The sequence below is a fragment of the Pleomorphomonas diazotrophica genome (genome assembly GCF_002844595.1).
GTDB lineage: Bacteria > Pseudomonadota > Alphaproteobacteria > Rhizobiales > Pleomorphomonadaceae > Pleomorphomonas > Pleomorphomonas diazotrophica.
Genome location: NZ_PJNW01000014.1, coordinates 115,344 through 225,715, shown reverse-complemented (window position 1 = coordinate 225,715; position 110,372 = coordinate 115,344). Strand labels below are relative to the sequence as shown.

Genomic DNA, 110,372 nt, shown 5'->3' with positions numbered 1-110,372 from the left:
GCGAGGAGCGGCCGCAAGGCCTCGATCCCGCGCCAAACAGAAAAAGAGGGTATCCCGATGGCCCGGCGCTGCGAACTTACCGGCAAGGCCGTTCTGACGGGTAATAACGTCAGCCACGCCAACAACAAGACCAAGCGGCGCTTCCTGCCGAACCTCCTGGCTGTGACGCTCCTGTCGGACACGCTCGGCCAGTCGGTGCGCCTGCGCATCTCCGCCAACGCCCTGCGTTCGGTCGAGCATCGCGGCGGCCTCGATGCCTATCTCGCCAAGGCTGGCGATGACGAGCTGTCCCCGCGCGCCCGGCTGATCAAGAAGCAGATCGCCAAGAAGGCCGCCGAGGTCGCTGCCGCCTGAGCCTTGCGAGGCTAAGGATCTAAAGAGTTCAGCCGCGATGCCGGAAACGGCGTCGCGGCTTTATTTATGTGTGCCCGAGATGGTACACATCCATGCGAAATCGCGACCTCGCGGTGCGATCTCGTTTCATAGCTCCAAAAGCCTGGTCTGTTCTGCCGGAGACCTTCTGGAATGTTCGATAGACGCCTCACCCCTTCGGTGCTGGCGATGGTCGCTACCGTCGTCGCATCCAATATCCTCGTCCAATATCCCTTCACCCCCTTAGGCCTTGGCGATCTCCTCACCTGGGGCGCCTTCACCTATCCCTTCGCCTTCCTGGTGACCGACCTCACCAACCGCTGGTTCGGGCCTCAGAAGACCCGTCGCGTCGTCTATGTCGGCTTCGCCATTGCCGTCCTGCTGTCGATCTGGCTGTCGGAACCGCGCATCGCGCTCGCCTCGGGCACCGCCTTCCTCTGCGCCCAGCTCCTCGACGTCACCCTGTTCAACCGGCTGCGAGCCGGCTCCTGGTGGCGGGCGCCGCTGGTTTCCTCGTCGGTCGGCTCGGCGTTGGACACCGCCATCTTCTTCTCCGTCGCCTTCGCCGGCTCGGGCCTGCCCTGGACCACCTGGGCACTCGGCGACTTCGCGGTGAAGATGCTGGTGGCTGTCGCCTCGCTCCTGCCTTACGCCAGCCTGATGAACTGGGTGAAGCCCTACCAAACCGTCAGGAGCTGACCTTTCAGCTCTGATCGTCGGAAAGAAAATCGCCCCAGCCGAGCTTGCCGGCCGCCTTGAAGGCGGACCTGTCGCGGCTGGCGACCTTCGCCTCGCCAAGCGTTCCATCGGCGCGGCACAGGCTGAAGACGATCTCATGCTTGGAAAGACGCGGCGGGCGCAGGATGCGGCCGCCGTTGTCGTCTTCGGCAAAGGAACCAGCGCCGGACTCCAGCACGAGATAAGCATAGCGCTCGTCCTCGAAGGGCACCGTGCCCCCCTTGAGGCGCATATGGGCGCGACTCCGCTCGACGCGAACGGATGTATGGCACCAATCGTCCGGCGGCAGCGGGCAGAGTCCGGCATGTGGACAGGGCGCGAGGATACGGGCGCCGGCGGCGAGCGTGGCCTGCCGCACCGCCATCAGCCGGCCATGATCGCGCGGCGTGCCCGGCTCGACGATCACCACCCGACCGGCCCGGCCCACCAGATCCGCCACCAGCCGTTCGGCGGCCGAAAGGTCGAGTTCCGTCAGCGCATAGGCTACAACGGTAAGATCGAAGGGTCCAGCCGGCAGGCTGTACGGCTGAGCGATGTTCGCTTGACGAATGTCGGCCGTCTGGAGCGCCGGAAGCCCCGAACGCGCGAGATCGGCAGCAAGCGCGCGGAAATCGGCGCTGGCCTCCACCATGGTCACCGAGGCGACCGACGGCCACAGTGCCGCAGCCGCCCAGCTCGCCGTGCCCGGTCCGGCACCAAGATCGAGGACCGTCTTCGGGGCGAAATCCGGCCGGGCGGCCGCAAGCCGATCGAAGACCGCCGTGACCGCCGCGTAGGTGGCGGGCATGCGGCTCGCGGCATAGGCGGCGACGCCGGCGGCGTCGGGCACCGCTTGGCGGGACGAAAGGTTGGCGCGATAGCCGGCCGACAGGCGGGTTGCCGCCGCTTCGAGCCGCTCGGGGCGGATACGCTCGGCCACGGCGGTGGCGAGGGCGGGGGGAAGGCGCCGGTCGCTCATGGCGCCCTGAGGCGGAACTCGAGGTAGAGCGTCCGCTGCAGGAAGGCGCGATTGTCGTCGGAGATCAGGGATATCCGGGTTTCACCCCCCGGGGTCTTCCAGATCGCCAGTCCCTCCATGTTGTCGATCTCCTCCGACATGCTCGCCTCAAGCAGCACGTCGCCATCGATCACGGCGCCGGGCCGGATATCGGAGAGAGAGAAAACGCGGATGCGACAGCGGACACCGCCCAGGAACGAGAAGCTTCGCTCGAGAACGTAGAGGCGACCGTCCGGCCCGACCTTGGCATCGGTCAGGTCGTAACCGTTGACGCGGCGGACGCGAAAGGCAAAGGGCGTCTTGCCGCCGATCACCCAGCCCGGCGGATTGCCGGTCTTGGCGCCCCGTTCGGCCGCCTCGGCTAGGACGATGAAGCGCCCTCCGAGGCCGTTGCCGGCCGGCAGCGCCGCCACCGATTCGAGGCCACGGTTCGTCTGGAGGCGGCGAAGCTCCTTCGGCAGATCGATAGCCGTCAGTGGGCCCACGAAACCGTCGGCTCCCATCGGCCCGACCATCACCGCCGGTTGCCCCTCGAAGGAGATGACGCCGAACGGTCTGCCGCCGTCACCGGCAAAGACGTCAAGCGACTCGGTGTCGGACAGCGCCTTGTCGCGCGACAGCGGTCCTTTCGGGGTTTGCAGCCGCCGGATCGAGGCGGCGGACAGGCCAACCGGCCGACCGCGCGGGTCACGTTCGATCCCAGCCCGAACCATAAGGCCATCGTCGCTGAGCGCCAGGAAGCGCCGGCCACCGTCGGCGATCGCCAGACCGGAGAGACCACCCACTTCCCGTCGGTCGGCCCGGACCTCGAAACCGCCGATGTAATCGAGACGGCCGAAGCGGGCCCTGAGCGGCTCGGTCACAGCGAAGCCGGACAGCGGCCTCGCCGTGATGCGGGTGGCGATATCGGCGGCGGAGACCTCGGTTGCCGCCGCGGCGAGAGCGAGCAAGGCGGAGAAAAATGACCGCCCGCCCCTCATGTAAGCCCCAGGGTGGAGATGCGTCGGGGCCTCGGCTTGGCGCCGGCCCGGATCGCCTTCTGGTTCGGCTGTTCCTCAAACAGCGCCGCCAGTTGGTCGGTCATGGCGCCCGCCAGTTCCTCGACGTCGACGATGGTCACGGCGCGTTTGTAGAAGCGCGTCACGTCATGGCCGATGCCGATGGCGATCAGCTCCACCGGCGAGCGTTCCTCGATCTCCTCGATGACGTAGCGCAGATGACGTTCGAGATAGTTGCCGGGATTGACCGACAGCGTCGAATCGTCGACCGGCGCGCCGTCGGAAATCATCATCAGGATGCGACGGTTCTCCGAGCGGGCGAGCAGGCGCTGGTGCGCCCAGTCGAGAGCCTCGCCGTCGATGTTCTCCTTGAGGAGGCCCTCGCGCATCATCAGGCCAAGGTTGCGCCGCGCCCGCCGCCATGGCGCATCGGCTGGCTTGTAGACGATGTGGCGCAGATCGTTGAGACGGCCGGGGCCGGCGGGCTTGCCGGCGGCAAGCCAAGCCTCGCGCGCCTGCCCGCCCTTCCAGGCCTTGGTGGTGAAGCCGAGGATCTCCACCTTGACGCCGCAGCGCTCCAGCGTGCGGGCGAGAATGTCGGCGCAGGCGGCGGCCACGGTGATCGGCCGGCCGCGCATCGAGCCGGAGTTGTCGATCAAGAGCGTCACCACCGTGTCGCGGAAATCGGTGTCGCGCTCCATCTTGAAGGCGAGCGGCGCCAGCGGGTCGGTGACCACGCGGGTGATGCGCGCCGTGTCGAGAATGCCTTCCTCGATGTCGAAGTCCCAGGCCCGGTTCTGCTGCGCCATCAGGCGGCGCTGCAGGCGGTTGGCGAGCCGTGCCACCACGCCGGCGAGATTGGCGAGCTGCTTGTCGAGAAGGCCGCGCAGCCGGTCGAGTTCGGCGCCGTCGCAGACGTCCTCCGGCCGCGTCACCTCGTCGAACTTGGTGGTGAACACCTTGTAGTCGCTGACCGGCGGCTGATTGGTGAAGGGCAGCTCGGGCCGCTTGGCCTCGCCGGGATCGCGAGAATCGTCTTCCTCGTCGAAGTCGCCGGGATCGTCCGACATCTCCGATTCGGCGTCGCCCTCCGAAGACTCCTCGTCCTCGCCAGGCACCTCGCGCTCGCGGGCGGCCGTCTGGTCGGCCTCGGCGTCGTCGGCCGGCTCGGCCGACGCCTCGCTGTCCTCGGCCTCCTGCTGTTCGCCGTCCTGGTTCTCATCCTGCTCGGGGTCGCCGCCGAGCTCGTCGCCCATCTCGAGATTGACGAGGAGATTGCGCGTTGCCCGGGCGAAAGCCTGCTGGCTGGACATGGCATCGGCCAGACCGGCAAGGTCGGCGCCGGCCCGTTCCTCGATGAAGTCCCGCCAGGCTTCCATCAGCGCCTGGGCGCTTTTCGGCGGCGGCGCGCCGGTCAGCTTCTCGCGCACCATCAGCGCCACCGCCTCGGACAACGGCGCGTCCTCGCGGTTCTCGAAATGCTGGAGATTGGCGCGGAGATAGCGTTCCTCGAGCATGGCCGCAAGATTGCCGGCAACGCCCGGCATGGCCCGCGCGCCGAGCGCCTCGCAGCGAGCCTGCTCCATGGCATCGAACACGGCCTTGGCGCGCGGCCCCTCCGGCACGAAGGTGCGGTGCACCGTCTCGTTATGGCAGGCAAGACGCAGGGCCAGCGCATCGCCGGCGCCACGCGTCACCGCCACATCGAACGCCGTTGGCCGGCGCGGCGGGTCGGGCACGCGCGCCTTGTGGCCGTTGAGCGACGGCCGGTCGGCGGCGAACATGACTTCCAGCTCACCGTCGCCGGAAATCGCCCGCATCGCCGTCGTCACCGCCTTCTTGAGCGGCTCGATGGCGATTTCCTTGCCTTTGGCCTGGTTGGAGGAGGACACGATGCTCCGTTCCTTAATAGGAGGCCCCGTCGCACCGCTTGATCGGCAGGGCGTCGAGGTCGACCCCATCGAGACAGCGGGCATTGACGGCGATGGAAGGCGTGCCGTCCGGCGCGGTGCCGGCGGCATAGGGCTGAATGCCGCACACCGGACAGAAGCGATGGGCGATCCGTCCGGTGTTGAAACGATACTCGGACATGCCGGCCTCACCGATCGTCACTTGAAAATCGCTTTCCGGCAGATAGGCGAGGAGATGGCCGACCCGGCGGCAGCGGGAGCAGTTGCAAGCCACCAGTTCGCCGAGCACAAGCTCGGCCGAGAACGTGATGTTGCCGCACTGGCAACTGCCACTATAGCTCCGCTTGCTGGCCATGATCCCTCAGGTGAGCACCATGTTGGCCGCGCTTTCCGGCAGTTCCTTGCCGAAGCAGCGCTGATAGAACTCGGCCACCTGCACCCGCTCGGTCTCGTCGCACTTGTTGAGGAAGGTGAGACGGAACGCAAAGCCGACGTCGCCAAAAATCGAGGCATTCTCGGCCCAGGTGAGCACGGTGCGCGGGCTCATCACCGTCGAAATGTCGCCGTTGATGAAGGCCGAGCGCGTCATGTCGGCAACGCGCACCATCTTCGACAGCGTGTCGCGGCCTTCCGGACCGGTAAACGACTTGGCCTTGGCGGCGATGATGCCGACCTCGTGGTCATGCGGCAGATAGTTGAGCGTGGTGACGATCGACCAGCGGTCCATCTGGCCCTGGTTGATCTGCTGCGTGCCGTGATAGAGGCCGGACGTGTCGCCGAGGCCGATGGTGTTGGCCGTCGCGAACAGGCGGAAAGCCGGGTGCGGGCGGATGACCCGGTTCTGATCGAGCAGCGTCAGCTTGCCGGCCACTTCGAGAACGCGCTGGATGACGAACATCACGTCGGGACGGCCGGCGTCATACTCGTCGAACACCAGCGCCACGTTGTTCTGCAGCGCCCACGGCAGGATGCCGTCGCGGAACTCGGTGATCTGCTTGCCGTCGCGCAGCACGATGGCGTCCTTGCCGACGAGGTCGATGCGGCTGATGTGGCTGTCGAGGTTGACGCGCACCAGCGGCCAATTTAGGCGGGCGGCCACCTGTTCGATGTGCGTCGACTTGCCGGTGCCGTGGTAGCCAGACACCATCACGCGGCGATTGTGCGAAAAACCGGCCAGAATGGCCAGCGTGGTCGCACGGTCGAACAGATAGTCCGGATCGAGATCGGGAACGTGTTCATCTGCCTTGGAATAGGCGGGCACATCGATGTCGGTGTCGATACCGAACACCTCGCGAACCGAGACCCGGGTATCGGGCAGCGGCGCGTCATACGTCTGCTGAGTCATAAGACCTCCTGGAGCGACCAAGCGGAGGGAGAAAGTCGCTCCGTCGAATCGGGAAAATGCGGCCGGTCAACAGAATCCGGCGGTCTTCAAGTAATTATAGGCTTGTATGATCTCCCGCAACCGTTCCTCTGACGACCGGTCGCCGCCGTTGGCGTCTGGATGGTGGCGTTTGACCATGATCTTGTACTGCGCCTTGATCTCGTCCTTGGACGCGCCGACCTCAAGGTGCAACGTTTCAAAAGCGCGTTGCGTCATCGGCGACACACGCCGGCGCGGCTCCTCCGGCTCCGAGCGCATGCCGCCCGCCCGCGAGCCGTGAAACACGCCGAAGGGATCGTTGTAGGTCGGTTCGGCCGGCCGGCGGCGATTGCCGGCGTTGGGATCGGTCTGCCCCCAGCGGTTGACGGACACCGTCCAGGTGGGGCGATGGCCGGTGAGGGCGTCCTTCTGGAAGGCGATGACGTCGTCGTCGCCCATGCCCGAGAAATAGTTGTAGGACTTGTTGTAGAGCTGAACGTGCTCAAGGCAGTAGTGGTGATACTGCCCCTCGCGGCCCCGGCCCTTCGGGGCGCGATGGGCGCCGGCGTTCTCGCAGCCGGCCCACTCGCAACGTGGGAACTGGTCGCGAGCGACGCTTTCCTTGTCCGGCTTGATCCGGATTTTCTCGAAGAGCTTGGAGTAGGAATCCATGGTCCGCCGATTATGGGCACTCGCAAGCGCGCCGGCAAGGCGTTGACAATCGACATTCCTGGTCGCCAGATGCCAGATTGCTTCGCCTGCGACAAAACGACGAGGACGCCCGATGGCTTCGCTGACCCCGCCCGCTTCCACCCGAAAAAGCCGCATCGAGGCGGCGCTCCTCGCCGAACTGTCTCCATCCCACCTCAGCGTGATCGATGACAGCGAGCGCCACCGCGGCCATGGCGGCTGGCGCGAGGGCGGCGAGACCCATTACGCCGTAGAGGTGGTATCGGCCATCTTCGAGGGCAAGAGCCGCCTTGCCCGGCAGCGCCTGGTGATGGGCGCCCTGAAGGCGGAGTTCGACAGCGGTCTGCATGCGCTTTCCGTCTCAGCCCGCGCCCCGGGGGAGTGATTTCAAGGGCTTCCGCAAGCAGCCATGGCTCGCATCCGGTCCATGCGCTCGGCGCGGGTCAGGACTGCGGATGCCGTGGCAGCTCATTCCGACCGGAAGACGTCGTCGACCGGTCCCACCTTCAACGCCGTGATGCGGTTCCTCTGTCGTCTGAGCACCCGAAAGCGGAAGCCGTGGAAGGTGAACGACTGCCCGGGGTCGGGGATCATCCTCGCCTCGTGAATGACCAGGCCGGCGATGGTGGTCGCCTCGTCGTCGGGCAGGCGCCAGTCCATCATGCGGTTGAGGTCGCGGATCGGCACCGCTCCGTCCACCGAGGCGGAGCCGTCGGGATAGGGGCGCACGCCCTGCACCACCACGTCCTGCTCGTCGGTGATGTCGCCGACGATCTCCTCGAGGATGTCCTCAAGGGTGACGAGCCCCTGCACTTCGCCATACTCGTCGACCACCAGCGCCAGATGGACCTTGCGCTTCAGGAAGGCCTTGAGCTGCTCGGCTGCCAGCGTCGTGTCGGGCACGAACCAGGGCGGCGTCATCAGTGTCTCGACACAGACCTTGTCGGGATCGCCGCCGGCCCGGTCGATGGCGCGCATCAACTCCTTGGAATGCAGCACGCCGACAATGTTGTCCGGCTCGTCGCGCCAGAGCGGATGGCGCGTGAACGGGCTGGCGATCAGCGCCTTCAGGAGGTCGCCGACCGGCATGTCCACGTCGAAGGTGCGCATCTTGGTGCGATGCACCATGATATCGGAGAGCGGCAGCTCGCTGAGATCGAGCACGCCGCCGACCATGTCGCGGTCGTCCTTGACCACGCCGCCCTCGCGATGCAAGAGGTCGACCGCCTCGCGGATCTCCTCGTGGGCCGTCCATGCCGCCTCGCGCGGCGTCTTGCTGACCAGCCGCAAGGGTGCGATCACCGCCGTCTCGATGCCGGTGATCAGCGGTTCGAGCAGGCGCGCTGACGCCTCGATGGCCGGCAACAGAACCAGGGCCGATCGTTCCGGCCGGAGCGACACCACGACGCGTGGCACGGCGTCGAGCAGGATGGCAAGGACGATGCCGCCGATCGCCCAGACGGCGAGGCGCATGGGATCGGTCTCGAAGGCCAGCACCGCCCGCGTCGCAAAGATGGTGAGCGCCACCGTCGACACCTGTCGCGCCAGACGGATGGCCGATACCGCCCGCGCCCGCTCGGCAGTCAGCTCGACGAGGCGCTTGATGCGGCGGTCGCCCAGCCGCTCCATGTGATGCAGCTTGGTACGGTTGGAGGCGAGGAGAGCCGACCCGGCCGCCGACAGGATGACGGTGATGACGACGAACAGGGCGACCGGCAGGCCGGCGAACGCAAGATCGGCCAGCGCCCCGCCCTGTCCGTCCATCAGGCCTGCCCTTCGCTGAGCTTGTCGGTGAGGAAGGCGCGCACCGCCTCGGCCGGCACATCCTTGGCAATGAAGGCTTCGCCGATGCCGCGGCTCAGGATGAATGTCAGCGCGCCATTCTGCACCTTCTTGTCCTGGCCGATCAGCTCCATGAAGGTCGAGACCGACGGTGCACCGCCGGGAATCTCGGACAGCCGCGTCGGCAGGCCGACCTCGGCAAGATGGCTGCGGATGCGGTTGGCGTCATCGGGCGACATCTGGTTGAGGCGCACCGAGAAGTCATGGGCGAGCACCATGCCGAGCGACACCGCCTCGCCATGCACCACGGCGCCGCTGTAGCCGGCCGCCGTCTCGATGGCGTGACCGAAAGTGTGGCCGAGGTTGAGCAGTGCCCGGTCGCCGGTCTCGCGCTCGTCACGTGCGACGATCGCCGCCTTGGAGCGGCAGGAAACGGCGATCGCCTCGGTGCGGGCAGGCCCGCCGGCGAACACGTCGCGCCAGGTCTTCTCCAGCGAGGCGAAGAAGTCGGCATTGTCGATCAGGCCGTATTTGACCACCTCGGCATAGCCGGCGCGGAACTCCCGCTCGGGCAGGGTGTCGAGCACCTTGGTATCGGCCAGCACCAGATCGGGCTGATGGAACACGCCGACGAGATTCTTGCCGTGGCGGCTGTTGATGCCGGTCTTGCCGCCCACCGACGAATCCACCTGCGAGAGGAGGGTCGTCGGCACCTGGACGAAGCGCATGCCGCGCCGAACCACGCCGGCCACGAAGCCGGCGAGATCGCCGACCACGCCGCCGCCCAGCGCCACCACCGCGTCGCCGCGCTCGTAGCGGCCGCCGACCACCTGGTCGACCACCTGCTCGAACACGTCAAAGCACTTCGACGCCTCGCCAGCCGGGATGACCACGGCGCTGGCCGTGACGCCGGCGCGCCGCAGCGATTTCTCGAAGGCGACCAGATGCCGGCCGGAGACGTTGGAATCGGTGATGATGCAGGCGCGCGCCTTCGGCAGAACGGCGCGGAACCAGCGGCCGGCGTCGGCAGCAAGACCCTCGCCGATCAGGATGTCGTAGGACCGCTCGCCGAGCGCTACCGGCACCTTGACGATGCCGTCCATGTCGCCTTCAACCGTCATGTCTCCCCCCGCCGTTTCCGGCCCCGGCGCCGTCAAGGCGCCTTTTGTCCTCGTTCCGCGTCTTCGACAAGCCAAGCTTCCAGGGCGGAAACCACCGCGTCGACCATCGCCTCGTGTGGCACGTCGACCGACTGGACGGTAAGGTCTGCCTCGGCATAAACAGGATAGCGCGCCTCGACGAGTGCCTTCAGGGTGCCTACGGGATCGGCCGTCTGCAAGAGGGGCCGCGTCGGCCGGCGGCGCACCCTTTCGTAGAGCAGTTCCCAGTCGGCCCTGAGCCAGATCGATATGCCGGCGCCACGGATCGCCGCCCGCGTCTCCGGGTTCATGAAGGCGCCACCGCCGGTAGCGATGATCTGGCCCGGCTCGCGCAGCAGGCGGGCGATCACACGCCGCTCTCCCTGACGGAAATAGTCCTCGCCGTGCTCGGCAAAAATCTCGGAGACCGTCTTCTTGGCCGCCTCCTCGATCGCCGTGTCGGCGTCGATGAAGGTCAGGCCGAGGCGGCCGGCCAGGCGCTTGCCCACCGACGTCTTGCCGGCTCCCATCATGCCCACCAGCACGACGGAACGACCGCCGAGCAGCTCGACGATGCGGGCATGGGCGCTGGCGCGCCGATTGGCGGCGTCGTGGTCGCGGCTGCGGCTGGTCTTGACGTCGGTCATGAGAAGTCTCATGGGTTGGGGAGGCGCGTCTGTCAAGCTGTTAGCATGGCCGAGCGACCTTGCAGGACCCGGCCCCGAGCGGAACCATGCCGACCATCACACGCTTCCTCGGCTTTCTCCTCGTTCTGGCCGCCATTGCCACCGCCGCAGTGCTGGCACTGGCCTATCTGGTCACGCCGGAGCCGCGCACTTTCACCGTGCCCATCGACCCCTCCGTGCTCAAGGGTGCCCGGCCGCTGTCGCCACCGCCAGCCTCTCTCACGCCCGAGCCGGCCGGTCCGGACGGGGGCGCTGCGGCCGCCCCGCCGGACAGCACGCCATGACCGTCGGCGACGCCACCCTGGTTGAAACCTACCTTGAAGCGGCCAGCATCGAGGATGCGGCGTCCGACAATACGCTCATCGCCTATCGCGCCGACCTCGATCTCTATCTCGGCTTTCTTGCCAGCCGCGGCCGCAGCCTTCTCGATGCCGCAACGGAGGATGTGGAGGATTTCGTCGCCGGCCTCGCTGCCGAGGGTTACGCCGCCGCCACCCAGGCTCGCCGCCTCTCCGCCGTCCGGCAGTTGCACAAGTTCCTCTATGCAGAGGGGCGCCGCGCCGACGACCCCACCGCTCGGGTTGATCGCCCGCGCACCCGCCGTCCGTTGCCCAAGGTGCTCACCGTCGATGAGGTTGGACGGCTTATGGATGCGACAGCCGCCGCGGCGGCCGAACCGATCGAGGATCAGGCCGAAGCGCTGCGCCGCGCCCGCTTCTGGGCCATGCTGGAGACGCTCTATGCGTCGGGCCTCAGGGTTTCCGAACTGGTAGGCCTGCCGGCCGGCGCCATCCGCGAAGGCGCCGCCGCCATGACCGTGCGCGGCAAGGGATCAAAGGACCGGCTGGTTCCGATCGGCGAGGCCGCCCGCGCCGCCGTCATCAGCTATCGCCGCCTTCTGAAGGCCAGTGGCCGGCACGCCGGCAGCCCCTTCCTGTTCCCGGCCAGTTCCGAGACCGGCCACGTCACGCGCCAGAGCTTCGCCCGGGACCTGAAGGACGCCGCCGCCCGGCAGGGACTGTCGCCCGACAAGGTGTCGCCGCATGTTCTGCGCCATGCCTTCGCCAGCCATCTGTTGCAGAATGGCGCCGATCTGCGCATCGTCCAGGAGTTGCTCGGCCATGCCGATATCGGCACGACCGAGATCTACACCCATGTCCTTGAGCATCGGCTCGCCGCGCTCGTCGCCGATCATCATCCACTGTCCGAGCGGTAGCCGCCTTGGTATTGGCACGGAGATCGTCACAGAATTGCCGGCATTTACGGCGATTGGCGTTGACAAGGCGGCGATCGAAAGCCAAGTGTGCGCGGTCGCCGCACCTTTGGTTGTCCCTGGGGATTAAGACGGCGGCCGGGGCACCATGAAGAGAGCCGGATGAGAAGCTATCTCGACTTTGAGAAACCCATCGCCGACCTGGAAGGCAAGGTTCAGGAACTGAAAGCCCTGGCCGACAGCGGCAACGCCCTTCCCATCGACGATGACATCGCCAAGCTCGAGACGAGCGCCGCCCAGGCGCTGGCCGACATCTACACCCGCCTCACGCCCTGGCAGAAGGCGCAGGTCGCCCGTCATCCGGATCGGCCGCATGCCGTCCACTATATCGAAAAGCTGATCTCCGACTGGACGCCGCTGTCCGGTGACCGGAACTTCGGCGAGGATGCCGCCATCCTGGCCGGCCTCGGCAGCTTCCGCGGTCGTCCGGTGGCGGTCATCGGCCAAGAGAAGGGCCACGACACCCAGACGCGTATCCGGCACAACTTCGGCATGGCGCGCCCCGAAGGGTACCGCAAGGCCATCCGCATCATGGAGATGGCCGACCGCTTCAACCTGCCGCTGATTTCATTGGTCGACACGGCCGGCGCCTACCCCGGCATCGGCGCCGAGGAACGTGGCCAGGCCGAAGCCATCGCCCGCTCGACGCAGGCCTGCCTCCGATTAGGCGTGCCGATCGTGTCGGTGGTGATCGGCGAGGGTGGCTCCGGCGGCGCCATCGCCATCGCCACCGCCAATCGCGTCTTCATGCTGGAGCACTCGATCTACTCGGTGATCTCGCCCGAAGGCGCCGCCTCCATCCTGTGGAAGGATTCGGCCAAGGCGCAGGACGCGGCGATGAACATGCGCATCACCGCCCAGGATCTCGTCCGCTTCGGCATCATCGACGGCATCATCGAAGAGCCGGTGGGCGGCGCCCATCGTTCGCCCGATCAGGTGATCGAGGCGGTTGGCGGCGTCATCGAGGCGGCATTCGCCACCTTCGACGGCAAGAGCCGCGACGATATCCGTGCCGACCGCCGCCGCAAGTTCCTGGCGATCGGCCGCGAACTCAAGGCCTGACATCGAGCGCCGCTCGAATCTCGGTCGTTTTGCCATGAATTTCTCACGTTTCCGTAGGAAAGGAGAAGTTCGACAGCTTCGGCTGATGGATGCGCCGGCCTTCCGGCGCATCGTCTGCTCCTCGATGCCACGGTAATACTTCGGTAACCCTGACAGCCGAGGATTGCTTCATGATATGCTGTCCGGCGCCGGGGGGCGGTCGGCCGGCTCCCGCCAGCGCCCAAACGGTGCCGCGGCGCCCATGAGTGACATGAGTGAAACGGAGAGCATGACCTCGTTCCGCCCGTTCCAGCCCTCCTCAGGCATTTCCACCGCCGGCCGCCTTGCGCGGCTTGCCGGCGCCCTTGGCGTTGCCGCGCTGCTTGCCGCCTGCCAGGCCGACGAGATCGGCTATGGCTACGGGCCCAAGGAGCAGCGACCGATCCCGGCGAAGACGCTCGAGCAGATGAAGAAGCTCGACATGAAGCCTTCCTCGCCGGTGCTGATGCGCATCTTCAAGGAAGAGAACAAGTTTGAAGTCTGGAAGATGAACGCCAGCGGCCGCTACGCGCTGCTGAAGAGCTATGACATCTGTCGCTGGTCCGGCAATCTCGGGCCGAAGGTCAAGGAAGGCGACAGGCAGGCGCCGGAGGGCTTCTATTCCATCTCGCCCGGCCTGATGAACCCCAAGTCGGATTGGTATCTCGCCTTCAACACCGGCTTCCCCAATGCCTATGACCGGGCCAACGGCCGCACCGGCTCGGCGCTGATGGTGCATGGCTCCTGCTCGTCGCGCGGCTGCTATGCCATGACGGACCCGCAGATCCAGGAAATCTACGCCCTGGCCCGCGAGGCATTCCGCGGCGGCCAGAAGAGCTTCCAGCTGCAGGCCTTTCCGTTCCGTCTCGACGGCAAGAACATGGCCAAGCACTGGAACGACGCCAACATGCCCTTCTGGAAAATGCTGAAGGAGGGCTACGACACCTTCGAGTTGACCCGCATGGAGCCGAAGGTGGACGTCTGCGGCCGCAAGTACGTCTTCAATGCCAACCCGACCGTACCGCTCGATACCGCCGCCGCCTGCCCCGCCGATCTTGGCCAGCCGAAGGAACTCGTCGCCTCGCTTCAGACCCGAGCCAAGGCCGACTATGCCGAAGCCGAGGTGCTGTTCGCCAAGCTCGAGGAAGACCGCAAGGCCGAGGAAGACAAGCGCATCCAGCTGGCACTCGCCGCCGAGAAGCGCAAGGCCGACGCCGAAAGGGCGCTGGCCGAGGCCGAGGCCGCCCGCATCGAGGCCGAGCGCAATCCTGGCGCCCTCGCCCGCCTGTTCGGTGCCGAGCCCAACCCGGATGCCGGCATCAGGGTCGGCCCGGTGATCGTGCCGGCCACCGGCGCGCCGGTTCCCATCGCCGATCCGCGTGGGCCGCAGATCCACGCCGTCGCCTTGGCCGAACCCATCGAGCAGGAGCGTGCCGGCGCCATCTCGCGCTTGTTCTCCTTCGTGACCGGCGGCGACAAGACCGAGACGCCTCCGCCTGCCGTCGCACCGGCCATGTCCGTGGCCGCGGTGCCGCCGCCTGCCCTCCCGTCACCTGTCGTGCCCGCCCCGGCGAAGCCCGCCTTGGCGGCCCCGGTCGCGCCGGTCGCGGTCATTGCACCACCCATCCCGCGGCAGCCTGGGCAACCGGCGCTCGCAGGCGGAGCAGCGCCAGCGATCGCCCCGCAACCCGCCTGCGCCCCGCCGGGCGTCGTAGCTCCCGCCGGAACCCCGCCCTGCCCGGCCGTGGCCGTGGCGCCGGCGACGGTGGAGAAGGACAAGAGTATCCTGGACCGCATCGGCAATTGGTTCTAGGCGATCCTTGGTCACCGGAGCAGATCCAGCAACAGCGCCTCGCGGTTCTGCTTCAGGACTTGGTTGAAACAAGAGATAGAGGGTTTCCGGTCAACTGGTTCTGACCGGAAATTCTCCAGATGGCTGGCGGCTTTTTCGAGATCCACCGTTTTTGACTTCCGCTCTCGGGGGGACCGGGTTAAGCTCCCTTCATGAGCACCCTTTCGATCGACGTCCAGCGCGCCGCCTTGGAGGATGCCGCGGAGATCGCGGCGGTCCACGACGCCGCCTGGCGCTATGCCTACCGAGGGCTTCTGGACGGCGTCGAACTCGAACGGATGATCGAACGCCGCGGACCGCGCTGGTGGGCCAAGGCCATCGCCCGCAATGTCGCCGTGCTGGTCGTCAAGGTGGAAGGACGGGTTGCCGGCTACGCCACGCTGGGTCCGAGCCGCATGCGCGCCCTGCCCTTCCGGGGGGAGATCTACGAGCTCTATCTTCATCCCGACATGCATGGCGTCGGCCTGGGACGACGACTGTTCGAGGAGGCGCGGGCAGCCCTCGCCGACATGCATCTCGACGGTCTCGTGGTGCGCGTGCTCGCAGCCAACGCAGTTGGCGTCGGCTTCTATGAGCGGCTCGGGGGGCAGGAAGTCGTGGGCTCCAGCGAAAAGATCGCCGGCCGCCTCGTGCCGGTCATCGTCTATGCCTGGCCTCCGGTCGGGCGAGGCTGAAGCTCCGGCAACGCAGACCAGCTATAGCGCCCGTTGCCTTGCTTTCGTCCCACCGTTACGGATAAACACGTGCTCGCAACTTTGTTTCTTTTCAAGGATTAATCATGCGCATCGACGCCGTTCCCATCGGCAATAACCCGCCCGAGGACATCAACGTCATCATTGAAGTTCCGCTCGGCGGCGAGCCGATCAAGTATGAGATGGATAAGGCGGCCGGCGCCATGTACGTCGATCGCTTCCTCTACACGGCGATGCATTACCCCGGAAACTACGGCTTCGTGCCGCATACGCTTTCCGACGACGGCGATCCGATCGACGTGATGGTGGTCAACACCCGCGCCATCGTTCCCGGCGCCATCATGAACTGCCGACCGATCGGCGTTCTCAAGATGCAGGACGAAAGCGGCCATGACGAGAAGATCATCGCCGTTCCCTCCAACAAGCTGACCACCCGCTATTCCAAGATCAAGACGATCCAGGACTTGCCGGAGATCACGGTCCATCAGATCGAGCACTTCTTCGAGCACTACAAGGATCTGGAGCCCGGCAAGTGGGTGAAGGTGATCGGCTGGGGCGGCGTCGACGAAGCCGCTGAACTGATCATGGCAGCGATCGCCAACGCCAAGACCAGCGCCTGATAGCATCTCGCGAAGATGCTGAAGCATCCACTCATTGAGACCATTGCCGATTTCTCGGTTGCGCTAGCGGCATGAGAAATCGGCAAGCGGAATACCAAGAAGCATTTTCAATGCATCTCGGTATGATGAGCTTGGCGGCCCGCGATGGCCGCCATGGTTACTCCGGACGGAAGACCAGCGCCACGCCGTTGATGCAATAGCGCAGGCCGCTCGGCGGCGGCCCGTCGTCGAACACGTGACCGAGGTGCGAGCCGCAATGGGCGCAATGCACCTCGGTGCGGACCATGAAGTGACTGCGGTCGACCGAGGTCTCGACGGCACCCGGCTCAGGTTCGTTGAAGCTCGGCCAGCCGGTACCGCTCTCGAACTTGTCATGCGAGGCGAACAGCGGCGTGTCGCAGCCGGCGCAATGGAACACGCCGCGCCGCTTCTCATATAGCAACGCACAACTGCCGGGCGCCTCGGTGCCGTGACCGCGCATGACGCGGTACTGCTCGGGCGTGAGCAGCCGCCGCCATTCCTCGTCGCTACGGGTGATGGGGAAGGTTTCGACGGTCATGACGGGCTCCTGTCAGCGGCGGCAATGCCGCCCTCTACGTGGGAACCCCTAGCTTAGTCCGCAAGTCACCGCCGGTCGACGCCCTCGTTGCTCTCGGAGGTGACCGACGGTTCGTCAGCAACAGGGCCGGTGATTTCAGCCGGCTTGTCTGCAGGGTCGACCCATTTGATCAGGAACACCCAGGCGGCATAGACGAATATGCCGGCGGTCAGCACCATCCACATCGGATCCTTGACCACGAAATTCTCGTATGTCGCCCAGGCGCCGGTCACCGCCACCAGCAGGACACGCCGCCAAAGCGGGCGATAGAAGGGATGGTTCAGATCGGAAACGCGCTTCATATGTCCTCCGCCACCGGTCAGATCCGGTGGCGCCCCACCATAGCGCCGGATCCCGTATCTGCCCCGAAATTTAAAGGAAGGTCTCTTGCGAGGCAACCTTGGGGTCTCGCCCGACCCAATCCGCCTCATCGGCGGAGCCATGCTCACGCGATTTTGAGATGCAACCGCCATCACCCGCCGGCTTTCTGCCGCATTCCGACTGGCAATTGTCGGATACCTACGCATAATCACTTAATCAATCGACATCCTCCGCCGGACGACAGGAGACCTGCCTTGACGAAGGATCATTCGACGCTCTTCGACCATCCCGAGGGCTACGGCGCGATCACCCGCGCATTCCATTGGCTGATGGCAGCGCTGTTCGCCTGGCAGTTCCTTTCAGCCATCCTGCATGCCGTCGATCGGGACCTGCCGGTTGCCCGTTTCTTCTGGTCCTGGCACTCGTCGGTCGGCTTCCTTCTGTTGGTCACCGTCGTCCTTCGCGGGCTGTGGGCTCTCGCCAACCTCGGCAATCGGCCGGTCTATGCCGTCAGCCTTCTCGGCACGGCGGCGCGCCTCGGGCACCTCATTCTCTATCTGCTGATGCTGGCGATACCCACGCTGGCTGTCGTCCGCGCCTATGGCAGCGGTCGCGGCCTCTCGGTCTTCGGCATCGAGGTTTTCGCTGGCAGTGGCGAGCGCATCCCGGCGCTCATGGCGCCGGCCAATGCCGCGCATGGCCTGCTCGGCTGGACATTGCTCGTCCTCGTCGCCGGCCACATCGTGATGGCACTCGCCCACGCCTATCTCTGGCGCGAGGACACCCTGACGCGCATGGTGCGCGGCCGGCCGGCACCGGTCGGCCGGATCGGTTAGCCGTTCAACCGCCGACCCGGCTGCCCGTCGCCTTGTCGAACAGATGAAAGGCAGTTGACGCCGGCTGCAAGGCAACGGCCTCGCCGGACACGGGCCGAAGGCGCTTGTCCATGACACGAACGATCAGCTCGCCCGCCTCGGTCTCGACATGGACGTAGTATTCGGCTCCGAGCGCCTCGACCAACCGTATGCGCCCGGCCAAGCCTGGAGTACCGGCCCCGGCGATGCGGATGTCTTCCGGACGGACACCGAGGAGCAGCGCGCCGTGGTGCCCGTCCGGACGAGGCCCCAGATCCATCGTTCCAAAGGGGAGCATCTCCCCTTCTCCCACCTCGATCAGGTTCATCTTCGGTGAGCCAAGAAAGCGGGCGACGAACAGGTTGGCCGGCCGCTCGTAAAGCTCCTCGGGCCTGCCGACCTGCATGAGATTGCGGCCATGGCCGTCCTTGAGCGGCGCGAAGACGGCGATACGGTCGCCCATCGTCATCGCTTCGGTCTGGTCGTGCGTCACATAGATCATGGTCGCCCGGATGCGCTCGCGCAGGCGCATGATCTCGCCACGCATGGAGACACGAAGATCGGCGTCGAGATTGCTGAGCGGCTCGTCGAACAGGAAGACATCGGGGTGTCGCACGATCGCCCGCCCCAGGGCGACGCGCTGGCGCTGTCCGCCGGATAACTGGGCGGGACGGCGGCCGAGATAGGGGCCGAGGTCGAGAACATCGGCCGCTTCCTTCACCCGCAGCGCAATCTCGGCCGCCGGCCGACCCGCCATCTTCAACGGGAAACCGATGTTGCCCGCCACCGTCATGTGCGGATAGAGCGCGTAGCTCTGGAACACCATGGCGACGTTTCGGTCCGATGGCGCAAGGCCGGTCACTGAGCGGCCACCGATCTGGATATCGCCCGCGGTCGTCTCCTCAAGCCCGGCGATCATCCTGAGCGCGGTCGACTTGCCGCAGCCGGACGGGCCGACGAACACGATGAACTCGCCGTCCTGAACCCTGAGGTCGAGACCGGCGATGACGCCGACCTTGTCGAAGGACTTGGCAACGGACTTGAACTCAATCTCGGCCATGGTCGTTTCCCGAACATTCGAGGCGATAAGGCGTGGGGATCAGCCCTTGACGGCGCCGGCGGTCATCGACCGGCCGATCTGGCGATACATCAAGAGGCCGAGGACGAGCGGCGGTAGCGTCGCGAGGATCATCACGGCGGCGGCGACGCCCCAGCGCACGCCACCGCCCGATGCGGCAAAGAAGAACGAGGCGCCGACCGACACCGGCGTCGCGCTGTTGGTGGTGAGCATCAGGCCGAACAGGAACTCGTTCCAGGAGTAGATGAAGGCCAGCACCGTCGAGGCTGCGACGACATTGAGCGACATCGGCGCCACCACATAGACGAGAAGGCGCAACGTACCGGCACCATCGACGCGGCCCGCTTCCTCGATCTCCAGCGGCAGGTCGGCAATGGACGAGGCGAACAGCACCAGGACCAGCGGCACGTTGACGAGGCAGAGAATGAGGGCAAGGCCGAAGCGCGTGTCGAGCAGACCGACCTGCTGGTACATCAGGTAGATGGGGATGGCGAAGATGATCAGCGGCACCGCTCGGAGATTGACGGCGAGCGGCAACAGCCAGGTGCGCCCCACCCCGAAGCGCGCCATCGCATAGGCCGCCGGAAAGGCCAGCGCAATGGCCAGCACCGAGCCGATCAGCGAGGCGACGAGGCTGTTCGTCAGGAAGTGCAGGATGTCGAACCGGTCGGCCATGGCGAAGACGGCCGCATAGTTGCCGAGCGTCGGCGCCTCGATCATCAGCGAGGCATTGGTCATGATCTCCGCCTCGCTCTTCAGCGAGGTCACCAGCGTGGCGATCACCGGGAAGTTCAGGATGGCGACGGCGGCGATGAACGCCAGCCAGCGCAGGGTGTCGACGAACGGCTTCCTCATAGTGGTGCCTTTCTGGCCGTCAGCCCGTTGATCACCCACAGCACAACGAAGGACGCGGCGAGCAGCAGCATTGACGCCGCCACGGCAAGGCCGATATCCCCGACCTTGAAGAAGGCCTGATAGATGTAGATGCTCATCGAGGTGGTGGAGCCTCCAGCGCCCGGCCCCACCAGGGTGTAGAGATTGTCGAACACCCGGAAGCTGTCGATGAAGCGGATGAAGAAGGTGATGCCGATCGCCGGCAGCATCAGCGGCAGGTCAATGTTGAGAAACAGCCGGCGGCCGCGCGCTCCGTCCAGCGCCGCCGCCTCGCGAACATCGGGCGAGATCGCCGCGTAGGACGAATGCAGGATCAAGAGCGCGAACGGCGTCCATTGCAGCGTCTCGACGGTCACCAGCGTCGTGAACGCCCAGTCGCGGCCAAGGAAAGCGGGAAAATCGCCGTACCACTCGAGGAGGTAGTAAGGCACCGCACCGACGAACTCGTGCAGGATCAGCCGGTACATCAGGCCGACCAGCGCCGGCGCCACCATCATCGGCAGCATGAGCAAGGCGATCAGCCAGGGTCGCCTAGCAAACAGCGGCGCGAGGAACACCGCGAGACCGAGACCGGCCACCACCTGAATGACCGCGACGATCAACCCGAAGCGCAACGAGAACCAGGCGGCGGCCCAGAACTCGGGGTCGGCCATCGCCTTGGCATAGTTGGAGAAGCCAACCAATTCCGGCGTCCGGATATTCTCAAAGCCGACGCGCGAGATCGAATAGATGAGGTCAAGAACGAGTGGGAACCCCAGGAGGGCGATCAGGAAAGCCGTGAGCGGGGCGATCAGAAGACGCCCCTCGAAACGTGAAGTCCGCGGCATACGGGTCTCGTCCTCGGGAAGATCGACAGCGTTGGAAAAGGCACCCGCGCGCCGGCTGGGGGATCGGCGCGCGGGACTGACGGCGCGGCGTTGCTGGCTCGACTAATCTACCGCAATCCGCCAGGCAGAACAGCGACGGTCAGGCAGCCGCCGTCCGGATCGTCACGGCTTCAGGAGTTCGGCCATGCCGGCCTTCGCTGCAGCAAGCGCGTCATCGAGCGACTTGTCGCCGGCCCAGTAGGCGGTGAACTCCTTGGCCTGCAGCTCGTAGACCTGCAACGCCTTGGCCGCCGTGCCGCCGTGCATGACGAAACCATAGGCGCCGGCAAACTGGCCCAGCTTGACGAGGTCCGGCCGCTCGGCACTGACCTTGGCCACCACCGGATCGCTGAGCGCCGGCGAACCGCCGGCCCTGGCATAGATCTCCATGGCGTCGGCCGTGCCGAGCCAGTTGAGGAACTTGACGGCGCCTTCCTTGTTCTTCGACGCCTTGTTGATGCCGAGGCCGAGGCCGTGGATATGGGTGAAACGACCTTCCGGCCCGGCAGGCGGCGCCACGGTGCCGATCTTGCCTGCGACGGCGGGCGTCTTTTCCTTGTTGTCGAGATCGCCGAAGGCGGCGTTCCACTGCACCATCGTGGCGGCCTGGCCGGCGCCGAAAGCGGCATTGGCCTCGGCGAACTCGTAGGTGGTCGAGTCCTTCGGCGACGTGCCCTCGTCGTAGAGCTTCTTGTAGATGTCGAGCGCGGTACGATAGGCGGGGCTGTCGACGATGATCTCACCCTTGTCGTTCATCCAGTCGCCGCCCTGGGCACGCGCCGTCGACTGCCAGACCATCATGTTGAACAAGAGGTTCTTCATCTGAAGAACCGTACCGTAGCGGGTCGGACTGTCGGAGTTGATCGATTTGGTGAAGAACAGCGCCGTCGCCATCCAGTCGTCCCAGGTCCAGGCGTCCGGATCTTTGGGGTCGAGCTTCTTGCCGAGATACTTCTCGGAGATCTCGCCATACTTGGCCTTCCAGTCCGCATCGGACAGCAGCTTCTCGATGAGATCGCTGCGATAGTACATGAAGTGCAGCGACAGGTCGGTCGGGATGCCATACTGCTTCCCATCATACTGCATGGTCGCCAGCACCTTCTCGGGGAAGGTCGTCTTGGAGGCGTCCGGCAAGCTGATCGGATCCATGAACGGCGCATAGCGACCGAGCGCGTAGGTGGCGAGAAGATTGACGTCGAAGTCTGTCGAGCCGGCGGCGAGGTCGGCGGCCAGCTTGTCGAAGAAGCCGTCGCGGTTGAAGAAGATCAGCTTCACCTTGTCGGCATCAGTGGCCGTGGCGTTATAGGCATCTGCCGCCTTGCGCAGGCCGGCTTCCTCCGGTCCTCCCGGCCATCCAAGGACCGTCACCTCGGCCATGGCTCCGGTTATCCCAAGCGTCGCGAACAGGGCGGCGCTGGTCAGAAGGGTCTTCAGTCGCGTCATTTTGTGTCCCCTTGGATTTTATGATGTGCGACGAGCGAGGTCGGCGGCGCCGATCACGCCAGCGGTTTTTCCGAGAGCCGCGGCGCGGATCTCGGGCTTCAGATGTGGCGGCAGATGCGCCAGCCGCGCTTCGAGGCGCGCGCGGTAGCCATCAGCGAGGCCGACGCCACCGCCAACGATCATGACGGCCGGATCGAACAGCAGTTGCAGGTTCTGAAGGAGGCGGGCGACCACATCGATCGATCGGTCGAGAACCGCCGACGCCCAGGCCTCGCCCCGCGCCGCGGCCGCAAAGACTGCCGGCGCGTCGACCGCGTGACCAAGTGCCAGGGCTGCGTCGGCCAGAAAGCTCCCGCTCGCCAGCGTTTCGAGCGGCACGCCCGTTGTTTCCTGAACAAGGCCGACCGAGCCTGCAACACCACCGCGACCGGTGAGCAACCGCCCGCCAATCACCGCGCCACCACCGATACCCGTGGAAACGGTGACGAACAGGAGATCCCGGCCGGCGCCTGCGCCGAAGCGATATTCGCCCCATGCGGCCGCCTGGGCGTCATTATGCAGCACCACAGGTCGGCCGAGGCGCTCCATGAGCGCGTCCGCCAGCGGATAGTTCGACGACACCGGCAGTGTGCCAGGATTGAGAGCCGACCAGCGGCCGTCATGCACGACGCCCGTGACGGCGCCGCCCGCCGCGCCGTAGCGCCCCTGCCACGGAGCCGCCAACTCGGCGATGGCATCGCACCAGTCGTCAGGGTCGAGGTGTCTGTCAGTGGTTTGCTCGCGCGTCTCGACGACGTGGTCGCCGTCGACCAGCGCGACCAGCGTCTTGGTGCCTCCGAGATCGAAAGCCAGCGCCGGCTGGACGGATGCCGCACGGGCGGCACCAATGGCATCGGCAAACCAGCGCGTGATGTGCTCGGGGCGGGTGATGGCCGAGCCGACGACGACGCCATGAGCGCCGAGCCGGATCGCTTCGGCTGCCTGTTCCGGCACGCGGATGCGCCCCTCGGCGATCACCGGCCGGCCGAGCCGCACGGCAGCGGTGAGCAGCGGAAAGTCGGGATCGGACGGTTCGGGGCCACCGGTATAACCGGACATGGTCGTACCGACGACATCGGCACCAAGCGCCACCGCCGCCCTCGCTTCCTCGATGGTCGAAATGTCGGCCATGGCGAGCTTGCCGCGAGAATGAACGGCCGCGCAGAGATCGGCGACGGCAACCGGCCGGACACGATCGGTCGCGTCGAACGCGATGATGTCGGCACCGGCGTCGGCCAGCGCGGTCACGTCATCAAGGAAGGGAGTGATGCGCACCGGGGATTCATCGAGGTCGCGCTTGATGAGGCCGATGATCGGCGCGTCTGTCGCTGCCCTCACCGCCTTGAGATTGGCGATACCCTCGATGCGCAGACCGCGCCCGCCCGAAGCCAACGCTGCCAGTGCGAAGCCGACCACCTGATCGGGATGGTCGAGCGGCCCTTCCGGCACCGGCTGACAGGAGACGACAAGCGATGAGGCGAAGCGCTGGAGGCAGTCGGACACGGTTTCCTCGCTGCTGTTCACTGATGATAGTGGTAGCAGCGTAGAGACCAGTTAGCAACCAGTCTGGACTAAAGGCCTATAATTTGCTCAACTGGTATCAAAGTGATCACATTCAGTCCTGTGCACGCAACTCAACCAGAAAGTCATAGCGCTCGCCGCAGTAATAGGTGCGAGTGAACTCCACAGGTGTGCCGTCGGCCGTGAAACAACGGCGCTCGGCGACCAGCAGCGGCGCGCCAACGTCCAGATGGAGAAGGCGCCCGTCTTCCGCTCCGGCGATGGCGGCGCGCAGGCGTTGCAAAGCCCTGACCGGCCGGCGATGCCGCTCGGCCAGCACGTCGTAGAGCGAGCCGGTGACCACGTCCGGATCGTCCAGCACATCGGCCGGCACCACCGCATGCTCGATGGCCATTGGCATGCCATCACCGGTTCGGAGGCGCTTCAGGCGGCAGACACGTGCACCCACCGACAGGTGCAAGGCCATGATTTCGGCCGGCGAGGCGGGGCCAACTTCCCGGCTGATCCAGGTCATGCCCGGCTCGATGCCGCGCGAGCGCATATCCTCGGAGAAGGACGTCAGCGCCGATAGCGGCTTTTCGACGCGCTCGGCAACGGCCGTGCGGGCGCCGTGGCGCCGAATCAGCACGCCATCGCCGACCAGTGCCTCAATCGCCTTTCGCACCGAGGTGCGGGATACGTCGATTGCCTCCGCAAGGTCGCGCTCGCCAGGCAGCACATCGCCGGTGCCCAGCACATTTTCGGTGATGGCCTGCCTGAGCGCCGTCGCGAGATCGCGATAGATGACGCCGCTCGAATGCCGATCGAGAGCGCCACGAAGAAACTGGATAAGGGGCGTTTGGCTGAGCGCGATGTCGGACATTGGCCTGCGAAGCGATCGAGAGTTGCAGGTCCGATGTATCAGGTCGGGTCCGAAAGAGAAACAAGCCGAGAGGCCATGGAGGAGACACGTTCCCGTCCAACAATAGCCACCGGTACCCGGCACGGTCCGAAAAGACGCAAGTTATGGAAGATTGGTGCCCCAGGCCGGAACCAAGGGCGCCTTGCAATGCCATTCAAATCAATCGGTTAGACCCACCCCAGCGATTGCCAAATGTAGCAGTCGGGCGTAGCAGTTACAATGAGCTACGCTTGGAAAAAGGGCGCCGGAATATGCCAGATATCGACTTCGAGTTCACTCGGGAGCGGGATCGTGAACTAACAGAGGCGGGGCTAACACTTCACCAACGGCCTTTCCACGTCGCCATAGCGTGGATGAAGGCTAACAACATTTCTGGCCCGCTCTTCGACAACACTATTTGGTCGCCGTTAATGACATTTTATCGCCAACTGTATCCATCAGGTGATTTCAGCGTCCCTGCCTTATTCGAGGGAGGGGTGGCATTCCGTGACCAGATGTATAGCGTCAGGGTAGACGTTGGGTTCGGTCAATTCTCTATCGAGCCGATAAAGTGCATTGAGATCCCACCAGAAGAGCTTGAGACAATCTATAATTTGGAACGGGATCAGTTCTGGGGAGCGCTTTATTGCGCCGGTGATGTAATAGATATAGCATATGGCATCGACGACATTAGCCATCAGCGTGGAGAAGCGGCGAGATTATTTTCAAATGCACGCTCCGCATTAGCCGCGACGGTCCGAACTTTACAGGGGAGGCTTGACCTGGACACAGCCGTGCAAAGTGCGTGCATAGCGTCGGAACTCGCGTTGAAAGGGGCACTTGTTTGTATAGGCTGGACGCTCCCCCAGGTGCGGAAGCTATCTCACAATCTCGTTGAAGCCGCCGAAACCCTAGTCAGCGAGCGCCCAAGAAGTTCGGACGCCCAGCTTCTCGCCGCGTGTGCGTCATTTCCAAACTATGTCACCAGTCGTTACACTGATCACGGACTGTCGCGTCGTGAACTAATGACATTAGCCATGCGCTCGCAGTTTATTGTGGCTGAAGCCGTTCGTCGGGTCACGGAACGCGATTTAGGCGCCCAGCTCGAAGCGGACCAATCAATACCCCCTCGCGTACTGCCGTAAACCCTATACGGTATTGCGGGCCTGCGGGTCCTGAGGGGACAGGTGGGCGCATGCCTACAGCACCGTTTTGGTGATCTTGCGTACGCCCTCCACCAGCTCGTTCACCTCATCCTTTGTCGGCTCCGTTTGCTTTTTATGATCGCACTTATTTCTAAGGTCACCTAAGTGTTGGATGAACCGCCATGTAGCCGTTTCGATCACACCGCCGGTCTTCAGTGCGTCATTCAAGTCTGAAATCGCCGGGTCCTTCTTGCGGAGCGAAATCCCGTGACGTTCACAAACCGCGTTCAAATGGCCTTCGAGGACAACCCCTGCAATTGCACCAGCGCCCCGCTGATAGCCCTTTGCATTCAGCTCTTCGGCCTCATGTAGTTCGTCGTCCAACAAGTCTGCATGGACTAGTGTTTTGATGTCGTAAAGAGTGGACTGGAAGCGGTTCAGAAGGCTACAAATTATGCTGTACTGCTGAAGCATTGGCCGAATGGCGGAGGCTGGAGAAACGACAGTCTCGCCGTAAGATACGATTGTGACTGCCCTGAGAGCGTCGCTGATCGTATAGTTCGAGGCAACTATTTCCTTCCTAGGCCCCTTGGCCGCATAATAGCTCTTGAAATCTTCCGTCCTGTCAGGAAGAAGCTGAGTTATCAGCGCAAGAGCTTCTGAGTACCACTGTTGATATGCAAACTCAAAGTCTGGAAGCTTGCTCAAATCCTGGTCTGAAAGACGTCCGTTGAACCCAGCCTCCGGAAGAAACTGGTGTTGTATTGCCATGACCAATTCACCGCCCTGGTTCGCCAGGCGATAGATGTCTTTCTGGTACCTCTCAAAGCCCGCCATAGTTCACTCCGCGAGAGCTTGTGCTCTGGGGGTTCCGATGCACTCACCTTTGAACAAGCACTCGGGAAGCGGCAAGCCTGTTCCACTGGTGATCAACTGTTCCGTACAGAACCGGGGTTCATTACAGGCTGAAAAAACCTTAGTGGAGTAAACGCATGGTCATCTTCAATGCGCCGTCAATAGCCCCATGCGACCAGCGCCTTCTCAGCCCCGGCCGGGTCTTCCTTGATCCTGTAAACAGCCTGACGACTAAGCCCTGTCGCCTTGGCTATCTCGGACGCCCCCTTATTCAGGCTGAGCATGTCCAGGACGGTCGTTAGTCCCTCCCGGCTGTAGCTAGGCTTCCTGCCGAGATACTTCCCCTCAATCGCCTTAGCTGCCTCGATAGCGCCCCTTCTGGCTTCCTTCCTCACCTCGTCCTCGGCTTGAGCCATGGCCGCCATAAAGCCAATCAGTGAGTCCCTGACAGCCCTTTGCATTGGGTCCTTCGTGGCACCGTCGAATGTGAAGCCATTGATCACGGTCTTGATGATGACGCCACGACGCATGAACTCCCGCATGGTATCCGTCACATCCTCGTAGTTCCTCCCAAGCCGGTCCACCCAGCGGACAACCAGAGTGTCCCCGGCCCGGAGCATATCGAACAGACGGCGCCCGTTGGGCCGCTCTGCCAGCTTGGTAGAGACACCGGAGACGCCATGGTCGGCCACAACGTCCGTTATCTCGAAGCCAGCCGCTCGGGCTTGGACCTCCTGAAGGGAGAGGTTCTGATCCTTGGTAGAGACGCGAGCATAGAGAACGACCTTGGACATGGAGCACCCTAGAACACAGTGAGGAACAGGCCGGAGCCTGTCCGCTGAGATTTCGTCCGTTAGAACGCATGTCCGTAGACCGAAGTCAATCCCAGCGGACAGGCATTTGGGGCCTCTTCCGTCTGTCCGCTATCCTATACCCCAGCGGACACGCGGTCATGAGCACCACGGATGCCGGGAGCCATCCTAGAGGCGGGCTAAGCCTTCCTGAATGAGGGTGGCGCCAATGGACGTTCCACCCTCGGTCCGGACAATGCGAAGCTTCCGGCCGTATCGATCTTCATCCCTTGAGCCCTGCACCAGTGTGAAAGGGCCGGCGCTGAGCAACTCACGAAGCCGGGCCTTCGCCTTGAGGCCCAACTCCTTCTCACGGTCACACCTCGAGGGACTTAACTCGGGTGTGTCAATGTCGGCTATCCGCACCTTCACCCCCTCCAGCCAGAAGATATCCCCATCGACCACACAGGCGGCCTGAGAGGCCGTCTCGCAGTCGCCGAAGGTGTGGCTATACGGGGCCGGACTGGTTGGCCTGATCGGTCGTAGAGGACGGTAGGAGGGGTTCCAGGCGGGGCCACAGGGCCGCAGCCACAGCCGCGTCAGCGCCCCAACGAACACGGCTGGGCTCGAGCGGCGACGACGTGGCGCCCACCTCCTCGAACGGAGCGGGCGGACCTTTCGAGTGTCTCTCGGCATCATCCGCCCAGCTTGGCACGGCAGGGGGCACGGGGGGAACTCGGGTTCCGCTTAGTTCGATGTACCCCCACGGATTTTTTCGCCAGAGATTTCCGCCACCGCTATGTCCCCGCCATTCCACCCGATCCCCCGTCAGGGACGTTCAGGCCCAGCCATGCCGTCCACATCTGGCCGTGGAGGGACTATGCGCCGTGGGCTGAGGGTCACACCAACTGAACCGAGAGGGAGTTCTCGGGATGCTTCTGGGTTGTTATTTTTATCGAGGGTACCGTGGCACCCCCCTGCGCCGCTCGGTTCTTGGGGAGGTGTCACAGCGGCTATTAGTGGAGACACTAGGGACAGCGCTCCGGCCGCCCTAAAGGGCCACTACGGCGGGCTGCTCGGGTCAGAAGTTTGGGTGGCAACCATCATCAAACTCGTCCTCTTCATCGTCCGCCCTCTCCGGGGAGCCGAAGGGGCTTGAAGGGTTGAGGTCACGGCCGATCTCTTCGGCTAGGTGGGGCACTGCCGCCTCAATAAACTCGGTCCAGATTTCAGGCTGCTTGACTAGGGTGCTGAGCTTCACCTCCCGTGCGATGCCCCTAATCATCTTCTGCACGGTCTCTTTCTTCCAAGCTTCAGCGTCCCAGTCCAAGCCTGACGTATCGATGCCGGCCCTCTGAGCTTCCCTCCAAGTGTTGGGGAGGCTCCTGTCCTCGCCCTTCTGAAGCTCTTTCAGCTTGGCCTTCATCCGCATGATGGTGGACCGGGAGACCTTCGTCGCTTTTACGGTGACGCTTATCGAGAACTCCCCGGAGCACACGAGGCGCCACGCTCGGTCCGTTCGCTGATCATCGGTCATGTTCAACCGAACCTTCGCGCCGTCTTCCGAGCCCTCTGAAATGGCCTCTCTTGGGCTACCCTCGAACCACTTCACGGGGATGGTGCGAAGGTGGATTGGAGTGGCCTTCGCGCCGTTCTTCTTACTGTCCTCGGTGGCATCGGCCCGGTACGCCCTGAGGCGGTGATGGCCGTCGAGGAGGTAGACCACCGCCCCGCACTGCCAAACCAGGACCGGGTCCAGGTCGCCATCAATCTTCAGCGCCTTCCTGAGGGCCTGGACGTGAGACTTGTCGAGCGCATTCTCACCACGTGGCTGAAAGGCATTCTCGAGCGTGTGGACGGCATCGAGCGGGAGCCTGTCAGGCCTCTCCGCAAACTTCGGCCATGCCGACACCAGTCCCTTGGAGGCCTCTACCACTCTCTCAAGCTCCTTGATTGCCTCTTGAAGGCTCATGTGGGTGAGTTGGGGAGACGGGAGGAAGCTAGTGTCGGCGCCCTCCGGGAACACCCCTGCCGTGCTAGGGGCGGTGCGGTGGCCTTTGAGTTGACTTATCGTCAGCATGAATTCTGTGTCCTGTCGTTGGGTTCTGGGGTCTCCTTGGCGTTCGTGAACAGGTCCGCGATTGCGCATGCGGATGCGTCTGACGGGAGCCCTGAGAGCCCCCGCCATCCACATAAACCCAAAAGAACGAACCAGGAGAAAGAGAGCCGATAGCTAGTCAGCTCACGGTATCGACGCCTGGGCAGTTGCCCGGCGTTTTCTTACCATATGTGGTACTAATGTAGCCGCTTCGTCCTACAACCAGAAAGAGTGGACAACGCGTCAGCGGGTGGACGTCGCGTAGGCGAGAGCCTGCTTTGCAGACTGCGCCCGTTCGGCTTCGTCAGCGGCCATCCGAAGGAGCTCGGCGTAGGATTTTGGGCGGCTGAGACTTGTGGACGGACGTTCACCCGCCCTGGACTGCTTGCCTGAAAGCCTTCCCTTCTCGTACTCATCCGCCCAAGCCCGTGCAGCAACAACCGGGTCATCGGGGGTTACGGAGGGGGCAACACCAGACCACACCTCTTCGTGGTCCCTCAGTTGCACCAGGGCCTTGTTGAAAGCCGCGATGTAGGCCAGCTTCAACCTTAGGGCCTTCCGGCCGGTAAAGCCCATCGCAAGGAGTGTGACGCCTTTGCGGTCCAACTCGTAGGCTGGGAACCTGCGCCTACCAAAACCAACGCTACTCTCAATCTCAGTGCACTCAAAATTGCGCCGTAAGGTGGGGTCGGCCTTCAATAGACTGCGGATAGCTCTCATTACGTCCTTGTGCTGCTTCTCGAAATACTCGGCAACGTCGCGGCTCGTGGCGAACACCCGGTTGCCTTCGGTACGGACGACAGGGGCGGCGAAAGTGGCCAGTGAATTCATTTAGTGGTCTCCATATCAGGGTGCCTAGGCCCCGGCGGCCTATGCATATGGGGCCACTAATGGCCGCGCCGATCCGTGATGCCTAACGAGCGGCCGACTGGGGCCGGCCCCCGCTTGGGGAATCTCCTAGAAACCGCCCAAAAGGCCGGCCGGATTTCTTCAGGATTGAACGCGCATGCCTCCACGCGGCACCTGCTGACAGGTGGTGGCTGCGGATTTATCCTTGACTACCTGGCTGGCTCTGTTGGCGCTCTCATCGATCAACCCGACCCACTGTTCGAGCCGCCGCAACCGCTCCACCTATGAGTGCTTCTCGGCTGTCCAGCACTTCCGTTGGCAATTATCACCAGCGTTCCTGGCCTAGGGATTTGCCTTATTCGGCGAAACTGCCTCATAAGGTATCTGGCTTTCTTGGCGAGTGCTGTACTTATGGTCTCTCGACGCGGACATCGACGCCGGGGCGTCGCCGCCCTGAACGAGAGGATCGCCGGGTCTCCACATACGCCCTGGGCGCACCCCCTCGCTGTCTTCCGAAGTGGTTTTGCTCTGGTCTTCTCCGTTGCATTCGCGAACCACCATAGTCTCTGGAGCGCCTTCCCCCCAATAGTAGGCAAGCTCGTCTTGGGTTTTGCAGTCTCCGCTAGACGCTTGAGCGGCCGTAGTCAGTGCGACGAACAACAAAGCTGGGGCAATTCTTGACATTCAGCACCTTCAGTCGGGGGAAGATGCTCGACCATGCCGTCATCCTCTGCGGAAGAGCAACCCTAGGGGACCACTTACTCAGCAACCCGAACTGGATTGCGGGTCTGCCGGGCCATCTTTGCGCCCCGCTCTTGCCGGTGGCGCTGATCCTGAGTACCTTGACCGAAGCGCCGGACCAAAGCTCGGAGCCCCTTGCGCTAGAGGGAAATCCAGAGGGTGGCGGTTTATGCAGCCGCCACCCCCTTTCTTCGGTTTCGAGATCATCGTCTACACTCCACGGCCGAAAAGACCGTGCGGGCAACCTTCGCTCAGTGAAAAACCCGCGTTGACCGACTGAAAGCCGTTCGAGCCCTGATCGACACTCGCCCGCCTTATTGTGCAGGTTTTGCTTGATGGAGATCGGCGCCCTCGGGAGCTTCGGCTGGCGCTAGTTCCCGACCCTCGCCGTGTACCAGGAGGGCCGCTCCATGTTGACCTTCGAGTTCACTCGTAAGAAAGCGATCCAGTGCAGAGCCCGCCGTATGGCCGCTATTAGCAGTGTGGTTGTCTGGATCTTCTATGTCGTCCGTAGTTAGGCGCCGGACTCCGAGCTTTCTTAAGCGAGCAAGAGTAATGCTTCGCTGCCCGTTCTTCTGCATCTTGCCGGCGCTACTCCAAACAGGCTCGCCCGGTCCGTCATAAACAATCTCAGCCTCCGCTACGTCGTTACGACTGGTGTCAATCCGAAGGACTACAAGCCTATCGCAGGTAGAATAGAGAGACACAGCACCCCCGCCGGTCAACTTGATTTGCACATCCCCGTTCTTGTCGTATGCGTCGTGCCCCGGGTATGAAGCTGGATAAAGCGTTAGTCCGAGAGCTTCAGCAGCAACCACTTCGCCAATAGAGCCAACCAAATGACCGTCGGGCGTGAATTTCCTTCCGGGATATCTGAGCTCAAGCTCCCTCACCGCACGATAGATTGTAGCGACCGGCTGCGGAAGTTTGACTTTCATAATCCATCTCTGTGGCCAGATCAGACATGCATGACCGTTGCGCACAAGATATCAGGGTCTATGTTTTCAAACGCTTAAGCCCAAACAAGATGCTCGACGGGGCGGCCTCTTTCGAGCAATGCCACTGCCGTGTCAAAAGTGACGTTGAAGCAGTGCTTTCTGCCGATAGCTCGATTGCATCCAATTTTTGGGCCATTGAAGCCCCAGTCAAAGTCGGCCGGAATGCACCTCGTCGGCGCCTTCAAGATGGATGGCGACGGCTTTACGCTCCTTGCGATGGGCTTCACCGGCCGCACGGCGCTGTAGTTCCGAACTGGTCTACATCGCCGCCTTCAACGAGGCCTCGGCCAACATGCGGCGCACCATGTCCATTGCCTTCGCCGTTTGGATCAATCGCACGGCCTCCGATCCATAGTGCTTCTCACTCGCCCCCGGCTTCATATGACCCAGGATGGCCGCCTTCTCGTTTGGATTTACGCCGGCCAAGTCGCACCAATCGGCCATGTTATGCCGGAGAGAGTGCACTGTGTGGAGCGGGTCGCTGGAGACCTGCCGTAGCCACTTCATAAGCGACTGAGACGCCGAATTCGGGCCTGCTGCAGTGGCATAGCGGGGGAACAAGTAGGCCGAACTACCCGCCCGCCTCAGGGCATCCTTAGCGGCCTCAAGGGCATCCCCAACCAGGGGGACATTGCGGCGGGAGGACGCGTTCTTCAGACGCCTCATCTCATGGGGGATGAGCTTCAGGTGCGGGGTGCCCCCCGTCACCTCCACGTCAGTTACGCGGAGCCCGGTAACCTCGCCAAGCCGGCACCCGGTACCCTGCAAGAGCCGCCAAATCAGCTTCAAATCCGGTCCGCTGCGCTCTAAGATGAGGGTCCGAGTGGCTTCCACCACATCCTCAGGCAGGGGGTGCCTTGCCTCCATATCGGACATCGCTTCTCTCAACGCTGCCGGAAGGTCCAAGCCAGAGAACGGGTTTTCAAGCGCCCTCATTTTCTTCTGTTTATAAAGGGAGAAAACGCCCTTGATGTCGTTCAAGCCTCTTCGGACTGAGGCGGGGCTCAAGGTGCTTTTGCCGTTGGCTTTAGGCTTCGTCAGGAGATAATCGCGGACCTTGTAGGCGTCATCTACGGTCCAATCCGGCAAAGCGGGAATAGTCCCGAGCGCCTTCTCGATGTTCTTCATCATTGCGTCGATGCGGACCACCCGTTTACGCCGGGCAAACTCATTCCCTGTGATCTTCTCCTTGATGTAGAAATCCTTCGCTTCATCAAGCGTTGGCTTAGAGCTAGCGGCGGCGGGTGTTGAGGGGGGCTTTGGCGTCTCGATCACGTCCCCAGCGTTACGCAGTCGCCTCGCTTTGGCGGCCTCAATGGTAGCCGCGTAGATCGCACGAATAAGTTTCGGCCAACTGGGGGAGTTATCTGCGAGCCTGAGGTTGAACGGATCGGACGCCAGAGCGTCTTCAGCTTCATCGGTCATGAACACCGAGAGTTGGCCGCGAGCAAACTCCTGACGATTGACGCCATCCAGCACATCTAGCCAGCCAGCGTCCTCGTCAAAGTCGCGGCCTTCAAACCCCTCCAGCCTGACTGACTCGTCCTCTTCGAGCAGGTTGGCGTAATAGGCATCCCCGATGGCTTTGATCTGGGCATCCGTGAGTTCGGCCAACGGTGGCTGATGAAGCCGGGCGAGCGCCCTCCGGTGGCTTTCAAAGGTGGCCTGGACGATGGCCGCCTCTTTCCACAGCCTTGCGATTGCCTCCTTCCGATCGCTTGTTCGTAGCGACTTAGTGATTTCGGCCTTGCCGAATGTCTCACGGATGTCCTGAGGGACCGGTGCGCGGAGGTAAAACTTTCGGCCTCGAAGGGCTAACCAAGGGTATGTAGTCACGTCTTCCATGTCCTGACTGTAGCAGTTTGCTGTAGCAGGAGGAAGGCTAACCCGTTGAAAACACGCTATCTTATTGATCTCAAAGGAGATCATTGGTGCCCCAGGCCGGACTCGAACCAGCACGTTCTCGCGAACAACAGATTTTGAGTCTGCCGCGTCTACCATTTCGCCACTGGGGCAGCGGAGGCGGACTATAGCGGCCGGCGCCTCGCCGTCAACGGGCGATCGGAAAAAGATGGCTCCTTGAAGAGCTTTGCAGGCTAAGCGCCCCGCTTAACAAGCCGGAAAGGTCCGGCGCATATTGTTGACAAATCACTAGCCAGGAACCCGATCATGCCCATGCGACCGCCTTCCGCCTCTCCGTCCGCCTCCTCCGGCGGCGCTCAGGCGATCATCGGCGGCCGCCGCCTTCTGGGCCATCTCCTCGGTCGCCGCGCCTCTGCTCATACGGCCGCCGTTGAAGACGGCAATGCGACCGCCGGCGAGGTTCGCCCGGTCGCCCTCGTCATCGACGACAGCCCGATCGCCCGCATGCTGATATCGAGCATCCTCGAATCCTTCGAGGTGGACGTGTTCGAGGCGGGGGGCAGCGCGGAGGCGCAGGCCGTCGTCGCCACCTGCCGCCCGGATGTGGTGATCGTTGACTGGACGCTACGCGCCGAGACGGCCACCGACGTGCTGGACGCACTCGAAACCCGCTTTTCCGGCGGGTTGCCGCCGGTCGTCATGATCAGCGCCTCGGCTCGCATGCCGGCCGACCTGCGGGCCACGGCGACGTTGCGCAAGCCTTTTACGCCGCGCGAACTCTATGCGGCGCTCACCGTTGCCTTTTCCGGCAGGGGAGACGGCGCCGCCGAAGCCTGAGCCGGGCGGCACCTGTTCGCTTATCTGATCGTCAGAACCGTTGCAGACGCTGCGCCACCGGCGCCCATCAGCGTACCGTCGGCAGTGACCACCGGAGGATGGGCGAAGATCAGGCACCAGAACACCTTGTATTTGGAGTTCGGGTTATAGGCCGTGGCGATGCCCATCAGCGTCATCTCGGGATCTTTCATGCCGCGGTCGTGGGGCGGCGACTGCCGCCAGCCCGAAAAGGCCTCGGCCAGCGTGTGGTAACCGGCCGCCACGTTCTCACCGGCATTGGAGAAGGGATAGCCGTAGCCCTTGAGCCGGGTGCCGAGCAGCGAGTGGCCGTCGACGTCGTGGCCCATCTTGTCGGCCGCCGCCATCTTCTTCGCGTAATCCTCGGCGATGCGGCTGAGGCGCGGATCGAGCGTCAACGGCGCGATCCCCGACTGGGCGCGATACTGGTTGAGCATGGACAGCGCCTTGTTCTCATCGACGCGCGCCATCGGCGAGGCAAGATCTTCATAGAAGGTTGGCTTGGGCGGCGGTGGCGGCGCGCTCTGACAGGCGGCAAGAGCAAGCGCCGCGCAAAGCGGCAAAAAGGCGAAGGCGCGTCCGAACACGGGGAATCTCCATGATGGCTCGATCGGCTGACGATCGGCGGTTGGATTTGCCACCAAGAACACGAACGGATGGTTAAATTTCGGCAAACTCAGGGATCATCCGCCGCGGGCGATTGGCTCTCGCCTTCGTCGTTGCCGGCATGCTAGGCTGAACCTCCTCCGCAATTGTCCGTAGAGAGGTCAGCCCTTGCCCGCCCTTGAAGAGATCGCCGCCATCGCCGGGGAAGCCGTGCTCTGGCGCCGCGATCTGCATCGCCGTCCCGAACTGCTCTATGCCCTCGACGAGACCTCCGCCTTCGTGGCGCAGAAGCTCAGCGCCTTCGGCCTCGACGAGGTGACGACCGGCATCGGCGGCAGCGGCGTCGTCGGCGTGCTTCGGGGCCGACCGGGCAACCGTGCCGTGGCGCTCCGCGCCGACATGGACGCCTTGCCCATCGAGGAGATTACCGGCGCGCCCTGGGCCTCCGAGAAGCCCGGCGCCATGCACGCCTGCGGCCATGACGGCCACACGGCGACGCTGCTTGCCGCTGCCCGCTGTCTTGCCGCCGATCGCGATTTCGTCGGCACGGTCGTCTTCGTCTTCCAGCCGGCGGAAGAAGGCGGAGCCGGCGCTCGGGCGATGATCGACGACGGTCTGTTCAAGCGCTTCCCGGTCGACGAGATCTACGGCATTCACAACCTGCCGGGCCTGCCGGTGGGACGCTTCGCCGTGCGGCCCGGCGCCATCATGGCTTCCACCGATCGCTTCTACATCGACATTCTTGGCCGCGGCGGTCACGCGGCCCGCCCGCATGAGACGATCGACCCCATTCTCGTCGGCGCCCAAATGATCACCGCTCTCCAGTCGATCATCGCACGCAACACCGATCCGCTCGCCTCGGGCGTCGTCTCGGTCACGACGTTCCATGCCGGCAACACCGACAACGTCATCCCGCAAACTGCCCGGCTGTCAGGCACCGTCCGCGCGCTGGACGGAAAGGTCCGCGGCGAACTGGAAGCGTCCGTCGATCGTGTCGCCAGCGCGGTGGCCGCCGCTTTCGGCGCCGAGGTGAGCTTCACCTACGAACGCGGCTACCCGGTGACAGTCAACCATGCGGTGGCGGCGGCTCGGGTCGGAGACGTCGTCGAAGAGCTGTTCGGCAGCGATGTCATCGACCGCGCCGCGGCGCCGATGATGGCTGCAGAGGATTTCTCCTTCTATCTTGAAGAGGTGCCGGGCGCCTATTTCTTCATGGGCAATGGCCCGTCGGCCGGCCTCCATCACCCGGCCTACGACTTCGCCGACGAGGCCATCGCGCCGGGCGCCGCCGTGTGGACCGCGCTGGCCAAGGCGAGCCTCGCCGGGGCTTAAGGCTTTGGGAACCGCCGGCACCTAACCTGCCGAAGCGGCCGTTCGGGCCGCTCGGAGGGCGCGATGCTCCGTCTTGTCGGATGGGTACTGGCTGCAACGGTGGTGATCGGCTTCTTCGCCCCCGAGCTGCAGCGGCTTGCCGATCTGCCGGCCGCCAAGGAGGCGCCGGCGCCAGCCGCCAAGCCAAAGGCCGTCGCGTTTGGCAGAGCCGAGATTGCCGCCGACGGCCGAGGCCATTTTGTGCTGACCGGCCGCGTCAACGGTCGGCCGCTGTCCATGCTGGCCGATACCGGCGCCACGCTGGTGGCCCTGCGCGCCTCCGATGCCCGCGCAGCCGGCCTGATCGTTCTGCCCGGGGACTATACGGCAAGGGTGTCGACGGCCGGCGGCGTCGCCGAGGCGGCCCGCGTTCGTCTCGGCGAGGTCGAGATCGGCAACATCCGGGTGACCGATGTCGACGCCTTCGTTCTCTCGGACGACCAGCTCGGCACCAACCTGCTGGGCATGAGCTTCCTCGGTCGCCTCAAGGCCTTCTCCATCGAAAACGGCCGGCTGATCCTGAACCAATGATCCGGTCCGGGTGAAGGCAAGCTCGTGTTCTGCCACTTGGCTTGGATATCAAGCTTCAGGACGCATCCTGAGGATCATTCGGCGGTCTTCGACTTCATGGCCGTGTGCACGCGCTCGGCCGCACCGCGCAGGATGACCCGCACGAAGACGGTGCCGTTCTCGTCCTTTTCCACCTCCGAGAGCTGGCCATCGACGCGGGCGATGCTGGCCTTGAGAGCGGCAAGCGCCAGATTGGTGTCGGCGACGCAGGGCCCCTTGGCGCCGGCGGCGGCGCGCGCCTGTATCTGAAGGCCGGCCGTCTCGAAGTCGATGCCCTTGACTTCGACCTTCATGTCGATCGGCAAGGTGCCCAGCTGAGTATAGGCGGCGAAGGCGGCAAACCGCACCACGGCGCGCAGATTGTCCGTGCCGCCGGACACTTCCGGATCCTCGCCCCCCACTTCCGAGAGCTGCACGGCGCCGGCTTCGACGGCGGTGTCGATCCATTCACGCGCGAAGGCGGCGACCTGCACGTGCTCGTGGCCTTTCTTGCCGCCGCCCATCAATGCGAGGCAGGCCTCCAGCATCTGCTTGTACTCAAAGGTCCGCGTGGTAGATCGAGCCACCTCGTCCATGCCGGACTTGAGCGCCGCTTCGGCCGCGATGCGCGCCCCGTAGATCGCGCTGATGTCGACGCCGACCAGAACATTGACGGGCGCTCGCGTTTCCGAGCCGAGCACCAGCGAAGCCATCAAGGCCTGCTTCGGACCGTTCGGCGTCGGAAACTCCACGGGGCGAATGCCGCTCTTGTTGGTTTCCACATAGGCCTTCAGGCCGAGGCGCGCGCCGCTCGTCACGTCCCGGAACATCAGCGGCGACACTTCATTGGTTCTGAGAATGTCGCGGCCGAACAGACGGGCGCAGGACGGGTTGGCAAAGAAGGGATGGCCGTCGGTGTTGATCTGCAGAACCGCGAAAGGCGAGGACTCGATGATGGTGTCTGCCACCATGACACGCGTCCGCCAGACGTCGGCCAGCATCGAGCGCAGGCATTCAAAGGCAAAGGTCAGTTTGCCGACCTCGCCACCCCACGCCTTGAGCGGTTGGCCGCGATCGGCCGAGGCGGGATCGTGCAGCATGGCCTCCACACCCGCCCGCACCCGGCGCAATGGCCACCATACCATCATCATCATGACGAACTCGGTGATCACCGCTGCCGCGGCCCCGCCTCCAAACGCGATGGCAACCGCCCGTTCGTCGCGAACCGTCTCCAGGCTGGTGATCTCTCCAACGTCCACCCGCAAAAAGATGTGGAATGGCGTCAGCGACGCCTCCGGCGGATAATAGAAGTCGGCCTTGCTGCTGCCTGCAGGCCGGAACACCGTGCGCCCGGTTCGCATCACCGCATTGAAGCTTGTCTCGATGCGCTCTCCGAACACCTGCTGTTCATGCCCGGAGCCATCGTAGAGGCCTCCGCCGCGAATGGCGCCGATCACCACCAGGCGCTCGGCAACGCGGGTGATCTCGTCGGCCTTGTTTTGGAAGCGGGGATCGATTGCCGCCGACAGGATCTTGCCGACGTCCGCGTATCGCCGCTCCAGGTAATGCTGGTCATCGCGATCGCGAACAAGACTGGTGATCGTCAGAAGGGCGGCGAGCACGGCACCGAACGCCAGTACCGACGGCCTCAGGATCGTGGAAATGTGGAAGGCCGCAGATGCCACGGAGCATGCTCTCTCGGAGAAGGGCGTCAGACCGCACTTTCTTGCCGATTCTATCAGCTCCGTCTTGCCGGCTCGTTAACCGCCGCGTCTCGCTCATTCGCCTTTTGGTGCCCGCAACGGCGGTTAGCCTGTGAAGGCAATGGTCGTTCCCTGGCGGGGCTTCAGATAGAACACGTGCTTGAGGTTGTAGACCGTACCGCCGGTAATGCTCTTCATGACATTGGCGAAGGGCGACGTATAGGCATAGGTCACCCGGCCGACCACGATCTCGTCGCCAACCGAGGCTATGGTAGTCGGCACCGCAAGTCCGGTCGGCGGGGCGACATTGGGCGTCGCAGCCGTGTCGTTGCGCGCCTTGGACCATGCGACCTTCTGTCCTGAAGAGGTGACATCGACGACGACCAGCACCACCTTCACTGCCGCGACGTCATAGGGTTCGAGAATGGCCGCCGTCGCGTCGAATATGTTGGTCATGGTCGCCGCGCTGACGGAGGTCTGCTGAGCCACGAGATCGGAAATGGTGCTGGCGGCACGGCTCACCTTGCGGTCGACAATGAGCGCCGTGGTCACCTCGCCACACCCGGCATAGATCACCAGCATCAGCGGCAGGATCAGGGCGAACTCCACCGCCGACACGCCGCGGCGCTCCACCGCGAAACGGCGCGCAAGCCGGCTGAAACGGGCCGCCAACGACCGGAACCGCACTACCATGGGAAGGGCTCCGTCTGAAAAGCGACGACAGCGCCCAGCAACTGATCACCGCTCGCCAACCTCGTCGTGCTGCGGGCGAGAAAATCGAACAGGATCGGCCAAGCGTAAAAGGCGCGAACGACAATGATCTCGCTCTTGTTGCCGTTTGTATATCTCGTTGAGGAGATCTTGCCGTCCTTGTCGAGCGGGCTCGTCGGCGCGTAGGCGGTAAAACTCGAGTAAGACTGCACGTCGACATAAAGCCTCGTCCCGCAATCGACGAGATTGACCATGCCCTCGCAGATCTTGGTCTTGAACTGATCCTGGCTGAGCGACTGGGCCTTGGCCTCGCCCGTTCGGATCAGTCGAGACGCAGAGACGGTGGCTGTGTCGAGCACCTGGCCGACGAAAAACATCAGAGCCATTTCGAGAATGGCGAAGAGCAGCAGGAAGAATGGAATCGAGACGATGGCAAATTCCATGGCCACCGCGCCACGGCGGTCGGCAAGGAGCCGCGCGCGCGGCTGCGCTTCGTCGCCGGCCACCACGGCCTGGCTGGAACGGCGGAAAGACCAGATCGGGCGCAATGGCTTCTCCCGCTGCGAGATCGCTCGCAAAGGCGGAGTGTGCCGCAAACACCTTACCAAGCGGTGTAACCGAACATGAACTATTGGCTGTTCGGCGGCGCCGGCACCGGGGCTGCGGACGTGCCACCGCCCGCACCAGTCGAAGCGGTGGCCGGACTGCCGCTGCCTGAGCCGTTGTGCTGGGCGACCTGCCCGAAGATACCGCTGAAATGCGTGGAATCGTCACCAGGCACGGCGGCGGGCTGACACTCCGGCAGACAGCTCAACGACTGCCGTTTCGCCCCCTTGTAGACCGTGACGAGGTTCTCCGTCGCCGCCAGAACGGCCAGCTGAACGTCGGTAATGGTCTCGCCCTGCTCGTCGAGGACGATCAGATTGGTCTGGCCATAGGCTCGCCCGGTGACGATCAGCGTCTGAGCATCCTGCAGCGTCGCGTCGGCAATCGCCGGGTTGCCGATCACGATGGTGCTCGCCGGCGCGGCGAGGCGATAGATCCGAGCCTGATCGAGCTCGACCTTGACCATGTCTTCGGCGCGACTGGTGGCGGGCGCGAAGACTGTAGCGGCAGATCCGACCAGCGCAGTCGCCAGAAGAGCCGAACGAACGAGCCTTGGGGACATGGAACGCTCCGGTAACCGTCTGTTCACCGAGATCATCCCTGAAGATGGTAAACAAAGCGCCAACGCTATCGCACTTCCCGGCATTTGCCGCCCCCAGGAGCAGGCAAGATGAAGCCTACCTGTCAAAATAAACGCGCATCGGGTCGGCTCACGTCCGCAAAAAGAAACCGGTTTCGGCCAATCTTGGCCTTTACTGGTCTCTACCACAAGGTAAAGGGAGAGTTTTCTGCCTGGTGGTTCAGTTAACTTTAACCATCCAGCGACATCTGCCGATAGGCTCGAGTTTCTACGATCGCCTTAACTCGCTGGAAACAGCTCGCAGGCTAGATTGAATGCGGTTCAGACGGGTCAGGCGAAATTAGACCTTCGAACCTGTGCTGTCAGATAAGTGAGCTTAGGAGTACCTCAAATGAAGGCTCTCGTTTCGCGTTTCCTCAAGGACGAGTCCGGCGCCACCGCCATCGAGTATGGTCTGATCGCTTCGCTGATCGCCGTTGCCGTCATCACGGCCGCCGGCACCCTCGGCAACAACGTCAGCAACACCTTCAACTCGATCGCCGGCAAGCTGAAGACCGCCAGTTGATGGCTTGAGAGCAGCGTAGCGAAACGCCAGGAAGGTTGTTTTCGTCGCGTATGTGCTGAGCATGGTCCGCAAAGGGGAGGTCATGATGGCCTCCCCTTTTCGATTCCGAAAAGCCGGCGCCGGCTGTTCAGCCGCCGTTTACCCTGTTTGTCTAGTCTGGCTTGCCGTTCCTCCTTCCGGAAGACACCCGGAGAAAAGCCGTCTTGCTCATCATCGCCACCGTCCTCACCGCCGTCTTCCCCATCGTGGTCACGGTCGCCGCCAGCTACGACCTCCTGACCATGCAGATCCCCAACCGCTTCCCCGCCGCGCTCGCCATCGCCTTCCTGGCCCTGGCGCTTTTGACAGGCCTGCCGCTTCCAGCCCTCGGCATCCACGTCCTCGCCGGCCTCGGTCTCCTGATCGGCACCTTTGCTCTCTTTGCCTTCGGCTACCTCGGCGGTGGCGACGCCAAGCTCGCCTCGGCCATCGCTCTCTGGCTCGGGATTGAACAGGCGCTACCTTTCCTGGTGCTGACCGCCCTGTTTGGCGGCGCCCTGTCGTTGACCGTGCTCGCCTTCCGGTCGATACCGCTGCCCGGCTTCATGCTCGGCTGGCCGCCGGCGTTGCGGCTGCATGAGAAAGGCGCCGGCGTTCCCTATGGCGTGGCGCTCGCCGCCGCCGCGCTCATGGTCTTTCCAGAAACGCCATGGTTCGCCGCATTTGCAAGGCTGTGACGCGAGGCTTGTCGCTAACTCCTGACGATTCCTGAACAGCCGAAACAAACTGAGACGATTTCAAACACCTTATTAACCATAAATTCAACGTTACCCCGTGTACTCGGACCTTGAGTGGAACGCTCGCCGTCCTGTGTAACGAGGCAACATCATGCGCCCGATCCAATTGGTCATCCTGCTCGCCGCCGGTGCCGCAGCCGCCGGCGCCGGCCTCATCGCGACCCGGATCGGCACGCGCGACCCCGCCGCCCCGCAGGAGGTTGCCGCCCAGCCGGCTGTCCCGGCGATTGACCTTGAGGACGTCCTCGTCGCCGCAAAGGATATCGGCATCGGCAAGGGCGTTGACGCGGACAGTCTTGTCTGGAAGCCATGGCCGAAGGATGGATTGAGCGACGGCTACATCCAGCGATCGGGCGAGCCGGACGCCGTCACCGATCTCAAGGGCATGCTGGCTCGCAGCCCCATCCTGGCCGGAGAGCCGATCCGCAAGGCCAAGCTGGTGCGATCCGACCGCGGCTTCCTGTCCGCCGTTCTGCCCGAGGGGATGCGCGCTGTGGCCGTGCGCGTCAACGCCGCCTCGACCGCTGGCGGCTTCATCCTGCCGGAGGATCGCGTCGACATCCTGCTGGTGCGCCAGAAAGATGCCAACGAGGCAGTCGCCGAAACCATCCTCGCCGACATAAGGGTGCTCGCCATCGACCAGTCGGTGCAGCAGACCGGTGATGACAAGCAGCCGTCGATCGTGGCGCAGAACACGGCAACTCTCGAGCTCACGCCCGACCAGACCGAACTCGTCACTCAGGCCCAGCAGATCGGTTCGATCTCGCTGGCGCTACGCCCCCTCGTCGATGCCGACCAGCCCGCCGCACGTCAGCGCAAACCGACCGGCATCGCCGTCGTGAAATTCGGCGTCGTTTCCCGCGTCACGGCCCAGCAAGCGCCATGATCCGAAAGCCCCGACCGACCGCAACTTCAGGAATCCCGGTCATGAACCGCTGCCTAGCGCTGATTCTTCCTCTCGCGGGCCTTCTTGCCGCCGGCCTCGCAAGCGTGCCGGCCCGAGCCGCCGATCCCGCCGCCATTCGCTCGGTTGCCGAGATCGAGGGACGGGTGGTCAATCTCGGCCTCAACAAGTCGATGGTGATCGACCTGCCTGAGGACATTCGCGACGTCCTGGTATCCAACCCGACCGTCGCCGACGCGGTCGTCCGCAACAACCGGAAGATCTACCTGATCGGCATGGGCGTCGGCGAGGCCAACGTCTTCCTGTTCGGCGACGGCAACCGCCAGATCGCCCATTTCGAGCTGGTGATCGGCCGCGATACGGTCGGTCTCGAGAGCACGCTCGCCGAGGTGATTCCCGGCTCGCACATCAGGGCGCAGTCGCTCGGTGATTCACTGGTGCTGTCGGGCACCGTCACCTCTCCGGAAGCGGCGGCCACGGCGGCCAACATCGCCGCCAAGTTCGTGGGTTCGACCGACAAGATCGTCAACTCGATCAGCGTTTCGGGCTCCGATCAGGTCAATCTCCGCGTCGTCATCGCCGAGGTGGAAAAGAACACCGTCAGGAAGCTCGGCATCGACATGGCCGGCACGGTGGGCGCCGTTGCCGCCGCGAGTTCCCCCAACAACCTCGCCTACAATCTGGCGGGATTGTCGTCGGCGCCGACCAAGCTGTTCGGGATTACCGATGGCTCCGCCAGTTCGGCGCTCAACATCGGAACAGACCACTTTTCCATGATGATCAACGCCCTGAAGACGCAGGGCGTGGTGCGGACGCTGGCCGAACCGAACGTCACCGCCATTTCCGGCCAGCCCGCCAAGGTGGTGGTGGGCGGCGAGATCCCCTACACGATCATCAGCGACAACGGCAACACCGTCAACTTCAAGGAATATGGCGTCATCCTGAAGTTCACGCCGGTGGTGCTGAGTTCCGGACGCATCAGCCTCAATATCAACACCGAGGTGAGCGACATCGATACCTCGCTCAACAGCGATGTGCCCGCCCTCAAGAAGCGCGGCGCCGAAACCACCGTCGAAGTCCCGTCAGGCGGCGCCATCGCCATCGGCGGTCTGTTGCGTGACAACATTTCCAAGACCATCAACGGCACGCCCGGCCTGTCCGATCTGCCCATCCTCGGTGCTCTCTTCAAGAGCGACGCCTACCAGCGCCAGCAGACCGAACTGGTGGTCTTCGTCACGCCCTATCTCGTGAAACCGGTCGCATCGTCGGCCATCACCCGGCCCGACCAGAACCTCAACTTCCAGGCCGACGCCCAGAGCTACTTCCTGAATCAGATCAACCGCATCTACCGCGTCAACGGTGCCGCTTCCGGTTCCTATCAGGGCCGCTACGGCTTCTCCTATGAATGAGCCGGCGCATCGGAGGAGTGCCATGCAGGCGATGAATCCCCTTACCCGCCCTGAAAGGCAGACGCACCGCGCCGCAAGGCTGGCGGCGATCGCCTTGGCGCTCGCTCTGTCCGCCTGCAACCAGCAGGGCCAGGCACTGACCGACGGCCGGCCGGCCGACGGCTATCGCAGCGCCTATCCAATCGCCGTCACCGAGGCGCCTCAGACACTGGACATCCCGGTCGGCATGGGCACCGGAGGTCTTTCATCCGAACTCCGGGCGGTGGTCGCCGATTTCGGTGCCGACGCTGCGCGAAATGCGACCGGACCTGTGGTGGTGATGACCCCGGCAGGGTCGGTCAATCAGGCGGCTGCCGACTATCTTGCCCGCGAGATCCGGACCGTGCTGCGGCAGTCGGGCGTTGCCGCCACCTATCTGAGATCGCAGACCTATGCAGTCGCCGATCCACGCGTTCCCGCGCCAATCAGGCTCGGCTTCGCGCGTATCAAGGCGGTCAGCCCCCCCTGTGGCCGCTGGACGACCGACATCATGCCCGACGGCCAGAAGGGCACCGACGGTGCCGAGTTCGGCTGCGCAACCCAGGCCAATCTCGCGGCCATGGTGGAAAGCCCGAACGATTTGCTGATGCCCCGGTCAGAAACGCCGGTGCGCGGCTGGCAACGCTGGGAAATGATGCAGAAGGCTGCCAAGGGATCGAGCCCGTCGGCTGCCTATCCGACTTCGACCTTCTAGGAACCGACGGCTATGACCACCGACGACCCGCTCGTTCCCACCACCTCCGGCCGCTCTGTCGATGTCGACGGACTGAAGCCCGTGCCGCGCATCGCCATCCAGGCGTTCTGCGAGACGCAGGAGGTCGCCGACGTGCTGGAGCAGGCCGCCGCCGACCGCCGCATGGCCAAGGCGCACGTCAAGGTTCACCAAGGGGGCGTGGCCGCAGCCCTCGACTTCTATGCTGCCGCGCCAACGCCGAACCTATTGTTCGTCGAAACGCGTGAGCGGCGTGAAAAGGCGCTGGAGCTGGTCGACCAGTTGGCCACCGTCTGCGACGCCGGTACCAAGGTGGTGCTGATCGGCCATCATAACGACGTCGCCCTCTACCGGGACCTGATGCGTCGCGGCGTTTCCGAGTACATGGTCGCCCCGTTCGATCTCTACGACGTCATTCGCGAGATTGGTGAAATCTACCTTGCGCCGGACGTGAAGCCAGTCGGTAGGACCATCGCCTTTGTCGGCGCCCGTGGCGGCGCCGGCTCGTCCACCGTCGCCCACAATGTCGCCTTCGCGCTGTCGCGCAGTTTCGATGGTGGCGTGGTGTTGGCTGATCTCGATCTGCCCTTCGGTACGGCCAGCCTCGACTTCAACCAGGAGCCGCCGCAGACCCTGGCCGATGCGCTTGCCGCAGGTGACCGGGTGGACGATGTCTTCCTCGACCGGCTGCTGTCCAAATGCGCCGACAATCTCAGCCTGCTCGCCGCGCCGGCGACGCTCGACCGCCCCTTCGACCATGACGAGATGGCCTTCGAGCCGATCCTCGATGCCGCCCGCGTCAGCGCCCCTGCGGTGATCCTCGATCTGCCACATCTGTGGACGGCCTGGGTCCGCCGGCTGCTCGGTGCTGCCGACGAAGTGGTGATCACGGCCATGCCAGATCTCGCCTCTCTGAGGAACGCCAAGAATCTCATCGACCAGTTGAAGCTTGCCCGCCCCAACGATGAGGCGCCGCGCCTCGTCATCAATCAGGTTGGACTGCCGAAACGGCCGGAGATCAAGCCGGCCGACTTCCAGAAGGCGTTGCAGCTCGAGCCGGCCGCCGTCATTCCCTTCGACGCCGCCCTGTTCGGCACGGCCACCAACAACGGTCAGATGATCGCCGAAATCAACGCCCGCTCGCCGGTCGCCCAGTTGTTTGAAACGCTCGCTGCGCGGCTCACCGGCCGCAGCGCGGCGCGTGGCGGCCGCAAGTCGGCTCTCATTCCCCTGCTCGCCCGCCTGCCGCGCCTCAAGGCGCGCTGACGGTCAGGACGCGGAGAGGTTCAATGTCGTTTGGCAAGCGTGGCTCATCTGGTTCGGCTGTGGAGAAACCGGCGGCGGCCCCGGCATCGCGGGCGGTCGAAACGGCACCCGTGGTCGCTCCGGTGGCAACGCCGGCGCCTGCCCCAGCGGCTCGACCCGTGCCGCCGCCGGCGCCGGACGTGCCGGAGCGGCGCAAGTCCGACAGCTATTACGACGTCAAGTCGTCGATCTTCTCGGCGCTGATTGAAACCATCGACCTCAGCCAGCTTGCCAAGCTCGACATCGAAACGGCACGCGAGGAGATTCGCGACATCGTCGGCGACATCATCTCGCTGAAGGCCGTGGTGATGTCGATCTCCGAGCAAGAGGAACTGCTCGACGACATCTGCAACGACGTGCTCGGCTACGGTCCGCTCGAACCGCTGCTGGCCCGCGACGACATCGCCGACATCATGGTCAACGGTGCCAATGCCACCTTCATCGAAGTCGCTGGCAAGATGGTCAAGACCGGCGTGCGTTTCCGCGACAACGTGCAGCTGATGAACATCTGCCAGCGTATCGTCAGCCAGATCGGTCGCCGCGTCGACGAGGCATCGCCGATCTGCGACGCCCGCCTTCCCGACGGCAGCCGTGTCAACGTCATTGCCCCGCCGCTTGCCATCGATGGGCCGACACTGACCATCCGCAAGTTCAAGAAGGACAAGCTGACGCTGCCGCAGCTCGTCAAGTTCGGGTCGATCACCCCCGAAGGTGCCACCATCCTGGAGATCATCGGCCGGTGCCGCTGCAACGTGCTGGTCTCCGGCGGAACGGGTTCGGGCAAGACGACGCTGCTCAACTGCCTCACCGCCTATATCGAGCCGACCGAGCGCATCATCACCTGCGAAGACGCCGCCGAGCTACAGTTGCAGCAGCCGCATGTCGTCCGCCTGGAAACACGCCCGCCCAATCTCGAGGGCGAGGGCCAGGTGACCATGCGCGATCTCGTGAAGAACTGCCTGCGCATGCGCCCCGAGCGGATCATCGTCGGCGAAGTGCGCGGCCCAGAGGCCTTCGATCTTCTGCAAGCCATGAACACCGGCCACGACGGCTCGATGGGCACCCTGCACGCCAACTCGCCGCGCGAGGCGATTTCCCGCGTCGAATCGATGATTTCCATGGGCGGCTATACGCTGCCGTCCAAGACGGTGCGCGAGATGATCGTCACGTCGGTCGACGTCATCATCCAGGCGGCGCGCCTCAGGGACGGCTCGCGTCGCATCACCCACATCACCGAGGTGATGGGCCTCGAAGGCGACGTGGTGATCACCCAGGATCTGTTCGTCTACGACATCGTCGGCGAAGAGGCGGACGGTCGTTTGATCGGCCGGCACCGGTCCACCGGCATCGGCCGACCGAAGTTCTGGGACAGAGCCCGCTACTATGGCGAGGAGCGGCGGCTCGCCGCCGCTCTCGACGCATCCGAAGCGCCTGCGCCGGCTGGCGCCTACACCTGAGGATACCAGAAGGGAAGCATGTAGATGGACATCCGCGTCCTTGCGATGATGGGCCTCGTGGCCTTCTCGATCGCCGCGCTGCTCTACGGCTTCCTCTACGGCCGCATCGAGCGGCAGGCGTCGGCCGAGCGGCGGCGGACGCAGGTGGCCGCCCCATCCATCGACGCCGAGCGAGCCAGGGCAGCGGCAGCGCCCAGCGCCCGCCGCCGCACCGTTCAGGACACGCTGAAGGATCTGGAGGTCAAGCAGAAGCACAAGGCCTCGAAGTCCACCAACCCGCCGATGCAGCTCCGGCTCGCTCAGGCCGGACTCAACCTCCCTATCAGCCGCTTCTATGCGTACAGTGCCCTGACGGGCGTCGTCATAATGGCCGTCTGCTTTCTCGCCGGCCTGCCGCTTCTTCTGGTGCTCGGCGCCGGCTTCGTCGGTGCCGTGGGCCTGCCGCGCTTCGTGGTCAACTTCATCCGCAAGAAGCGCCACGCCGCCTTCATCGATGAGCTCGCCAATGCCGTCGAGGTGATCGTCCGCGGCGTCAAGGCCGGCTTGCCGCTCAACGACTGTCTCCGGATGATCGCCAGCGAGGCCAAGGAGCCGGTCAAGAGCGAGTTCCGCCTTGTCATCGAGGCCATGCAGCTCGGCATGCCGATCGATGAGGCGGTCACCCGCATGTATGAACGCGTGCCCCTGCCGGAGACCAACTTCTTCGGCATCGTGCTGGCCATCCAGTCGAAGGCCGGCGGCAACCTCTCCGAAGCCCTTGGAAATCTCGCCAAGGTCCTGCGTGAACGCAAGAAGATGCGCGCCAAGATCCAGGCGATGAGCATGGAGGCGAAGTCCTCGGCCGCAATCATCGGATCGCTGCCGATCATCGTCACCGTTCTCGTCTACCTGACCAGCCCAGACTACATCATGGTGCTGTTCGTCACGCCGATCGGGCAGATCGTCGTCGGCATCTCCCTTCTCTGGATGCTGGTCGGCATCTTCATCATGAAGCGCATGATCGCCTTCGATTTCTGAGGGACCATTCATGAACGCGATCATCGACACCCTGCGCGATCCGGTGGCCCTGATGGCCATCCTGGTGTCGCTCGCCATCTTCGCCACCATTGTCAGCCTTGCCATGCCGCTCCTGTCTGGCGACCGGTTGCCGGCGCGCATGCGAGCCGTGGCCGACGAGCGCGAGAAGATCCGCCAGCGCGAGCGTGCCCGCCTCGCCGAGGAAGGGCGCAGCTCGTTGCGTGGCAAGGAATCCAAGGCCTACATGCGCAGCCTTGTCGACCGGCTGTCGCTCAGAAAGGCGCTGCTCGACGACAAGGGGCAGGAAAAGCTGAAGCAGGCCGGCTTCCGCAGCGAAGCCGCCACCACGACCTATTTGTTCGCTCGCTTCGTGCTGCCCTTCGGCTTCCTGATCATGGCGGTCTTCTACATCTTCGTCGTCCTGAAGATAGACCGCCCCCTGCCCTTCAAGGCCGGCATCTGCCTGGTCATTGCCTATGCCGGCTTCTACCTGCCGGTGATCATCGTCTCCAACGCCTTGCAGAAGCGTCAGCAGTCGATCAAGCGCGCCTTCCCCGATTCCCTCGACCTTCTGCTCATCTGCGTCGAAAGCGGCATGTCGATCGAGCACGCATTCCGTCGCGTCTCCGAGGAGATCGGCAGCCAGTCGCTGCCGCTGGCCGAGGAGCTGAGCCTGACCACGGCCGAGCTATCCTTCCTGTCCGATCGCCGCCAGGCCTATGAGAACCTGGCAAACCGCACCGGTCTCGACGGCGTCAAGGCGGTTTGTCTCGCGCTCATCCAATCGGAACGCTACGGCACGCCGCTGGGCCAGACGTTGCGCGTTCTCAGCCAGGAAAACCGCGACATGCGGATGAACGAGGCCGAGAAGAAGGCGGCGGCGCTGCCGCCCAAGCTGACGGTGCCGATGATCGTGTTCTTCCTGCCGGTGCTGTTCGCCGTCATCATGGCGCCGGCCATCATCAAGATCAGCTCGCTGTAGAACGCCCTACAAATGGAAAAGCCCCGGCCGACCGCCGGGGCTTGCCTTGGCTCGACGATATCGAGGCTCTTACTTGGTGCCGTACATGCGGTCGCCGGCGTCGCCGAGACCGGGCACGATGTAGCCCTTCTCGTTGAGATGGCTATCGATGGCCGCCGTGAACACCGGCACATCGGGATGCGCATCGGTGAAGTTCTTGACGCCCTCGGGGGCCGCCAGCAGGCAGACGAAGCGGATGTCGCGGGCGCCGCGCTCCTTCAGCTTGTCGACGGCGGCGATCGACGAGTTGCCGGTGGCCAGCATTGGGTCGACGACGATGGTGAGGCGGTCGGACAGATCAGCCGGCGCCTTGAAGTAATACTCGACCGGCTGCAGCGTCTCATGATCGCGGTAGATGCCGATATGCGACACGCGGGCAGCCGGCACCAGGTCGAGCATGCCTTCAAGAAGGCCGTTGCCGGCGCGCAGCACCGAGGCGAACACCAGTTTCTTGCCTTCGAGCGTGGGCGCTATCATGGTCTGAAGCGGCGTCTCGATCTCCACCTCGGTCAGCGCCAGGTCGCGCGTCACCTCGTAGCAGAGAAGCGTCGAGATTTCGCGCAACAGCCGCCGGAAGCTTGCCGTCGAGGTTTCCTGTTTGCGCATGATGGTGAGCTTGTGCTGCACCAGCGGATGATCGATGACCTTGACGCTCATTGGTTCCTCGCGGGCTTTAGGTTTCGGCGACCATAGAGATTCAGAGCCGGCCGCGAAACCGGCATTTTCCCCGATCTCCACCAGATTTCCGCTCATACCAGGGCGAGAAGCCTTGCTTTGGTTGCCGCATCGCAGAAGGCGTCCTCGATCGCCGTCCGCGTCACCCCGGCAAGGTCGATCTCGGTCAAGCCGAAGACATCACGCGCCACGCCATATTCGTGGCCGACCGACGTCCAGAAGAAGGGCGGATCGTCGGTGTTGAGCGAGTGACGCACCCCCGCCGCCCGGAGCGCCGGCAACGGATGGTCGGCATAGCTCTTGTAGACACCGAGCGTGACGTTGGACACCGGGCAGACCTCAAGGTGTATGCCCTCTTCGACGATGCGACGGATGAGATCTGCATTTTCGATGGCGCGCACGCCATGGCCGATGCGCTTCACCGGAATGGCGTCGAGCGTCGCCTGAACGCCTTCCCATGGGCACCACTCGCCGGCATGGCAGGTCAGCGGCAGACCGGCTTCGGCGGCAATCTCGAAGGCGGCGCTGAACTCGTGCGGCGCGTGAAGACGCTCTTCGCCGGCCATGCCGAAGCCGACAACCTCCGGAACGAGGTTGTTCACGGCGGCCCGCGCCGCCTCGACGCCACGTTCGGGACCATAGTGCCGCTCCACAAGCGGAATAACCCGGCCGACGATGCCCGTCGCCGCTTCGGCCCGGCGCAGCCCCTCGACGATCCCATCGAGATAGGCGCGATAGCCGAGGCCGGACCGTTCGCCGAAATCCGGCGACACGAAGAACTCGGTGTAGATCGAGCCGGCCGCCGCCGCCTGCCGCTGATAGGTCTCGGCGATCTCCGCGAAATCCTCCGGCGTCCGGAACACCGAGGCTGCCAAGTCATAGGCGACGATGAAGGCGGAGAAGTCCGTCCAGAGATAACGCCCCTCGTCGTCGAACAGGCGCGAAACGTCCACCCCATAGCGGGAGGCATTGCGGCGGACGAGATCCGGCGCGGCGCCGGCTTCGAGATGAACGTGCAGTTCGGCCTTCGGCACCGAAGGCGCGGCGGTCGGTTCGGTCATGGACTATCTTTCAGATCAGTGAGCGGCCGTGCAGGCCGGGCGCGAGGCCGAGCCAGGCGGCGACGGTCTCGGCCATGTCGGCAAAGGTATCCGGTCGTCCGGCCGGTCCGGGGGGTACGCCGCGGCCGGCAAACAACGCCGGCACGCGTTCGCGCGTGTGGTCGCTGCCGCGCCAGGTCGGGTCGCAGCCATGGTCGGCGGTGATCAGCAGCATGTCGCCCTCGCCCATCGCCGCCTCCACTTCCGGCAGGCGCCGGTCGAAGGCCTCGAGGCAGGCGGCATAGCCGGCAACATCGCGCCGGTGGCCGTACTCGGTGTCGAAGTCGACGAGGTTGACGAAGACGAGGTCGCCGGCACCGGCTTCGCCCAGGGCGGCGATGCCGAGATCGAGGTTGCCGTCGTTGGACTTGCCCTTGCGGGTCACGGTGATGTTCTGATGGGCGAAGATATCGCCGATCTTGCCGATACCCCAGACCTTGCTGCCTGCCGCCTCGACGCGGGTGAGCAGCGTCGGCTCCGGCGGCGGCACGGCGTAGTCGCGCCGATTGGCGGTGCGCTTGAAGCTGTCCCTGGTCTCGCCGACAAAGGGACGGGCGATCACCCGCCCGACGCGATACTTATCGACCAGCTTGCGGGCGATCTCGCAGTCGGCGAGCAACTTGGCCAAACCGAAATGCGTCTCGTGGGCGGCAATCTGCAGCACCGAGTCGGCCGACGTGTAGACGATCGGCTTGCCGGTGCGGATGTGCTCCTCGCCGAAGCGGGCGATGACCTCGGTGCCGGATGCGTGGCAGTTGCCGAGGATGCCCGGCACGCCCGTCTCACGCACATAGGCGTCGATCAGCTCGGCCGGGAAGCTCGGCGGTTCCGGCGGGAAATAGCCCCACTCGAAAGGCACCGGCACGCCGGCGATTTCCCAATGTCCGGACGGCGTGTCCTTGCCGCTCGATACCTCGGCGGGGGCGGCGTAACGCCCCTCGGCGGTCGTGCGGGTAAAGCCGGCCGGCTTCTGGCCGGTGGCGAGTTCGGCGGCAAGACCGAGGCCCAGGCGTTCGAGGTTGGGCAGTGAAAGCGGCCCCGATCGCAGACCCTCTTGATCGCCTTTCCCGGCAGCGCAGGCGGCGGCGATATGACCCAGCGTGTCCGAGCCCTCGTCGCCGAAGCGGGCGGCATCCGGCGCGCCACCGATGCCGAAGCTGTCGAGCACAATGATCATGGCTCGTTTCATGCGTCCTCCTCGGCACTCAAGCAGTGCCTCACCTTTGGTCTTGCCCGGGGCGGTGCCGTCCGCGACCGCCCCAGGGGAACATCAACCGCCGACCCGCTCGATCACCGACGGACCGCGGTCCGGCCGGTCGCCGAGCCGATAGGCGGCGATCAGCGCGGCCGAGGCGGCGTCAGCGGCCGCATCGTTCGCCGCATGCACGAAGCCGAGAGGATGGTCAGGACCGACGTCCTCACCAAGACCGGCCAGCGCCGAGAAGCCGACCGACGGATCTATGGCGTCCTGCGGCCGGGTGCGACCACCGCCAAGGCCGACAACGGCAACGCCGATCGCCCGTGCGTCGATCGCCGCGATCGTGCCGGCCTCAGGCGCATAGACCGGCTTCACCACCGGCGCCTTGGCTAGATAGCTGTCGGCCTTGGTGACGAAATCGATCGGTCCGCCCAGCACGCTGACCATGCTGCCGAAGATTTCCGCCGCCCGTCCGGAGGTGAAGGCTTCCTCGATCGCCACCCGCGCCTCGGCAACATCCGGACGAAGGCCGCCGATCACCAGCATTTCCGCCGACAGCGCCACCGTCACCTCCCACATGCGCGGGTCGATGCGCTTGCCGGTCAGGAAATCGACGGCGAGCTGCACTTCCAGCGCGTTGCCGGCGGCCGTACCGAGCGGCTCGTTCATGTCGGTGATGAGGCCGACAGTCGGCAAGCCCGCGCCGTTCGCCACATGAACGAGACTTTCAGCCAGGGCGCGTGAATCGTCGAGCGTCGCCATGAAGGCGCCGGTGCCGGTCTTGACGTCGAGGACGAGGCCATGCAGGCCGGCGGCCAGTTTCTTGGACAGGATCGAGGCGGTGATGAGGTCGATACTCTCCACCGTGCCAGTCACGTCACGAATGGCGTAGACCCGCTTATCGGCCGGCGCGAGATCGGCGGTCTGGCCGATGACGGCACAGCCAACTTCGCGGACCACCTTGCGGAACAGTGCGTTGTCGGGCTGCGTCCTATAGCCCGGCACCGTGTCCAGCTTGTCGAGCGTGCCGCCGGTATGGCCGAGGCCACGGCCGGAGATCATCGGCACATAACCACCGCAGGCGGCAATGGCCGGCGCCAGCATCAGCGACACCGTATCGCCGATGCCGCCGGTCGAATGCTTGTCGAGCGCCGGACCCGGCAGGTCCGACCAGTCGAGCACGGTGCCCGAATCGCGCATGGCAAGAGTCAGCGCCACGCGCTCGTCGATGGTCATGCCCTTGAAGAAGGTGGCCATGGCGAAGGCCGCCACTTGTCCCTCTGTCACCGAGCCAGCCGTCAGCCCCTCGACCATGAAGGCGATCTCTTCGCGGCTGAGCACGCCGCCGTCGCGTTTGCGGCGGATGATCTCCTGCGGCAGGAAGCTCATGCGTGTGCTCCATAGGCAGCGATTACGCGCGGCAGCATACGCCGGAGCTTCTCGGCTCCCTTCGGTGCAGCCTCCTTCACCTCCTCATGGCTGAGCTCCTGGTCGGTGAGGCCGGCGGCCGGGTTGGTGACCGTGGAAACGGCCGCGACTTCGAGGCCCATGTAGCGGGCAAGGATCACCTCCGGCACCGTCGACATGCCCACGGCATCGCCGCCCAGGATCTTGGCGGCGCGGATTTCGGCCGGCGTCTCGAAGGACGGGCCGGTGAACCAGACGTAGACGCCGGAATGCAGCGTGATGCCCTCGGCGGCGGCCGCCTCGCGGAACAGCGCCTGCAGGCGGAGATCATAGGCCTGCGACATGCCGACGAAGCGCTCGTCGCCGAGTTCGCCGACCAGCGGGTTGGAGCCGGTGAAGTTGATGTGATCGGTGATCAGCATCAGCTCGCCCGGACCGACCTCGAGATGCAGCCCGCCGGCCGCATTGGTCAGGATCACCGCCTTGCAGCCGAGCAGCTTCAGCACTTCGATCGGCGTCTTCATGATCGCCGCCTCGCCATGCTCATAGTAGTGGGCACGGCCGGACAGCACCGCCACCGGCTGGCCGGCAATGCGGCCGATGACCAGTTCGCCCTTGTGGCTCGAAACTGTGGAAACAGGGAAGCCGGGCAGGTCGGCGAAGGAGAAGCGGACGGCGTCCTCGACGCTGTCGGCGAACGAGCCGAGGCCGGAACCGAGCACCATGCCGACGATCGGCTTCAGGTCGGTCTTGGCAGCGATCATCGCCGCCGCGCGGGCGGCGTTGGATAGTTCGGACATGTTCGTTCACTCCTCCAGAACGAAACCGGCCGGCAACAGCTCGGCCATTGTAAAGCGCTGACTGGCGCCCTCGGGATCGGCAGCCCAGATTTCGGTGGCCGGCGAGGCGGCGAACTCTGAAAGGCGCTGGCGACAGCCGCCGCAGGGCGTGCAGAAACGGCCGCCCGGCACGCGCTCGCCGTCGATGCGGCTCGCCACCACCACAGCGCTGACGATGCGCTTGGCGCCGCCCATCACCAGATGGCCGATGGCCGTCGTCTCGGCGCACCACCCCTCGGGAAAGGCAGCGTTCTCGACGTTGCAACCCGCGTAGATGTTCCCGTCGTCTGCAAGCAGGGCGGCACCGACGGCATAGTTGGAATAGGGCGCGTGCGCCTTGGCGCGAGCGGCGCTCGCGGCTGTGAACAACCTGTGGAAATCGTCCATCTCAGCGCTCCTTGACGTAGGGCACGCCACCGGCCTTCGGCGGCCGCGCCACGCCGATGAAGCCGGCGAGCAGCACGCAGGTCAGCACATAGGGCAGCGCCTGGAAGATCTGCACCGGCACCTCGCCGATGCCCGGCACGCTCTTGCCCTGCATGAAGTTGGCGAAGGCATCGAGGAAGCCGAACAGCAGGCAGGCCAGCATCACCGGCACCGGCCGCCACTTGGCGAAGATCAGCGCGGCGAGCGCGATGTAGCCCTTGCCGGCCGACATGTCCTTCACGAAGCCGGCCGACTGGGCGATGGCGAGATAGGTGCCCGCGCAGCCGCAGAGAATGCCGGCGCAGATGGTCGCCCGGTAGCGCAGGAAGGTCACCGAGATGCCGGCGGTGTCTACGGCGCCCGGATTCTCGCCCACCGCGCGGAGGCGCAGGCCGAAGCGGGTGCGGTAGAGCACCCACCAGGAGGCCGGCACGGCAAGGAAGGCCAGATAGGTCAGGATGTTATGGCCGGAGATGATATTGGCATAGAAGCGGCCGATAAAGCCGGTATCCCGGAGTTCGGCGGCATAGGGGAAGACGATCTCGGTGAAGCGGGCCGAGGCGGCCAGAGGCGGCGTGCGACCGCCCTGGCTGAACCAGGCCTGCCCCAGCACCGCCGTCAGGCCCGACGCCAGGAAGTTGATGGCGACGCCCGACACGATCTGGTTGCCGCGATTGGTGATCGAGGCGAAGCCGTGGATCAGCGAGATCAGCACCGATACGGTGATGCCGGCGAGCAGGCCGAGCCAGGGCGAGCCGGTCATGAAGGCGGCGACGGCAGCGGCGAAGGCCGAGAACAGCATCTTGCCTTCGAGGCCGATGTCGAACACGCCGGCCCGCTCGGTGAAGAGACCCGCGAGGGCGGTGAAGATCAGCGGGATCGACAGACGAATGGTCGAGCCGAGGATCGAGATGAGGTCGAGGTTTTCCATGGATCTCCTCCTCAGGCCTTGCCGAACCGCTGCCACACCCGGACGATGGTCGGGCGGAACAGGTATTCGAGGGCGCCGGCGAACAGGATCACCAGACCCTGGATGACGACGATCATGTCGCGGGTGATCTTCGGCATGTCGAAGGACAGAGCGTCGCCGCCCTGATAGAGCACGCCGAACAGGATGGCCGCGAGCACGATGCCGAGCGGATGGCTCCGCCCCATCAGCGACACCGCGATGCCGACGAAACCGGCACCGCCGACGAACTCCACCTGCAGGCGGGCCGAGGCGCCGAGCACCGGATTGAGCGCCATCATGCCGGCGAGACCGCCGGAGATCAGCATGGTGATGATCACCGTCTTCACATAGGGAATGCCGGCGTAGACGGCAGCCGTCGGGTTGGCGCCCAGCGTGCGGATCTCATAGCCGAGCTTGGTCCGCCAGATCAGCACCCAGACCACGACGCACATGAAGAGCGCGATGAGGAAGGACGCGTTGAACGGCGCCGGACCGAGCTTGCCGCCGAACATGGCGATCAGCCAGTCGAGCTTTGGCAACTGGCCGCCTTCCAGGAAGACCCGAGTTTCCGGCGCCATCTTTCCCGGCACGATCAGCACGTGAACGAGGAGGTAGACCATCATCGCCGCGCCGATGAAGTTGAACATGATGGTGGTGATGACGATGTGGCTGCCGCGCTTGGCTTGCAGCCACGCCGGGATCAGCGCCCAGGCGGCGCCGAAGATCGCCGCGCCGACCACCGCGAAGGGCATCGTCACATACCAGGGCACGTAATGGTCGAGGGCGAGCGAGGCGAGCGCCGCGCCGAGGCCGCCGACATAGGCCTGCCCTTCCGAGCCGATGTTGAACAGACCGGCGTGATAGGCGACGGCCACCGACAGCCCTGTGAAGATGAAGTTGGTGGCGTAATAGAGCGTGAAGCCGATGCCCTCACCGTTGCCGAGCGCCCCCTGCAGCAGCAGCGTCACGGCATCGAGCGGGCTTTCGCCGATGAACCAGACGACGACGCCGGAGATCAGGAAGGCGACCACGAGGTTGAGGAACGGCATCAGGCCGTAGGTGATCCAGTTGGGAAGCGGTACGGACGCGGTGCTCATCTCGGCCTCACGCGGCAATGCCGGCCATCATCAGGCCGAGGGTCTGTTCGCCGGTATCCGGCGTCTTTTCGCCAACCACACGGCCGGCAAACATCACGAGGATGCGGTCGGACAGCGAGCGGATCTCGTCGAGTTCCACCGACACCAGGAGCACCGCCTTGCCGGCGTCGCGCATGGCGATCAGCCGGCGATGGATGAACTCGATGGCACCGATGTCGACGCCGCGCGTCGGCTGTCCCACCACCAGAAGCGACGGGTCGCGCTCGATCTCGCGGGCGACGACGATCTTCTGCTGGTTGCCGCCGGAGAAGTTGGCGGTCTTCAGCCGGCAGTTGGGCGGCCGGATGTCGTATTTCTCGATCTTGGCCTTGGCATCGTCACGGCAGGCGTCGAGGTCCAGCAGCATGCCCCGGCCATAGCGCGGGTCGCGATGATAGCCGAGGATGGAGTTCTCATTCTCCTCGAAGCCCAGCACCAGCCCCATGTGATGGCGGTCTTCCGGGATGTGGCCGAGTCCCAGCGCCCGGAGGCGGGCGGAATCGAAGCCGGTCACCGGCTGGCCGTGCATCAGGATCTCGCCAGAGGCCGGCTTGCGAATGCCCGTGATCGCTTCCAGGAGTTCCGACTGGCCGTTGCCGGCAACACCGGCGATGCCGACCACCTCGCCGGCGCGCACGTCGAAGGAGACGTTGTCGACCATGGTGACACCGCGGCCGTCCTTGACGGTGAGGTTCCTGACCGACAGCACGACGTCGCTCGGCGCCGCCGGCCCCTTTTCGACGCGCAAGAGCACGCGGCGGCCGACCATCAGCTCGGCGAGCTCTTCCACCGTCGTTTCGGAGGTGTTGCGGGTCGCCACCATCTCGCCGCGCCGCATCACCGAGACGGTGTCGGTGATCGCCATGATCTCGCGCAGCTTGTGGGTGATGAGGACGATGGTCTTGCCCTGGTCGCGCAGCACCCCGAGGATCTTGAACAAATGATCGGCCTCGGCCGGCGTCAGCACGCCGGTGGGCTCGTCGAGGATCAGGATCTCGGCGCCGCGATAGAGCGCCTTCAGGATTTCGACGCGCTGCTGCAGGCCGACCGGCAGCTCCTCGATGATGGCGTCGGGATCGACTTCGAGGCCGTAGTCGGCTTCGAGGCGCTTCAGCGCCGTCCGCGCCTCGGAGACGCCCCGGCCGAGCAGCGCACCGCCCTCGACGCCGAGTATGACGTTCTCGAGCACGGAGAAATTCTCGACCAGCATGAAGTGCTGGTGGACCATGCCGATGCCGGCGGAAATGGCCGCCTGGCTGTCATGAATGACGGTGTCCTTGCCGTTGATGCGGATCGAGCCGGCGTCTGCATGATAGAAGCCGTAGAGGATCGACATCAGCGTCGACTTGCCGGCGCCGTTTTCGCCGATGATGCCGTGGATCGAGCCCTTGGCGACGGTAAGGTTGATGTTCTTGTTGGCGTGGACGGCGCCAAACTTCTTGTCGATGCCGATCAGTTCGATGGCGGGCGCTGCGGTCGGTGTTGGGCTCACGGCTTGACGGCTCCGGATACGAAAAAGGCGCAAGGCACGCCCGAAAACCGGCCATGCCTTGCGCCCTCACGATTGTGGAATCACTTCGGGCAGGAGTTGTCCGACATGTAGTCGTGAACCTTGACCGAGCCGGACACGATGTCGGCCTTGGCCTTCTCGACCGCCGCCAGGATCTCGGGCGTGATCAGCGGCTTGTTGTTGTCGTCATAGGCCCAGGCGACGCCGTCTTCCTTGATGCCGAGCGCCTGCACGCCGGCGGTGAACTTGTCACCCTTGGCATCGGCGAAGGCGTTGTAGACGGCGAGGTCGACGCGCTTGACCATCGAGGTCAGCACCGAACCCGGATGCAGGTAGTTCTGGTTGCTGTCGACGCCGATCGAGTACTTGCCCTGGTCGGCAGCCGTCTGCAGCACGCCGATGCCGGACGCGCCGGCCGCAGCGTAGATGACGTCCGCGCCCTGGTCGATCTGGCCCTTGGCGAGCTCGCCGCCGCGCACCGGATCGCTCCAGGCGGCGCCGGTGGTGCCGATGAAGTTCTGCAGCACCTCGTTGCCGGCCTTGGCCGCGCGGGCGCCCTGCTCATAGCCGCACTCGAACTTGCGGATCAGCGGAATGTCCATGCCGCCGACGAAGCCGACCTTGCCGGTCTTCGAGAACAGGCCGGCCACGGTGCCGACGAGGTAGGAGCCCTCTTCTTCCTTGTAGACCACCGAGCGGACGTTCGGCTTGTCGACGACGGCGTCGACGATGACGAACTTGGTGTCGGGGAACTCGGCAGCCACCTTCTCGATGGCCGAGGTCCAGGCGAAGGAGACGGCCACCACCGGGTTGAAGCCCTTGGAGGCAAAGTTGCGAATCGCCTGCTCGCCCTGGGTGTCGCCGGTCGGCTCGAAGTCACGGTATTCGATACCGGTTTCGGCCTTGAACTTCTCGGCGCCGCCATAGGCCGCCTCGTTGAAGGACTTGTCGAACTTGCCACCGGTGCCATAGACGAGCGCCGGCTTGATGTCCGCCGCCATGGCCGTGCTCGTGAGCATGGCTGCGACAAAGGTAGCGCCGATCAGTTTGTTGATCATCGTGTTCCTCACCCCTTTTGGAAGGAGCCCCCGTTCGGGCTGATCGGTGGAGGAAACCCCAATATGCCCCTCCCCCGAGTGGCGCATACCTAAGCATGCTTTCTGCGCCATTGCATCGTCTTTCTTCTGTTTTTGACCAAATGGACAATATTGATGCACTACGCTTTTAGTGGAGGCACACACTGCCGCCAAACGCACCAGCAAAGGCGGAATCGCGCGCAACCGACGCACCAACAGGGCACCACTTGCCGGTTTTAGTTACGGCGGCTGCCCTCAAACTACGTATTTGCCCATAGAATAGTCGGGGGTAGAATTTCTTCTACCTCTGAAATTTTAGAGGAGCGAGGAGCAAAACCAATACCGTTTCAGGGGGAAAGGCGCTAAGAGCGTGCCAGCGAGTTCCATGCTGCATCCGAAGGAAACGATGACCGCGCCCATCGCATCTGCCGTTCCCCCGGCCATCGCGCTCGTCGCCCACGACGCCAAGAAGGACGAGATGGTTGCCTTCGCGCGCGCCCACGAAGCTTGGCTTTCCGCCTTCCGCCTGTTTGCCACCGGCACCACCGGCGGCCGCATCAAGGATGCCTGCCCCGCCCTCGACGTCACCCGCCTGAAGAGCGGTCCGCTCGGCGGCGACCAGCAGATCGGCGCCATGATCGCCGAGGCGCGGCTCAGTGGACTCATCTTCTTCATCGACCCGCTGTCACCCATGCCGCACGACGTCGACGTCAAGGCCCTGACCCGCCTGTCGGTCGTCTATGACATTCCGATGGCCCTCAACCGTGCGACGGCGGAGCTGTTGATCCGCGCCGACGGTTTCCACCCCGCCCCCGTTTCCTCCGACTGAGCGAAGATCACGATGTCCCAGAGCGCCTCCAGCGTCGTCACCTTTCCGGTCCTGTTCGCCGACATCGGCGGCACCAACGCCCGCTTCGCTCTCCTGGCCGACGCCGAGGGCGACATCCGCCATTTCGACACCGTCGAAACGCGGCTGTTTCCGACTGTCGAGGACGCCATCCAGGGCGCGGTGATCGACGCCGGCGCGCCGGTCCCGAAATCGTTGGTCTTCGCGCTGGCCGGGCCGATCGGCGAGGAGAGCACCCAGCTCACCAACTGCCCCTGGGTGGTCACCCCGAGGCGCCTCGTCGAGCGCTTCGCGCTCGAGCATGTCATCCTGTTCAACGACTTCGAGGCGCTCGGCCTCTGCCTGCCCGGTCTCAAGCCGAAGGATTTGGTTGCCGTCGGCGGCGCCCTTCCGCCCGAGCGCGGCACCAAGGTAGTGATCGGCCCTGGTACCGGCCTCGGCGCCGCCGGCCTCGTCGATGCCGCCGGCCTCTGGGTGCCCGTGCCCGGCGAGGGCGGCCACATCGACCTCGCGCCGGTAACGGCCCGCGATTATGACATCTGGCCGCATATCGAGCGGGCCGGCGGCCGGGTGACCGGCGAGACCATCATCTGCGGCTCCGGCCTTCTGCGCCTTTACCGGGCGGTTGCCGCCGCCGGCAAGTCCTTTGCCGCCTGTGACACGCCGGCCGCGGTCACCGCCGCCGCCGAGGCGGGCGACCCGCTGGCCGTCGAGACCGTCGCGCTGTTCGCCGAGCATCTCGGCCGCATCGCCGGCAACCTTGCCCTGACTTTCCTCGCCCATGGCGGCGTCTATCTGGCCGGCGGCATCGCGCCTCGCATCGTCAAGGTGTTGCAGCAGGGCGGCTTCCGCGCCGCCTTCGAGGACAAGTATCCGCATCAGGGCCTGATGGCCTCGCTGCCGACGGCGATCATCGTCCACGACCGCCCGGCGCTGGCCGGCCTCGTCGATTTCGCCCGTCGCCCCTCCACCTTCGGCCTGCGCCTCGACGGGCGGCACTGGCGCGGCTGAACGGCTGACGAGCAAACGACAAAGTGAATGGGACCGGCGCGTTCGGAAGCCATCATCTGCTATAGGACCAGCAGAGGTGTGACATGACCGAACCCGCCGAAAACTCCGTTCGTTCCTTCGATATCCGCGGCATGACCTGCGCCGCCTGCTCGGCCCGCCTCGAACGCGTGCTGAAGAAGACGCCGGGCATACTCGACGCGCGCGTCAACCTCGCCCTTGAGCGCGCCGACGTGGCGGTCGGGCCGGAGATAACGCCCGACGCCGTCGTCGCAGCTGTCGACGGGGCCGGCTTCTCGGCAACGCTGAGATCGGACGATCCCGTCATCGCGCGCGCCGAGCGGGAAGCGCGCGAGGCCGAAGCCGCTGCCGCCCGTCGCCGTACCGGCTGGCTTCTCCTCGTCTGCGCCCTGCTGACACTGCCTTTCGTCGTTGCCATGGTGGCGATGATGGCCGGCTTCGGCCACATCCTGCCCGCCTCCATCCAGCTTGTGCTTGCCACCGCCGTGCAGATTCTGGCTGGCCACCGCTTCTATCGCGGTGCCTGGAATGCGATCCGGGGCGGCGGCGCCAACATGGATGTGCTGGTGTCGCTCGGCACCACCGCCGCCTGGGGCTTTTCGGTCTACATGATGGCGACCATCCACCACATGGTCGAGGAACACCTCTATTTCGAGGCATCCGCCGTCGTGCTGACGCTGGTCCTTCTCGGCAAGTTCCTGGAAGAGCGCGCCAAGGCCTCCACTACCCGGGCGGTCCGATCGCTGATGGCGCTGCGACCCGAGACGGCGACCAAGCTCGCCGACGACGGCAGCCAGACCGTCGTCCCGGTCAGCAGCCTGTTGCCCGGTGACCGCGTGCTGATCCGCCCCGGTGAGCGCGTTCCGGTGGACGGCCGCATCCTGGGCGGCGAGAGCCATTTCGACGAAGCGGTCATCACCGGCGAGAGCCTGCCCGTGCGACGGACCTCCGGCGAGCCCGTCGTCACCGGCGCCGTCAATGGCGAAGGCGCCGTCACCGTGGAGGTGGGCGCAGTCGGCGAGGATTCGACGCTCGGCCGCATCACCCGCCTCGTCGAGAACGCCCAATCCGGCAAGGCGCCGGTGCAGCGCCTCGTCGACCGCGTGTCGACCGTCTTCGTGCCGACCGTGGTTGTCGTCGCCGCCATTGCCTTCGTGCTCTGGGTTATCCTTGGAGGCGGCATCGAGCAGGCGCTTGCCGCGGCGGTTGCCGTTCTGGTCATTGCCTGCCCCTGCGCTCTCGGCCTTGCCACGCCGACCGCCCTGGTGGCCGGCACCGGCGCCGCCGCCCGCGCCGGCATCCTCATCAAGGACATCGAGGTACTGGAACGCGCTGCCCATATCGAGACCGTCGTGTTCGACAAGACTGGCACGCTTACCGTCGGCCATCCGGAGCTCTTGGAACTCGTCGCCGCCGAGGGGATCGAGCCGGCCCACCTCCTGGCGGTCGCGGCCGCCGCACAGGCGGGGTCGGAGCATCCGCTCGCCCGCGCCACGCTTGGGCGCGCCGTGGCCGACGGCATCGTGCCTCGTGCCGCGGAAAACGTCAGAGCCGTGCCGGGCAAAGGGCTCACCGGGAGCGTCGAGGGCGCCGACGTCTTCATCGGCACCGCCGCCCTCATGGATGAACACGGCATTGATTATGCCGAGGTCGAAAGGGCTGGCCTCGGCCGCCTCCGGCCGGAAATGACGCTCGCCTATGTCGCCGAGAACGGCCGGGCCATCGGCCTGTTCGGTTATGCCGATGCCCTGCGCGCGGAAGCGCCCGCCGCCGTCACCGAACTGCGCCGCCGCGGCATCCGCACGCTGCTGCTGACCGGTGACCGCCCACCCGCCGGGCGCGCCATCGCCGGTGCCGCCGGCCTCGACGATTGGCGGGCCGAGGTGCTGCCGGAAGGCAAGGCCGCCGAGGTGGAAAGCCTGCGCACCGCCGGCGGCCGCCTTGCCATGGTCGGCGACGGCGTCAACGACGCGCCGGCGCTGGCCGCCGCCGATGTCGGCATTGCCATGGGTTCGGGTACCGACGTCGCCATGGAAACGGCCGGCATCACCCTGATGCGCCCCGATCCGCGCCTCGTCGCCGCCGCCCTTGATATTGCTGCCGCCACGTCGCTGAAGATCCGTCAGAACCTGTTCTGGGCCTTCATCTACAATGTCATCGGCATTCCGCTCGCCGCCTTCGGCCTGCTGACGCCGGCGCTGGCCGGCGCCGCCATGGCCATGAGCTCGGTGTCCGTGGTGACCAACGCCGGCCTGCTCACCCGCTGGGCGCCGAAACTGCCACCGGTGGGGATAAACAAGGGCTGAGCCTTTCCCGTCAGGGAATGCAGCGGCCGTCGCGGCCCGGTCGGCACGCGTTGGCCGCTGCGCTGGCCGGTGCGGCGCTACTGGGAATCCGGCTGAGTGCCCCGAGGTCGAGCGGCCCGCCGGCCCGGCCGGCCGGGCGAGACGAGGGCCGCGCCAATGGAAGCGGCGGCAGGCGCGCCGGCGGCGCAACCGTTGCCGCTGGCGCGACCTCGGCAACGGGTGCATTGACCGGTGCCTTGTCCGCGTGAGGCGCCGTCTCGGTGACCGACTCATTAGCCGGCTTGGAGGAGAGCCGGTCGATCATAGACGTCACGGCGTCCGGCTTGACGACGTCCAGCTTCGGCGGCGCGTCCGCCTCGACAAGGCGGGCAAAACCGCCGGCCATGGCGGAAAGGCGCGCATAGCCGGCCACAGGATCGCTCACGAGCCCCGGCAAGTCGGGATAGAGACGCGGCGCGGCAAGCGGGCCGACGACAGCCACCGGCGCCTCGAAATCGGGATAGCCCTTCAGCTTTGGCTTGAGCCGCAGATCCAAGGTGCCGGCCGCGAGGCCGAGGCTGCCGGAACCCGACAGCTGAAGGTCGCTAGCGGAAAAGGCGAGGTCGTCGCTCATCGCCACGCCCTTGGAGATTGTCAGATGTCCGGACAGGGCGTCGAAGCCGACCTGCCCGGTGCCTGAACCGAAGCCATGCTGCACCGCCCGGGCCAGTCGACCGAGCAGCGCCATGGGATCGACGCCATCGAGCACGCCACGTGAAACGGAAAAGTCGGCCGTGCCGGTGGCCGACTTGAAAAGATCGGTCCGCGCCCCGCCCTCGGCCGTGATATCGGCGGCAAGATCGAACTCGCCATCGACGGCCGTTCCGATGAGCGGCGCGAGGCTGGCAAGACGCACATCGTCCACTCGCCCCTTGACGACGAAACTCGGCCGATCGCCCGCCTTGACCCTCAGCGTTACCGCGCCGCTGCCCCCACCGAGCGACAGGCGCGGCAGCCCGATTTCGGCGCCCTTGTCATCAAATCGAAGATCGACCGGGCCGCCTGTTGCCGCCACCGGACCGGCAGCAATACCACCCGCATCGATGCGCAGGTCGGCATCGAGGGCAGCCGGAAGCCGTTGGCCGGCGTTGGACAGCGCCCCAGCCAGAACGGCGACATCAACCCTATCGCCGCTGAGACGGCCGGTGAGCCGGCTGCGCTCGCCGGCGGTTGCGAGATCCAGCAGGCCGCCAAAGGCACGGTCGCCGAGCATCAGGCGTGCGTCCGACAGGGTCAGACGGCCAATCCCGGCCTCAATGCGACCGTCCAGCGACGCGCTGTCCGGCAGGCCGGAGACTCCCGCGAGCGCCGCCAGCCTGTGGCTCGCCAGTGCCAGGCTGCCATTGGCCGTGATGGCAACGGGATCGACCCCACCTTCGAAATCGGCGGAGAGCAGGGAACCATCGAGCTTGGCCGAGATGGGTGTCGAGCCACCGTCGAGCAGCCGGCGCGGCGCCGCTGTCGCCTCGAATGTGACGATACCGGATGCCGCCTTGGCCTGCCCGATGAGCAGTGCCGGCTTGTCGAGGCCCGTCACCGAGAGATCAGCAGACAGTTCGGTCAGAGCCGGCAGCATGATCTTGCCGACAAGCGGCAGCCCGCCAAGCCGTCCCTCCCGAAGTTGGCCGGCACCGTCGACCGCAAGCGTCGCCGCCAGTTCATCGGCCGACCGACCATGAGCCGATAGACGAAGGTCGGCGGCGAGACGTCCGGTGAGCGGCGACTCGAGACCGGCAAGCGCCGCGACCTCACCGATGGCGACATTCTTGGCGATGAAGGACGCGCCGAGCCGCCGGCCATTGCCGTCGGGAAAGAGGTCGACCCGGCCCGTCAGCATGCCTCCGCCCGTCGTCCCGTCAACCCGAGCGCCAAAGCGCCCGCCACGATCGACGGCGGTAACGTGAAGCTGGCGGACGTTTCCGCCGGAAAGAGCGACCTCGGCAAGTTTGAGGTCAAAACCCGCATCAAAGGGCGCCCTTCCATTGATCGGATCGAAACCGATGTCTGCAGCAAGCGCGGCCAGCGTCGCCAGCGAGCCGGCCGGCAACCGCCCGAAATCGGCGTGGAGGTCGACGGATGCACGCGGCGCGGCAAGATCGAGCGCAGCGGACAGCCGGCCGGAACTGCCGAAGACGCTGGCCGAAGCGTCGACCATCTCGACCCGTCCGGATGACAGCGTGATGGCGCCCTTGAGCTGCACCGGCCCCGAGGGACCGCCGAGCGCAGTGGCGTCCGGAACCGACAGGTCGAGGTGGCCGGCAAAGGCACCGCCCGCCATTCCTCCATCAAGGTCGACGTTCAATGCCGGCGCAGCGAGCTTCGCCCGCGCGGCCCCCGCCGATCCGGCCTCTACGGTCAGCGACAGCGGCGTGCCGTTCAGCGTCGCCTTGAAGGCAAGACGATCGACGTCACCGGCGCGGGTGGCCGCCACCGTCAACCCGTTCAGCTTGGCTTCCCTGCCGCCCGCCTGAAGCGTGAGCAGCCCCTCCGCCGCCTGGAACTGCCGGACGGCCGCCCGGTCGGCAAGGCCAGCCAAGGCTCCGATCGCCTTGGCCGGGTCGATATCTCCGTCCCCGAGCGCAAGACGCAACACCGGCCTCTCGACCGTCACGCTGTCGAGCTCTGCCGAACCAGACAGGAAGGGGAGCGGGTTGAGGGCGAGCAGAAGACGCTCCGCATGCACGGTCCCCAGGCCGTCCGGCAGTTCGATGGCCACGTCTGTGGCTACGACGCGCGGCGTCGGCAGGAGTTGCAGATCGGCGTCGGCGATCCGGACCGCCGTGCCGGTATCGGCCTCGAAGGCAGTGATCGCCGGCGCCACGAACTTGTCGAGCGGAAAGAGCGGCGCCATCGCCAGGCGCAACACCAGGACGACCAACACCAGCCCCGACAAGGCCGTGATGACGCGAACCATGCCTCCCCGATCCCCCGACGCCCTCTGGCCGCACCGTTTTCCCTCCGAAATCCGGTGCAAGCATCGACAATACCAGTCCTTTCAGCTTTTGGCATCTTTCTCTGCCTATCCGTTGGGAGAAGCCTTCTACCGCACTGCAAAAGAACGACAGGTGCAAAGCGAAAGGCTTGGCTGCGCTGCACCATTACGCCTATGTTGGGGTGCGTCGCGGTGGAGCGCGGCGAAGTTCAAGAGGCTCCCGATGTCCAGGACGAGGCAAGGCACCGTCATCCGGAAATACGCCAACCGGCGTCTCTACGACACGGGTACGTCGAGCTACGTCACGCTGCAGGATCTCGCCGCCATGGTGCGCGCCAACACCGACTTCGTGGTGATCGACGCCCGAAGCGACCAGGAGATCACCCATGAGGTGCTGACCCAGATCATCCTCGAGGAAGAGACGCGGGGGCCCCATCTGCTGCCCGTCAACTTCCTGCGCCAGCTCATCCGCTTCTATGGCGACGAGTTGCAGGCCATGGTGCCGGCCTTTCTCGAGTATTCGATCGGCCAGTTCGCCCGGGAGCAGGGCAAGATGCGCGGCATCGCCGGTGAGGCGCTCGGTGCCCCCGCCCTCAGCGAGAAGCTGGGGGAACAGGTCCGGCTCAACGCCGAATCCTTTGAGCGGGCGGTGCGCGCCGCACTGCCCGGCGAGGCCCCGGAGGAAGAGGCGAGCCCCGCCGAAAGCCGCGCCGCCGACATCGACGCGCTGCGCGACGAACTGGAGGCCATGCGGCGGCGACTCGACCGGCTGGCGCCGGAAACCAAGTAGACCGAAGCCGGCGCTTCACGGTCGGCGCATTGGCGGCGCCGGAGGTCTTCGCATCTGATCAGGCCGGTGCGACATCGAGCGGCCCGCGAAGCCAACCCTCCCCGTCGAGGCCATCCAGCACCGTGGCGCCCGGCCCGGCCCTGAGGCGCGGTTCGCCGATCAGCTTCCCCTGGAAGGCGGAGATGCCAAGCTCGGCGAGCAGCACCGCCGATGCCTCGTCCTGCACGAACTCGGCAACGGTCCGGATGCCAAAATGCCCGGCCAGCGTGGTGAGGGCCCGGACAAACACCACGGCGTCGGCATCGCGGCCGATGTCGCGGATGAAGGCACCGTCGATCTTCAACCAGTCCGGCTTGATGTCGCGCAGCATCCGAAGCGAGGTGTGCCCCGAGCCGAAGTCGTCGATGGCGATGCGGCAGCCGATGTCGCGGACCGTGGCGACCATGTGTCTGAGATCATCGAGGCGCGATAGCGCCGCCGTTTCGGTGATCTCGATGGTCAACCGCCTGAGGGCATCGCTGTCGCGGCGGGCACCGGCCACCAGCATGCTGAGCCAGGCCGGATCGGCCAGCGTTTCCGGCGACACGTTGACGGACAGCCTGAGGGACGCCGAGGCCTGGAGGTCGGCCATCACCAGCGTCAGGGCCCGCATGTCGAGCCGCCGGATGAGACCGAGCTTTTCCGCCGCCTCGACATAGGGACCGCCGGACACCACCTCCCCGGACGGCAGCACCAGCCGGCTGAGCGCCTCGTAGGACAGGATCGAGCGGTCGTCGGCGGAAGCGATCGGTTGGTAGGCCAGCACGAAGCGCTCCTCAGCAAGGCCGCGCTGGATCGCCTCGGCGATCTCGACATTGCGGCGGCGAAGGGCATCGCGGGCCGCCGACGGCTCGTAGAGGGAGAGGTGACGGTCGGCGTCGCGCCGGGCATCGCCCAGCGCCTCCTCGGCGCGGTTGGCGGCCATCGCGCCAGACAGCGCATGCTGCGGCAGCATCACCGCGCCGAAGGCGATGTCGGCGCGTACGGCGGCGCCGTCGCAGTCGATCGGCTCACCGCGCACCGCTTCGCGGAAGCGTTCGGCGGCAATGATCAGCGCGTGCTCGTCGCAGTCGTTGAGGATGGCGCCAAACTTGTGGCCTGAAAACGAACCGAACACGTCGCCTTGCCGCATCCGGCGGAGAATGCGCTGGCCGGCGGCGTCGATCACCCGGTCGCCGGCCTCATAGCCGAAGTTGGCGTTGATGCGGCCGATGTCCAGCACGGCGATGATCAGGAACACCGCCGAACCGCCGTCAGCCTCCAGGAGCTTCAGCCGATCGTCGAGGGTTTGCAGCAGCTCGTCGCGGTCGAGCCGCCGATCCGGCCCGTAGAGACGAACCGGCGCCGCCATCTCGGTGCCGCGCGGCAAAACCCTCACGGTGCCGCGCGCGCCGAGCGCCGGCTGGCCGTCCGGCCCGTACCAGCTGCCGCTCTCCTCGACACGGATGCCCTGCGGCTTACCGCCGCGCGGCATCAGGTCGTAGACGAGCCGATAGTCGGGACCGATGCGGTCGGCGGACAGCGCCGCCGGCGGCGTCGCGGCGAGCCGCAACGTTTCAGCCTGCGGCCCAATCAGGCGGTGCAGCGCGCGCATCGAAAGCGGCACCTCGTAGTCCGGAAGATCGAGGACCTCGCCGGCATTGGGCGACCAGCGCAGACGATCCCCGGCATAGTCGTGCTCGTAGGCGGCAATGCCGGCCGCCGCCATGGCCGCGCCGGCGGCGCTGCCGATCAGTTTGTGTCCGTCCGGGGAAACGAGTTCGTCATCCATTTGCCGCCGTCCTCGCCGTTTTGGAACACCTACCGCAACACCCCCGTCACGGGAACCGCCATTTTGGTTCGCCGGTCATCGATCCACGCCGGAAATCTCCGGCAGACCGGCGAAATTTTCGGGCGCAGCCTTGCGCATTAACCCTTTCTTAACCATCCTTAAGATCTGGCGCGCCGGTTGCTCGGCTCTCCTCACATTGGTTTGTTCGTGCCGAAACGGCACAGTTCCTGAAAGGTCCGCGACAATGATCGGATCGGTCGGCTCCATCGGCAGCACCAGCGGCCAAGGCCTCGAAAGGGCAGCCCGCCGCGCATCCGGTCGTTACGTCGAGGCGACCGAGGGTGCGTCCGCCGGCGGCGATCGTCGGCAGGAACTCGCCATCGTCGACCTTCCCGCCGACGCCTGGAAGGAAACCTATCGCCATCCGACCGCGATATCCTTGGGCAACCCCGCCTCGGCGCCCTTCGTTGCCCAGCTCGCCGCCCTTGGTCTCGGCGATTCCGCTACCGGCGAGCGCCGCGTCCGCCGCGATCCCTCGCTGATCGTCGCCCGGGCCGACGCGCTCTATCGTGACGGCTATCGCCGCGTCACCGACCTCGAGCCCGGCTTCTTCGGCGCCGCCGAATACTGATCGACACAGCACAAAAACAAAAAGGCCGGCGCAATGCACCGGCTCTTTTCAGGTCGACATCCCGGCCGTCGAGGACGGCCGAGCAATCTCTTGTCAGGCTTCCTTCGGCGCCAGGATCTGGCGGCCGCGGTACATGCCGGTCTTGAGATCGACGTGATGCGGACGACGCAGCTCACCCGAGGTCTTGTCCTCGACGTAGGTCGGCTGCTTCAGGGCATCGGCGGACCGACGCATGCCCCGCTTGGACGGCGAGGTCTTTCGCTTGGGAACTGCCATTGTCTTCTACTCCATCGCCCGCTCTGAAGAGGGAACCGCAATGGTCCACCGTTCGGGCGCGCGGGCGCTCGTTCCTAAAGATGCGGCCTTATACAGACTGACGCGCCACTTTGCCAGTGCCTGCCCGGAAAAAAGTGCGCCTCTCCGTCGCAATCCCGATGGCCGGCATCATGGCTGCAGGCACTCGACATAGGCGCCCGATTGGCTGACGCGGCGCTCGATGATGCGCGACAGCGTCTTCTGCGCGCGGCTGGGCTTCAGGGGATTGCGGATGGCCGGATTGGGCAGGGCAGCCGCAATCAGCGCCGCCTCGCGCCGGCTCAGCTTGGACGCCGGCTTCTTGTAGTAATGCTGCGCCGCCGCCTCGACGCCGTAGACGTTGGGACCGAGCTCGGCGATGTTGAGATAGATCTCCAGCGTTCGGCGCTTCGACCAGACGAGATCGGCGTAGAGCGCCAGCGGGATTTCGAGGCCCTTGCGGATATAGGAACGCGACGGCCACAGGAAGACGTTCTTCACCGTCTGCATGGTGATGGTGCTCGCCCCCCGGCTTGGTCCACCGTCGCGGCTCAGCACCGAGCGAAGCTGTTCCCAATCGACCCCGTCGTGAAAGCAGAACTGCCCGTCCTCGCTCATGACCACGGCCTGCTTCATGCTTGGCGAAATGTCGTCGAGATCGACCCATTGCCGGCTGTAGCCTTGAAGCGTCAGAAGGTCCCAGACCATCAGCGTCGAAACGGGGCGGGCAAAGAGATAAAGCGGCGTCAGCACGAAAGGCAGCACGACCACCACGGCCGCGGCCAGTGACAGCCGTTTGAGCCAGATCCGCCAGCCAGCCCGCCTCACAGCCGCCGCCTCCCCATCATCCGCCGTCGGCTCGCCCTCGGCCATCGCCTCGCTGAGATCGCTCATGCTCCACCCGCCTGTCCGTGTTCTCATAAACCAACAGCGCCGACCCGGCAAACAAGGGGAAAAACGGTCGGGAGCTCGTTCGGTCCCAATCGACATGGAGCCGTTTTTCGGAGGCGAGGTGCCCAGTTAGCCGAGAAAAACAGCAAGTGCCCGCTTTTTATACGGCGATGCTTCAATTTTGACATGGCGCGAATTAAGGCAGCGTGAGACCTTTGACTTGTGAGCGCTGCTTCGTCGGTCTTCCGTCTGGATCTTCCTCCTGATCCACCGTGGCACTCCAGCTTTCCTCCCAGAACTCAGGCCGGTAACCCCGGCCTGTTTTTTTGTTCGGTTGCAGTTGGCAACAAAGGAAAGGCCGAGGATCGCTCCCCGGCCCATCCCGCCCCCTTGTCTCTTGTTCGTTCAGTCGTCACCCATGGCGACCAGCGTCGCATTGCCGCCGGCCGCCGCCGTGTTGATCGACACCACCTGTTCCAGCGCGAAGCGGGTGAGATAGTTGGGTCCGCCCGCCTTGGGACCGGTGCCGGAAAGCCCCGAACCACCGAAGGGCTGCGAACCGACCACCGCGCCAATCATGTTGCGATTGACGTAGACGTTGCCGACCGGCAGACGCTCGACGATGCGCTTCACCGTCGCCTCGATGCGCGAGTGGATGCCGAGCGTCAGGCCGTAGCCGCTCGCCGCGATGCTCTCGATGATCCTGTCGAGATCCTTCGCCTTGTAGCGGACGACATGCAGCACCGGGCCGAACACCTCGCGATCGAGCGCCTCGGCGTCCGGCAGTTCGATGATCACCGGCGGGAAATAGGTACCGCCCGCCAAGGTGTCTCCGGGCGCCTCGCCCGAGAACAGCACGCCGCCCTTGCCCTGCCAGGCCGCCACGTGAATGGCGAGCTTCTCGGTCTGCTCGCGATCGATGATCGGGCCCAGGTCGGTGTCCGGGCGGCGCGGGTCACCGACCTTGAGCTCGGCTGCCGCGCCCTTGATGAGGCCGATCATGTGGTCCGCGACATCCTCCTGCACGAACAGCAGCCTGAGCGCCGAGCAGCGCTGGCCGGCCGAACGGAAGGCCGAGGTGATGACGTCGTCGGTCACCTGCTCGCCGAGCGCCGTGGCATCAACGATCATGGCGTTGAGGCCGCCGGTCTCGGCGATCAGCGGCACGATCGGCCCGCGCTTGGCGGCAAGCGTCCGGTTGATGGCGAAGGCGGTGTCGGTCGACCCGGTAAAGGCGACACCGGCAATGCGCGGATCGGCGGTGAGCGCCGCGCCGGCCGTGCCGTCGCCAACCAGAAGGGCGAGCGCCGAGGCCGGCACGCCGGCCTCGTGCAGCAGCCGCACCGCCATGGCGCCGACAAGCGGCGTCTGCTCGGCGGGTTTTGCCACCACCGTATTGCCGGCGGCCAGCGCTGCCGCCGTCTGGCCCATGAAGATGGCCAGCGGGAAGTTCCAAGGAGCGATGGCCGCGAAGACGCCGCGTCCCCGATAGGTCAGACGGTTTTCCTCGCCGGTCGGGCCGGGCATGGCGACCGGCGCCCCGAACAGCCGCCGCGCCTCGGCGGCGTAATAGCGGCAGAAGTCGACGGCCTCGCGCACTTCGGCGATACCGTCGGCCAGCGTCTTGCCGGCTTCCAGCGCCAACACGGCCAGGAAGGCCGGCAGCCGCTCCTCGAGAATGTCAGCCGCCCGCTCGAGCACGCTCGCCCGGGTCTCCGCCAGCGTCTCGGACCATGGACGGAAGCCGGCCGCCATTGCGGCGACAGCCTTGCTTGCCGTCTCCGCATCGGCGTCAATGACCCGGCCGATTTCCGTCTTGCCATCGATCGGCGACAGGAGGATACGCGACGCGCCCTTCACGTCCACGCCGTCGATGATCGAGGCGGCGGTGCCGAAGTTGCTGCCCGCCATCGAAATGGCAGTCAACAGTGGCTCAAGCACCTGCTCGTCGGCAAGCTCCAACCCGCGCGAGTTGCGGCGAGAGCCGAAGAGATCGGCAGGCAGCGGAATACGGGCGTGACGGGCGCGGTCGCCGCCATCCAGAACGTCGGCGGGACGTTTCAGCAAGGTCGAGATCTCCACTTTGGCATCGCCGACGGCGGCGACGAAGGATGAGTTGGCACCATTTTCCAGAAGACGGCGGACGAGATAGGCGAGCAAATCCTTGTGGCCGCCGACCGGCGCGTAGATGCGACAGGGCTGGCCGTCCTTCTCGGTGACCTCGCGATAGAGCGTGTCTCCCATGCCATGCAGCCGCTGGAACTCGAAATGCCTGTTGGTGCCGGCGATCTCCGACACCTCGGCCACGGTCAACGCGTTGTGCGTCGCGAACTGCGGATAGAGGCGCGGCCGGGCTCTGAGCAGCTTGTCTGCGCAGACGAGATAGGACAGATCGGTCGACGCCTTGCGAGTGAACAGCGGATAGTCGGCAAGGCCGCGCTCCTGCCCGCGCTTCATCTCGGTGTCCCAATAGGCGCCCTTGACGAGGCGGACCATGAAGCGACGGTTGAGGCTTTCGGCGAGCTCGATCAGATAGTCGATCACCGCCGGCGCCCGCTTCTGATAGGCCTGCACCGCAAGGCCGAAGCCATCCCAGCCGGCGAGCGACGGATCGCCGGCCACGGCGGCAATGACGTCGAGCGACAGCTTGAGGCGGTCCGCCTCCTCGGCATCGACGGTCAGGTTGAGGTCATAGGCCTTGGCCGCCCGCGACAACTCCAGCAGCTTTGGCACCAGTTCGGTCACCACCCGTTCGGCGTTCAGCGCCTCGTAGCGCGGATGCAGGGCGGAGAGCTTGACAGAAATGCCCGGCCGGGCCGGCAGCGCCTCGGAACCTGCCGACCGGCCGATCGCTTCGATCGCCCTGGCGTAATCGGCGAAGTAACGCTCGGCATCGACCGCCGTGCGGGCGCCCTCTCCCAGCATGTCGTAGGAATGGCGATAGCCCTTGCCGGCAAGGCTTCTGGCGCGCGACAGCGCCGCCTCGATCGAGGTGCCCAGCACGAACTGGTGGCCCATGATCTTCATGGCCTGACGCGTTGCGGCGCGCACCGCCGGCATGCCCAGGCGCTTGACGAGACCGGTGACGACATTCTCCGGCGTCTCGCCCGGTTGCAGCACGCGCGTCGTCACGCCCAGCGCCCAGCCGGAGGCGGCCACCAGCCAGGGATCCTCCCCCTTGCCGTGGAAGCCGAAGGCGGCGGAGGCCAGCTTGTCCTCGATCAGCTTGTCGGCAGTGGCGCCATCGGGCACGCGCAGCAGCGCCTCGGCCATCACCATGATGGCAAGCCCCTCACGCGTCGTCAGCGAATAGGCTTTCAGGAAGTCCTCGACGCCGCCGATCGCCGACTTGCCGTCGCGAATGGCGGCAATGAGACGGCTGGCATGCGCATCGACCCGCGCTCGCCCCTCGGCATCCTCGGGCCGCGCTGCCAGAAGGCGGCGGACCACCGCCGTCTCATCCTCTGCATAGGGCGGCGAAAAGCGCGGAGCCCTGAGGGGCTCGGAAAGAACTGCAGACATCTGATCTCCGGAAGATTGCCGCCTTTCGGAGGCGGCTTCTGTTTATAATCCTCAGGATAGCAGTAGGCTTTCAGTGACACTCTCCTTATTGACGTATAGAATCGGGACTAATCGCGGAATGAACCGTTTGTTTCCGTGAATCTTCCGGATGGACCTGTCTTGGAGGCTTGGAATGGCAGCAGCAGGGGGTGACCGTTCCTATCACGGCAGGGATATTCCCGGCCTCGATCGCATCGACCGCCGGATTCTCGCCGCACTTCAGGAAGACGGGCGGATCACCAATCTGGAACTTGCCGAGAAGATCGGCATGTCTGCGACAGCGACCGCCGAACGCGTCAAACGACTGTCGCGCGATGGCTTCATTCTCGGTTATACGGCGCGCCTCGATCCGCTGCATCTCCAGCGCGGCCTGCTGGTCTTCGTCGAGATCAAGCTCGACCGCATGAACCCGGAGGTGTTCACCACCTTTGCGGCGGCGGTGAAGAAGGCGCCCGAGGTGCTGGAGTGCCACCTGATCGCCGGCGGCTTCGACTATCTCGTCAAGGCGCGCGTTCGCGACATGGAGGCCTATCGCGAGTTCCTGTCCGAGGTGCTGATGACGCTGCCCGGTGTGCGTGAGACCCACACCTATCCGGTGATGGAAGAGGTCAAGAACACCACCATGCTGCCGGTGTGACGCACTTTCGGCGCCTTGACCGGGCAGCGGGGCCGGCGCTACCACAGCGGCGGCCCTCGTCCGTTCGGAGTCTCGATGACCGCCGCCCCGCACGTCCGTCTTGAAACCGCCCTGTCCGATTTCGCCGCCGCGCTCGAGGCGGGGCTCGCGGCGCGTCTTAACGCGACTCCACGCCCCGGCGAAATCGCCCGGCCCGCCCGCCTGCTCGCCGCCATGCGGCACGCCGTGCTTGCCGGCGGCAAGCGGTTGAGGCCCTTTCTGCTCACCGAAGTCGCCCGGCTTCTCAACCCCGGCCTGACGGTTGATGCGCTAATGCCGGCATCGGCGGCCATCGAGTGCTTGCACTGTTACTCGCTGGTCCACGACGACCTGCCGGCTATGGACGACGACGCGCTTCGCCGCGGCCGTCCCACCGTCCATGTCGCCTTTGACGAGGCGACGGCAATCCTGGTGGGTGACGGCCTCCTGACGCTAGCCTTCGACCTTCTCGCCGATCCCGCCTGCCACGCCGACCCGGCGGTACGGGCGGCGCTGGTGCTCGACCTCGCCCGCGCCGGCGGCCTCGGCGGCATGGTCGGCGGCCAGATGCTCGACCTTGCGGCGGAAGGCCGTTTCGGCGATGGCGCGCGCCCCGACGAAGCCGAGATTCGCAAGCTGCAGGCGATGAAGACCGGCGCGCTGATCCGCGCCGCCACGGTGATGGGCGCCCGGCTCGGCGGCGGCAGTGACGACGTGCTGCATCGCTTCGGCCGGTTCGGCGATGTCCTTGGCCTTGCCTTCCAGCTTGCCGACGACCTGCTCGACGTCACGGCCACTGAGAGCGAAATGGGCAAGGCCGTCGCCAAGGACGCCGCCCACGGCAAGGGGACGCTGGTCGCGCGCCTCGGCATCGACGCCGTGCGCGCCGAACTGGATAGGCTCGTCGCCGAGGCGACAGAGCTGCTTTCCCCCTGGGGCGCTCGCTCCGCGACGCTTGCGGCCGCCGCCCGTTTCGTCGCCGAACGGAGGCGTTAAGCATCCGCCCGAAAAGTTGCAGACTTTTCGGATAAGCGGATGCGCCCAACCAAAATGACCCGATTACTCCGCCGCCGGCTTGCGGTTGGCGCCGTCGCCGAACCGTTGCTCGATATAGTCCAGCACCAGCGCCTGGAAGTCGCGAGCGATGGTCGGGCCGCGCAGTGTGGCCGCCTTCTGCCCGTCGATGAACACCGGCGCTGCCGGGTTCTCGCCAGTGCCCGGCAGGGAGATGCCGATGTCCGCGTGCTTGGACTCGCCGGGGCCATTGACGATGCAGCCCATCACCGCCACCTGCAGCGCCTCGACGCCCGGATAGCGCTGCCGCCACTCCGGCATGGCATCGCGGATCTGGTCCTGGATGGTCTTGGCCAGCTCCTGGAACACCGTCGAGGTGGTGCGGCCGCAGCCGGGGCAGGCGGCAACGATCGGCACGAAGCTGCGGAAGCCCATGACCTGCAACAGCTCCTGCGCCACCATCACCTCGCGGGTACGGTCGCCACCCGGCTCCGGCGTCAACGACACGCGGATGGTGTCGCCGATGCCATTCTGCAGGAGATAGCCCATCGAAGCCGATGAGGCGACGATGCCCTTGCTGCCCATGCCGGCCTCGGTGAGACCGAGATGCAGCGCATAATCGCCGCGCGACGCCAGCTCGCCATAGACGGCGATGAGGTCCTGTACCTGGCTGACCTTGGCCGACAGCACGATGCGATCGCGCGGCAGGCCGATCTCCTCGGCGCGGGCGGCCGACAGCAGCGCCGACTGCACCATGGCCTCGCGCATCACCTCCTGCGCCGTCATCGGCGAGCCCTTGGCCTTGTTCTCGTCCATCAGCCGCGTTGCCAGTTCCTGGTCGAGCGAGCCCCAGTTGACGCCGATCCGCACCGCCTTGCCGTGCCGGGCGGCGATCTCGACGATATCGCTGAAATGGCGGTCGCGCTTGGCGCGGACGCCGACGTTGCCGGGATTGATGCGGTATTTGGCGAGCGCCTCGGCGCAGCCCGGGAACTCGGCGAGCAACCGATGACCGATGAAGTGGAAGTCGCCGATCAGCGGCACGTCGACGCCGACCCGGTCGAGCCGCTCGCGAATGCGTGGCACGGCGGCGGCGCTCTCGTCACGGTCGACGGTGATGCGAACGAGTTCCGAGCCGGCCCGGGCGAGCGCCATCACCTGCGCCACGGTGGCGTCGACATCGGCGGTGTCGGTGTTTGTCATCGACTGGACGACCACCGGCGCGCTGCCGCCGATCGTCACCTTGCCGACGGCGACGGGAACCGAGCGGCGGCGCGGCGCCGGACCGAAGGAACTGAGCATGCAATCCTCAACTGTGACTGTGCGAGTGGACGTGATGATGCTGGCCGGCCGATCGACAGGCGGCGCAGAGGCCGCGCACTTCCAGCACCGAGGCCGACGGCGCAAAACCTTCGGCCGCCGCGATGCCGGCCAACAGTCCGCCGAGTTCGGCCGGCTCGGCCTCGGTCGCCGAGCCGCAACCCTCGCAGAGCAGGAACACCAGGGGCGCCTCCGGGCCGGACGCTGCATGGCCGTGTTCGTCGATGCAGGCAAGGAAGGCGTTGCGGCTCTCGATGCGGTGGGCAAAACGGTGGGCAACCAGGAAATCCAGGGCGCGGTAAACCGAGATGGGGCTGGGACGGCGCGCCTTTTCGGCGATCCGGTCCATGATCTCGTAGGCCGACACCGGCGCATGGCTCTCCAGCATCGCCTCAAGCACCTGACGACGCTGTTCGGTGAGCCGCAGGCCCTCGTCGCGGCAGCGCTCCTCGGCGCGCGCCACGGCACGGCTGCGGCAAACCTGATGATCGTGGTCGGAATCGTCGAGCAAGGTTCTCTCCAAGCGCCCGCCCCAGTATATAGTCGGCCCTGCCGTCCGGAGAAAGACTGATTGTCGCGCTGGACGCACCCCATCCTTCCGTGCCGAGGCCCACCATGCGCTTTCCCGCCGTCGACCGCAGCATCCTGATCACCGGTGCCTCCTCGGGCATCGGCCTTGCCGCCGCCACCATCATGGCCGGGCGCGGCTGGCGGGTGTTCGCGACGGTCCGCCGCGAGGAGGATCGGCAGAGGCTCGCGACCATCGCCGGCGTGACCCCGCTTTTCATGGACTATGCCGACCCCGCCTCGATCGCCGCCACCGCCGACGCTGTGCTCGAGGCGACTGGCGGACGGCTCGGCGCCCTCTACAACAACGGCGCCTACGGTCAACCCGGTGCGCTGGAGGACCTCTCCACCGAGGTGCTGCGCCACGTGTTCGAGGTCAACGTGCTCGGCTGGCACGACCTCACGCGCCGACTGATCCCAGCCATGCGCCGGGCGGGCGCCGGGCGCATCGTCATGTGCTCGTCCGTTCTCGGCTTCCTGTCGATGCCCTACCGGGGCGCCTACAACGCTTCCAAGCACGCCATCGAAGGCCTTGCCGACAGCTGGCGGTTGGAACTGATCGATGCCGGCATCCACGTGGCCACCATCCAACCAGGGCCGATTGCCACCAACTTCTCGTCGACGGCGATGAGGAAGTTCCACGACAATGTCGATGTCGAGGGCTCCGCCAACGCAGAAGGCTACCGCCAGCGCCTCGCCGACATGCGCCGGCCGCCGGAAGCCTCATTCTTCCGCAAGCCGCCCGAGGCCGTGGTGGACTGCCTTGTCCATGCCTGCGAATCAGACCGGCCGCGCCCCTACTACCGCGTGACCTGGCTCACCAAGGGGGCGGCGGTCGTCAAGCACCTCCTGCCGGCATCCTGGTTCGTCGCCTTGCTGCACCGTGCCGCCAAGGCCGGCAATTGATGAGCCGAGGCAAAGATTTGGACGGCCGCCGGCTTCGCAGCCCTCGATCGCCACACCATTCGTGAAACGGGCGGAAAACCTCCGCTTCCGGCTTCACATCAGCGACATCATCAGCGTAGAGTATCCCTTGCGTGGGGTGGGATCGGATGCCCGCCTCGGTGAAGGAGAGCGTGAGGTGACGATCGCCGTCTCGCCGGACGCACACCCGGCGCTGGTGTTGAATGCGGACTACCGCCCCCTGAGCTATTTCCCCTTGTCGCTTTGGTCCTGGCAGGATGCGATCAAGGCGGTCTTCCTCGACCGGGTGAACATCGTCTCAGAATATGACGTGCTGGTGCGCAGCCCCAGCTTCGAGTTTCACCTGCCCTCGGTCGTTTCGCTGAAGACCTTCGTCAAGCCGTCGCGCCAGCCGGCTTTCACCCGCTTCAACGTCTTCCTGCGCGACCGCTTCCAGTGCCAGTATTGCGGCAGCCACGAGGATCTGACCTTCGACCACCTGATCCCGCGGTCCAAGGGCGGCCAGACCACCTGGGAGAACGTGGTCGCCGCCTGTTCGCCCTGCAATCTCAGGAAGGCCGACAAAACGGTGTCGGAAGTGGGCATGACGCTGACCGGCAAGCCCTTTGCGCCCACCGTCCACGACCTTCACAACAACGGCCGGCTGTTCCCGCCCAACCATCTGCATGAAAGCTGGCTGGACTTTCTCTACTGGGACGTCGAACTCGATCCGTGAGGCTCGCGAGGCATCAGGCCAGCAGCTGTTCGGCCGCCTGCCGCTCGCGGGAGATCCGGCGCAGGATTTCCGAGCGTACGGTCGGCGCGCCGAAGTAATAGCCCTGCAACTCGTGGCAACCGGCCCGTTTCAGCGCCTCGGCCTCCTCGGCCATCTCGATGCCTTCGGCCGTCACCTCGGCACCGAGCGTTTCAGCGAGCGCCACCGCAGCCTGCACGAGGCTTTGTGACGCCGGATCGCGAATGACGTCGATCACCACCGAGCGATCGATCTTCACCTTGTCGAAGGCGAACCGGCGCAGGTAGGCCACCGACGAGAAGCCCGTACCGAAATCGTCGAGCGCCACCGACACGCCGAGCGCATGCAGCGCCTCGACGCTACAGCGTGCCCGCTCAGGCTCGGATGCCAGGAAGCTCTCGGTGATGTCGATTTCCAGCCGTTCCGGCGCCATGCCCGCCGCCTTGAGGATGGTCCCGAGCATATCTGGAAAGCCGGGATTGCGGAACTGCGCGGCAAAGACGTTGACGACCATCTTGAGATCACCGAACCCCTTGGCATCTCGCGCGACGCGGCGCAACACATAGGTGCCGATCAGGTCGCTCATACCCGCTTCTTCGGCAACAGCCAGGAAAACCGCCGGGCTGACCGGGCCGGCCGGACGAATCCAGCGGACCAACGCTTCGACGGCCAAGATGCCACCCGTCCTGGCCGACACGACCGGTTGGTAATGGACCTGAAGGACGTCGTTGGCCACCGCCTCGCGCAGTTCGGCGGCCAATGTCGCCCGCGCCTGCCGGTCGGCATCCATGCCAGCGTCATAGAGGTCGACGCGGTTCTTGCCGCCGGCCTTGGCGACATACATGGCGACATCGGCCCGGCGCACCAACTCGCCCGGGGTCAGTTTGCCCTCGATATCGCCAGCAACGCCCACCGAGCAGCCGACCTTCACCGGCCTGCCGTCGAAGTCGAAAGCCTCGTCGAGGAAATCGACGAAACTCTCCCCAAGAGCCCGGGCACGCGCGACCGCCTGTGCTCCCTCGATCACCACGGCGAACTCGTCCCCGCCGAGACGAGCCAGTACGGCTTCGCCGCCGACCAGCGTGCGGAATCCGGCCGCCGCGGCCCGGATCAGCCGGTCGCCGACGTCGTGGCCATAGGTGTCGTTCACCTCCTTGAAGCCATCGAGGTCGGCGAACAACACGGCGATCGGCTGACCTGGGCTGGCATAAGCGGCAGCAAGACGTTGGTTGAAGGAGGCACGGTTCGGCAGGCCCGACAACGGATCGTGGCTGGCCGCGTGGCGAGCTGCCGTTTCATCGTGGCGCAGGCCGCTCATCATCTTCCAGATGGTGACGACGAGGACGCCCATCACCACGAACAGCAGCAGAAGGACGGCGAGCACCGGCAAGCGCGCCCGTTCCATCGCCTCGGTGCCGGATACCCGTGGATCCCAGCCGATGAAGCCGAGAAGGGCGCCCGCCGCGGAGACCAGCGGCACGGCATCGGCCTCGACCGGCGCCGGGCCAAAGGTCAGGTGCTTCACGCCGAGCGCCTTGGCAATGGCCATGAACTCCGTTCCGGTCATCGGCCGTCCGACCAGAAGAAAGTGCGGAGCGCCGGCCGACACATCGCCGGTGCGCGGCTCGGTCTCGCGCAACCCGGCCATCAGCGGCCCAAGGCGCGACTGGACGAAGCCGGACGCCGGCAGGTGCGGGTGCTGCCGTGCCTCCGCGACAAGGACGGCAACATCCGTCCGGCTGATGCCTATGGCATCGATCCCGGCCGCCCGCCCCTTGTGGTAGGCGCGGATCGGCGCCCCCTCCGCATCGACGATCAACAGCGTATCGAAAACATGGTTGCTGCCAGCGGGGAGGTGCAGCTCGTCACCGACCTGGGCGGCGTTGACCTCGTCGAGCGCCGTGCCGTTCCAGGCAGCAAACTCGCTGACGGCGAGGCTCATCCGGGCAAGTGCCTCGTCCTTCAGCACCTCGACCACCCGCCCGATGCCTTGCCGGTCGATATCGTTTACCTCGGTCGCCATGCGCGCCATGGCCAGGTTGACCACCGCCGCAGCGGCGATCGCTGTCAGCATGGTCGGAACGACCACCCCGAAGACAAATTCCATCCAGCGGCGATTGGCGAAAAACAAGGCAACGATCCGTCGGTTCTATCTTGCGCAGACTAGCGCGATACCGTTAAAGGCTCGCAAACTCGTCTGGCATCCTCAGGGAAAATACAGATCCGGTATTGCCCTTCCGCCGAGGGCGACCACGAAATCTCCGGGCACAGGTGATTCATGCCGAGCCGCACGCGCGCCACCCTGATCGGTCTCACCGCCATTCTCATGTGGTCGATGCTCGGCGTGTTCACCGGCGGGTCGGGGGCCGTGCCGCCCTTCCTGCTCAACGCCCTCTGCTTCGGCCTGTCCGGCTCGCTCGCCACGATCTGGCTGATCGCCAGGGGGCGTGCCGGCGTGTTGAGGCAGCCTTTCAAGGTATGGGTGGTCGGCACGCTCGGCCTGTTCGGCTATCACGCGCTCTATTTCACGGCTCTGCGCACGGCGCCGCTGGTCGAGGCCGGCCTCATCAACTACCTCTGGCCGCTGCTGATCGTGCTGTTCTCCGGTTTCCTGCCGGGCGAACGCCTGCGGCCGCACCACCTTGCCGGCGTGATCCTCGGCTTTTCCGGTGCGGCGCTTCTGGTGACGGCCGGCCGGTCGCTGACGCTGGACGGCGGCTACGCCTTCGGCTACCTCGCGGCTTTCCTGGCCGCCGTGGTCTGGGCCGGTTACTCGGTGGTCTCGAGGCGCTTTGGTGGCGTCCCCTCGGAAGCAGTCGCCGGTTTTTGCCTTGCCACCGCTCTCCTCAGCCTCGTCTGCCACCTGGCTTTCGAGCAAACGGTTCTGCCGGCTGCCCCGCTCGAATGGTTGATGGTGCTGCTGCTCGGCGCCTTCCCGGTCGGGCTCGCCTTTTTCGTCTGGGACCATGGGGTCAAGCACGGGGATATCCAGCTCATCGGCACCGCCGCCTATGCAACGCCGGTGCTGTCGACCCTGCTGCTGACGCTCACCGGCTACGGCACGCTCGGCTGGACAACGGTGGTGGCCTGCGCCCTCGTCACTCTCGGCGCCGTCGTCGTCGCCTGGGATGCGCTGCCCTTCCGCCGCCGCGCTGCGGCCAGCAAAGCCCTCACCTGAAATCGTCTTTCCGGCGCCGCAGTTCGGCGAACACCTCGACCGCCGGTCGGCCCGACAGGCCCAACCTCTCGGCGAGCCGAGGATCGCCGGCCCTCAGGAACGGGTTGGTGAGCAACTCCCGCTTGAGCGTCACCGGTACCGTTGGCTGCCCTTCGGCACGCAGCGCCGCCACCTCAGTGAGCCGCTCGGCCAAGGCCGCGTTGTCGGGGTCGACGGTCAGCGCGAAACGGCCGTTCGACGCGGTGTATTCGTGCCCCGGGCAGATGGCGGTATCCGGGGGCAACGCAGCGAGGCGGATCAGCGCATCCCACATCTCCGCGGCGCTGCCCTCGAACAATCGGCCGCAGCCGAGCGAAAACAGCGTGTCGCCGGAGAACAGCGCCCGCGCCGCCGGTGCGTGGTAGACGATGTGGCCCCGGGTGTGTCCGGGGGTGGCAATCACCCGAAAATCGAGCGGACCGACGGAAAAGGCTTCGCCATCGCTCACGGACCGGTCGAGCGGCGGCAGGCGATGGGCATCGGCGGCAGCGCCGACAAGCTGCGCCCCGGTACGCTCGACGATTTCGGCCGCGCCCTCGATATGGTCGCCATGGTGATGGGTCAGGAGCAGGGCGTCGAGCCGCCCGCCGGATGCCTCGACGGCTGCAAGGATGGGCGCCGCCTCCGGCGCATCGACAACCACGACCGAGCCGCTGTCCTCGTCGCGAAGAAGATAGGCATAGTTGTCGCTGAGACAGGCGATGACATCGATCTTCGGGACCATCTTTAGCCTCCTTTACCGCCCTCGCGAAAAAAGGCAGCGCCCGCCATTGCGGTAGCGGCACAGTCGATCAATATGGCGGAAAGGGCAAGGGCGCCCAGGAGCCGCGCATGTTTCTCGACGTCGTCGACCTCAGGGACTTTTATTCGAGCGACCTCGGCCGCGTCATCCGCCCCATCCTCTCCGACCACTTCCGCAAGATTTGGCCGAGCGTCTCCGGTGATCGCCTGGCCGGGCTCGGCTTTGCGACGCCCTATCTCGCCCCGTTCCGCGACGAAGCCGACCGCACGCTGGCGCTGATGCCGGCCGCGCAGGGCGCCGTCAACTGGCCGGCCGGCGGCCCCTCCGCCTCGGCGCTCGTCTGCGACGACATGCTCCCCCTGCCCGACGCCTCGATCGACCGGTTGTTGATCGTCCACGCCCTGGAAATGGCCAACGACCCGGCGGAACTTCTCAAGGAAGCCTGGAGGGTGCTGTCGCCGGGCGGGCGGGTGCTGGCCGTCGTGCCCAACCGGCGCGGCCTTTGGGCGCGCGTCGATACCTCGCCTTTCGGTTACGGCCGACCCTTCTCGCGCGGCCAGATCACCAAGCTCTTGCGCGAGACGTCGTTCTCGCCGACTGCCTGGGACGAAGCGCTCTACGTGATGCCGGTGCCGCGCCGGCACTTCATGCACGCCAGCGCCCGCTGGGAGGCGATCGGCTCGCGCCTATGGCCGGCCTTTGCCGGTGTCATTCTGGTGGAGGCCGCCAAGCACCTGCACCAGGGCGTGCCGGTGATCCGACGCGTCCGCTCGCCGGCCATCCGCCCGGTCTTGCTCCCCTCGCCGGCCGGCCTGCCGAGCCCGCACCGCACAGGCCCGGTTGCCTGAGGCTATCGTCCATCGCGCGACAGCAGGAACACCGCCTGCGCGCCCAGAAGGTTCCAGACGATCCACGGCAAGCTGAACGGCAGCCGCTTGCCGGCGCCGTCAAGGACGATCGCCTGATCGACGCGGGCGCCGACATCCCGGGCCAGTTCGACGAAATCGCGAATGGTGCAGAAATGGATGTTGGGCGTGTCGTACCAGGAATAGGGCAGACGCTTGCTGACCGGCATGCGTCCGAGGAACATCAGCCGAAAACGCACGTCGAGGTGGCCGAAGTTCGGCAATGACACCACCACGCGGCGGCCGATGCGCAGCATCTCCTCGAGCACCCGGCGCGCGTTGCGCGTCGCCTGGATGGTGTGGCTCAGCACCACATAGTCGAAAGACTGGTCGGGATACTGGACGAGGTCGCTGTCGGCGTCGCCCTGGATCACCGACAGGCCGCGCCCGACGGCAGCGTTGACGCCCTCCTGGCTGATCTCGATACCGCGCGCATCGACACCGCGTGTCCGCTCCAGGAGTTCCAGCAGCGCGCCGTCGCCGCAGCCGATATCGAGCACGCGCGAGCCCGGCTCGATCAGCCCGGCGATCAGCTTGAGGTCGATGCGGACGTCGGAGGTGAGGTCGGCGAGGTCGGTCATGGCTTGTCCTCTGCCGCCGGTCCGGCAATGCCGCGCGCCCGCGCCGCGCCGGTCAGGAAGCCGCGCACGATGCGATACTGTTCGGGAATGTCGAGCAGGAAACTGTCGTGGCCGCGATCGCTGTCGATCTCGACGAAGCTGACCGGCGCGCCCGCCGCGTTGAGCGCGTGCACCACCGCCCGGCTCTCCGACGTCGGATAGAGCCAATCGGAGGTGAAGGACAGCACGCAGAAGCGCGTCTTCGTTCCCTTGAAGACGTTGGCGAGCACGCCGCCATGATCGGCGGCGAGGTCGAAATAGTCGGTGGCACGGGTGACGTAGAGATAAGAGTTGGCGTCGAAGCGGTCGACGAAGGTCATGCCTTGATGGCGAAGGTAGCTCTCGATCTGGAAATCCGCGTCGAAGCCGAAGGCCAGCGCGTCCCGATCCTGCAGATTACGGCCGAATTTCTGGTGCAGCGACCGATCGGACATATAGGTGATGTGGGCCGCCATGCGCGCCACGGCGAGGCCCTTCTTGGGGTTGCGCCCCGCTTCCAGATAGCGACCGCCGCACCAGTCGGGATCGGCCATCACGGCCTGCCGGCCGACCTCGTGGAAGGCGATGTTCTGCGAGGAGTGGCGATAGCTGGTGGCGATGGCTATCGTCGAGAACACCCGATCGGGATAGCTTGCCGCCCATTGCAGCGCCTGCATGCCGCCCATCGAGCCGCCGACCACCGCGAACAACTGCTCGATGCCGAGCGAGGTGACCAGCATCGCCTGCGCCCGGACCATATCGGCGATGGTCACAACCGGCAGGTCGAGACCGTAGGGCCGGCCGGTTTCCGGGTTGGTGCTGGCCGGCCCGGTGGTGCCGAGGCAGCCGCCGAGCACGTTGGAGCAGATGACGAAGAACCGGTCGGTGTCGATCGGCTTGCCGGGGCCGACCATCAGCGTCCACCAGCCCGGCTTGCCGGTCACCGGATTGGTGCTGGCGACATGCTGGTCACCGGTCAACGCGTGGCAGATGAGAATGGCGTTGGACCTGTCGGCGTTGAGTTCGCCATAGGTCTGGTAGGCGATCTGCCAGGGGGCGATCGCCGGGCCGGCATCGAGGGTGAGTGGCGCATCCGTGCCGAAGCGCATGACAAGGCTCGAAGGGGTGTCGGCCTCGCTGCGGCGCAGGCTTGCCTGCGCATCGGTCTCGGTGAGTGTGGCGTCCAGCATCGTCTCTTCGGCTTCCGGCAGCGTCAGCGGCGCCAAGCATCACGCCTGCCGCCGCGAAGGTGGTTAGCTATCGGAACGCGAAGGCCAAATGTCAAGGAAATCGGCAGTCGGACCCGGATCGGCCCTCAGGGCGTACCCTGACGAATCGCCCGCACCATGTCGCGCGCCGCCACTTTGGCGGTCTGCTGGTCCTCGACGCCGAGCGGCCCGCAATCCCGCTCGAAGTTGGCGCTGTCTTCGTCGGGAATCGGCCGCTCGCCGATCGCCGCGACGACGATGCGCAGAGCGCAGGCCCTGACGGGATTGACCTTGAAAGCGCCATAGCAGCCATCGGCGAAACAGAAGGCGAAGTTCCGGAGGGCTTGAAGATTGCCGGCAAGCGCCTTCGGCCATTGCGGCGCCAGCGCGGTCTGCTGCCCCGGGCAGGCAGCTTCGCTCACGGTGGTGCAATCGGCAAGAAGGTCGGCATAGGCCGGCATGCGGTCGGCGGCAAAGGCGGCCGGCGTGTTCGCGAAAAGGGCGAGAAGAAGAGCGAGGAACAGCACACGCATGAAGACGCTCCGAAAGCCGGCTCGGTCCCGCAGGCGGCCGACCGGCTGCATGATTATTCGCCCAGCCGCGCCTCCCGCACAAGATCGCCCTTAAGCCCGCTCCCTTGAGGGCTGCCGCCTGCCTGCCGATCAGCACCGCTAGGGCAGTCCGACCATCCGCCTGACGTCGGCAACCGTGGACCCGGCCGCTCGCAAGGCCGCCAGACCCTCCGCCCCCTTGGACTTCGACAGCTTGCCCCCATCGGGGCCAAGGATCAGCCGATGGTGGTGATAGCGCGGTGCCGGCAGTCCGAGCAGCGTCTGCAGCAGACGGTGCACCGACGTGGCGAAATAGAGATCGCGGCCGCGCACCACGTCGGTCACGTCCTGCAACGCGTCATCGACGACCACCGCGAGATGATAGGCGGCGGGCGTGAACTTGCCGGCCAGCACGACATCGCCCCAGGCAGCCGGATCGGCGATGATCGTCTCGCCCGGTCCATGGAGGCTGTCGCCGAACTCCTGCCAGGAAAGCGGACCGGCAAGGTGAATGGCCTTGGTCATGTCGAGCCGCACCGCAAAGGGCTTTCCGTTGGCTGCAAGGGCTTCAGCCTCCTCTGCCGACCGGTGACGATCGATATCGGGATAGCGCGGCGCGCCATCCGGATCCCGCGGCCACGCCCGACCGCTTTGCGCCTCCTCGGCGGCGATGGCTGCGGCGATCTCGGTCCGGCTCAGGAAGGAGCGGTAAATGAGCCCGAGGGCAGCAAGATGGTCGAGGGCGGCGGCATAGTCTTCGGCGTGGTCCGACTGGCGGCGAACGGGCCTCTCGTAGGCGATGCCCAACCAATCGAGATCGCTGAGGATGGCGCGCTCGTGCTCCGGCCGCGCACGAGTGACGTCGACGTCCTCGATGCGGACCAGCATGCGACCGCCGGCCTCGGTAGCCATGTCGGCGTTGAGGAGTGCCGAGAGAGCATGGCCGAGGTGCAACGGTCCATTGGGCGACGGCGCAAAACGAAAGACGGGAACGCTCATGTCTCAAAAGGGTTTGCAAGCTGTCCGGCGCTGCTGCCGGCTTCTGGCGCGCCGGACAGTATACGCTTGGGATGCCGAAGTCTCGCATCGAAGGAGGGACCCGCCATGCGCCTTATCCTCAGTGACGCCGACATGGTCGAGGGCCTCGACTATCTGGAGCGCGTCGATCCGCGCCTCGTGCCGGTCAGGGCGATCGCCGGCCCGGTCGATATCCGCTACCGCCCACCCGGCTTCGAGGGTATTGCACGCATTGTCGTGGCGCAGCAGCTTTCAGTGTCGAGCGCCGATGCCATCTGGGGCCGTTTCGAGGCGTTGCTTGGCGCGGCGACGGCCGTCAACTACCTCCGCCAGAGCGAGGAGGCGCTGCGCGCGGCCGGACTGTCGCGTGGCAAGGTCAGGACGCTCAGCGCCCTTGCGGAAGCCGAAGTGGCCGGACTGGACCTCGCGGGACTGGCCGACGAATCGCCCGAAGCCGCAACCGAGAAACTGATGGCGATCCACGGCATCGGCCGCTGGACGGCGGAGATTTTCCTACTGTTCTGTGCCCGCCATGCCGACGTGCTGCCGGCCGGCGATCTTGCGCTGCAAGTGGCCGCCGCCGAGGCACTGGCCCTGCAAGGCCGTCCAACCGAAAAGGAATTGCGGGCGATATCAGAGCTTTGGTCACCCTGGCGCGGCGTTGCGGCAAAACTGCTTTGGGCCTATTACAAGGCGATGCGACAGGGCAGGAACGTCCTCCCGGTCTGAACTCCCGGAAGGAACTCCCATGGCGGAAATCGACGGCCCGCGCCTCGAGGCGGCAAGCGGCAAGGCCGATGCCCTCGTTGTCCTGCTTCACGGCTACGGCGCCAACGGCGAGGATCTCTACGACATCGCCGAGAGCTGGGCGCCCTTTCTGCCGGATGTCGCCTTCGCCTCGCCGCACGCGCCGGACGCCTGCCCGATGGCGCCGGGCGGGCGCCAGTGGTTCCCGCTGACCATGCGCGACGAATCCGAACGCTGGCGTGGCGTTCTGTCCGCCGGTCCGGACCTCGACCGCTTCCTCGACGCCGAGCTTGAACGCTGCGGCGTGTCCCCCGATCGTCTGGTACTGGTGGGTTTCAGCCAGGGCACCATGATGGCGCTGCACGTCGGCCTGAGGCGCAAGATGGCCCCGGCGCTGATCGTCGGCTATTCGGGCTATCTCGCCGGCGCCGATCACCTCGGCGAGATCACGGCCAAACCCAAGGTCCTGCTCGTTCACGGCACGGCCGATCAGGTACTGCCCGTCGAAAGCAGCCGAACCGCCGCCGCAGCGCTCACCGCCGCCGGACTGCCGGTGTCGCTCCATATCTCTCCGGGCCTTGGCCACGGCATCGACCGCATGGGTCTGGTCCTCGGCCTCAGGGCCATCGCCGAGGCACTTGGTGTCGACCTTCCGGGCTGAGCTCGCTGACAATCTGTGCAGCACGGCAATCGCCACCCAATGACGGATTGAGCCCCCCTTCCAACTACGCGAATATGCGGAGGGTGGCTTGGTCTGGAGGCAGCATGGTTCGGCTCAATCGCATCTATACTCGCACCGGGGACGACGGCACGAGCGGCCTTTCAACCGGCGAACGCCGGCTTAAGGACGATCCTCGCTTCGAGGCGATTGGCGGCGTCGACGAGACCAATGCGGCCATCGGCACCGCTCGGCTGCATGTCGCCGAGTATCCCGACCTCGATCTGATGCTGGGTGCCATCCAGAACGACCTGTTCGATCTCGGCGCCGACCTTGCAACGCCGGAGGCTGCAACGCCACCGCCCTTCGAGCCCCTGCGCATCCTGGCCGTCCAGGTCGAGCGGCTCGAGAAGGAAATCGACTACCTCAATCGCGGCCTCGCCCCGCTCACCACCTTCGTGCTGCCCGGCGGCAGCGCCGCCGCAGCCCATCTCCACATGGCGCGCACCATCTGCCGGCGGGCCGAACGGGCGGCCGTGACCCTGTCTCGAACACCGGGCGAGCCGGTCAATCCGGAAGCGGTGCGCTATCTCAACCGCCTGTCCGACTTCCTGTTCGTGGCGAGCCGCTGGGCCAACGACCTCGGGGGCCGCGACGTGCTGTGGGTGCCCGGCCAGAACCGGGAGTGAGCCCGACGCGCCAGAGCCTCAGGCGATCTTCTCGGCGGCCGACCGTTCGATCAACGCCCGCGCAACGGCGGCGCGAATCTCGGCGAGGGTGAACGGCTTGGAAATGACGTCGCGCACCAGGCTGTCGAGGCCGAAGGCACGCTCGCGCTGGTCGGCGAAGCCGGTCATCAGCAGGATCGGCAGGTTGGGATAATCGCGCGCGACGGCAAGCGCCAGGGCAATGCCGTCCATCACTGGCATCATGATATCGGACAGCAGCAGATCGAAGCCGCCCCGCCTTGCGTCGAGAACTTCGAGCGCGATGCCGCCGTCCTCGGCCTCGGTGATCTCATGGCCGTCGAGCTCCAGTGCCCTCTTCACGAAGGCCCGGACCGACTCGTCGTCCTCAGTCAGCAGAATGCGCGCCATGGCCGCCCCCAGGGACACACCCGTTGGAATCGAAGCAAATTCGATATGATTGTTACACAAGTGGGCGGTTCGTACCAGACGAATGCACTCAGCCGGTGACAACCCCGACAAATGGCAACTGCCGGTAGGCATGCGCAGCGTCCATGCCGTAGCCGACCACGAACACGTCGGCGCAGGAAAAGCCGACGATATCCGCCTCGATCTCGGCCTTGCGCTTGCCCGGCTTGTCGAGCAGCACGGCCACCTTGACCTCCTTCGCGCCCCGATCCTCGGTGAGGCGGCGAGCGAAGGCCAGCGTCCGACCCGATTCGAGGATGTCGTCGATGATCAGCACCGAGCGGCCGGCGACATCGGTGTCGATGTCGCGAATGATCTTGACGATGCCGGACGAGGTGGTGCCCGTGCCGTAGCTCGACAGCATCATGAACTCCACCTGCGGCTCGAGGCCCTCCCGGTGCAGGGCACGCAAGAGATCGGCCGCGAACATGAAGCTGCCCTTGAGGATGGCGATCACCATCAGGTCGTCGGGGCGGGAGGCAGCGATCTCCTTGGCCATGGCGTCGACGCGCGCGGCGATCGTTTCTTCCGAAAACAGCACGTCGATGGTTCTGCCCGTCATCCCGGTCTCCTCATGAGGTCGCGACGGCCGATGAGCCCAGATTCGCCGCGGACCGGCAAAGGTCGCGCATCCGGAACCGTCGCAAAGCCCCGGCCGCTTTCGGGCGGACCTATATTACGGCTGACGCTGGTCTGTAAACCGCACTTCCACGGTGACCGACGCTTCCGGTGGCGCCAGCAACCGCGTTTTGAAATGCACCTTGCCCATCTGGTCGATGCTGAGCTGCGGCAGCGCATAGTTCCAGGCGTAGACGTCGCGTCCGGTCGACGACTTCAGGGTGACGCGGACCGCCGGCAAGCCCTTGGATTCGCTGTGAAGGTTGATGATGTCCCCCTCCACCAACAGCACCGGCGTCGATCCATCCATCTCCTGGCTGGCGGTGACGTTCTGAAAGTCGAGCCCCCTCAGATTGACCTTCAAGCCGATCATCTCGTAGATCCCCGCAAAATCGGGGAAAATGGCGACGATCCGTTCGCGGCCGACCACCGCGACCACCGAGAACAGCACCAGGAAACTGATCAGCAGTACCGAAGCGACCGGAGTCGACAGGTGGCGGTCGATCAGCATGAAGGTCGAGGCACCCCGTCGTGCCGCCTTGCCGCGCGTCTTGCGACGGCGGCCCTCGAAACCGGCAGGCGGCGCATCGATGGTGGGAGGCGTGTCGGCAGCGTCGGGAGGCGACGGCTCTCCTGCACTAGCCGCCTTGGGCTCTTGATCGGTGGCCCCAGCGGCAAACAGATCGTCGACCGCCGACTGGTCGTTGCCGCTCGCTGCGGAGGATGCCTCTTCCGCATCATCATCCGGGCCGGACGAGAACAGATCGTCGATTGCCGACTGGTCATTGGCGCCGCCCTCGGCCTCGGCCGACGTTTCGGCATCGAAGGCGCTTCCCGGACCGTCGCCAGCGATGGCGTCGCGCCACTCATCCTCGCTGGGCTCGGGTCCGCCAACATCCGGTCGGGAGACGGGAGCAGCGGGATGCGGCGCTTCCGGATAGTCGTTCGGCGTGGCATGCCAGACGGTACCACAACGGGCGCAACGCACCTTGCGGCCGGTGACGCCGAGTGTGCCGTCGGCAACCTGATACCCCGTCTCGCAGGCGGGGCAGACAATTCTCATCTTCGGCCCCCGAATGGCCGCCGGCCGGAATCCCTCAGGGGAGGCGGACGACGCACCTCCCGCACCGCCGCGGCGGCTTTCCCAAGGGATGGCTGCAACATGCTTAATGAAACGTTAAGGACAAGGACTGCAACATCAATTATGAGGCTTGAACGACGACAAGAGGCCGCAAAGCGGGTCCATCATGCGGCTACCATGCGGAGCAAAGGCCTGGGGGCCGGAGGCCTGCCGGCGACTGAGGCGGAATGAAGCATGATCAGGTTTGAAAATGTCGGCCTCCGCTACGGGGCGGGGCGGGAGGTCCTGAGCGACCTGACCTTCTCGATCGCGCCACATTCCTTTCAGTTCCTGACCGGCCCCTCGGGCGCCGGCAAGACGACGCTCATCCGCCTGCTGTTTCTCAATCTCAAGCCGACGCGCGGTCTCATCTCCATATTCGGCAAGGATACCGCCCTGTTGCGACGCGCCGACATGCCGGCGCTGCGACGCCGCATCGGCGTGGTCTTTCAGGATTTTCGCCTGCTCGACCATCTCACCACCTACGAGAACGTCGCGCTGCCCTACCGCGTGCTCGGCAAGGACGAGGCGAGCTATCGCGCCGATGTCACCGACCTCCTGGACTGGGTCGGCCTCGGCGACCGCAAGCACGTCTATCCGCCGGTGCTCTCAGGCGGCGAGAAGCAGCGGGCCGCCATCGCCCGCGCCCTGATCACCAAGCCGGAATTCCTGCTCGCCGACGAGCCCACCGGCAACGTCGATCCGCCGCTCGCCCGCCGTCTGTTGCGCCTCTTCCTTGAACTCAACCGCCTCGGCACCGCGGTGCTCATCGCCACCCACGACATCGGCCTGATGGACCAGCTCGACGCGCGGCGCATGGTCATCGAAGGCGGCCATCTCGAGATCTACGAATGAAACCGGCGACCCCCAGACCCACGCGAGCCGCCAGCGCCTCCAAGACCAGGCCGAACGCCGATGCGGCAGCCGCTTCGCCGATCGTGCCGCCGCAGGCCATTGCCGGCCGTACCCTGGTGCTGGTCATCGCCATCATGACCTTCCTGGCCGGTTTCACCATTGCGGTCGTCTCGGTGATCGAACGGGCCGCCGATGCCTGGGCCTCCGACATCGGCCGCGAGGTGACCATCGAGATCAGGCCGCTTGACGGTGTCGCCGTCGACGCCGAGGTGGAAAAGGCGGTGGCGCTCGCCCAGGAGTTCCCGGGCGTCGGCGGCGCCCGAAGCATCAGCGACGACGAGACGAAGCGGCTGCTGGAGCCCTGGCTCGGCCCGGACGCCGATCTTTCCGCCCTGCCGGTGCCGCGCCTCGTCGTCGTATCGATCGATGATGCCGCAGCCTTCGATGCCAAGGCGCTCGCCGACACGGTGGGGCGCGACATTCGCGGCGGCAGCGTCGATGATCACGCCCTCTGGATCGACCGCCTCTCGGCCATGGCGTCCTCCATGGTATTCGCCGGCATCGGCTTGATGACCTTGATGCTCATAGCCCTGGTGCTATCGGTGGTGTTCGCGACACGCGCCGCCATGGCCGGGAACCGCGACGTCATCGAGGTGCTGCACTTCTGCGGCGCCGAGGATCGCTTCATCGCCGGTCAGTTCCAGCGCCGCTTCCTGCTGTTCGGCGTCGAGGGTGGCGCCATCGGCGGCGCCCTGGCGCTCCTGGCCATGATGATTGCCGCCTGGGCGATCGGCGGCTCGGCCGGTCGACCGGGAGCCGACCAGATCGAAGCACTGTTCGGCCGCTTCGAGCTGCCCGGCATGGCCTACGGTCTGGTGATGGCGCTCATCGTGGCGGTGGCGCTTCTGACGGCGCTGACCTCGCGCCTTGCAGTACGGCGGTCCTTGTCGGCGCTCGATTGAACGAACGGGCCGAGGTCACCGGGATTTGTCAACCGTCGACCAATTTCCTAAAATGAGCGCATGATGGAATCGTCCGCTCCCCTGAGAGAGACGGCAGGCAGCCCAGAGGAGGCCGTCGGCGAGCGTACCCGCGCCCGCCGGTCGATCGGCATCATCATCGCCGCCGCCCTGCTCATCGGAAGCGGTTTTTTCTTCGGCGGTTTCTTCCGCTTCGTCGACACCATCGTCAACTATCAGACGCCATCGCCGCTGGCCGCCGACGGCATCGTCGTTCTCACCGGTGGCGCCGAACGCATCACCGGTGCCGTAGAACTGATGACCGCCGGCAAGGCACGCCGCCTGCTGATCTCCGGCGTCCACCCCGACACGTCGGCCTCCCGGCTCGGTCGCATGGTCGAGGCGGAGCCGGACATGATGGCCTGCTGCGTCGATCTCGACCGCCGCGCCGCCAACACCATCGGTAACGCTCTCGAAACGGCCAAGTGGGCACGGCGCAACGGTTTCCTGTCGCTGATCGTGGTCACCTCGGCCTACCATATGCCGCGCTCCATGCTGGAGCTGTCGCATGTCATGCCGGATATCCGCCTCATCCCCTATCCGGTGACCCGGCCCGGCCTGACACTGAACAACTGGTCCGAGGACCAGGGCATGATCGTGCTTCTCCTGCAGGAATACCTGAAGTATACGGCAACGCGCCTTCGCCTGTCGCTGGGCGGTATCGACGGCCTTGCCGACGTCATCGGCGGCGTTTTTGGCTAAGCCGCCACCCAAAAAGCTGGAAGACGATTCATGCTGATCCGCTCCTATCTCTACAGCTTTGCCTTCTTCTCGGTGACTGCCGTCATGGCCATTCTCGGCGCGCCTTTCGCGCTCGGCGGCCATCGCGGCGTGATGATCGTCGTCAAATCCTGGACATGGACGCTGATCCGCCTGCACGGCCTCATCACCGGCACACGCCACGAATATCGCCATCTCGAACGCATTCCGCCGGGCGGATTTATCCTGGCGTCCAAGCATCAGTCGACCTTCGAGACGCTGGCGCTCGTGCCGCTGCTCGCCGACCCCGCCTTCATCCTGAAGCGCGAGCTGACCTGGATCCCGGTGTTCGGCTGGTGGCTCAAGCTCGCCGGCAACATTGCCATCGATCGCGGCAGCCCCACCGCCGCCCTCAGGAAGGTGATCGAAGGCACCCGCGCCGCCGTGGCCGCCGGCCGACAGGTGATCATCTTCCCGGAAGGGACTCGCGCCGAGGCCGGCGCCAAACCCGACTACAAGCAGGGCATCGCCCAGATCTACAAGTCGCTCGATGCGCCGGTGGTGCCGGTTGCCCACAACGCCGGCACCGTCTGGCCGCGTAAGGCGCGCGTGCACCGGCGGGGCACCATCGTCGTCGAGTTCCTCGACCCCATCCCGCCCGGAATGAAGCCCCGCGACATGTTCCAGAAGCTGGAAGGCGACATCGAGGCGGCCTGCGACCGCTTGCTGGTCGAGGCGGCAGCGCGCGGCGACGATCTGCCGCCGACGGCACGGGCGCGCGTCGCCGATCTCACGGCGCCCCAGTCGCCAGCCGAAGCGAAGGCTTGAAGCGAGGCGCGGGTCAGGCCGGCCCGACCGCGCCTGCAAGTGCCGCCACCACCCGTTCCAGCGCCTGATCGCGGATGCCCATATCCTGCAGCCGCCGGAGCGTTGCCGTGACATAGTCGACGTTCGGCCCCATCTCGCCGGCGCTCTGGCGAATGATGTCGAGCGTCTCCTCGAAACTGAGACCGCCAGCATATTGCTCGTGCGCCTGGTTGGCGACGTAAACCAGCGCCCCGACCGTCTCGCCGGTCAGGAGCCGCGCCGGGCGGACCACCTCGTGATAGACCATGGAGATCTGCTCGCGTGCCCGGAGATAGGCGACCACGGCCTCCCGGTCCGCCTCGGCCACCTCGAAGGCGACACCGTGACAGGACCCGCCGCGATCGAGGCCGAACACCAGCCCTGGGTTCTCGGGCGTGCCTCGATAGTGCGTCGAACGGATGCAGAGGGCGCGACGGACGCCATGCATCCGCGCCTGCACCGCCCTCAAATGAGGAAAGCCGGGGTTCCACATCAGCGAGCCGTAGCCGAACACCCAGATGCTCGCGTCCATCCGTCCGCTCCGTTCCCTGTTGCCGAATGCGTAGCATCCCAGCCGGTGAATGCAACGTCCAGGAAGACGATTCCATCTTTTGCCACATTGCTCTAGTGGATGGACGATGAACGGTGCGTCCACCGACGCGCCTCCACCTCGCGGGGATGCGTCATGAATCGGACGATACGATGGGCTCTCTCTACGGTCGTCACGGTTGCCATTCTGTGGACCGTCGCATGGTTCGGCGCCCGCTGGTGGCTCGGCGATACCCTGCACAAATCGGTCGCCGACCTCCAGGCCAGGAATGGCATCACCGTTGAATGCACCGACGAGCGGATCGGCGGATGGCCCTTCCGGCTGGTTCTCACCTGCCCGGGCGGGCTTGGCGTCACGCTTCCCGACGGCGGCAAACTCCAAACCGCCGGCGCCCATGGCGAGGGTCAGATTTTCAATCTGCACCGGCTGGACTTCCGTTTCGATGCGCCGACTTCCTACACCGCCCCCGACGGCCGGCGGCTCGATCTCGCCGCCAGCGATCTCACCGCCAGCATCGGCTTTGCCAAGGGGCAGGCCAATCGGCTTTCTCTCAAGACGGTGGACCTCTCCGCCACCGGCCCGCTCGCCGGCGGCACGGAGGGCAAGCTGACCATGGGGCGTGGCGACCTGTTGCTGGCGCGCACCACCGAGCACCCCGATGACGCGGACCTTGCCGCCACCGTTGATGGCCTCAACCTTGCCGTCGGCGACACGGCACTGACGCCTCTGCCGGTCCGCCTCACGCTGGCCGCTACCCTTGCCCAGGCCGACATGGCCACCGCCGGTCCGGCGGCGCTCGCCGGCTGGCGGGCGGCAGGCGGCAGGCTGACGCTGCACCGGCTCGCCGCTGAGCTCGGTGGCGCCACGTTGACGCTCAACGGCGAGGGAACGGTGACCGAGACCGGCCTCATCGAAGCCGAAGGTCAGGTGACCGGCCGCGACCTCAACGCTCTCGCGGCGTCCGCCGCGGCCGGCGGCGTGAGCCTGACGCCGGAACTCGCCGGCCTCGTCATGGCCTTCGTCTTGATGGGAACGGCGGCCGACGACGGTGGCCGTTCGATCGGCCTCAGGGTCGAGAACGGCGTCGTCTCGGCCAATGGCCGCGAGATCGGGCGGCTCGCCCCGCTATTCTGACGAGGGTTTCGACGGTGCCTTGTGAGAGCGACCGAAGTCGGCCTCCGGCGCATCCTGGCCAAGCGTCAGGATGCCGCGGCGAATGGCGCGCGTGCGACTGAACAGGTCGTAGAGCCGATCGCCCTCGCCCCAGCGGATCTGCCGCTGCAGCGCGAACAGATCCTCCTGGAAGCGCCCCAGCACCTCCAGCACGGCGTCCCTGTTGTGCAGGAACACGTCGCGCCACATAGTGGGGTCGGAGGCGGCGATACGGGTGAAATCGCGGAAGCCGCCGGCCGAGAACTTCATCACCTCGGATTCGGTGACCTTCTCGAGATCGGCGGCGGTGCCGACGATGTTGTAGGCGATGAGATGCGGCAGGTGACTGGTGATCGCCAGCACCAGATCGTGCCGCTCGGCGCTCATGCATTCCACGTTGGCGCCCATGCCGGCCCAGAAGGCGACCAGCCGGTCCAGCGATCCCGGCTCGGTGTCCTCGTCCGGACAGACGATCGACCAGCGGTTGACGAACAACTCGGCGAAGCCGGCATCGGGACCCGAGTATTCTGTACCCGCCACCGGATGAGCCGGGATGAACTGCACGTTGTCCGGCAGGTGCGGCTTCATCTGCCTGACCACCGACCCCTTCACCGAGCCGACGTCGGAGACGATGGCGCCCGGCTTGAGGCGCGGGGCGATCGCCTCAGCCACCGCCTCGGCGGCGCCCACCGGCACGCAGGCGATCACCAGATCGGCGTTTGCCACGGCATCGCCGGCGGCCGCATGATAGCTGTCGCCCAGAGACAGCTCTTCGGCCCGCTTCAGGATGACCGGCGACAGATCGGAAATGGCGATGTCATCGACAAGGCCGTTGAGGCGAGCCGCCCGGGCGATCGATGAACCGATCAGGCCGATGCCGATGATGGCAAGGCGGGGAAAAAGTGCGTCGGTCATGCCGCCCCCTTCATGAAAGCCGTCAGCACCTCGACGAGCCGGCGGCAGGCCTCCTCCGATCCCACGGTCATGCGGAGCGCGTTGGGCAGGCCGTAGCCGCCCACCTTGCGCACCACCACGCCTTCGGCCAGCAGCGCCTTGTCGGCGGCATCCGCCGTCTTGCCCGTTTCCGGAAAATGCACCAAGAGGAAGTTGGCAACGGACGGCGTCACCTTGAGCCCGATCTTGCCGAGCTCGGCCGTCAGCCAGGCGCTCCAGCGGCTGTTATGCTCGGCCGCCGCCTCGACGAAGGCGCGGTCACGCATGGAGGCGGCGCCGGCGGAAATGGCCGCCGCGTTGAGGTTGAACGGCCCGCGCACCCGCTCCAGAACGTCGACAACAGCCTTGGGACCGTAAAGCCAGCCGATGCGCAGCGCCGCGAGACCATGGATCTTCGAGAAGGTGCGCGTCATCACCACGTTGCCGGCCGAGGCCACGAGTTCGACGCCGCTCTCGTAGTCGTTGCGGCGGACGTATTCGGCATAGGCGGCATCGAGCACCAGGAGCACGTTGCCCGGCAGGCCGGCGTGCAGCCGCCGCACCTCGGCCATCGGAATGTAGGTGCCCGTGGGGTTGTTCGGGTTGGCGAGAAACACCATGCGCGTCCGTGGCGTCACGGCAGCGAGAATGGCGTCGACGTCGGTGGTGTAGGCGGTCTCCTTGGCCACCACCGGCGTCGCGCCGGCGGCGAGGATGGAGATGCGATAGACCAGAAAGCCGTGCTCGGAATAGATCGCCTCGTCGCCGGGCGACAGATAGCACTCGGCGACGAGGTGCAGGAGCTCGTCCGAACCGTTGCCGCAGATGATGCGGTCGATGTTGAGGCCGTGGGTCTCGGCGATCGCCTGCCGGAGCTCGGTGGCCGATCCGTCGGGATAGAGCTCGAGCTTTCTCGCCGTCGCCTGAAAAGCCTCCACCGCCTTCGGGCTCGGCCCGAGCGGCGTCTCGTTGGAAGACAGCTTGTGGAGCTTCTTGCCCGGCGCCGCCTTCGACCCGCCGGGAACGTAAAGGTCGATGTCGAGGATGCCGCTACGAGGGACAGGCACGAGAGAAGTGTCGGACATGGGAACGCCTCGAAAATACCGGCGCCCGTCATACGGCAGGCGCTGCGACCGTGCAAAGGAAAAGCAGGAACGGGCCGCGGGCTGCCGTTCCAGCGCATCCTTACCCTAAAAGCCAGGCCCAGAAGGTGGTGGTCACCACCCCGACGGCCGTGGTGATGGTGATTGACGATGAGGCGAGGCCGTGGCCGACGCCGAAACGGTTGGCGATCAGCCAGGCGTTGATGCCCGTCGGCACCGACGAGGTCAGCACCAGAGCCGCCGTCCAGGTAGCGTCGAGACCGAGCAGGCGGCTCGCCGCGTAGACGGAAGCCGGCAGCAGGAACAGCTTGAACAGCGAGGTGACCAGAGCCGGCTTGATGCCGTCGGAGATGCCGTATTTCAGCAAGGCCATGCCGAGCGAGATCAACGCCGCCGAGCCGGCGATGTCGCCGATGTCGTTCACCACGATGCCGACGACGCCGGTGAGCGGCAGACCCGACATTTGCCAGAGCGAGCCGAGCACCAAGCCCACCACCAACGGATTGCGTAGAAGGTTGCGGCCGACCTGCTTGAGCACGGCGCTGACCGGCTGGGCGGCCCGGCCGCCGGTGCTCCGTTCGGCCTGCTCCATCAGCACGGTGCCGGCGATCATCATCACCGGCAGGTGGGCGCAGAGCAGGATGGACAGGGCCACCACGCCGTCGTCGCCGACGATGCGCTGAACCAGCGGCAGGCCGATGAACAGGTTGTTGGCGAAGGCGGAACTGACGCCTGCCAGCACGCCGATGCGGGCGTCACGGCCGAACAGCCGGGTGATCGCATAGTGCCCGGCCGCCCAGGTGACGGCGACGCCGGCAAAATAGGCCACCCAGATCATCCAGGGCGAGCTGCCCTGGACATGCGCGGTCGCCACCGTCTTGAACAGCAGCGTCGGCATGGCGATGGTGAAGACGAAGTCCGACAGGCCGTCGCCAACCTCCGCCTTCATCACACCGAAACGGACGAGAAGATAACCGACCAGGATCAGCAGGAAGATCGGCAGAACGTCGAGGGCAATGGCGATCACGGGCGGCAACCGGCGCTGGAGCCGAGAGAAGGCCGGCGGCCCTGCGGCGCGTCGGAAATCGGCGAGAGGTTAGACTTTCTGCCTACTCTCCCTGCAGCCTCTCTCGCAAGGCCGAAACAGTGCGGATCGGTTCGCCGCGTGAGACCGCTGATCAAATGGCCAGACAGGCTCTCCGTCGCCACCTCGCTTGCCTCTTGGCTGCGGCGATGACACACTCCGGACCATGTTCGCGAAGACCGCCATGTTGAAATGTTTTGTCGCCGGCGCCGCGCTGGCAGGCTTGACCCTGCCCGCCGCCGCCTTCGAGCTGTCCTTCCGGTGGGGGGCCACGCCGGCTTGCGACAGCGGCCAGCCGGCCGTGGTGGACAGTCCGGAGTTCGTCCTCGCCAACGTGCCGCCGGGTACGCGCGTCATCGCCTTCGAGATGATCGACCTCAACGCGCCCGACTTCCGCCACGGCGGGGACACCGTCCCCTATACCGGGGAAGAGGTGGTTCCGGCTGGTGCTTTCCGCTATCTCGGCCCCTGCCCGCCAGCCGGGCCGCACCGCTACATGTGGACCGCAACGGCTCGCGACCGCGGCACCACCTTCGGCAGGACGCTCGGCGAGGCGTCTGCCACCCGTTCGTTCCCCGACTGACGAGGCGAGATCATGATCGCAGAGAGCACCGAATCCCGCATCGTTGCGCTCGAGGAGAAGATCGCCTACCAGGAGCAGGTGATCGAGGACCTCAACGCAGCCGTCACCGACCAGTGGAAGGAAATCGACACGCTGAAGCGTCTCGTGGCGAACCTTCTCGACGAGGTCAAGGAAATGGAACTGGCGGCACGGGCGACGGCCGGTCGTGAACCGCCGCCGCCGCACTACTGACCGGGCCTCGAGCCGCCATCAGGCGGCGCGCATCTCGTGCATGAGACGGTCGACCTCGGCCTGCAGCGCCTTGCTGTCGCCGAGCATCCGCCGCGCTTGCGCGGCCACCTCCTGCGACTTGGTGTCCGACGCCTCGGCATTCTCCATGAGACGCGTCATGTCGGCGGCGAGACTGCCGACGGCTGCGAGCGTCGACGAAATGGCACGGGTGATCTCGGAGACCGCAGCGTTCTGCTGGTCGAGCGTCGCGGCGATCGACGAGGCGACCTCGTTGACCTTCTCGATCGACTGTTCGACGGTGCCGGTGGCCGACACCGCTTCGCCGGTTGCCGACTGGATGACGCCGATGCGCCGGGAAATCTCGTCGGTGGCCTTGGAGGTCTGCGCCGCAAGCTGCTTGACCTCCGACGCGACGACCGCGAAGCCCTTGCCGGCCTCGCCGGCCCGCGCCGCCTCGATGGTGGCGTTGAGGGCCAGGAGGTTGGTCTGGTCGGCGATTTCCTGGATCAGCGCCACCACCTTGCCGATCTCGCTGGACGCCTCGTCGAGGCCGCGGATCACTTCCGTGGCCCGTGCCGTCTCGCGCACCGCACCGCTGGAGATATCGGCAGCCTTGTCGACCTGGGCAACGATTTCGGCAATCGACGCCGACAGTTCCTCGGCGGCACTCGACACGGCCTGTACGTTGTCCTTCGCCTGGCGTCCGGCCTCGGCCGACGCCTCCGCCTGACGACGGGTATGGTCCGACACGGCAAGCAGGTCGGAGGCAACGCGCTCGAAACCGGTCGCCGTGCTTTCGATGCCGGCCGACGTTTCGCGGAACGACCGGTCGAAACCGTTGGCCAGCCCGGCCAGCGCGTCGCGGCGTGCCTTTTCCATCGCGGCCGCCCGCGCCACCTCGGCTTCCGCCTCGGCGGCGATGCGCTCGCGCTGGAGATCGCGGAAGCGGGCCACGGCGCGGCCGATCAGCCCAATCTCGTCCTTGCGCGTCGCGCCGGAGATCTCCGCATCGAGATCGCCGCCCTGCAGCCGATCCATCGAGCGGGTCAGGCGCGACAGCGGCCCGGCAATGCCGCGCGCCACCACGAACGACAGGGCGCCGATCATCAGCAGCGACACCAAGGTGGTGAGGCCGATGCGGCGGGTGCTGGCGGCAAGCGACGCCTCGACGTCGGCGACGTGGAAACCGGTGCCGAGCATCCAGTTCCAGCCTTCGACCGTGGTCGCATAGGCAAGCTTCAGCGACGCCTCCTTGTCGCCGGGCTTGACCCAGAGATACTCGTAGTTACCACCGCCGGCCTTGGCGATCGCCAGCATGTCGCGGATGAGCGGCTTGCCGTTGGTGTCCTTCATGTCGATGAGGCTCTTGCCTTCGAGCTCGGGCTTGCCCGGCAGCAGGATGTTCACGCCATCGGCATCGTAGACGAAGAAATAGTTCTTGTCGGGACCGAAGCGCACCGGCCTCAGCACGGCCTTGGCCGCCTCCTTGGCCTCAGCCTCGCTCATCTCGCCCTTGGCCGCGCGATCGCGGAATCCTTCGACCATCGACCGGGCCGTCTGGACCTGGTCCTGGAGAGCGAGCTTTTTCTGACCCATCAACTCGGACCGAAGATCGGCGTAGCCGAGGTAGCCAATCGTCGCGAGCCCCGCAATCGCCAGGAGGACGATGGCGGCGATCTTGGCGGATACGGAGTGAATGCTGAACATTTGTTGCTGGCCTTAGCGGTATTGATCCACAAACCGGGATAATCTCCGTTTAGGCTTCGGCCGTTAACTTTGGCTTACAGAACAGGTTCAACAACGAAAAACCGATGGCTTAAGTAGAAGTTGCTCCCCACTTGGCGCTTAACCGACGAGACCACCCTCTTCTTCGATGAAGCGGACGACATCACTCAAGTTATGATTGCGGCGCACGTCGGTGAACACGAAAGGCCGCCCCTTGCGCATCAGCTTGGCATCCCGGTCCATCACCTCGAGAGAGGCGCCGACATAGGGGGCAAGGTCGATCTTGTTGATCACCAGGAGGTCGGAACGGGTGATGCCGGGCCCGCCCTTGCGGGGGATCTTGTCGCCGGCCGAGACGTCGATGACGTAGATCGTAAGGTCGGCAAGCTCCGGCGAGAAGGTGGCCGCCAGGTTGTCGCCGCCGGATTCGATCAGGATGAGATCGAGGCCGGGAAACTTCTGGCTCATCTCGGCGACGGCAGCGAGATTGATCGAGGCATCCTCGCGGATTGCCGTGTGGGGACAGCCGCCGGTCTCGACGCCGGCGATGCGCTCGGGCGGCAGAGCGCCGGAGCGAGTGAGAAACTCGGCATCCTCGCGGGTATAGATGTCGTTGGTGATGGCGGCGATCTCATAGCGGTCGCGAAGCGCCTTGCAGAGCGCATCCATCAGGGCGGTCTTGCCGGACCCGACCGGGCCGCCGACACCGACGCGCAGGGGACCGTTGGCAGTCTTGGTCATGAGCGGAACAACCTCGTGTATTGGGTTTCGTGGGCCATCGAGGCGATGTCGGCGCGCAGGCTGGCGCCACCGATATCGTCGAGGGAGGCAATAAGCGCCTCTGCGGCGACGGCGGAGACGATGGGGGCGAGATCACGGATCGTCCGCTGCCCCTCGGTCTGACCAAGCGGCACCGCGCGCACCGCCGCCGAAACGAGGTTGGCGGCGAAGGCGGTGAGATAGGCCTCGACGGTTTCGACAAGCGACAGCCGATGGTCGGCGGCGGCGACGGCCACCGCCACGGGATAGGCGACAGGGTCGGGCGCGAGCCGGCCGGCGAGGTCGGCGAGCGACGGCGCCCCCCAGGTATCGGCGATGGCGGTGGCGAAGGCTCGCCCCTGCGCCCCGCTTTCGAGCCGCCTTTCCTTGGAAGGCTGGAGCGCATAGGCAAGCTCGGCCACCTCCTGGAGGTCATTCGCCCTGCCTTCTGCCGCCGCGCGGAAGCCGCTTACCAGCAGAATGGCGTCGCTGCGTCCGGCGCCATGGCGGAGAATGTCCGACAGCCAGGCAGTAAGCGTCGCCGCCGAGGTGACGGTTCCCTCCTCCACGACCCATTCGAGGCCATGACTGTAGGTGAATGCGCCAACCGGAAAGGATGGCGACAGCCAGGTCATCAAGCGAGACAGCGTCGCCCCGGCCGTGGGCTCAGTCATGCTTGTGGCCGTGCCCGTGAGCGTGATCATGGCCGTGGGAATGACCGTGATCGTGGGAATGGTCGTGGCCACAGCCGCAATCGTCGCCGTGGGCGTGGTCGTGGTGGTGATGCGCACCGGCCGCGCCATGGTCGTGGTGGTGGTGCCGCTCCGGCCCGTGCTCATGGGTGTGCTCGTGCTCCCCATGATCGTGCCCATGATCGTGATCGTGCCCGTGCGTCTCGCCATGGCCGTAGGCGCCGCCCTCGGGATCGAAGGCGGCCAGCACCGGCGCGACAGTGGCGCCGAGCCCCTTCAGCATGTCTTCGATGACGTGGTCGTAGCGAATGCGCAGCCGGTCGCCGAGGAACTGGGCCGGCAGGTGCCGGTTGCCGAGATGCCAGGCGACGCGGACGAGGTCGGCCGGGCTGGCGGCCGTGATCTCCAGAAGACGCTCGGGCACTGCCTGGACCAGGATCAGCCGCCCGTCCTCAAGCTCCAGGGCATCGCCGTCCTTCATGACGGCGGCTTCCTTGAGGTCGAGCAGGAACACGGTCTTGCCGACGCAGCGCATGACGAGGCGGCGGCGGTGCCGATCGTCGCGTTCGAGGGCGAGCGTGTCGGCCGGCGTGCCGGACCAGGTGCCGGCGGGATGGATACGGGTGGCGGTGATCATGGTATGTCGGTCCTTGCGGACGGAGGAAGGGGTGTTGGAGCGAGCTTAGCCAAAAGCGTCGCCGAGACAAGGGTCGCGACCATCAAGGCCAGACCGAGCAACGCCGCCGCCGTCAGACCGGCGCTGTGAATGACCGTCACAAAGACGACCGGCGCCAGGGCGTTGGCGATGTTCATGGGCAGTGCGAGCCCGCCGGATCGGGCCGAAAACTCGTCGACCGGGAAGAAAGCCAACGGCAGAACGGCCCTCGCCATTGCCGACAGGCCGGCGCCAAGGCCGTAGAGAACCACGAATGCCGGCAGGATCCAGCCCGTTCCGCTCGCAGCCGGCAGGAGGAGAAAGGCGCCGCCCATCAGCAATGCCGACGCCAGCGTGGTGACCAAAGGCCCGCCGCGTCCATCGACGGCAAGATCGGCGGCGCGGGCGGCAATTCCCAGCACCGGACGAACGCTGCCGAGCCACAGCGCGTAGTCCACGCTGGCGCCGGCCGAGCGCAACAGTTCCAGGTAGGCGGCGGCGAGCCCGAAGGTGGTGAAGGAGAAGGCCACCGAGATGACGCCGACATGGAAGAAGGCCTGCGCCGTGTGATCGGCGGGAAGGTCGAGAGTCAGCCGGCGCCCCTGTTCCGGTTCGGCCGGATGCCCCCCGACCGGCGGCAGCGCCCAGATGTGCAGCGGCAGGCAGACCAGAATATGGAGGCCTGCCATGGTCAGGAGGGTGATCCGCCAGCCTGCCACATTGTCGATGGCGTCGAGGATCGGCCAGAAGATCGTCGATGAAACGCCAGTGAAGATCATCAGCACGCCGATGGTCCGCCGGCCCGCCGCGCCCTCGCGCTCGACCGCCGCCGCATAGGCCGGCACCGACAGGGCCATGGAACCGGCCAGCCCGATCATGACCCAGGCGAAGAAGTAGCCGACCGGCCCGTCGGCGCCGGCGAGCAAGGCAAGGCCAGCACCCGACGCCGCCGAACCGAGCGCCAGCACGCGCGCGGCCCCCATCCGCCGTACCGCCCTGCCGATCATCGGACCGGTCAGCCCGATGATCAGCATCATCAGCGTCAAGCCGAAGAACGACACGTCGACGGTGAGACCGACGTCGGGCGCCATGTGTCGTGCCATGACGCCAGGCATGTCGAAGGTCGTTCCCCACCCCGTCACCTGTGTGACGGCGAGCACCCCGACGAGGCGGAGACGACCGCGGGAAAAAAGCGCGCTCACGATTCAGGTTCCGCCCCCGACGATCCCGAGGCATTGTCCTGTGCCGACCATCATGGAAGGGCAACGGGGCGAGCGTTGCCTCTGGCGTTCGAAAGGGGCTGCGAACATGACGGTGAAACTCGTTCCGGAACTCAATGTCGATGACCTCGAACGCGCCTTGGCCTTCTATGTCGGTCTCGCCGGCTTTCGCATCCGCTACCAGCGCCCCGAGGATCGCTTCGCCTATGTCGAGCGCGATGGCGCCGAACTGATGATGGAAGAAACCTTCGGCCCGGGGCGTCGCTGGCATCCAGCGCCCCTCGAACACCCTTACGGCCGAGGCATCAACTTCCAGATCGAAATAACGAACGTGACGGAACTCTACACCCGCCTACGCGAGGCCGACTGCCCATTCGTTCTCGATCTGGAAGAGAAGTGGTATCGCGTCGGCGACCGCAGCGAAGGACAGCGGCAGTTCGTCGTCGTCGACCCGGACGGCTATCTCCTTCGCTTCTGTGAAACCATCGACTAGCCTCTCAAAACAGGAAATAGCGCTGCGCCATCGGCAGAACGTCGGCTGGCGCGCAGGTGAGCAGTTCTCCGTCGGCCCTGACCTCGTAGGTTTCGGGATCGACCTCGATCTCGGGCGTTGCCGAATTGTGGATCAGCGAGGCCTTGGAGATGCCGCCGCGCGTGTTTTCGACCGGCAGCACCACGCGGTCGAGTCCGAGCCGTTCCTTGATGCCGTTTTCATAGGCGTAGCGCGAGACGAAGGTGACCGACGAGCGAGTCATCGCCTTGCCGAAGGCGCCGAACATCGGCCGGTAATGTACCGGCTGCGGCGTCGGGATCGAGGCGTTGGGGTCGCCCATGGCGGCGGCGGCGATGGTGCCCATCTTCAGCACGAGATCGGGCTTCACGCCGAAGAAGGCCGGCGTCCACAGGACGAGATCGGCGAGCTTGCCGACCTCCACCGAACCGACGTGCTTGGAGAGGCCCTGCGCGATGGCCGGGTTGATGGTCACCTTGGCGATGTAACGCTTGACGCGGAAATTGTCGGCATCGGTGCCGACATCCTCGGGCAGAGCGCCGCGTTGGACCTTCATCTTGTGCGCCGTCTGGAAGGTGCGGATGATCACCTCGCCGATGCGACCCATGGCCTGGCTGTCGGAGGAGATGATCGAGAAGGCGCCCATGTCGTGCAGGATGTCTTCCGCCGCGATGGTCTCCTTGCGGATGCGGCTCTCGGCGAAGGCGACGTCCTCGGGGATCGAGCCATCGAGGTGATGGCAGACCATCAGCATGTCCAGATGCTCGTCGAGCGTGTTGCGCGTGTAGGGCCGCGTCGGGTTGGTCGACGACGGCAACACATTGGGCAGGCCCGCCACCTTGATGATGTCAGGCGCGTGGCCGCCGCCGGCGCCCTCGGTGTGGTAGGCGTGGATGGTACGGCCCTTGAAGGCGGCGATGGTATCTTCGACGAAGCCGCTTTCGTTGAGCGTGTCGGTGTGGATCATCACCTGCACGTCATAATCGTCGGCGACCGCGAGACAGTTGTCGATGGCGGCCGGCGTGGTGCCCCAGTCCTCGTGCAGCTTCAGGCCGCAGGCACCGGCCTTGACCTGTTCGACAAGCGCCGCCGGCAGCGAGGCGTTGCCCTTGCCGGAGAAGGCAAGATTCATCGGCAGTCCCTCGGCGGCCTCGATCATCCGCGCAATGTGCCAGGGGCCGGGCGTGCAGGTGGTGGCCGCCGTGCCGGTGGCAGGTCCCGTGCCGCCGCCCAGCATGGTGGTGATGCCGGCGTAAAGCGCCTCGTCCACCTGTTGGGGACAGATGAAATGGATATGCGTGTCGAGCGCGCCGGCGGTCAGGATCTTGCCCTCGCCGGCGATCGCCTCGGTGCCGGGGCCGACGATGATGGTGACGCCGGGCTGGACGTCCGGATTGCCGGCCTTTCCGATGCCGGAAATGCGGCCGTCGGTGATGCCGACGTCGGCCTTGTAGATGCCGGAATGGTCGATGATCAGCGCGTTGGTGATGACGGTGTCGACGGCGCCCTCCGCCCGGCTCGCCTGGCTCTGGCCCATGCCGTCGCGGATCACCTTGCCGCCGCCGAACTTCACCTCTTCGCCATAGATGGTGAAGTCCTTCTCGACCTTCACGAACAGTTCGGTGTCGGCAAGGCGCACCTTGTCGCCGACGGTGGGACCGAACATGTCGGCATAGGCGGCGCGGGACATGCGGTAGGGCATCGATCAGTCTCCCGAAGAGAGCAGCTTGGAACCAGGGTGTCCGACCACGCGGTCGAACCGAAAATGGATCAGCGAATGCGAAGCGCTCAGAGCTTTCCCATCACCGCCTGCCGGAAGCCGTAGACCTCGCCTTTCCCGGCATAGGGCACCAGGGTCACCGACCGGCTCTGGCCCGGCTCGAAGCGAACGGCCGTGCCGGCGGGAATGTCGAGCCGGTGCCCACGCGCCTTGTCGCGGTCGAAAACGAGGGCCGGATTGGTTTCGGCAAAATGATAGTGGCTGCCGACCTGCACCGGCCGGTCGCCGGAGTTGGCGACTTCCAGCACCAGCGTCGAACGGCCGGCGTTGAGTTCGATGTCGCCGGCCTCGGCAATGACTTCACCTGGGATCATGCTCGTTCCTTTCAGGCGGCGCGGGGCGAACAGGGCTCGCCCTTGAAGACGCGGACGGTGGATGCCGGATTGGCAGCGAGCTTCCCGGCCGGGCGCACCGGCCGACGGACGAGTTCGCCGCCGCAGTTGGGGCAGACGCCGTTCAGTACGCCCGTCGTGCAGTCGGGGCACCATGTGCACTCGAAGGAGCAGATATAGGCCTCGGCGTCCGGCGGCAGGTTGCGGTCGCAGCATTCGCAGTTGGGGCGGAGTTC

General features: G+C 65.6%; 113 protein-coding genes and 1 tRNA gene (1 of these 114 only partly in view). 46 read left to right on the top strand and 68 right to left on the bottom strand.

The window, feature by feature from the left end:
- The first annotated feature begins 57 nt into the window (after nt 1-57).
- Complete coding sequence (gene rpmB, locus CXZ10_RS17050; RefSeq protein ID WP_101290553.1) at nt 58-354, top strand: 50S ribosomal protein L28; 297 nt, start codon at nt 58-60, stop codon at nt 352-354.
- Nucleotides 355-525: 171 nt separating this feature from the next.
- A complete protein-coding gene (locus CXZ10_RS17045) occupies nt 526-1,071 on the top strand; it encodes a queuosine precursor transporter (RefSeq protein ID WP_101290552.1) in 546 nt (181 codons plus the stop codon).
- Nucleotides 1,072-1,075: 4 nt separating this feature from the next.
- On the opposite strand, the gene CXZ10_RS17040 is transcribed toward CXZ10_RS17045, so the two are convergent.
- From CXZ10_RS17040 to CXZ10_RS17015, 6 genes are all read right to left on the bottom strand, one after another.
- Nucleotides 1,076-2,068, bottom strand: coding sequence for a small ribosomal subunit Rsm22 family protein (locus CXZ10_RS17040; protein ID WP_101290551.1), 993 nt, complete (start codon nt 2,066-2,068; stop codon nt 1,076-1,078).
- On the bottom strand, nt 2,065-3,057 hold the full coding sequence (locus CXZ10_RS17035) for an esterase-like activity of phytase family protein (RefSeq protein ID WP_180336048.1): 993 nt from the start codon (nt 3,055-3,057) through the stop codon (nt 2,065-2,067). The genes CXZ10_RS17040 and CXZ10_RS17035 overlap by 4 nt, the downstream gene beginning before the upstream one ends.
- A 26-nt stretch (nt 3,058-3,083) precedes the next feature.
- Nucleotides 3,084-5,066, bottom strand: coding sequence for a cobaltochelatase subunit CobT (gene cobT / locus CXZ10_RS17030; protein ID WP_101290549.1), 1,983 nt, complete (start codon nt 5,064-5,066; stop codon nt 3,084-3,086).
- On the bottom strand, nt 5,011-5,370 hold the full coding sequence (locus CXZ10_RS17025; protein ID WP_101290548.1) for a GFA family protein: 360 nt from the start codon (nt 5,368-5,370) through the stop codon (nt 5,011-5,013). The genes cobT and CXZ10_RS17025 overlap by 56 nt, the downstream gene beginning before the upstream one ends.
- 6 nt (nt 5,371-5,376) lie before the next feature.
- Complete coding sequence (gene cobS / locus CXZ10_RS17020; protein ID WP_101290547.1) at nt 5,377-6,360, bottom strand: cobaltochelatase subunit CobS; 984 nt, start codon at nt 6,358-6,360, stop codon at nt 5,377-5,379.
- Nucleotides 6,361-6,426: 66 nt separating this feature from the next.
- A complete protein-coding gene (locus CXZ10_RS17015; protein WP_101290546.1) occupies nt 6,427-7,050 on the bottom strand; it encodes a J domain-containing protein in 624 nt (207 codons plus the stop codon).
- A gap of 112 nt (nt 7,051-7,162) precedes the next feature.
- Here CXZ10_RS17015 and CXZ10_RS17010 point away from each other — a divergent pair, with 112 nt between their 5' ends.
- Nucleotides 7,163-7,453 (top strand): BolA family protein, encoded by a 291-nt coding sequence (locus tag CXZ10_RS17010; RefSeq protein ID WP_101290545.1) that lies wholly within the window; start codon nt 7,163-7,165, stop codon nt 7,451-7,453.
- A gap of 83 nt (nt 7,454-7,536) precedes the next feature.
- On the opposite strand, the gene CXZ10_RS17005 is transcribed toward CXZ10_RS17010, so the two are convergent.
- Genes CXZ10_RS17005 through CXZ10_RS16995 form a run of 3 tightly spaced genes read right to left on the bottom strand, consistent with a single transcriptional unit; the run spans nt 7,537 to nt 10,636 of the window.
- On the bottom strand, nt 7,537-8,832 hold the full coding sequence (locus CXZ10_RS17005; RefSeq protein ID WP_101290544.1) for an HlyC/CorC family transporter: 1,296 nt from the start codon (nt 8,830-8,832) through the stop codon (nt 7,537-7,539).
- The gene (gene aroB, locus CXZ10_RS17000; protein ID WP_244617125.1) at nt 8,832-9,971 is read right to left on the bottom strand and encodes a 3-dehydroquinate synthase; all 1,140 of its coding nucleotides are present in this window, start codon (nt 9,969-9,971) and stop codon (nt 8,832-8,834) included. The genes CXZ10_RS17005 and aroB overlap by 1 nt, the downstream gene beginning before the upstream one ends.
- Nucleotides 9,972-10,003: 32 nt before the next feature.
- Nucleotides 10,004-10,636 (bottom strand): shikimate kinase, encoded by a 633-nt coding sequence (locus CXZ10_RS16995; RefSeq protein WP_101290543.1) that lies wholly within the window; start codon nt 10,634-10,636, stop codon nt 10,004-10,006.
- A gap of 86 nt (nt 10,637-10,722) precedes the next feature.
- Between CXZ10_RS16995 and CXZ10_RS21870 the strand changes: the two genes are divergently transcribed.
- From CXZ10_RS21870 to ppa, 6 genes are all read left to right on the top strand, one after another.
- Nucleotides 10,723-10,959 carry a hypothetical protein gene (locus CXZ10_RS21870; RefSeq protein ID WP_180336047.1) on the top strand — a complete coding sequence of 79 codons (237 nt, stop codon included), beginning with the start codon at nt 10,723-10,725 and terminating at the stop codon, nt 10,957-10,959.
- Entirely contained in the window at nt 10,956-11,891 is a 936-nt protein-coding gene (locus tag CXZ10_RS16985; protein WP_101290542.1) for a site-specific tyrosine recombinase XerD, read from the top strand. The genes CXZ10_RS21870 and CXZ10_RS16985 overlap by 4 nt, the downstream gene beginning before the upstream one ends.
- 159 nt (nt 11,892-12,050) lie before the next feature.
- Complete coding sequence (locus CXZ10_RS16980; protein ID WP_101290541.1) at nt 12,051-13,010, top strand: acetyl-CoA carboxylase carboxyltransferase subunit alpha; 960 nt, start codon at nt 12,051-12,053, stop codon at nt 13,008-13,010.
- A gap of 241 nt (nt 13,011-13,251) precedes the next feature.
- Nucleotides 13,252-14,841: a L,D-transpeptidase family protein gene (locus CXZ10_RS16975; protein ID WP_180336046.1), complete on the top strand. Its 1,590-nt coding sequence runs from the start codon at nt 13,252-13,254 to the stop codon at nt 14,839-14,841.
- A gap of 191 nt (nt 14,842-15,032) precedes the next feature.
- Nucleotides 15,033-15,554 (top strand): GNAT family N-acetyltransferase, encoded by a 522-nt coding sequence (locus CXZ10_RS16970; protein WP_101290539.1) that lies wholly within the window; start codon nt 15,033-15,035, stop codon nt 15,552-15,554.
- 104 nt (nt 15,555-15,658) lie between these two features.
- Nucleotides 15,659-16,192 carry an inorganic diphosphatase gene (ppa, locus tag CXZ10_RS16965; protein ID WP_101290538.1) on the top strand — a complete coding sequence of 178 codons (534 nt, stop codon included), beginning with the start codon at nt 15,659-15,661 and terminating at the stop codon, nt 16,190-16,192.
- Between the two features lie 157 nt (nt 16,193-16,349).
- Here ppa and msrB read toward each other — a convergent pair whose 3' ends face one another.
- Complete coding sequence (gene msrB / locus CXZ10_RS16960) at nt 16,350-16,751, bottom strand: peptide-methionine (R)-S-oxide reductase MsrB (protein WP_101290537.1); 402 nt, start codon at nt 16,749-16,751, stop codon at nt 16,350-16,352.
- Between the two features lie 65 nt (nt 16,752-16,816).
- Nucleotides 16,817-17,092 carry a hypothetical protein gene (locus CXZ10_RS16955; RefSeq protein ID WP_101290536.1) on the bottom strand — a complete coding sequence of 92 codons (276 nt, stop codon included), beginning with the start codon at nt 17,090-17,092 and terminating at the stop codon, nt 16,817-16,819.
- 273 nt (nt 17,093-17,365) lie between these two features.
- On the opposite strand from CXZ10_RS16955, the gene CXZ10_RS21865 reads away from it, so the two are divergent.
- Nucleotides 17,366-17,947, top strand: coding sequence for a cytochrome b (locus CXZ10_RS21865; RefSeq protein WP_280178917.1), 582 nt, complete (start codon nt 17,366-17,368; stop codon nt 17,945-17,947).
- A gap of 4 nt (nt 17,948-17,951) precedes the next feature.
- Here CXZ10_RS21865 and CXZ10_RS16945 read toward each other — a convergent pair whose 3' ends face one another.
- The 6 genes from CXZ10_RS16945 to CXZ10_RS16920 all read right to left on the bottom strand — a co-directional run bounded on the left by CXZ10_RS16945 (nt 17,952) and on the right by CXZ10_RS16920 (nt 24,668).
- Entirely contained in the window at nt 17,952-19,025 is a 1,074-nt protein-coding gene (locus tag CXZ10_RS16945) for an ABC transporter ATP-binding protein (RefSeq protein WP_101290534.1), read from the bottom strand.
- 39 nt (nt 19,026-19,064) lie between these two features.
- Nucleotides 19,065-19,898, bottom strand: a complete 834-nt coding sequence (locus CXZ10_RS16940) for a carbohydrate ABC transporter permease (RefSeq protein WP_101290533.1) — start codon at nt 19,896-19,898, stop codon at nt 19,065-19,067.
- Nucleotides 19,895-20,764, bottom strand: coding sequence for a carbohydrate ABC transporter permease (locus tag CXZ10_RS16935; protein WP_101290532.1), 870 nt, complete (start codon nt 20,762-20,764; stop codon nt 19,895-19,897). Before CXZ10_RS16935 ends, CXZ10_RS16940 begins: the two co-directional genes overlap by 4 nt.
- A gap of 162 nt (nt 20,765-20,926) precedes the next feature.
- Nucleotides 20,927-22,246, bottom strand: a complete 1,320-nt coding sequence (locus CXZ10_RS16930; RefSeq protein WP_101290531.1) for an ABC transporter substrate-binding protein — start codon at nt 22,244-22,246, stop codon at nt 20,927-20,929.
- Between the two features lie 18 nt (nt 22,247-22,264).
- The gene (locus tag CXZ10_RS16925; RefSeq protein WP_101290530.1) at nt 22,265-23,788 is read right to left on the bottom strand and encodes a putative N-acetylmannosamine-6-phosphate 2-epimerase; all 1,524 of its coding nucleotides are present in this window, start codon (nt 23,786-23,788) and stop codon (nt 22,265-22,267) included.
- 112 nt (nt 23,789-23,900) lie between these two features.
- Nucleotides 23,901-24,668, bottom strand: coding sequence for a GntR family transcriptional regulator (locus CXZ10_RS16920; RefSeq protein ID WP_101290529.1), 768 nt, complete (start codon nt 24,666-24,668; stop codon nt 23,901-23,903).
- 290 nt (nt 24,669-24,958) lie between these two features.
- On the opposite strand from CXZ10_RS16920, the gene CXZ10_RS16915 reads away from it, so the two are divergent.
- On the top strand, nt 24,959-25,831 hold the full coding sequence (locus CXZ10_RS16915; RefSeq protein ID WP_101290528.1) for a hypothetical protein: 873 nt from the start codon (nt 24,959-24,961) through the stop codon (nt 25,829-25,831).
- Between the two features lie 54 nt (nt 25,832-25,885).
- On the opposite strand, the gene CXZ10_RS16910 is transcribed toward CXZ10_RS16915, so the two are convergent.
- From CXZ10_RS16910 to CXZ10_RS22005, 6 genes are all read right to left on the bottom strand, one after another.
- Nucleotides 25,886-26,668 (bottom strand): hypothetical protein, encoded by a 783-nt coding sequence (locus tag CXZ10_RS16910; RefSeq protein WP_101290527.1) that lies wholly within the window; start codon nt 26,666-26,668, stop codon nt 25,886-25,888.
- Between the two features lie 176 nt (nt 26,669-26,844).
- Nucleotides 26,845-27,480 carry a recombinase family protein gene (locus CXZ10_RS16905; RefSeq protein WP_101290526.1) on the bottom strand — a complete coding sequence of 212 codons (636 nt, stop codon included), beginning with the start codon at nt 27,478-27,480 and terminating at the stop codon, nt 26,845-26,847.
- A gap of 186 nt (nt 27,481-27,666) precedes the next feature.
- Nucleotides 27,667-28,173, bottom strand: a complete 507-nt coding sequence (locus CXZ10_RS22010; RefSeq protein ID WP_180336054.1) for a thermonuclease family protein — start codon at nt 28,171-28,173, stop codon at nt 27,667-27,669.
- A gap of 385 nt (nt 28,174-28,558) precedes the next feature.
- Nucleotides 28,559-29,557 (bottom strand): ParB N-terminal domain-containing protein, encoded by a 999-nt coding sequence (locus CXZ10_RS16895; protein WP_180336045.1) that lies wholly within the window; start codon nt 29,555-29,557, stop codon nt 28,559-28,561.
- Nucleotides 29,558-29,818: 261 nt separating this feature from the next.
- Nucleotides 29,819-30,406 (bottom strand): Rha family transcriptional regulator, encoded by a 588-nt coding sequence (locus tag CXZ10_RS16890; protein WP_101290523.1) that lies wholly within the window; start codon nt 30,404-30,406, stop codon nt 29,819-29,821.
- A 1,073-nt stretch (nt 30,407-31,479) separates the two neighbouring features.
- Nucleotides 31,480-32,103, bottom strand: a complete 624-nt coding sequence (locus tag CXZ10_RS22005; RefSeq protein ID WP_425298919.1) for a DUF6998 domain-containing protein — start codon at nt 32,101-32,103, stop codon at nt 31,480-31,482.
- Between the two features lie 195 nt (nt 32,104-32,298).
- Here CXZ10_RS22005 and CXZ10_RS21855 point away from each other — a divergent pair, with 195 nt between their 5' ends.
- Nucleotides 32,299-32,409 carry a Rha family transcriptional regulator gene (locus CXZ10_RS21855; RefSeq protein ID WP_244617126.1) on the top strand — a complete coding sequence of 37 codons (111 nt, stop codon included), beginning with the start codon at nt 32,299-32,301 and terminating at the stop codon, nt 32,407-32,409.
- 12 nt (nt 32,410-32,421) lie between these two features.
- Here the strand turns inward: CXZ10_RS21855 and CXZ10_RS16880 are convergent, their stop codons facing one another.
- On the bottom strand, nt 32,422-34,092 hold the full coding sequence (locus CXZ10_RS16880; protein WP_101290522.1) for a DUF6538 domain-containing protein: 1,671 nt from the start codon (nt 34,090-34,092) through the stop codon (nt 32,422-32,424).
- Nucleotides 34,093-34,178 (bottom strand) — tRNA-Leu (locus CXZ10_RS16875). It abuts the gene before it with no gap.
- A gap of 154 nt (nt 34,179-34,332) precedes the next feature.
- Here CXZ10_RS16875 and CXZ10_RS16870 point away from each other — a divergent pair.
- Nucleotides 34,333-34,863: a response regulator gene (locus tag CXZ10_RS16870; RefSeq protein ID WP_101290521.1), complete on the top strand. Its 531-nt coding sequence runs from the start codon at nt 34,333-34,335 to the stop codon at nt 34,861-34,863.
- A 20-nt stretch (nt 34,864-34,883) separates the two neighbouring features.
- Here CXZ10_RS16870 and CXZ10_RS16865 read toward each other — a convergent pair whose 3' ends face one another.
- A complete protein-coding gene (locus CXZ10_RS16865) occupies nt 34,884-35,468 on the bottom strand; it encodes a CAP domain-containing protein (RefSeq protein ID WP_244617127.1) in 585 nt (194 codons plus the stop codon).
- Between the two features lie 187 nt (nt 35,469-35,655).
- Here CXZ10_RS16865 and CXZ10_RS16860 point away from each other — a divergent pair, with 187 nt between their 5' ends.
- Both CXZ10_RS16860 and CXZ10_RS16855 read left to right on the top strand, forming a co-directional pair.
- Nucleotides 35,656-36,819, top strand: coding sequence for an amidohydrolase (locus CXZ10_RS16860; RefSeq protein WP_101290520.1), 1,164 nt, complete (start codon nt 35,656-35,658; stop codon nt 36,817-36,819).
- A gap of 63 nt (nt 36,820-36,882) precedes the next feature.
- Nucleotides 36,883-37,389: a TIGR02281 family clan AA aspartic protease gene (locus CXZ10_RS16855; protein ID WP_101290519.1), complete on the top strand. Its 507-nt coding sequence runs from the start codon at nt 36,883-36,885 to the stop codon at nt 37,387-37,389.
- 74 nt (nt 37,390-37,463) lie between these two features.
- Here the strand turns inward: CXZ10_RS16855 and CXZ10_RS16850 are convergent, their stop codons facing one another.
- The 4 genes from CXZ10_RS16850 to CXZ10_RS16835 all read right to left on the bottom strand — a co-directional run bounded on the left by CXZ10_RS16850 (nt 37,464) and on the right by CXZ10_RS16835 (nt 40,989).
- Complete coding sequence (locus CXZ10_RS16850; protein ID WP_101290518.1) at nt 37,464-39,092, bottom strand: PAS domain-containing protein; 1,629 nt, start codon at nt 39,090-39,092, stop codon at nt 37,464-37,466.
- 123 nt (nt 39,093-39,215) lie between these two features.
- Nucleotides 39,216-39,803, bottom strand: a complete 588-nt coding sequence (locus tag CXZ10_RS16845; RefSeq protein WP_101290517.1) for a TadE/TadG family type IV pilus assembly protein — start codon at nt 39,801-39,803, stop codon at nt 39,216-39,218.
- Nucleotides 39,797-40,369, bottom strand: coding sequence for a TadE/TadG family type IV pilus assembly protein (locus CXZ10_RS16840; protein WP_101290516.1), 573 nt, complete (start codon nt 40,367-40,369; stop codon nt 39,797-39,799). Before CXZ10_RS16840 ends, CXZ10_RS16845 begins: the two co-directional genes overlap by 7 nt.
- Nucleotides 40,370-40,449: 80 nt before the next feature.
- Nucleotides 40,450-40,989 (bottom strand): pilus assembly protein N-terminal domain-containing protein, encoded by a 540-nt coding sequence (locus CXZ10_RS16835; RefSeq protein WP_180336044.1) that lies wholly within the window; start codon nt 40,987-40,989, stop codon nt 40,450-40,452.
- Between the two features lie 409 nt (nt 40,990-41,398).
- On the opposite strand from CXZ10_RS16835, the gene CXZ10_RS16830 reads away from it, so the two are divergent.
- The 9 genes from CXZ10_RS16830 to CXZ10_RS16790 all read left to right on the top strand — a co-directional run bounded on the left by CXZ10_RS16830 (nt 41,399) and on the right by CXZ10_RS16790 (nt 50,173).
- Nucleotides 41,399-41,572: a Flp family type IVb pilin gene (locus CXZ10_RS16830; RefSeq protein WP_101290514.1), complete on the top strand. Its 174-nt coding sequence runs from the start codon at nt 41,399-41,401 to the stop codon at nt 41,570-41,572.
- A gap of 203 nt (nt 41,573-41,775) precedes the next feature.
- Nucleotides 41,776-42,288 (top strand): A24 family peptidase, encoded by a 513-nt coding sequence (locus CXZ10_RS16825; RefSeq protein WP_101290513.1) that lies wholly within the window; start codon nt 41,776-41,778, stop codon nt 42,286-42,288.
- Nucleotides 42,289-42,439: 151 nt separating this feature from the next.
- A complete protein-coding gene (gene cpaB / locus CXZ10_RS16820; protein ID WP_101290512.1) occupies nt 42,440-43,234 on the top strand; it encodes a Flp pilus assembly protein CpaB in 795 nt (264 codons plus the stop codon).
- A 41-nt stretch (nt 43,235-43,275) separates the two neighbouring features.
- Nucleotides 43,276-44,661, top strand: a complete 1,386-nt coding sequence (locus tag CXZ10_RS16815) for a type II and III secretion system protein family protein (RefSeq protein ID WP_180336043.1) — start codon at nt 43,276-43,278, stop codon at nt 44,659-44,661.
- A gap of 22 nt (nt 44,662-44,683) precedes the next feature.
- Nucleotides 44,684-45,394: a CpaD family pilus assembly protein gene (locus CXZ10_RS16810; RefSeq protein WP_180336042.1), complete on the top strand. Its 711-nt coding sequence runs from the start codon at nt 44,684-44,686 to the stop codon at nt 45,392-45,394.
- A gap of 12 nt (nt 45,395-45,406) precedes the next feature.
- Nucleotides 45,407-46,678 carry a CpaE/TadZ family protein gene (locus CXZ10_RS16805; protein WP_101290509.1) on the top strand — a complete coding sequence of 424 codons (1,272 nt, stop codon included), beginning with the start codon at nt 45,407-45,409 and terminating at the stop codon, nt 46,676-46,678.
- 23 nt (nt 46,679-46,701) lie between these two features.
- A complete protein-coding gene (locus CXZ10_RS16800; protein ID WP_101290508.1) occupies nt 46,702-48,174 on the top strand; it encodes a TadA family conjugal transfer-associated ATPase in 1,473 nt (490 codons plus the stop codon).
- Between the two features lie 24 nt (nt 48,175-48,198).
- Nucleotides 48,199-49,191, top strand: a complete 993-nt coding sequence (locus CXZ10_RS16795) for a type II secretion system F family protein (protein WP_101290507.1) — start codon at nt 48,199-48,201, stop codon at nt 49,189-49,191.
- A gap of 10 nt (nt 49,192-49,201) precedes the next feature.
- On the top strand, nt 49,202-50,173 hold the full coding sequence (locus CXZ10_RS16790; protein WP_101290506.1) for a type II secretion system F family protein: 972 nt from the start codon (nt 49,202-49,204) through the stop codon (nt 50,171-50,173).
- A gap of 69 nt (nt 50,174-50,242) precedes the next feature.
- On the opposite strand, the gene upp is transcribed toward CXZ10_RS16790, so the two are convergent.
- From upp to CXZ10_RS16740, 10 genes are all read right to left on the bottom strand, one after another.
- Nucleotides 50,243-50,869, bottom strand: a complete 627-nt coding sequence (gene upp, locus CXZ10_RS16785; protein WP_101290505.1) for a uracil phosphoribosyltransferase — start codon at nt 50,867-50,869, stop codon at nt 50,243-50,245.
- A gap of 92 nt (nt 50,870-50,961) precedes the next feature.
- The gene (add, locus tag CXZ10_RS16780; protein WP_180336053.1) at nt 50,962-51,921 is read right to left on the bottom strand and encodes an adenosine deaminase; all 960 of its coding nucleotides are present in this window, start codon (nt 51,919-51,921) and stop codon (nt 50,962-50,964) included.
- Nucleotides 51,922-51,958: 37 nt separating this feature from the next.
- On the bottom strand, nt 51,959-53,176 hold the full coding sequence (locus CXZ10_RS16775; RefSeq protein WP_101290503.1) for a phosphopentomutase: 1,218 nt from the start codon (nt 53,174-53,176) through the stop codon (nt 51,959-51,961).
- A gap of 81 nt (nt 53,177-53,257) precedes the next feature.
- Entirely contained in the window at nt 53,258-54,574 is a 1,317-nt protein-coding gene (deoA, locus tag CXZ10_RS16770; protein ID WP_101290502.1) for a thymidine phosphorylase, read from the bottom strand.
- Nucleotides 54,571-55,392: a purine-nucleoside phosphorylase gene (locus CXZ10_RS16765; protein ID WP_101290501.1), complete on the bottom strand. Its 822-nt coding sequence runs from the start codon at nt 55,390-55,392 to the stop codon at nt 54,571-54,573. Before CXZ10_RS16765 ends, deoA begins: the two co-directional genes overlap by 4 nt.
- 6 nt (nt 55,393-55,398) lie before the next feature.
- Nucleotides 55,399-55,818: a cytidine deaminase gene (gene cdd, locus CXZ10_RS16760; RefSeq protein WP_101290500.1), complete on the bottom strand. Its 420-nt coding sequence runs from the start codon at nt 55,816-55,818 to the stop codon at nt 55,399-55,401.
- Between the two features lies 1 nt (nt 55,819).
- On the bottom strand, nt 55,820-56,788 hold the full coding sequence (locus CXZ10_RS16755) for an ABC transporter permease (protein WP_101290499.1): 969 nt from the start codon (nt 56,786-56,788) through the stop codon (nt 55,820-55,822).
- 11 nt (nt 56,789-56,799) lie between these two features.
- The gene (locus CXZ10_RS16750; protein ID WP_101290583.1) at nt 56,800-57,903 is read right to left on the bottom strand and encodes an ABC transporter permease; all 1,104 of its coding nucleotides are present in this window, start codon (nt 57,901-57,903) and stop codon (nt 56,800-56,802) included.
- A 7-nt stretch (nt 57,904-57,910) separates the two neighbouring features.
- Entirely contained in the window at nt 57,911-59,434 is a 1,524-nt protein-coding gene (locus CXZ10_RS16745; protein WP_101290498.1) for an ABC transporter ATP-binding protein, read from the bottom strand.
- 80 nt (nt 59,435-59,514) lie between these two features.
- Nucleotides 59,515-60,510: a BMP family lipoprotein gene (locus CXZ10_RS16740; RefSeq protein WP_101290497.1), complete on the bottom strand. Its 996-nt coding sequence runs from the start codon at nt 60,508-60,510 to the stop codon at nt 59,515-59,517.
- A gap of 424 nt (nt 60,511-60,934) precedes the next feature.
- Between CXZ10_RS16740 and CXZ10_RS16735 the strand changes: the two genes are divergently transcribed.
- The 3 genes from CXZ10_RS16735 (at nt 60,935) to CXZ10_RS16725 (ending at nt 64,710) form a co-directional block, all read left to right on the top strand.
- Entirely contained in the window at nt 60,935-61,357 is a 423-nt protein-coding gene (locus CXZ10_RS16735; RefSeq protein ID WP_101290582.1) for a methylglyoxal synthase, read from the top strand.
- Nucleotides 61,358-61,369: 12 nt separating this feature from the next.
- On the top strand, nt 61,370-62,386 hold the full coding sequence (gene glk, locus CXZ10_RS16730; protein ID WP_101290496.1) for a glucokinase: 1,017 nt from the start codon (nt 61,370-61,372) through the stop codon (nt 62,384-62,386).
- Nucleotides 62,387-62,469: 83 nt separating this feature from the next.
- Nucleotides 62,470-64,710, top strand: a complete 2,241-nt coding sequence (locus CXZ10_RS16725) for a heavy metal translocating P-type ATPase (protein ID WP_101290495.1) — start codon at nt 62,470-62,472, stop codon at nt 64,708-64,710.
- 10 nt (nt 64,711-64,720) lie between these two features.
- Here CXZ10_RS16725 and CXZ10_RS16720 read toward each other — a convergent pair whose 3' ends face one another.
- The gene (locus CXZ10_RS16720; protein ID WP_101290494.1) at nt 64,721-67,663 is read right to left on the bottom strand and encodes an AsmA family protein; all 2,943 of its coding nucleotides are present in this window, start codon (nt 67,661-67,663) and stop codon (nt 64,721-64,723) included.
- Between the two features lie 241 nt (nt 67,664-67,904).
- On the opposite strand from CXZ10_RS16720, the gene phaR reads away from it, so the two are divergent.
- Nucleotides 67,905-68,471 (top strand): polyhydroxyalkanoate synthesis repressor PhaR, encoded by a 567-nt coding sequence (phaR, locus tag CXZ10_RS16715; RefSeq protein ID WP_101290493.1) that lies wholly within the window; start codon nt 67,905-67,907, stop codon nt 68,469-68,471.
- 58 nt (nt 68,472-68,529) lie between these two features.
- Here the strand turns inward: phaR and CXZ10_RS16710 are convergent, their stop codons facing one another.
- Nucleotides 68,530-70,281 carry an EAL domain-containing protein gene (locus tag CXZ10_RS16710; RefSeq protein ID WP_101290492.1) on the bottom strand — a complete coding sequence of 584 codons (1,752 nt, stop codon included), beginning with the start codon at nt 70,279-70,281 and terminating at the stop codon, nt 68,530-68,532.
- 244 nt (nt 70,282-70,525) lie between these two features.
- On the opposite strand from CXZ10_RS16710, the gene CXZ10_RS16705 reads away from it, so the two are divergent.
- A complete protein-coding gene (locus tag CXZ10_RS16705) occupies nt 70,526-70,912 on the top strand; it encodes a hypothetical protein (protein ID WP_101290491.1) in 387 nt (128 codons plus the stop codon).
- A gap of 93 nt (nt 70,913-71,005) precedes the next feature.
- Here CXZ10_RS16705 and rpmF read toward each other — a convergent pair whose 3' ends face one another.
- The 3 genes from rpmF to putA form a co-directional block, all read right to left on the bottom strand.
- Nucleotides 71,006-71,188 (bottom strand): 50S ribosomal protein L32, encoded by a 183-nt coding sequence (gene rpmF / locus CXZ10_RS16700; protein WP_026783867.1) that lies wholly within the window; start codon nt 71,186-71,188, stop codon nt 71,006-71,008.
- Nucleotides 71,189-71,356: 168 nt separating this feature from the next.
- Nucleotides 71,357-72,100, bottom strand: coding sequence for a monofunctional biosynthetic peptidoglycan transglycosylase (mtgA, locus tag CXZ10_RS16695; protein WP_180336041.1), 744 nt, complete (start codon nt 72,098-72,100; stop codon nt 71,357-71,359).
- A gap of 402 nt (nt 72,101-72,502) precedes the next feature.
- Complete coding sequence (gene putA / locus CXZ10_RS16690; RefSeq protein WP_101290490.1) at nt 72,503-75,619, bottom strand: bifunctional proline dehydrogenase/L-glutamate gamma-semialdehyde dehydrogenase PutA; 3,117 nt, start codon at nt 75,617-75,619, stop codon at nt 72,503-72,505.
- A 172-nt stretch (nt 75,620-75,791) separates the two neighbouring features.
- Between putA and CXZ10_RS16685 the strand changes: the two genes are divergently transcribed.
- Both CXZ10_RS16685 and CXZ10_RS16680 read left to right on the top strand, forming a co-directional pair.
- A complete protein-coding gene (locus CXZ10_RS16685) occupies nt 75,792-76,295 on the top strand; it encodes an Lrp/AsnC ligand binding domain-containing protein (RefSeq protein WP_210199950.1) in 504 nt (167 codons plus the stop codon).
- A gap of 75 nt (nt 76,296-76,370) precedes the next feature.
- Nucleotides 76,371-77,309 (top strand): polyprenyl synthetase family protein, encoded by a 939-nt coding sequence (locus CXZ10_RS16680; protein WP_101290489.1) that lies wholly within the window; start codon nt 76,371-76,373, stop codon nt 77,307-77,309.
- A gap of 63 nt (nt 77,310-77,372) precedes the next feature.
- Here CXZ10_RS16680 and ispG read toward each other — a convergent pair whose 3' ends face one another.
- Nucleotides 77,373-78,629: a flavodoxin-dependent (E)-4-hydroxy-3-methylbut-2-enyl-diphosphate synthase gene (gene ispG / locus CXZ10_RS16675; RefSeq protein ID WP_101290488.1), complete on the bottom strand. Its 1,257-nt coding sequence runs from the start codon at nt 78,627-78,629 to the stop codon at nt 77,373-77,375.
- A gap of 7 nt (nt 78,630-78,636) precedes the next feature.
- On the bottom strand, nt 78,637-79,158 hold the full coding sequence (locus CXZ10_RS16670) for a Fur family transcriptional regulator (protein WP_244617128.1): 522 nt from the start codon (nt 79,156-79,158) through the stop codon (nt 78,637-78,639).
- A gap of 104 nt (nt 79,159-79,262) precedes the next feature.
- Here CXZ10_RS16670 and CXZ10_RS16665 point away from each other — a divergent pair, with 104 nt between their 5' ends.
- Together CXZ10_RS16665 and CXZ10_RS16660 are read left to right on the top strand one after the other, a co-directional pair.
- On the top strand, nt 79,263-80,120 hold the full coding sequence (locus tag CXZ10_RS16665; RefSeq protein WP_101290486.1) for an SDR family NAD(P)-dependent oxidoreductase: 858 nt from the start codon (nt 79,263-79,265) through the stop codon (nt 80,118-80,120).
- Nucleotides 80,121-80,295: 175 nt separating this feature from the next.
- On the top strand, nt 80,296-80,853 hold the full coding sequence (locus CXZ10_RS16660; protein ID WP_101290485.1) for an HNH endonuclease: 558 nt from the start codon (nt 80,296-80,298) through the stop codon (nt 80,851-80,853).
- A 13-nt stretch (nt 80,854-80,866) separates the two neighbouring features.
- On the opposite strand, the gene CXZ10_RS16655 is transcribed toward CXZ10_RS16660, so the two are convergent.
- Nucleotides 80,867-83,002: a putative bifunctional diguanylate cyclase/phosphodiesterase gene (locus CXZ10_RS16655; RefSeq protein ID WP_101290484.1), complete on the bottom strand. Its 2,136-nt coding sequence runs from the start codon at nt 83,000-83,002 to the stop codon at nt 80,867-80,869.
- A gap of 147 nt (nt 83,003-83,149) precedes the next feature.
- Between CXZ10_RS16655 and yddG the strand changes: the two genes are divergently transcribed.
- Nucleotides 83,150-84,049, top strand: a complete 900-nt coding sequence (yddG, locus tag CXZ10_RS16650) for an aromatic amino acid exporter YddG (RefSeq protein ID WP_101290483.1) — start codon at nt 83,150-83,152, stop codon at nt 84,047-84,049.
- Here yddG and gloB read toward each other — a convergent pair.
- The gene (gene gloB / locus CXZ10_RS16645) at nt 84,042-84,812 is read right to left on the bottom strand and encodes a hydroxyacylglutathione hydrolase (protein WP_101290482.1); all 771 of its coding nucleotides are present in this window, start codon (nt 84,810-84,812) and stop codon (nt 84,042-84,044) included. The two genes, yddG and gloB, sit on opposite strands and share 8 nt — an antisense overlap.
- A gap of 107 nt (nt 84,813-84,919) precedes the next feature.
- Between gloB and CXZ10_RS16640 the strand changes: the two genes are divergently transcribed.
- Nucleotides 84,920-85,678, top strand: a complete 759-nt coding sequence (locus CXZ10_RS16640) for a class I SAM-dependent methyltransferase (RefSeq protein ID WP_101290481.1) — start codon at nt 84,920-84,922, stop codon at nt 85,676-85,678.
- 2 nt (nt 85,679-85,680) lie between these two features.
- Here the strand turns inward: CXZ10_RS16640 and metW are convergent, their stop codons facing one another.
- The 4 genes from metW to gluQRS all read right to left on the bottom strand — a co-directional run bounded on the left by metW (nt 85,681) and on the right by gluQRS (nt 89,092).
- Nucleotides 85,681-86,316: a methionine biosynthesis protein MetW gene (gene metW, locus CXZ10_RS16635; RefSeq protein WP_101290480.1), complete on the bottom strand. Its 636-nt coding sequence runs from the start codon at nt 86,314-86,316 to the stop codon at nt 85,681-85,683.
- Nucleotides 86,313-87,524, bottom strand: coding sequence for a homoserine O-acetyltransferase MetX (gene metX, locus CXZ10_RS16630; RefSeq protein WP_101290579.1), 1,212 nt, complete (start codon nt 87,522-87,524; stop codon nt 86,313-86,315). Before metX ends, metW begins: the two co-directional genes overlap by 4 nt.
- Nucleotides 87,525-87,649: 125 nt before the next feature.
- Nucleotides 87,650-88,075: a hypothetical protein gene (locus CXZ10_RS16625; protein WP_143741551.1), complete on the bottom strand. Its 426-nt coding sequence runs from the start codon at nt 88,073-88,075 to the stop codon at nt 87,650-87,652.
- A gap of 138 nt (nt 88,076-88,213) precedes the next feature.
- Nucleotides 88,214-89,092 carry a tRNA glutamyl-Q(34) synthetase GluQRS gene (gluQRS, locus tag CXZ10_RS16620; RefSeq protein WP_101290478.1) on the bottom strand — a complete coding sequence of 293 codons (879 nt, stop codon included), beginning with the start codon at nt 89,090-89,092 and terminating at the stop codon, nt 88,214-88,216.
- Nucleotides 89,093-89,197: 105 nt separating this feature from the next.
- On the opposite strand from gluQRS, the gene CXZ10_RS16615 reads away from it, so the two are divergent.
- The 3 genes from CXZ10_RS16615 to CXZ10_RS16605 all read left to right on the top strand — a co-directional run bounded on the left by CXZ10_RS16615 (nt 89,198) and on the right by CXZ10_RS16605 (nt 91,204).
- Complete coding sequence (locus tag CXZ10_RS16615) at nt 89,198-89,839, top strand: DNA-3-methyladenine glycosylase family protein (protein ID WP_101290477.1); 642 nt, start codon at nt 89,198-89,200, stop codon at nt 89,837-89,839.
- Between the two features lie 19 nt (nt 89,840-89,858).
- On the top strand, nt 89,859-90,518 hold the full coding sequence (locus CXZ10_RS16610; protein WP_101290476.1) for an alpha/beta hydrolase: 660 nt from the start codon (nt 89,859-89,861) through the stop codon (nt 90,516-90,518).
- 104 nt (nt 90,519-90,622) lie between these two features.
- Entirely contained in the window at nt 90,623-91,204 is a 582-nt protein-coding gene (locus CXZ10_RS16605; RefSeq protein ID WP_101290475.1) for a cob(I)yrinic acid a,c-diamide adenosyltransferase, read from the top strand.
- A gap of 18 nt (nt 91,205-91,222) precedes the next feature.
- Here the strand turns inward: CXZ10_RS16605 and CXZ10_RS16600 are convergent, their stop codons facing one another.
- From CXZ10_RS16600 to CXZ10_RS16590, 3 genes are all read right to left on the bottom strand, one after another.
- A complete protein-coding gene (locus tag CXZ10_RS16600; RefSeq protein WP_101290474.1) occupies nt 91,223-91,612 on the bottom strand; it encodes a response regulator in 390 nt (129 codons plus the stop codon).
- An 88-nt stretch (nt 91,613-91,700) separates the two neighbouring features.
- Entirely contained in the window at nt 91,701-92,231 is a 531-nt protein-coding gene (gene hpt, locus CXZ10_RS16595) for a hypoxanthine phosphoribosyltransferase (RefSeq protein ID WP_101290473.1), read from the bottom strand.
- Nucleotides 92,232-92,345: 114 nt separating this feature from the next.
- Entirely contained in the window at nt 92,346-93,350 is a 1,005-nt protein-coding gene (locus CXZ10_RS16590; RefSeq protein WP_101290472.1) for a zinc-ribbon domain-containing protein, read from the bottom strand.
- A 252-nt stretch (nt 93,351-93,602) separates the two neighbouring features.
- Here CXZ10_RS16590 and ftsE point away from each other — a divergent pair, with 252 nt between their 5' ends.
- Genes ftsE through CXZ10_RS16570 form a run of 4 tightly spaced genes read left to right on the top strand, consistent with a single transcriptional unit; the run spans nt 93,603 to nt 96,808 of the window.
- Complete coding sequence (gene ftsE / locus CXZ10_RS16585) at nt 93,603-94,262, top strand: cell division ATP-binding protein FtsE (protein ID WP_101290471.1); 660 nt, start codon at nt 93,603-93,605, stop codon at nt 94,260-94,262.
- Complete coding sequence (locus CXZ10_RS16580; RefSeq protein WP_101290470.1) at nt 94,259-95,224, top strand: cell division protein FtsX; 966 nt, start codon at nt 94,259-94,261, stop codon at nt 95,222-95,224. Before ftsE ends, CXZ10_RS16580 begins: the two co-directional genes overlap by 4 nt.
- A 60-nt stretch (nt 95,225-95,284) precedes the next feature.
- On the top strand, nt 95,285-95,983 hold the full coding sequence (locus CXZ10_RS16575) for a YdcF family protein (RefSeq protein WP_244617129.1): 699 nt from the start codon (nt 95,285-95,287) through the stop codon (nt 95,981-95,983).
- A 30-nt stretch (nt 95,984-96,013) separates the two neighbouring features.
- The gene (locus CXZ10_RS16570) at nt 96,014-96,808 is read left to right on the top strand and encodes a lysophospholipid acyltransferase family protein (RefSeq protein ID WP_101290468.1); all 795 of its coding nucleotides are present in this window, start codon (nt 96,014-96,016) and stop codon (nt 96,806-96,808) included.
- A 13-nt stretch (nt 96,809-96,821) separates the two neighbouring features.
- Here the strand turns inward: CXZ10_RS16570 and CXZ10_RS16565 are convergent, their stop codons facing one another.
- A complete protein-coding gene (locus CXZ10_RS16565) occupies nt 96,822-97,358 on the bottom strand; it encodes a gamma-glutamylcyclotransferase (RefSeq protein WP_101290467.1) in 537 nt (178 codons plus the stop codon).
- Nucleotides 97,359-97,511: 153 nt separating this feature from the next.
- Here CXZ10_RS16565 and CXZ10_RS16560 point away from each other — a divergent pair, with 153 nt between their 5' ends.
- Nucleotides 97,512-98,510, top strand: a complete 999-nt coding sequence (locus CXZ10_RS16560; RefSeq protein WP_180336040.1) for a DUF2125 domain-containing protein — start codon at nt 97,512-97,514, stop codon at nt 98,508-98,510.
- Here CXZ10_RS16560 and CXZ10_RS16555 read toward each other — a convergent pair.
- From CXZ10_RS16555 to CXZ10_RS16545, 3 genes are all read right to left on the bottom strand, one after another.
- The gene (locus CXZ10_RS16555; protein ID WP_101290465.1) at nt 98,502-99,443 is read right to left on the bottom strand and encodes a prephenate/arogenate dehydrogenase family protein; all 942 of its coding nucleotides are present in this window, start codon (nt 99,441-99,443) and stop codon (nt 98,502-98,504) included. The two genes, CXZ10_RS16560 and CXZ10_RS16555, sit on opposite strands and share 9 nt — an antisense overlap.
- Complete coding sequence (hisC, locus tag CXZ10_RS16550) at nt 99,440-100,546, bottom strand: histidinol-phosphate transaminase (protein WP_101290464.1); 1,107 nt, start codon at nt 100,544-100,546, stop codon at nt 99,440-99,442. Before hisC ends, CXZ10_RS16555 begins: the two co-directional genes overlap by 4 nt.
- 100 nt (nt 100,547-100,646) lie before the next feature.
- Entirely contained in the window at nt 100,647-101,591 is a 945-nt protein-coding gene (locus CXZ10_RS16545) for an AEC family transporter (protein ID WP_101290578.1), read from the bottom strand.
- A gap of 241 nt (nt 101,592-101,832) precedes the next feature.
- On the opposite strand from CXZ10_RS16545, the gene CXZ10_RS16540 reads away from it, so the two are divergent.
- Both CXZ10_RS16540 and CXZ10_RS16535 read left to right on the top strand, forming a co-directional pair.
- Complete coding sequence (locus CXZ10_RS16540; protein WP_101290577.1) at nt 101,833-102,231, top strand: YbhB/YbcL family Raf kinase inhibitor-like protein; 399 nt, start codon at nt 101,833-101,835, stop codon at nt 102,229-102,231.
- Nucleotides 102,232-102,243: 12 nt separating this feature from the next.
- Complete coding sequence (locus CXZ10_RS16535) at nt 102,244-102,462, top strand: SlyX family protein (protein WP_101290463.1); 219 nt, start codon at nt 102,244-102,246, stop codon at nt 102,460-102,462.
- Between the two features lie 18 nt (nt 102,463-102,480).
- On the opposite strand, the gene CXZ10_RS21610 is transcribed toward CXZ10_RS16535, so the two are convergent.
- From CXZ10_RS21610 to CXZ10_RS16510, 5 genes are all read right to left on the bottom strand, one after another.
- Nucleotides 102,481-104,169, bottom strand: coding sequence for a methyl-accepting chemotaxis protein (locus CXZ10_RS21610; RefSeq protein WP_101290462.1), 1,689 nt, complete (start codon nt 104,167-104,169; stop codon nt 102,481-102,483).
- 138 nt (nt 104,170-104,307) lie between these two features.
- Nucleotides 104,308-104,928, bottom strand: coding sequence for an urease accessory protein UreG (gene ureG / locus CXZ10_RS16525; protein WP_101290461.1), 621 nt, complete (start codon nt 104,926-104,928; stop codon nt 104,308-104,310).
- Nucleotides 104,925-105,581: an urease accessory protein UreF gene (locus tag CXZ10_RS16520; protein WP_245412978.1), complete on the bottom strand. Its 657-nt coding sequence runs from the start codon at nt 105,579-105,581 to the stop codon at nt 104,925-104,927. Before CXZ10_RS16520 ends, ureG begins: the two co-directional genes overlap by 4 nt.
- Nucleotides 105,582-105,612: 31 nt before the next feature.
- A complete protein-coding gene (locus CXZ10_RS16515; protein ID WP_101290459.1) occupies nt 105,613-106,275 on the bottom strand; it encodes an urease accessory protein UreE in 663 nt (220 codons plus the stop codon).
- Nucleotides 106,272-107,495 (bottom strand): MFS transporter, encoded by a 1,224-nt coding sequence (locus CXZ10_RS16510; RefSeq protein ID WP_143741550.1) that lies wholly within the window; start codon nt 107,493-107,495, stop codon nt 106,272-106,274. Before CXZ10_RS16510 ends, CXZ10_RS16515 begins: the two co-directional genes overlap by 4 nt.
- Nucleotides 107,496-107,601: 106 nt before the next feature.
- On the opposite strand from CXZ10_RS16510, the gene CXZ10_RS16505 reads away from it, so the two are divergent.
- On the top strand, nt 107,602-108,006 hold the full coding sequence (locus CXZ10_RS16505) for a bleomycin resistance protein (RefSeq protein WP_101290457.1): 405 nt from the start codon (nt 107,602-107,604) through the stop codon (nt 108,004-108,006).
- Nucleotides 108,007-108,010: 4 nt separating this feature from the next.
- Here the strand turns inward: CXZ10_RS16505 and ureC are convergent, their stop codons facing one another.
- From ureC to CXZ10_RS16490, 3 genes are all read right to left on the bottom strand, one after another.
- Complete coding sequence (ureC, locus tag CXZ10_RS16500) at nt 108,011-109,726, bottom strand: urease subunit alpha (RefSeq protein WP_101290456.1); 1,716 nt, start codon at nt 109,724-109,726, stop codon at nt 108,011-108,013.
- An 86-nt stretch (nt 109,727-109,812) separates the two neighbouring features.
- Nucleotides 109,813-110,118 carry an urease subunit beta gene (locus CXZ10_RS16495; RefSeq protein WP_101290455.1) on the bottom strand — a complete coding sequence of 102 codons (306 nt, stop codon included), beginning with the start codon at nt 110,116-110,118 and terminating at the stop codon, nt 109,813-109,815.
- A gap of 11 nt (nt 110,119-110,129) precedes the next feature.
- Nucleotides 110,130-110,372: the 3' portion of a DUF1272 domain-containing protein gene (locus CXZ10_RS16490; RefSeq protein ID WP_101290454.1), read on the bottom strand. It continues 9 nt past the right edge of the window; only the last 243 of its 252 coding nucleotides appear in the window; its start codon lies beyond the right edge, outside the window; its stop codon occupies nt 110,130-110,132.

Bases quoted from the DNA above. Each gene is read 5' to 3' on its own strand.
- mtgA (WP_180336041.1), bottom strand. From the start codon at position 72,100: ATGAGCGATCTCAGCGAGGCGATGGCCGAGGGCGAGCCGACGGCGGAT.
- CXZ10_RS16515 (WP_101290459.1), bottom strand. From the start codon at position 106,275: ATGATCACCGCCACCCGTATCCATCCCGCCGGCACCTGGTCCGGCACG.
- CXZ10_RS16870 (WP_101290521.1), top strand. From the start codon at position 34,333: ATGCCCATGCGACCGCCTTCCGCCTCTCCGTCCGCCTCCTCCGGCGGC.
- metW (WP_101290480.1), bottom strand. From the start codon at position 86,316: ATGACCGACCTCGCCGACCTCACCTCCGACGTCCGCATCGACCTCAAG.
- CXZ10_RS16775 (WP_101290503.1), bottom strand. From the start codon at position 53,176: ATGAAACGAGCCATGATCATTGTGCTCGACAGCTTCGGCATCGGTGGC.
- phaR (WP_101290493.1), top strand. From the start codon at position 67,905: ATGTCCAGGACGAGGCAAGGCACCGTCATCCGGAAATACGCCAACCGG.
- CXZ10_RS16915 (WP_101290528.1), top strand. From the start codon at position 24,959: ATGCCAGATATCGACTTCGAGTTCACTCGGGAGCGGGATCGTGAACTA.
- CXZ10_RS16625 (WP_143741551.1), bottom strand. From the start codon at position 88,075: ATGCGTGTGCTGTTCCTCGCTCTTCTTCTCGCCCTTTTCGCGAACACG.
- CXZ10_RS16740 (WP_101290497.1), bottom strand. From the start codon at position 60,510: ATGATCAACAAACTGATCGGCGCTACCTTTGTCGCAGCCATGCTCACG.
- cdd (WP_101290500.1), bottom strand. From the start codon at position 55,818: ATGGACGATTTCCACAGGTTGTTCACAGCCGCGAGCGCCGCTCGCGCC.
- CXZ10_RS16605 (WP_101290475.1), top strand. From the start codon at position 90,623: ATGGTTCGGCTCAATCGCATCTATACTCGCACCGGGGACGACGGCACG.
- yddG (WP_101290483.1), top strand. From the start codon at position 83,150: ATGCCGAGCCGCACGCGCGCCACCCTGATCGGTCTCACCGCCATTCTC.
- CXZ10_RS16640 (WP_101290481.1), top strand. From the start codon at position 84,920: ATGTTTCTCGACGTCGTCGACCTCAGGGACTTTTATTCGAGCGACCTC.
- CXZ10_RS16570 (WP_101290468.1), top strand. From the start codon at position 96,014: ATGCTGATCCGCTCCTATCTCTACAGCTTTGCCTTCTTCTCGGTGACT.
- CXZ10_RS16615 (WP_101290477.1), top strand. From the start codon at position 89,198: ATGCGCCTTATCCTCAGTGACGCCGACATGGTCGAGGGCCTCGACTAT.
- CXZ10_RS17005 (WP_101290544.1), bottom strand. From the start codon at position 8,832: ATGGACGGACAGGGCGGGGCGCTGGCCGATCTTGCGTTCGCCGGCCTG.
- CXZ10_RS16930 (WP_101290531.1), bottom strand. From the start codon at position 22,246: ATGACGCGACTGAAGACCCTTCTGACCAGCGCCGCCCTGTTCGCGACG.
- metX (WP_101290579.1), bottom strand. From the start codon at position 87,524: ATGCTGGACGCCACACTCACCGAGACCGATGCGCAGGCAAGCCTGCGC.
- ppa (WP_101290538.1), top strand. From the start codon at position 15,659: ATGCGCATCGACGCCGTTCCCATCGGCAATAACCCGCCCGAGGACATC.
- CXZ10_RS16735 (WP_101290582.1), top strand. From the start codon at position 60,935: ATGACCGCGCCCATCGCATCTGCCGTTCCCCCGGCCATCGCGCTCGTC.
- CXZ10_RS16725 (WP_101290495.1), top strand. From the start codon at position 62,470: ATGACCGAACCCGCCGAAAACTCCGTTCGTTCCTTCGATATCCGCGGC.
- CXZ10_RS16505 (WP_101290457.1), top strand. From the start codon at position 107,602: ATGACGGTGAAACTCGTTCCGGAACTCAATGTCGATGACCTCGAACGC.
- CXZ10_RS16810 (WP_180336042.1), top strand. From the start codon at position 44,684: ATGCAGGCGATGAATCCCCTTACCCGCCCTGAAAGGCAGACGCACCGC.
- rpmF (WP_026783867.1), bottom strand. From the start codon at position 71,188: ATGGCAGTTCCCAAGCGAAAGACCTCGCCGTCCAAGCGGGGCATGCGT.
- ispG (WP_101290488.1), bottom strand. From the start codon at position 78,629: ATGCTCAGTTCCTTCGGTCCGGCGCCGCGCCGCCGCTCGGTTCCCGTC.
- CXZ10_RS16750 (WP_101290583.1), bottom strand. From the start codon at position 57,903: ATGAGCACCGCGTCCGTACCGCTTCCCAACTGGATCACCTACGGCCTG.
- CXZ10_RS16830 (WP_101290514.1), top strand. From the start codon at position 41,399: ATGAAGGCTCTCGTTTCGCGTTTCCTCAAGGACGAGTCCGGCGCCACC.
- CXZ10_RS22010 (WP_180336054.1), bottom strand. From the start codon at position 28,173: ATGCCGAGAGACACTCGAAAGGTCCGCCCGCTCCGTTCGAGGAGGTGG.
- CXZ10_RS16910 (WP_101290527.1), bottom strand. From the start codon at position 26,668: ATGGCGGGCTTTGAGAGGTACCAGAAAGACATCTATCGCCTGGCGAAC.
- CXZ10_RS16815 (WP_180336043.1), top strand. From the start codon at position 43,276: ATGAACCGCTGCCTAGCGCTGATTCTTCCTCTCGCGGGCCTTCTTGCC.
- CXZ10_RS16980 (WP_101290541.1), top strand. From the start codon at position 12,051: ATGAGAAGCTATCTCGACTTTGAGAAACCCATCGCCGACCTGGAAGGC.
- CXZ10_RS16610 (WP_101290476.1), top strand. From the start codon at position 89,859: ATGGCGGAAATCGACGGCCCGCGCCTCGAGGCGGCAAGCGGCAAGGCC.
- CXZ10_RS16575 (WP_244617129.1), top strand. From the start codon at position 95,285: ATGATGGAATCGTCCGCTCCCCTGAGAGAGACGGCAGGCAGCCCAGAG.
- CXZ10_RS22005 (WP_425298919.1), bottom strand. From the start codon at position 32,103: ATGAAAGTCAAACTTCCGCAGCCGGTCGCTACAATCTATCGTGCGGTG.
- deoA (WP_101290502.1), bottom strand. From the start codon at position 54,574: ATGAGCTTCCTGCCGCAGGAGATCATCCGCCGCAAACGCGACGGCGGC.
- CXZ10_RS16665 (WP_101290486.1), top strand. From the start codon at position 79,263: ATGCGCTTTCCCGCCGTCGACCGCAGCATCCTGATCACCGGTGCCTCC.
- CXZ10_RS16935 (WP_101290532.1), bottom strand. From the start codon at position 20,764: ATGCCGCGGACTTCACGTTTCGAGGGGCGTCTTCTGATCGCCCCGCTC.
- cobT (WP_101290549.1), bottom strand. From the start codon at position 5,066: ATGGGGTCGACCTCGACGCCCTGCCGATCAAGCGGTGCGACGGGGCCT.
- CXZ10_RS16680 (WP_101290489.1), top strand. From the start codon at position 76,371: ATGACCGCCGCCCCGCACGTCCGTCTTGAAACCGCCCTGTCCGATTTC.
- CXZ10_RS16845 (WP_101290517.1), bottom strand. From the start codon at position 39,803: ATGGTAGTGCGGTTCCGGTCGTTGGCGGCCCGTTTCAGCCGGCTTGCG.
- CXZ10_RS17040 (WP_101290551.1), bottom strand. From the start codon at position 2,068: ATGAGCGACCGGCGCCTTCCCCCCGCCCTCGCCACCGCCGTGGCCGAG.
- CXZ10_RS16705 (WP_101290491.1), top strand. From the start codon at position 70,526: ATGATCGGATCGGTCGGCTCCATCGGCAGCACCAGCGGCCAAGGCCTC.
- CXZ10_RS17025 (WP_101290548.1), bottom strand. From the start codon at position 5,370: ATGGCCAGCAAGCGGAGCTATAGTGGCAGTTGCCAGTGCGGCAACATC.
- aroB (WP_244617125.1), bottom strand. From the start codon at position 9,971: ATGACGGTTGAAGGCGACATGGACGGCATCGTCAAGGTGCCGGTAGCG.
- CXZ10_RS16795 (WP_101290507.1), top strand. From the start codon at position 48,199: ATGGACATCCGCGTCCTTGCGATGATGGGCCTCGTGGCCTTCTCGATC.
- glk (WP_101290496.1), top strand. From the start codon at position 61,370: ATGTCCCAGAGCGCCTCCAGCGTCGTCACCTTTCCGGTCCTGTTCGCC.
- CXZ10_RS16855 (WP_101290519.1), top strand. From the start codon at position 36,883: ATGCTCCGTCTTGTCGGATGGGTACTGGCTGCAACGGTGGTGATCGGC.
- CXZ10_RS16495 (WP_101290455.1), bottom strand. From the start codon at position 110,118: ATGATCCCAGGTGAAGTCATTGCCGAGGCCGGCGACATCGAACTCAAC.
- CXZ10_RS21610 (WP_101290462.1), bottom strand. From the start codon at position 104,169: ATGTTCAGCATTCACTCCGTATCCGCCAAGATCGCCGCCATCGTCCTC.
- CXZ10_RS16790 (WP_101290506.1), top strand. From the start codon at position 49,202: ATGAACGCGATCATCGACACCCTGCGCGATCCGGTGGCCCTGATGGCC.
- CXZ10_RS16985 (WP_101290542.1), top strand. From the start codon at position 10,956: ATGACCGTCGGCGACGCCACCCTGGTTGAAACCTACCTTGAAGCGGCC.
- CXZ10_RS16685 (WP_210199950.1), top strand. From the start codon at position 75,792: ATGGCAGCAGCAGGGGGTGACCGTTCCTATCACGGCAGGGATATTCCC.
- gloB (WP_101290482.1), bottom strand. From the start codon at position 84,812: ATGGTCCCGAAGATCGATGTCATCGCCTGTCTCAGCGACAACTATGCC.
- ureG (WP_101290461.1), bottom strand. From the start codon at position 104,928: ATGACCAAGACTGCCAACGGTCCCCTGCGCGTCGGTGTCGGCGGCCCG.
- hisC (WP_101290464.1), bottom strand. From the start codon at position 100,546: ATGTCCGACACTTCTCTCGTGCCTGTCCCTCGTAGCGGCATCCTCGAC.
- CXZ10_RS16580 (WP_101290470.1), top strand. From the start codon at position 94,259: ATGAAACCGGCGACCCCCAGACCCACGCGAGCCGCCAGCGCCTCCAAG.
- CXZ10_RS16945 (WP_101290534.1), bottom strand. From the start codon at position 19,025: ATGGCCGAGATTGAGTTCAAGTCCGTTGCCAAGTCCTTCGACAAGGTC.
- putA (WP_101290490.1), bottom strand. From the start codon at position 75,619: ATGTCTGCAGTTCTTTCCGAGCCCCTCAGGGCTCCGCGCTTTTCGCCG.
- CXZ10_RS16565 (WP_101290467.1), bottom strand. From the start codon at position 97,358: ATGGACGCGAGCATCTGGGTGTTCGGCTACGGCTCGCTGATGTGGAAC.
- CXZ10_RS17010 (WP_101290545.1), top strand. From the start codon at position 7,163: ATGGCTTCGCTGACCCCGCCCGCTTCCACCCGAAAAAGCCGCATCGAG.
- CXZ10_RS17015 (WP_101290546.1), bottom strand. From the start codon at position 7,050: ATGGATTCCTACTCCAAGCTCTTCGAGAAAATCCGGATCAAGCCGGAC.
- upp (WP_101290505.1), bottom strand. From the start codon at position 50,869: ATGAGCGTCAAGGTCATCGATCATCCGCTGGTGCAGCACAAGCTCACC.
- CXZ10_RS16880 (WP_101290522.1), bottom strand. From the start codon at position 34,092: ATGATCTCCTTTGAGATCAATAAGATAGCGTGTTTTCAACGGGTTAGC.
- ftsE (WP_101290471.1), top strand. From the start codon at position 93,603: ATGATCAGGTTTGAAAATGTCGGCCTCCGCTACGGGGCGGGGCGGGAG.
- gluQRS (WP_101290478.1), bottom strand. From the start codon at position 89,092: ATGAGCGTTCCCGTCTTTCGTTTTGCGCCGTCGCCCAATGGACCGTTG.
- CXZ10_RS16905 (WP_101290526.1), bottom strand. From the start codon at position 27,480: ATGTCCAAGGTCGTTCTCTATGCTCGCGTCTCTACCAAGGATCAGAAC.
- CXZ10_RS16765 (WP_101290501.1), bottom strand. From the start codon at position 55,392: ATGTCCGAACTATCCAACGCCGCCCGCGCGGCGGCGATGATCGCTGCC.
- CXZ10_RS21870 (WP_180336047.1), top strand. From the start codon at position 10,723: ATGCCGACCATCACACGCTTCCTCGGCTTTCTCCTCGTTCTGGCCGCC.
- hpt (WP_101290473.1), bottom strand. From the start codon at position 92,231: ATGACGGGCAGAACCATCGACGTGCTGTTTTCGGAAGAAACGATCGCC.
- CXZ10_RS16920 (WP_101290529.1), bottom strand. From the start codon at position 24,668: ATGTCCGACATCGCGCTCAGCCAAACGCCCCTTATCCAGTTTCTTCGT.
- CXZ10_RS16755 (WP_101290499.1), bottom strand. From the start codon at position 56,788: ATGGAAAACCTCGACCTCATCTCGATCCTCGGCTCGACCATTCGTCTG.
- cobS (WP_101290547.1), bottom strand. From the start codon at position 6,360: ATGACTCAGCAGACGTATGACGCGCCGCTGCCCGATACCCGGGTCTCG.
- msrB (WP_101290537.1), bottom strand. From the start codon at position 16,751: ATGACCGTCGAAACCTTCCCCATCACCCGTAGCGACGAGGAATGGCGG.
- CXZ10_RS16540 (WP_101290577.1), top strand. From the start codon at position 101,833: ATGTTGAAATGTTTTGTCGCCGGCGCCGCGCTGGCAGGCTTGACCCTG.
- CXZ10_RS16720 (WP_101290494.1), bottom strand. From the start codon at position 67,663: ATGGTTCGCGTCATCACGGCCTTGTCGGGGCTGGTGTTGGTCGTCCTG.
- rpmB (WP_101290553.1), top strand. From the start codon at position 58: ATGGCCCGGCGCTGCGAACTTACCGGCAAGGCCGTTCTGACGGGTAAT.
- CXZ10_RS16710 (WP_101290492.1), bottom strand. From the start codon at position 70,281: ATGGATGACGAACTCGTTTCCCCGGACGGACACAAACTGATCGGCAGC.
- CXZ10_RS16835 (WP_180336044.1), bottom strand. From the start codon at position 40,989: ATGTCCCCAAGGCTCGTTCGTTCGGCTCTTCTGGCGACTGCGCTGGTC.
- CXZ10_RS16890 (WP_101290523.1), bottom strand. From the start codon at position 30,406: ATGAATTCACTGGCCACTTTCGCCGCCCCTGTCGTCCGTACCGAAGGC.
- CXZ10_RS16560 (WP_180336040.1), top strand. From the start codon at position 97,512: ATGAATCGGACGATACGATGGGCTCTCTCTACGGTCGTCACGGTTGCC.
- cpaB (WP_101290512.1), top strand. From the start codon at position 42,440: ATGCGCCCGATCCAATTGGTCATCCTGCTCGCCGCCGGTGCCGCAGCC.
- CXZ10_RS16940 (WP_101290533.1), bottom strand. From the start codon at position 19,898: ATGAGGAAGCCGTTCGTCGACACCCTGCGCTGGCTGGCGTTCATCGCC.
- CXZ10_RS16805 (WP_101290509.1), top strand. From the start codon at position 45,407: ATGACCACCGACGACCCGCTCGTTCCCACCACCTCCGGCCGCTCTGTC.
- CXZ10_RS16975 (WP_180336046.1), top strand. From the start codon at position 13,252: ATGAGTGACATGAGTGAAACGGAGAGCATGACCTCGTTCCGCCCGTTC.
- CXZ10_RS16955 (WP_101290536.1), bottom strand. From the start codon at position 17,092: ATGAAGCGCGTTTCCGATCTGAACCATCCCTTCTATCGCCCGCTTTGG.
- CXZ10_RS16520 (WP_245412978.1), bottom strand. From the start codon at position 105,581: ATGACCTGGCTGTCGCCATCCTTTCCGGTTGGCGCATTCACCTACAGT.
- CXZ10_RS17045 (WP_101290552.1), top strand. From the start codon at position 526: ATGTTCGATAGACGCCTCACCCCTTCGGTGCTGGCGATGGTCGCTACC.
- CXZ10_RS16970 (WP_101290539.1), top strand. From the start codon at position 15,033: ATGAGCACCCTTTCGATCGACGTCCAGCGCGCCGCCTTGGAGGATGCC.
- CXZ10_RS16555 (WP_101290465.1), bottom strand. From the start codon at position 99,443: ATGACCGACGCACTTTTTCCCCGCCTTGCCATCATCGGCATCGGCCTG.
- CXZ10_RS16590 (WP_101290472.1), bottom strand. From the start codon at position 93,350: ATGAGAATTGTCTGCCCCGCCTGCGAGACGGGGTATCAGGTTGCCGAC.
- ureC (WP_101290456.1), bottom strand. From the start codon at position 109,726: ATGCCCTACCGCATGTCCCGCGCCGCCTATGCCGACATGTTCGGTCCC.
- CXZ10_RS16800 (WP_101290508.1), top strand. From the start codon at position 46,702: ATGTCGTTTGGCAAGCGTGGCTCATCTGGTTCGGCTGTGGAGAAACCG.
- CXZ10_RS16600 (WP_101290474.1), bottom strand. From the start codon at position 91,612: ATGGCGCGCATTCTGCTGACTGAGGACGACGAGTCGGTCCGGGCCTTC.
- CXZ10_RS16995 (WP_101290543.1), bottom strand. From the start codon at position 10,636: ATGACCGACGTCAAGACCAGCCGCAGCCGCGACCACGACGCCGCCAAT.
- CXZ10_RS16895 (WP_180336045.1), bottom strand. From the start codon at position 29,557: ATGCTGACGATAAGTCAACTCAAAGGCCACCGCACCGCCCCTAGCACG.
- CXZ10_RS16535 (WP_101290463.1), top strand. From the start codon at position 102,244: ATGATCGCAGAGAGCACCGAATCCCGCATCGTTGCGCTCGAGGAGAAG.